Genomic DNA, 110,874 nt, shown 5'->3' on the forward strand with positions numbered 1-110,874 from the left:
TTGTAGAGGAAGTTCCTCCTGAGATTACTTGTGAAATTTCATCAAAGTAGCCGGTACCTACCTCACGTTGATGTTTCGTCGCTGTGTATCCTTTTGCTTCATTCATAAATTCTGCTTGTTGTAGCTTCGAATAAGCAACCATTCCGTTAGTTTTGTAGTCATGCGCTAGCTCGAACATACTATGGTTTAATGCATGGAACCCTGCAAGTGTAACAAACTGGAATTTGTATCCCATTTTCCCTAACTCCACTTGGTATTTTGCAATCGTTTCATCGTCTAGGTTTGCTTTCCAGTTGAATGAAGGGGAACAGTTATATGCAAGTAATTTCCCAGGAAATTGTGCATGAATTGCGTCAGCAAACTGTTTAGCTTCATCTAGACTTGGATGAGACGTTTCGCACCATATAAGATCCGCATAAGGTGCATATGCTAAGCCACGTGCAATTGCTTGCTCAATGCCCGGTTTAGTACGGAAAAATCCTTCTGGTGTTCTTTCACCAGTGATAAATTCTGCATCTCTTGGGTCAATATCGCTTGTGACCATATCCGCTGCGTCTGCATCTGTGCGTGCGATTAATACAGTTGGAACACCCGACACGTCTGCCGCTAAACGAGCAGCAATTAAATTACGAATCGCATTTTGTGTAGGTAGCAATACTTTTCCACCGAGATGTCCACATTTCTTTTCAGACGCTAACTGATCTTCTAGGTGAACACCTGCTGCTCCAGCTTCAATCATGCCTTTCATTAGCTCAAATACATTTAATGGTCCACCAAATCCAGCTTCAGCATCTGCAACAATCGGCGCAAACCAATCGAAATGATCTTCTCGTCCTTCTGCTTGATCAATTTGATCTGCGCGTTGTAATGCTTGGTTAATACGTTTTACAACCGCTGGCACACTGTTTGCCGGATATAGGCTTTGGTCTGGATACATTTGTCCGGAAAGGTTCGCATCTGCTGCAACTTGCCAGCCACTTAAGTAAATAGCTTGAAGTCCTGCTTTTACTTGTTGTACTGCTTGATTTCCTGTGAGGGCTCCAAGCGCATTAATAAAATCTTCCTTGTGTAAAGAATTCCATAAACGCTCTGCACCTTTGCGAGCTAGTGTATGTTCGATTTGTAAGGAACCACGCAGCTTAATCACTTCTTCCGGTGAGTAAGGGCGTTCAATCCCCTTCCAGCGATTCTCTTGATCCCACTCCGTACGCAATTGTTCGATTTGTTCCTGTCTAGTTAACATATTCAGCATCCTCTCTTCATTTAATTTATTAAACTGTTAAAAACGTTACTTTTATACTGTTCCATAACAGTTCGTTTTCTTGTAATCTACTATATAACAATTATCAGAATTTTGCATAGACTTTTCGATAAACGACTATTTTTTAAGGATGAAATGTAAATAAGACGGATGAACAATGAATTTTTATACAGGAGGGAAATGGATGGAAATATCGAAAGATCAACTAAAGAAGTATGCAGGATTATTGGAAGATTGGATTCCAAAAGGGGCCTCAATCGCTATCGCAGTACGGGGAGAGTATGTTTATTACGTAGCAGGTAGTCAAGATTTGCAGCTCCAAAAAGGGCAGAAGGTTAAGGAAGGAAGTATTGCAGAAATAGTGATGCAAACCTGTTGTAGAACAGAAGGAGTAGTGGAAGATAAAATTCTAAACGTTCCTTACTATGGTATTGCCTATCCAATCGATATTCTAGGAGAATCCGGGGCACTGGTTGTTATATTGCCTCCCAACTATTCACTAGTCCACCAACCCCCCTATCGTTTTTTAACCGGTAAACAAGAAGAAGAATGGCGACCGATACCAATCGAAAAAATTGCCTATATGGAAAGTCTTCAGAAAAAAACATGGTTTTACGCGGGTAAAGAGCCTTACAAAACGAACATCCCACTGAAAGAACTACAACAACGACTACCCGAATCCTTTTTACGCATTCACCGCTCCTATATTGTAAATGTTTCTTTTATCGATTCAATCATACGAGATTTTTCATCTAATTTACTAGTACTACTCCAAGATGGCACAGAACTTCCAGTAAGTCAGACATATACGGCAGATATTCGAAATGCCTTAGGGTTTTGAGGCGAAAGAGCTATCTCAACCGGAGATAACTCTTTATTACTTTAACTATTAACAGGTAGTTGCTTCGCCGATCTACTACCAACTGTCAGAACAACAATACTTCCAAGCAACAGCAAAATACCGATCCATGACGTTGTACTCAATACTTCACCTACAATGAAAACCCCTAACAAAGCGGCGGTCGTCGGTTCCGCAAGCGACAATGTTAAAGCAGAGGAAGAGGGAATTTTATTCAATCCTCTTCCATATAACACATATGCCACACTCGTCGTTGCAAGCCCTAAGTAAAAGATGATTCCTACATTTCCCCCGTTCTGTAGCCAGCTAACATCATACAAAAACCAAATGGTAATAAGAAAACAGCGCTAAGCGAAAATGTCATTGCCACCGCAGGAATCGCTTCTTCCTTTTGTAAAAGTGATTTACTAGACATCGTATATATCGCAAATCCAATACCTGCAATAAGCGAATACATGACCCCAACTGGATTGATCGTAATTTCCCCTTTATTCATAAACAAAAAAATGCATCCTAGTAACGCAAAAGCGGTGGAAATCCCCCAAATTTTTGATGGTCTTAATTTAAAAAATAACCACTCGATTAAACCTGAAAATACAGGTGCACTTCCGATAGCGACAACGCTCGCAATTGCCACTCCTGTCAATTTAACAGACGAAAAAAACAATAATTGAAAAAGCGATATACAAATCGCTGCATAGATCGTTTCTTTCCAAGGCCAACTCTTAAACTTAATTTTCTTTAGAAGAATCATCGCAATTAACAATGAAAAACCGCCGACCGCTGAACGTCCTGCACTAATAACGAAAGGATGGGCATTTTCTGGCAAAAATGTTTGCGCCGTCCCCGTTGTCCCCCATAAAACTGCTCCAAGTAATACGAATATGTATGGTATTATAGACAAAGCCATCACCCCTCTTGAAAAATCTCATTTCACTTTCCATATAGCACATATTGAGATAGTAACTATCGTATCTTATACTTATATAGATAGGAGGCATTCCCCATGTATATGACAGTAGAAGAGACTGCGAATTATTTATCTATGCCTATTGAACAAGTGAAACGTTATATAGCTGACAAAAAGATTCGTGCAATCTTCGATGGAGAAGATTATTACGTGAATAGCGCGCAATTCCAAACACATTTGGAGCAAGTAGAAGAGTTAAAACGCCAAATTGATGAATGGCGAAATACGCCCATTCCAGATGATATTGATGTAAAAGACGAGGATTAACATTTAAATGCATATCAAAAATGACTTCGACGCAAATTGCCGAAGTCATTTTTTGTATTAGATCGTAATAAAAAATCCTGCACGTTTTCCAATAATTTCTGCGTAGTCTTCTACCATGACACTTGCAGTTGGATACATTCCCGCTCCCGGTCCTACTAATGTCAGTGTGCCGATATAATTTGTATCTAATGATACAGCGTTGTTTACTCCCTCTATCGCATATAAAGGATGATCCGGACCTACAAGTTGCGGTCCAACCGATGCAAACAGCTCTCCATTTTCGTCTTGTTCGATTTCTGCAACATGGCGATAACGAAGTCCTTCTTGTTTTGCTTTTCTAACATCCTCTAGTGAAATTTCATCAATTCCAACTACGTTTACATCGCTCCAGTTTGGCTGTTTACCAAAAGCAAGCGCACTTAAAATCATCAGTTTACGGAATGCATCTTGACCCGAGACGTCATTATATGGATCTGCTTCTGCATATCCTAGAAGCTGTGCTTCTTTTAAAGCCTCTTCAAACTGGCATTCATCTAAACGCATTTGCGTTAAGATGTAATTCGACGTTCCATTTAAAATCCCCTGAATTTTCTTCACTGAATTGACTTGAAGTAAATTTTTCAATGTTTTAATAACCGGAACTCCACCAGCTGTAGTTGCTTCGTACCCGACAAATACACCACGTGATTTAGCACGCTCTTGTAGGGGAATGCTGTATTTGGAGAACATCACTTTATTTGCCGTAACAACATGACATCCCTTATCGATTGCTCTACATAAATAGCTATACGCTGGTTCTTCATTGACGATCGCTTCAAAAACTACTTGTAAACCTGGAATATTAATAATGTCCTCGAAGTTATCTGTCACTAGCACACCAGGTGTTGCTATTCTTTCTTTTGCTAAGTTATTGACAAGAATAGCGCTAATTTCAATATCCAATCCTAGCGATTTTTTTAAGTCTTCTTTTTTTTCATTGACAATATGATAGATCCCTTGGCCGACTGTTCCAAAACCTAAGATTGCTGCTTTTATTTTCGCCATACTTTCTCCTCCAACTAAATCTGCACAATTGAGCTTTTTACATATTGTAGACTATTTTAGCCCAATTAACAACAAAATTCTATCTAGAGAGGACATTTGTTTTTTCCACAAGTACTTTATCCAAAGCATTTTGTAAGTCCTCTACCGCCTCTAACCCAACAGACAAGCGGATTAGATCCTCTGTAACACCTGTTTTCACTAAATCTTCTGGTGTTAGCTGTTGATGTGTTGTAGATGCTGGGTGAATAATTAATGATTTTGCATCTCCAACATTTGCTACATGCGACCAAATTTCAATATTATCAATAATACGTCGCCCTGCTTCTTTTCCACCTTTTACACCGAAGTTTAAAATAGAGCCGAAGCCGTTTTGCAAATACTTTTTCGCCAGTTCATGAGAAGGATGGTCTTCCAATCCTAAGTAGTTCACCCATTCTACGCCTTCATGATTCACTAAGAACTCTGCAATTTTTTGTGCGTTCTCATTGTGCTTAGGTACTCGTAGATGTAGGGTTTCTAACCCTTGTAAAAAAGAAAAAGCGGCTTCTGGGCTTAATGAAGGACCGAAATCACGTAAAAGCTGCACACGTAATTTAATCGCAAAAGCAACGTTCGGTACATCGATGCCATAACGTAACCCATGGTATGTTACGTCCGGCTCTGTAAACCCAGGGAACTTATCAGAATTCCAGTCGAAGTTTCCTCCGTCTACTACAATTCCACCAATCGTTGTTCCATGTCCACCAATCCATTTCGTAGCTGAATGGATCACAACATGAGCCCCATGCTTAATCGGGTTCGTTCCATATGGAGTCGCAAATGTGTTATCTATTAAAAGCGGGACTCCTACTTCATTCGCGATAGCTGCCACTTTTTCTATATCTAGTATGTTTAAGCTTGGGTTTCCAATCGTTTCCGCAAAGAAGCCTTTTGTTTTATCCGACACTGCTGCTCGGAAGCTTTCCGGATTATTGGCATCAACGAATTTTACCGTAATGCCGTAACGGGGCAATGTATGTGCGAATAAATTAAATGTACCGCCGTATAAGTTTTCTGCTGCAATTATTTCGTCCCCTGCTCCCGCAATATTCAAAATCGAGAACGCAATGGCTGCCATACCCGAAGATACTGCAACTGCTGCTGTTCCACCTTCAAGAAGTGCAACTCGTTGTTCAAAAACATCGACAGTCGGATTCATAATACGAGAGTAAATATTACCCGTTTCTTTTAATGCAAAAAGATTTTGTGCATGCTCCGTATCGCGAAACACGTAAGAAGTCGTTTTGTGAATAGGTACCGCTCGAGAACCTGTTACTGGATCTGGTTGCTGACCGCCATGCAAAAGAACTGTTTCTTTTTGAAGATTTGTCATTTTGAATTCCTCCTAGAAAATAGTTTAGATGGACGCATTGGGAAACGGAGAAAGATTTTTAGGACAAACAAAAACCCCACTTCGATTAAGAAGAGGGGTGCAGTTTCGCATGTTCCTCCTCTTATCTTCCAAATTCACATAAATGAATTTGTAGGAATTAGCACCTTTCCGAGTTTAGAACTCGGTGGTTGCCGGGCATCGCAGGGCCTATTCCCTCCGCCACTCTTGATAAGAGTATTTGATTTAGTTTTCCATCTTGATACAAAGTATAAGATTCTATGAATCTGTTCGTCAAGTGTTTTTCTAAAAGATTCTGAAACTTCTTTGATAGTTGAACGTTTAATGTATTGTAGTTATTAGACTCGGAGGTGATATGATGGCAGTTTGGATTTTGACTATATTAATTATTAGCTACCTAATCGGAGCAATCCACGGTTCGAAAGTTGCGCAAATTATTAGTGGTGTCAACATAAAGAAAGAAGGGCTTAAAAACTCTGGTGCTTCCAATGCGGCAATTGTCCTAGGGATGAAGTATGGTATTCTAGTTGCTCTAATTGATATTTTAAAAGGTGTTCTCGTTATTATCGGCATTCGCTTTTGCCTATTGCAATACGGTACTTTTTCAACTGTGGAACAGGATTTATTGCTCTATTTAGCTGGGGCTGCTGTTATTTTAGGACATAATTTCCCGGTTTATACTGGATTTAAAGGTGGAAAAGGGACTGCTTCAATTATTGGTATTTTATTTGCTATTTATTGGCCAATTGGACTTATCGGACTTTTATTATTAATAGGTACGACTTTTTTAACGGACTTTTTATTGATTGGTGTATTTGTATTTTATGCAGTATTTATCGTTGCTTCCATTTGGTTTGCAGAAGGAGTGGCACCTATTGCTATTGCTGGGTTTTTATTTATCATGGCTGTTGTTTTACATATCGAAAATTTTCGTCGTCTAGTCCGTAAAGAAGAACCAAGAATATCCGCCTTCTTGAAGAAAAAGAAGCCGTCCGTATGAATGCAATGAAGAAAAAAATGAGGTGGATCGTGCTTATTCCTTTACTAGTAGTTGTTTCAGGCGGATTTGGTATGTGGATGGTGACAAATAAATGGCTAGATGACGGGCTAGAGCCAAAAGCAGATGGATCCAATGAATACGCCATCGTGCTTGGCGCAAAAGTGAAGAAAGGAAATGTCCCTTCCCTTTCACTTCATTACCGTTTGGAAGCGGCGCTAGCATATGCTATAGAGCATCCCCATGTGAACCTTGTTGTATCTGGCGGACAAGGTCCCGATGAAGATATCGAGGAAGCGATCGTTATGAAAAATTTTCTTTTGGAAAATGGGGTAGCCGAAGAGCGAATTATCGTGGAAAAACAGTCAACCTCTACTTATGAAAACTTAAAGTTTTCGCAGGAGCTACTGCCAGAAGAGGTGGATTCAGTAACAATTATTACAAGTGATTATCATTTACACCGGGCGAAAATGCTTGCTAGTAAGCTCGGTTGGAATACAGATGTTGTGGCTGCGGAAACGCCGGAAGTGGTGGAGGCAAAAGTGCGGTTGCGTGAAAGAGCTGCGCTTTTGAAGACTTATATTGTTGGGAAATAACTCCGGGCTTCTAGACGGAGTTTTTTGCTCATATCCGAAACTATTAATTTCAAATTATATAAAGTATCATTGATTTTGAAGGTGAAGACTAAAAATTTTCACTTTTCTTTTTTTAGAATTTGACGTTGACCTCTCTCTTATCAGGTAAAACAAATAATAAGGAGTGACAAGTGTGAAATCACAAATTATCCAAGCTTTCGGAGAACCATCTGTATTTCAGTATAAGGAGATTTCAAAACCTGAGCTACAACCTGGACATGTACTGATCCAAGTTAAGGCTACAAGTGCAAATCCTATTGATACGAAAGTCCGAGCTGGTGCAGTTCCAACCGTTGCCCCGGAGTTTCCAGCAGTATTACACGGAGATGTGGCTGGTTTGGTATGTGGAGTCGGTGAAGGAGTGACCGATTTTAAGATTGGTGATGAAGTATTTGGATGCGCAGGCGGATTTAAAGGAACGTCTGGCGGTGCTCTTGCAGAGTTTTTGCTGGCAGATGCTGACTTACTCGCCCATAAACCGAAGAACTTGACGATGGAAGAAGCCGCGGCTTTACCACTGGTTTCCATTACCGCTTGGGAAGCATTATTTAATCGGGCAAAGCTTGTATCTGGACAAGATGTCTTAATTCACGGAGCTACTGGAGGCGTGGGGCACATCGCCATTCAACTAGCCAAATGGGCAGGAGCAACAGTCTATACAACTGCTTCTTCAAAAGAAAAGCTGGAGATTGGCACTCGCCTTGGTGCAGATGTAACGATTAATTATCGAGAAGAAAGCGTGAACGACTATGTACAAAAATATACAAACGGGAAAGGGTTTGACCTCGTCTTTGACACTGTGGGAGGTGAAAACCTTGATCGTTCATTCGAAGCGGCAGCACTACATGGAACAGTAACAGCCATTGCTGCTCGTTCGACTCATGACCTCTCCTCTATGCATTCGAAGGGACTTTCTCTCCATATTACTTTTATGTTGTTGAAAATATTAAATGAAGATATGCATAAACATAATGGGGAAATTTTGAAGAAGGTTGCTAAGGTAGTGGAGGAAGGGAAGCTGCGCCCACTTTTAGATCCCAAAGTTTTTACATTTGATGAAGTCTCCGAAGCTCATGAGTATTTGGAGTCAGGTAAGGCAATAGGAAAAATTGTTTTGAAAAATGATTGGTAATATCACTGTAAACCTGAAAAAAGCTTCCGTTATTCGGAAGCTTTTTTTGTATGATACCCCTTCTCCCCATATGGCTGCAATTTATCCATCCACTGGTCTAACAGCTTTTCTAGTTCTTTCTTTTCGTTCATAAATTGATTTTCTGGAATTTTTAATACTTCTACTCGCTCAATTTCAAATGCTGCCTTTCCATATTCGTTCCACTCTTCTTGGAGCTCTTTATTTGTGTGCATACCATTTTCAAGTGTGAATTGCGTTCCGTTAAGTGTTTTAAAGTTACGGGTTGATGCGACAAACTTTTTTCCGTTTTGATTGTTTGTAATTGTGTAAATGCCGCTTTCTATCTTTACTTCTTTATAAGCTTGTTTCAATTCTTTTTTTCTTTCCATTTTAACCAATCCTTTTCTACTAATTTTTAACCCAGTATTCACTACCATCGTCTTTGCGGTCTAAAAATCCATATTCGATTAAATAACGTCTTAAAGTAACGAAGTCTGCATATACATTTTTGAGTACTTCATTTATCTCTTTTTCGCTATATGTCTTTTCTTGTTCAAATCGCTTGATGATAACGCGCAGTGTTGCTAGCTTTTGCTTTTCTTTTTTCGGAAATTTTACTAATGGCCCATTAACGCCTTTAAGGAAAAATTTCTTTTCCACTTCTTCTTGTTCTTCTTTCGTTATGTTGTAACGATCGTCAACCATTGTCGCATTTTTATGAAGTGGTAAAAACGCTGGTGCATGGTCGTCTTTTTCCTTTAGTAGTTCCATCAGTGTTAAGAAAATTTTCGCTTGTCGCTCTTTTTCTTTTAAAACAAAGCGATGGTTTCTTATAGTCGAACTGCTACCTATATTTAGTTCAGTTTGAATTTCTGCATCGCTTTTCCCTTCATAAAATAATCGTAGTAAGCTATTTTGGTGATCCGTTAAACCAGTTAATTTTTTGTTTAAACCAATGAGGTACTGAAACATAGACCCATGCTCTTGTTCCAGATGTAGCTTCATAAATCGCTCTGCTTCCAATAAAACAGACTGATAAGGATAAATAATACCCTTTTCTACTTTTGTACCACAAACCAAACAAGCAAAAGCTTCTTTTTCATCTATATATCCCGCTTTCAATTGTTCTATGTTAGCATTCCATAATAATTCGTTGTTTTCCATAAAACAAACACTTCCATTCATTGTTTATAAATTCATAAACATTTTATACTATCGTCTATAAAATATCAAGTTGTAAATAGTTGTTGCAATATATCAGAAAATATTGAACAATAAAATAGAAAACGTTTCGGATTTCGAAGAAGCGACCGGGAGGAGAATAGCATTGGTTACATTTAAAGACTACGAATACAAAAGACCAAATTTAGAAGAAGACAAGGTAAAGTTTAGTGAGGCTTTAGCAAAATTTAAAGAAGCTACTACTATGGAAGAGCAAAGTAAAGCAATTGAAACACTAAACACATTGCGTAACGACTTTTCGACTCAAGCCAATTTGGTGTACATTCGAGCATCTATTGATACAAACGATGAGTATTATCAAAAAGAACGGGATTATTTTGATGAAATCAGTCCTGAAGTAGATGAACTGGTTACGGAATACTATAAAGCACTTGTAGCTTCACCATTCCGTCAAGAGCTAGAAAACAAATGGGGCAGCCAATTATTTGATCTAGCTGATTTTCAAATTAAAGCATTTTCTTCTGAAGTGATTTCGCTTTTGCAAAAGGAAAACAAACTATCTTCCGATTACTCTAAGCTAGTTGCTTCCGCGCAAGTAGAGTTTAACGGAGAGACATTAACACTTGCACAGCTTGGGCCTTACTCTGAATCGACAGACCGAGATGTGCGTAAAAAAGCGACAGAAGCTAGATTCGGTTTCTTCCAAGAGCATGAAGAAAAATTTGACGATATATATGATCAACTCGTAAAAGTTCGTCATGAAATTGCTACAAAGTTAGGTTATAAAAACTTTGTGGAACTTGGATATGTACGTATGAATCGTATCGACTACAATGCCGAAATGGTGAAAAAGTTCCGTGACCAAGTACGTGATTATATTGTTCCTTTGGCATCTAAACTATATGAACGCCAAGCAAAACGCATTGGTGTGGAGCAAATGAAGTTTTACGATGAATCACTCAACTTCTTAACAGGAAACGCTACTCCACAAGGTTCTCCAGAGTGGATTGTAGAGAACGGGAAGAAAATGTATGAGGAGCTTTCTCCTGAAACTGCAGAGTTCTTCCAATTCATGATTGATCGTGATTTGATGGATTTAGTTGCGAAGAAAGGGAAAGAATCTGGAGGATACTGTACGTTTATCGATGACTATGAATCTCCATTTATTTTCTCTAACTTTAACGGAACTTCGGGTGATATAGATGTATTAACACATGAAGCAGGTCATGCTTTCCAAGTGTATACGAGCCGTAACATTGGTATTCCAGAATACATTTGGCCAACATATGAGTCTTGTGAAATTCACTCGATGAGTATGGAGTTTTTCACATGGCCTTGGATGGAATTGTTCTTTAAAGAGCAAACGGATAAATATAAATTTGCACATTTAAGCAGTGGACTTCTGTTCTTACCTTATGGAGTTGCAGTAGATGAATTCCAGCACGCTGTATATGAAAATCCAGAAATGACTCCAGCAGAGAGAAAAGCTGCTTGGAAAAAAATTGAGGAAATCTATTTACCGCATCGTGATTATGATAGCAATAGTTATTTAGAAGCCGGTGCTTTCTGGCAACGTCAAGGTCATATTTACGCTAGTCCGTTTTATTATATCGACTACACATTAGCGCAAATTTGTGCATTCCAGTTCTGGAAGCGTTCAAGAGAAGATCATGAGGCTGCATGGAAAGATTACTTACATCTATGTCAGTTAGGAGGTTCGAAATCTTTCACTAAATTAGTAGCGGAAGCGAATTTAATCTCTCCATTTGAGGATGGTTGTGTGGAATCGGTTGTTGGCACGATTGAAGAATATTTAAATAGTGTGGATGACTCTGCATTATAATAATTGTACAAAGGAGTGTACATGTTGAATCCAGCTGGTTTTTGGGCTCGATTTGCTGCAAGTTTATTAGATGGGTTAATCATTGGAATACCTTTAACTTTTATTAGTTTCTTAATAGTTGGGAACTGGAATGAATCTCCTGTTACAAGTGTTGGTAATATCCTTTACACCCTTATCGTCCCAGTTCTATGGACCGGATATACAGTAGGCAAGAAAATCTTAGGCATTCGAATCGCAAAATTGGATGGTACGAAACTTGGCTATGGAACGATGCTCTTGCGCGTTCTTGTAGGGGGTCTCATATATGCCTTCACGTTTGGAATTGCCCTAGTTGTCAGTGCGTTTATGGTAGGAATCCGTGAAGATAAACGAGCAATTCATGATTTCATCGCTGGAACGTATGTAACATATGATCGACCGGAAGAAATACTCGAAGAAAAAGAACAGTTTTGAAGCAAAGGCTATCGAAATGATGCAATTTCGGTAGCCTTTTCGTGTGGAATTTAGGCTTAGTTGGAAAAATGGAGAGTTTAGTTGGAAAAATTGAAGACTTAGTTGGAATTGTAATTTGCTGGATCAATTATTACCAATCCCCAGCCACTAGTAATAATTCCGAAAGTCGAAAGAATCTGTTAAAATAGAAGTATGCGTTTTAATTTGAAAGGGGATCTCATTTCATGAAAGAAACATTAATCGAGCGTTTAACTCGTTATGCAAAAATAGACACACAATCAGACGCAGCAAGCACTACTTGCCCTTCAACGGAAGGTCAATGGGATTTGCTACATGTATTAGAGAAAGAACTTGCGGAAATTGGCTTAGAAGAAATTACTTTAGATGAAAACGGCTATTTATTTGCTACATTGCCTGCTAATACGGATAAAGATATACCGACAATCGGGTTTTTGGCACATGTAGATACGGCTACAGATTACACTGGAAAAAATGTAAACCCACAGCGTATTGATAGCTATGATGGAAAAGATATCAAGTTAAATGAATCAACAGTGATGTCTGTGAAAGACTTCCCAGAGCTTCAGAACTATGTTGGACATACACTTTTAACAACAGATGGTACAACGCTTTTAGGTGCAGATGATAAAGCAGGAATTTCCATTATTATGACGGCAATGGAATTCTTCGTTCAAAACCCAGATGTGAAACACGGGAAAATCCGTGTTGCCTTTAATCCAGATGAAGAAATCGGTCGTGGACCACATAAATTTGATGTAGAAAAATTCGGTGCGAAATTCGCATATACAATGGACGGCGGTCCGCTTGGTGAATTACAATACGAAAGCTTCAACGCTGCTGGTGCGCATGTCATAACAAATGGGACTAGTGTGCATCCTGGCTCTGCAAAAGACAAAATGATCAATTCCATTACAATCGCTACGAAATTTCAATCACATATGCCAGTAGACGCTGTTCCTGAAAAAACAGAAGGCTATGAAGGATTTATCCACTTGATGAATTTCAATGGGGATGTAGAAAAAACAGAGCTTAGCTATATTATCCGCGATCATGATCGTGAAAAATTTGAAGCGAAAAAGCAATTATTCTTAGACACTGCTGAAAAAATCAAAGCAGAATATGGAGAAAATGCTATTTCCATTAAACTAGAAGATCAATACTACAATATGGGTGAGAAAATTACACCTGTAATGGAAATTGTAGACGTCGCTAGAGATGTAATGGTTGGACTAAATATCGAACCATTAATCATACCAGTTCGAGGCGGCACAGACGGTTCTCAGCTTTCTTACATGGGTATGCCGACGCCTAACATATTTACTGGCGGAGAAAACTATCATGGTAAATATGAATATGTTTCAGTAGACGTTATGGAGAAATCTACAGAAGTTGTTAAAGGAATTATTCAAGCTTTTGAAAAACAATCATAAGTAGGTGAATGCATGCGGGAAATATTACTGGGGGTTCTTGCCTCTTTGTTTTTTGCGGTAACGTTTATTCTTAATCGTTCGATGGAAGTATCAGGAGGAAGCTGGCTTTGGAGCTCCTCCCTTCGCTTCTTCTTTATGTTGCCTTTTCTTTTTATCATAGTTTCTTATCGAAAAGGGTTGGCTATTACGTTCCAAGAGCTAAGATCCGCTCCTGCTCCGTGGCTTATATGGAGTTTTGTGGGCTTTGTCTTGTTTTATGCACCACTTACATTTGCAGCCGGCTATGGACCGGGCTGGTTAATCTCCGGAATGTGGCAATTTACAATTGTTGCAGGTGTGCTTCTCGCTCCATTTTTCTCGGTGAAAATTAAGGATCGTATGATTAAACAAAAAATTCCAGTAATTTCGCTACTAATCTCATTTGTCATATTGATAGGTATTATTCTTATTCAAATTCCAAATACAAGCTCTCTTTCTATGAGTGCTATTTTTTAGGTATATTGCCTGTAATAGTGGCGGCGTTTGCCTACCCACTAGGTAATCGTAAAATGATGGAGCATTTAGATGGTAAACTGGATACCTTTCAACGCGTGCTTGGAATGACGATTGCTTCCCTCCCCGCTTGGATCGTACTTGTAGTATTCGCGCTATTTACAGTCGGACTCCCTTCTACGAGTCAGGTCGTACAATCGTTAATAGTCGCTGTTAGTTCTGGCGTTGTCGCTACTACTCTATTTTTTATGGCAACGGATCGTGTCCGCAACCACCAAGGAAAGCTTGCCGCTGTAGAAGCAACTCAGTCGACAGAAATATTATTTGTAATTGCCGGGGAAATGATCATTCTCCACATTCCATTGCCTACACCAATTGCATTAGTAGGACTTGGTATTATTATTTTAGGTATGTTTTTACATAGCTATTATACAAAGATCTTAAATACTAGAGCAGCGGCATTAACTTCAAATAGGACTGATAAAAAAGTACATGGTTTTGAGTAAACATCCTCAAAACCATGTACTTTTTTACACTATATATTCTCCAAGAGCCCTTTCGACACTATTTACAAAATCGCCTCCCGCTCCCCAATCAAAGCGAAAAATAGCACCTGACCCCGCTCCTGCAGATGCAGCATGTACTTTTGTTTGGTTCTCTAAATTATCAATCGTAATAGTTAATGAAGCCCGATTGCTTGTACGCATATAATATTTCTCTAATACACATACTACAATTTGATGTTCACCTACAACTCGTTCGTACACATCTATAATCGTGCCAGAAATACTGCCTTGCACGATATGTTGTTGCAAAATATCTAGCGCAGCTTTCGGTTCTAGCGAAACATAAAAGTCGCGTATATCCATTGGAATACCCCCATTTCCTCTTATACTTACTTTTACGTTTAAAATAGAAAATAGTTTCTAAGTATGGAAGTAAACAAAAAATGTTCCGTAGAGTGTTTTCTCTAGGAACATTTTTCCAACGAACATGGAAGTAAAGGCCCTTGTTGAAGGGTCCTGCTTTCAAACATATGCTTTCTATGAAGAGAACCGATTACACAGAAAGCTAATAGTCTCATATGTTTTTTATTATACGAATATTGTTATTTTAATCAAATATTTTCCATTTGAATTATAAAAAATTTCTTATGTTTATTTCATTACAGGTTGAAATAAAGTCGATACTCCTGATTGGATAGCTGCTTCACTTACTGCCTTTGCAACAGCGTCTACAACCTGTTTATTAAACGGATCTGGAATAATATAATCCTCTCTAATCTCATGCTCCTCAATAAGAGATGCAATTGCATGGACAGCCGCTAGTTTCATATCTTCATTGATATCAGTGGCCCTTACGTCTAGTGCTCCTCTAAAAATACCTGGAAACGCTAGCACATTATTTACTTGGTTTGGATGATCAGAGCGACCAGTTGCAATAACCTTTACTCCCCACTCTTTTGCTAAATCATAGGCCACCTCTGGATTTGGATTTGCCAAAGCAAAAATGATCGGGTCATTATTCATCGAATCGATCATATTTTTTGTTAAAAGATTAGCTACAGAAACGCCGATAAATACATCTGCACCTTCCATTGCATCCAGCAGAGAACCTTTTACATTACGTGGATTCGTACTGCTTGCAATCATTGCTTTTACCGAGTTCATTCCATCTTCTCGACCTTCGTAAATAATTCCTGTAGAATCGCACATAATAATTTCGCGATAGCCTAGTTGTTGTAAAATGCGTAAAATAGCCATTCCTGCAGCACCAGCACCGTTAATCACTACTTTGAGGTCTGGTATTTGTTTATTTACAAGTTTCACCGCATTTTGAAGTCCAGCCCCTACTACAATCGCAGTCCCATGCTGGTCATCATGAAATACTGGAATCTTGAGTTCCTCACGAAGGCGATCCTCTATTTCAAAGCAACGTGGTGCAGAAATATCTTCTAAGTTGATCGCACCAAAGGTTGGGCTTAAAGCTTTTACAATTTGGACAATTTCATCAACATTTTTTGTATCCAGACAAATTGGAAAGGCATCGACATTCGCAAATCTTTTTAGAAGAATTGCTTTTCCTTCCATCACAGGTAAAGCGGCTTCTGGCCCAATATCCCCAAGACCTAAAACAGCAGTACCATCTGTTACAACACCGACAAGATTGCCTTTTGCTGTGTATTCATAAATAGTGGAGGGGTCATTTTTTATCTCTATACAAGGCTCTGCTACTCCCGGGGAATAAGCTAAGCTTAAATCCTCCCTGCTTCCCATTGGAACCTTTGCTACTAACTCCAACTTTCCTTTACTCTCTCGATGCAAATTCAATGCACGTGTTCTCAAATCCATCTTCTCACTCACCTATCCTCTAGATTTATCAAAATGATCCCCTTTTCTATAATGAAAATCAGATACACACATCCAATCTTCTTTATATTCTGAAAATTATAGACGGTGTATATTTCAATGTCAATGCTTAAGTCTTAGTGAACTTCTTCACATATTTTTTCCTATGTTTATATTTATATGTAAAATTATTCAAACATAATTGTTTAAAATAATAAAGATGGTTCATAATATAGGGAAACAACGAAGTAGTGAGTTGAATAAAGTATCCTCAGGATTACCGCTGCAGGGCCGGCGCTTTCCGCCGGCTTGGCTTCAGCCGCTTCCTTTGCTCCTGCGCAAGCTCGTCGCAAAAGTAAATTTCGCTACGCTCAGTCCAGGGTCTTCAGCTCAAGCTATTCCGGCTGGAGTCGCCACCCTTTCGCTACAATCCAGTAGAGTCTGCTAATTACTAAGAAATGATCCACTAAATCTAGTACTAGATTGTTTTTCTATAGGAAAAACTTATGATTAATGGAATAAGACTTACTTTGTAGGGATTATTAGTAGGTTCTATTGATTGGAGTGCAAGGCGACGACTCCTGTGGGATTAGCGAGACAGGTGAGACCCCGCACGTAGCGTTAGCGGAGGAGGAGGCTCACCGCTCGCCCCACGGAAAGCGTCCGCCTGGAGCGGACACCTTAGTATCTTACCGCGCAGTTTCCCTAGAATGTGAAATATCACATTAACTTATTCTCCATTAAATGGATAAGGTCAACCAATCAGTCATTGAAAGCAACCACTTTCTAAAATAACAAGTTTCCTTAATACTAATTTTTCTTTCCTAAAACATAAAAAAAAATCGGTAACCAGATTTGGTCACCGATACGTATATAGCACTGTCTTAACTTTGAGGGGGGTTAAGTGTGCGAAAGTCAGCCACATTTTTGGAGAAAAGTCGCTGGTAAGAGTCCTCACATCTACAGAGGATTTCTCTATATGGTAATGATAATCATTTTCATTTAAAAAGTCAACAGTTTTGATAAAATTCTGTATAATATGTATATGACTACTTTATCGAATGATCAAATCAGACAATTGAATAATTATAGCGTGTATTTAGAGCCTTCCGGAACTCCCCTTTTCCATGCTAAAAATGTGGATAGTTCAATTTCCATGATTAAGCTAATCTCTGGTGCTCCGACTGATCCTATTGCAGCGTCTTTTTTCATGCGAAGAGTTGGTATGTTCATCTCGATGCAGTTTTATATGATGACGATGTATGATGAAATTTGGGATGGTCCATTAGAGAATTTAATGTTTTTTTCAACAACCGAGTATGGAAATAAAACAATCAGCACATATATACGAGAAGAACATTTTCGTGAAACAAGAAAAAATCGAGCCGAAGACGTGCAACTTATTTGGGAGCAACAATGCTATCCCATCATTCAACAATTACGTTCGACGTGTAGTGTTTCCCCTTTAACATTATGGGAAAACGTCTTTGGCTATTTACTTTGGCATTATTACATTTTTTTCGACAATGAAGCCATTGCCGATCAAGCGAAACAGGATTGGACGCTCATGCAAGATGAAGCCATTTGGACTGCTTTTGCTTCTAAATCATTTTTATCCAACTATTTGAAAGGAAAAAGCCCAGCTCAATTAATCAATAGTCCAGTTCGTACAACCTGCTGTTTCTCTAAAGATATTCCAGGTTTGCAAAAATGCGGTTTTTGTCCACTTTATTCCTAAAATAACTATGCATGATTGCCCTTTCTTTGGACATAACTATGAAGGATTCTAAAAGAAGGGAGTGTATGTGAATGGCGATGAACATTGATGACCGTCTGGATGCAAAGTTAAATAGTATCAACTCGGAAGAAAAAGAAGAGATTCTTAAAAACTTTACTACCTTTAAATCGTATTTAGCAGGTAAGGTAGCAGCTGGTGAAAAGATGGGATTAAGCGAGGAAGTATTAGCTAAAGCTACTGAGAAGGTAGCTGGTTATCTTGCAAACCATGAGGAACCACGAAATCGCGAAGAACATCTTTTACAACAACTTTGGAAAAGTGGAGACAAAGAGCAACAGCACGCTCTTAGTCACATGCTTTTAAACCTTGTAAAAAATGAAGGATAAAATCCGTCATGACGCACAAGGACGCTTTCTTGATAATCCAGATGGCGTACGAACAACAAAAGAAAGCCTTTTTGATATGCACGAAGATATGCAAACAGTAGATCCCATTCCAGTGGAAGAACTAAACATACAAGTGCAAGACGAAGCTTTCCACCACCACACAAAAAATCGTTCGTTAAGCGAAGAACGATACCCCTAAAACATAAAGCTTGCCTGAATCCCCTCAGGCAAGTTTCTTATATTAGTTTAGCTGCTACTAAGCGGTTTCTTATTATTATTCCAATAATAGCAGCCACAATTGCCTTTGCTAAATCTGGTAAAATAAACGGAAGCATTCCACCTTTGATTGCTCCATTCCAAGGTAAATCTGCAGCAAATTTTAACCAAGCGGTTCCAAGCGCTAAGATTATTAATACGGCAATCATATTCGCTATAATTGCTTGAGCTTTCGTATGCCCAAAATTCCCCAAATACCATCCCACAAATAAAGCAGCAGGAATAATGGCCATAATATAGCCACCGGTTGGACCTAAAACAACTCCAAATCCGCCTTTCATCCCCGCAAAAACAGGAATGCCGATAACCCCCATCAATACATATACTGCGACAGCAAGCGTCCCATATTTTGCTCCTAAAATAGTTGCCGTCAACATAACCGCAATTGTCATTAACGTAAATGGAACTGGCGGTATATTAATTATTATTTGAGCAGCAACAGATATAATTGCAGCAAACAATGCAGCCACAATCATCATTTTTAAACGATTATTTCTCATTTTATTTTTCCCCTTTTGTCCAATGCGTTAACTATAAAATTAATTTAGTTAACTAAAATTCATCATAATAAAAATGCAACTTTCCGTCAATAAAAAAAGAGCTCTCAAAGAAATGAGAACTCGAATTATTCACCACATTTGACTTGATACATCAATTGTTTCCAATCGCACGACACCTTTTTGCATAGGAGGTGGACAGGATTTATTGTACTCTATTATTTTTTCATTTACTTTTGTTACACGGAATTGTAAACCATCCTTTTGCCCATCTGCATACTTTTTGGCTATGTCTTTTAATTCATCACGAATCGCATGCTGTAGTTTTAACCAATGGGGTTTAAAACCAGCATCCTTCGCTATCTTTTGGAAATGCTGAAATATGTCTCCAGAAAAATACTCATCTGGTAAGGGCTTTCCTTGCCCTTTTAAATTATCCATACCACCCGTTTTTTCATAATTCCTTAGAATATCGCCGATTAAATCATTACTTGGTTTATTGAAATTTTCTTTTTCCATTAGCTAAAACCCTCATTTCATCAAATGAATATGTGGTGCTTTTTCTACTAAAACCTGTAAAAATGCCTCTTGCCTTTTAGGTGATATAATCACACTTCCCAATAACGCTTTTTTATAATGAATTTCTAACGCATCCTTGGAAGAAAGAACTCTGTATCCAACAAGGATATTCGCCGTTGGATTTACTTTAGTTATATCTTCATACGGAATTTTGCTACGAAAAGGACCGCCACGTACAAATAAATAATTTTCTGTAAAAGTATATTCAATATCAATAGAAATCCAAACAATAAAACCAGCGCATAAAAAAAATAGGACGGTAGTTATAATAACGGCGAGCATATCTCTTTCTTCCGAAAAAATAATTCATATATTGCCGGCACAAGTGTAACTAATGCCACAATCACAATTGCCACCATGATCATTCTCAAAAAAGCTTTATCCCTTTTTGATTTAAACGACAGGTTATTATCCATTTATACAGACTCCGTTGCTGCTTCTTTAATTTCTACTCGGTGTGCATAAATATTTTTTAGTATTGCTTTGATGACCGCATACGTAGGAACCCCTAAAATAATTCCCCAAAGTCCCGCAATATTACCCGCTGCTAAAATGATCGTAATAACAGTCAAAGGATGAATATCTAATGATTTCCCCATTACATTTGGTGTAATAAGATTACTTTCAATTTGTTGTGAAACAAGCATAATAATTGCTACATATATCGCAAGCTTCGGCTTTTGTATTAATGCAATAATAATTGCTGGCACAAGCGCAATATAAGGTCCTAAAAATGGAATCACATTCATCATCATTCCGAATACACCAAGCAATAATGCATACTCAAGTTTAATTGCGGAATACCCAATGAATAACATGACCCCAACTAAAAAGCTGACAAAAAGTTGTCCTTGAATATAAGAACGTAATACATCGTCAATATCAGCTAATGTTTTGCGCATCCAAGTTTTCTTATCTCCTCTAAAAAAATTCGCTATAAAAGGAGCAAACTTTTCATGGTCCTTCAACATATACACAAGGAAAAATGGCACAAGAACAAATAGGAAAACACCTTGGAACACATTTTGGATAAACTTGATCAATAACGAACCAGCACCGACCGCAATAGTATCAACTCTATCTGATACTTCTGTTATTGTTTTTTGCAGAAACTCAGGAAATCTTTCTTGGTTTGCAAATACATATTGCGAAAACTCTTGCACCTCTGAAACAATTACTGGCGTATTTTTCACAAGCGCGTTTACTTGTTTCGTTAGAGGTGGACCCACTAATGCATAAAAACCCCATCCAACTAATCCAATCACTAAAAAAATAGACAGTATACTAGCCCATCTTGGAAACTTTAAAGACTCCAACCATTTTAAAAGCGGTCTTGTTAAATAAAACAAAACGCCCCCTATCAATAATGGCATAAAAATTGTTTGTCCAATAATGACTAGTGGAGAAAAAATACTTTGTACTTTCATAAATAGAAAAATGATTAATAATGTCAGCAGTATTGCCACACCTATTTGAAACCATCGTTTATTTGTCACCGACGCTCACATCCTTACTTTTTACTCGTTATTCAATATACGAATCCCTGTCACCGAGGTTTCACATTATTATGTATCTTACCATTTTTTACTGTAAACTAATAATAGAATCTCGCATTGGAAAGGATAATGGAAATGGAATATTATAAGGAACTTCGAAAATTTGTTGGTCATAGTCCATTAATACTTCCAGGATCGGTCGTACTCATTTTAAATGACAATGAGGAAGTGCTATTGCAAGAAAGAGAACTTGGCGTATACGGATTGCCGGGAGGACTAATGGAGCTTGGAGAAAGCTTAGAAGATACTGCACACCGTGAAGTTTTAGAAGAGACGGGATTACATATTGGAGAACTAACATTATGTCACGTGTATTCAGGGCCAGAATATTATATGGAAAATCCTAATGGTGATATGTTTTATTCGGTAACGGCAGTTTATAAAACGAAAGAATATGAAGGGAATCTTTCTCCCGATGGGATTGAATCGCGCAGTCTTCAATTTTTTCAACCGAATAATTTACCAGATGGTATATTGTCATCCTATCGAACATTTATTGAAAACGAGCTTGGGGTTTAGATAGCCCCAAGCTCGTTTATGTGGTGTTCGCTTCTATTTATGTGCAATATGCACTTTTAGCTGCTTGCCTTTCACTGTTGTGTTTCGCATCGTTTTTAAAACTAGTGGACCTTTGCCATTCAATATTTCTACATAAGTTACATTGTCTTGAATCGTGATAATCCCGATATCATCTGCTGACACGCCACTAATTTTGGCGATTGTTCCAACGAAATCTACGGCACGAAGCTTTTTCTTCTTTCCACCATTGAAATATAATTTAGTGATATTAGCATTTAATTGTTCACTTTTCGATTTTTTCAATTCTGGCTGTTCTTGCATTTTCACATCAAATGCAGCACGATTTTTTGCCACTTCTTCTGCTGACAATGCAGGGCCTGTCGGAATTTCAAAGCCGATAAATTCTTCAATTTCTTTTACAAATTTATCTTCATACGGTGTAGCCATCATGATCGATTTTCCACTGCGGCCAGCCCGTCCTGTTCTACCAGTACGATGGACATAGCTTTCTTGCTCCAGCGGGACATCATAGTGAACGACATGCGTAATATTTTCAATATCAATACCTCGCGCTGCTACATCAGTTGCGATTAAATAACGGAAATCCCCTGTTCGGAAGTCATCCATTACTTCAAAACGATCTTCTTGCATCATGCCACCATGAATTTTATCGGCAGTGTATCCTTTTTCATCTAATATATCTACAAGTTGTTCCACTCGTTCTTTTGTACGGCAAAAGATGATGCAACTGTCGGGATTTTCAATAATTGTTAGCTTTTCTAGAAATGAAAGTTTGAGTTCCTCTTGCACTACATACTTCACGTGCTCAATATCCGGAGCATTTTCTTCGGCAACATCGTTTTCAATTGAAACGGGTTGATTCATATATTTACTACTTAACTTTTTGATTTCAATAGATAAAGTGGCTGAAAATAACATCGTTGTGCGTTTTGTAGGAAGTAATTTAATGATTGATGTAACTTGTTCTAAAAATCCCATGTTCAACATTTCATCTGCTTCATCAATGACTAGATATTCGATTTTCGATACATCTAGCGTCCCTTTTTCAATATGGTCAAGAACTCTTCCTGGAGTTCCCACAACGATATGTGTTTTTTGCTTTAACGCTAGCTTTTGTTTAGCAAATGGAGATTTCCCGTATAAGGCAAGTCCTTTAATACGCTTATAACGCCCAATGTTAGTAATATCTTCTTGTACTTGAACAGCTAGCTCCCTTGTTGGTGTCAGCACTAATGCTTGTGGTTTGTTTTCTTCCCACTCGACTAGTTCACATAGCGGTGTTGCAAACGCTGCTGTTTTTCCACTACCCGTTTTTGATTTCACTAAAATATCTTGTTTCTTTAGTGCAACAGGAATAACTTTCTGTTGTACTTCTGTCGGCTCTGTATAACCTAATTGTTCGATTGCTCGTAAAATCTTTTCGTCTAATTTTAGTTCATTAAAATGCACTATGCATAATCTCCTCTTAGTTTCCAATTTTATTAACGATTACATCTGCATCCTCTACTGCCTTTAATGCATGTCTTTCTAGAGGGTTCATATGAAGGATATGACCCGTAGTTACTAGTTGTTCTACGCCTTTTACTGTAAATAATACTTTCCCTTTTCTTGCAACAATTAAAACCTCTTCTTTCTCATCATGCTCTTTTATTTCTTCTCCTTTTCGCAAATGAATATTCAACACTTGATGATTTTCAAATTGAATCACGTTCGACATATGCTTCTCTTTTTCTTCCAATAAGTATGGCGTTTCGATAATATTCATGCGTACTCCTCCCAAAACCAATCTCTTAACATTATCATATCCAATAATCTCTGCAAATCCAAAATTACAACGCTCTACTGTACTAGATTCTTTTATACTTGATATTTCACTCATTTACTGTGAACCCAGAAAAATCGCACAAATTATTCCCACAACCCGCACGACTTTTTCTATCAACAAATTTTTAATTTAAAACGGAAATATTTGTATTTAGCTCTAATAATCTCTATCAGGCATTTTAATAGTTTATTTATGTTATAATAGAAGTATCGCAATTTGCGTAAAAAAACTAGAATAGAGGCAGATACATGAGTTTCCAACGACAACCAAAAGAAGTTTCGGACTTCGTAGCAGCACGGAAAATTGATGAGAAGATCTCTTTTTCTCGTAACGACCACGAAGTACAAGGTACTATTTTCAAGATTCTAGAACACTCAGTTATTGTCGAAATATCTACAGAAGATGCGAAGAAGATCAATGTTCCTTCTAACTTAACTGTCGTATCCCATAAAAACTATACAGTGGTATAACGGTTAATTTCTTCAAGGAAAGCTTTTCCGTATTTATCTCTTTTATTTGCACCAACACCGTGCACCTCTAAAAATTGTTCTTCGGTTTGCGGACGCTTTACACACATATCTTGTAGTGTTTTGTCAGAAAAAATAACAAATGGTGGTACACCTGCTTCGTCCGCAAGTTTTTTCCGAAGTGCTCTTAATCCCTCAAATAACGGATCACTTTTCGCAATTTGTTTCGTTACTGCGACTCCTTTACGCATAACTTGTCTTTTCCCTAGCAATACATCTTTTCCTTTATCTGAAACATATATCGTCGGTAAACTCCCGTGATCTACTAATAGGATTCCTTCTGAAATCATGAATTCCATTAATCCCGATACTTCTTTTAATGACTGATTCTTTAATATTCCATATGTAGACAGCTTCGTAAAACCGAAGTCGATCACTTTTTTATTTTGTGAACCGGTCAAAACTTGCGCTGTAATCGTCTTTCCAAACTTCTGTCCCATTCGAACAACACAAGATAACACCATCTGCACTTCTTTTGTGACGTCTTGTACTTCCCTTTCATCTGTGCAATTCGCACATCGACCACATTCTTTTGCATCTGGTTCTCCGAAATAGGTTACGATAAACTGCTGTAAACAATTTTCTGTATGACAGTAGTCGACCATTCCTTGTAACTTCTCTAGCTCCCCAGGAATACGTTCACGGTCCAAAGCCTGATCGATCAAAAAGCGTTGGGTTTGTACGTCTTGAGATGCGTACAACACTACACATTCACTTGGTAGGCCGTCTCGTCCTGCTCTTCCTGCCTCTTGATAATAGCTTTCCATATTTTTAGGAAGCTGATAATGAATCACGTATCTTACGTTCGATTTATCGATACCCATTCCGAACGCATTTGTCGCTACCATTACTTGCGCTTCATCCGTTAGAAAACGTTCCTGTTCTTTATTGCGAAATGCTTCTGGAAGTCCTGCGTGGTATTTTGCAGTGCGTACTCCCGTCTTATTTAATAAATCATATAGCTGATCCACCGTTTTCCGAGTCGCTGCATATATAATCCCTACTTCATGTGCATTCTTTTTAATAAAATCTTTTAGAAACTTGTTTTTGTCTTGTCCAAGAACAACAGAAAAAGTGAGGTTTGTACGTGCAAATCCCGTGATTACGGTGCTATCTTCTTCAATTTGAAGCAATCTGCATATATCAGCACGAACTTCTGGAGTAGCTGTAGCCGTTAAAGCTAAAACGACTGGTGCTTCTTCAAATATGTCCTTCAGTCTATGAATTGCACGGTAGCTTGGTCTAAAATCATGTCCCCATTGAGAAATACAATGCGCTTCATCGACTGCGATTAATGGCACTTTGACACGCTTTAGTTGATTTAAAAAGCTTTGAGATTCTAGTCGTTCAGGCGCAATATAAAGTAAACGATACTGCCCGTTTTGCACTTCTTCCATTGTTTCTCTTACTTCTTCTGCGGTTAATGTACTATTGATAAAGGTGGCTGAAATGCCTGCTTGCACTAAAGTATCTACTTGATCTTTCATAAGGGAAATGAGTGGGGAAATAACAATCGTAGTTCCTTCTAACATTAAAGAGGGGATTTGATAACAAAGCGACTTTCCTCCTCCTGTAGGCATTACACAAAGACTTGAATGGCTGTTTAGCACATTTTTAATAATCGTTTCTTGTCCTTCTCGAAAGGAATCGTATCCAAAATAGGTTTGTAATAACCGGCGTGCATTCTCGAGCATTCTTATACCTCCTGTCTATTTAAGAAAAAAGGAAAACAGATCACTTTCTGCTTCCCTTTTTGTTTGTATGTTGTTGATTTTGTTTCGGGTCAACTTTTTGAACATCAGATCCTAGTAATAGGTAACCAAGTCCTCCTGATAAGATACATGCACCTATTGTAATAAGAATCTTATGGAGAATTGGTACGTCCGTATGATCCTTCAGAATCCATGTAGCGAGTACCGCTACCACGATCATTATCGGAATAACAACTTTCGACTTTTTCACAACGAACTTCCTTCCTCGTACATATGTATAGTATATTGTACCATAAACACCTCGAATAAGAGCGGGTGAAAGTATATCCAACAAGGCTTCTTTACAATGGGCTTTGTGAAAGAATAATGTTGTTATTTGATTTGCCGGATGTCTGATGGTGTCTAAGAATTAGAATTAGAACCAGTACAAATAATGCTCTAGATATTTAGTAGCTACACCATTAAAACTTTTAGTCCACCCATTATAGAAAAAACGTTTCCGTTAAAAAGCAGGTTAATTCAATAATCGGAAGGAAAAAGGGATATAGAAAGGGAATTATTTGATATACCGGATTAGATAAAGGAGAGAAGGCTATGAGTAAATCATTTATTGAACAAGTACATTATATTAGAATTCCTGTAAAAGATTTAGAACTGTCTGCACAATGGTATAGAGATGTATTAGGACTGCAGTTACTAAACAATACTGAGAAACTTGCAATTTTAAAAGTAAATGAAGGACCTTTCTTACTGATCTTAGTTCCTACCGAAGATGAAACATTTGCACATTTTACGATTGATAATGAACAAGAATTCAGCATTGGCTTTACAAGTCCAGAATTATCTAAATTTCATCAACACTTAATTGATAATCAAGTTAAGGTCGAAGATATAAAAGAAGATAATGGTCATGCCTTTTTCCACTTTTATGACCCAAATGGCAATAAGCTTCAAGTTCACTGGTAAGATTATAATAAATAGATTATCTTATTTTATTAACGGATGCTTTAACGGAATAAGAACGAAAACGTATCTTTTTTAGTAATATTTTATTATTCCTTAACAAATAGCCGCATTTTCCAATCAGAAAATGCGGCTATTATTTCACTTTGTTATTGTCCTGTATAACTAATTTTTCCTGTTTCAAGTAATTCTTTCAGTCCCATAAACATTAAGTTCCAACCATGTTCCGACCCATCATGATATTCTCCTAGTGCTTTCTCAATATCGGATTCGGTCCAATTTTCTTCATGAGCAACATGGATCTTTTGTGAAAATGTCATTTCGCACCCTTGCGGAAGTTCTTTTAATATTACGGTGATCGTATCCTCTAATTCACTGAATTGAGGCATTTTAAAAGTAAAAACTAATTTTTGAGGAGGATCTATTTCAAGATATTCCCCAATCGCTCGGTAATCTTGACCCTCTCGGTGATCTACAATTTCCCAAGTCCCACCTACTTGAGGATTGTTTTGTGCGACTTTGTTTGTCCCCTCCAAGGTAAAGAACCATTTTCTCATCATCTCTGGGTTCAACCATGCGTCAAAAACTCGCTCTGGCGCTACGTCGAATACTCTTTTCATTGTTAAAGTCGTTGTAGATAAATTGTTCATGTGATTGCTCCTTTTACGTTTAATGTTCTTTCCTTTTTGCTTTCATTAGCTCACTTTCAAGAAGATCAAAGCGTTTACTCCAAAATTTCTCGTAAAAGTGAAGCCATTCTGTTGCTTGAGACAATGATTCAGTCTTTAATCGGCATATGTGCGTTCTCCCATTCACAATCCGCTCGATTAAATTTGCCCTTTCCAAAACTTTTATATGTTTTGAAATTGCCGCCAAGGACATATCAAACGGTTCAGCCAGTTCAGAAACTGTTCTTTCTTCTTCTGCCATCATACGAATCATGTCTCTTCTCGTGTCATTTGCTAGAGCATGAAAAACTTCATTTAAATTTTCTTCATTTTGATTAACCATGTAGTTAAATATAACCGACTTCCGGCAAATATTCAACTAGATGGTTAAGCATTTTTGGAGTAGATAAACCCGAGACATGGAGCATCTTACTTCAAGCTAGTTTATCCAATTTGACGCATTCCTTTTTTAAAATCCCCCGATATGTGATAATAAAAGAAAATGAACTTCGAGGATGACGATTATGCCAAAAGAAATAGATATTAAAATAAAAGATGCACTAGCGCAAGACTTACATAAAGGAATTCCTATTTTATTGAAAGATGGCTTCGACGATACGGACTCCTTACCTGAAGGAACGATTTTAAAACTGCGCAATCCTGGTGGCAAATTTGTCGGCAAAGGTTATGTCGGAAAGCAAAATAAAGGAATGGGCTGGCTTCTAACTAAAAATGAAAACGAACCAATCGACATAAATTTTTTCCAAAAGAAAATTGCAGCTGCTATTAAACATCGTGTGGATTATTTCAATAATAGCGAAACGACTGCTTTTCGTGTATTTAACGGAGAAGGCGATGGGATTGGCGGCTTAACGATTGATTATTTTGACGGTTTTTACTTAATCAGCTGGTATAGTGAAGGAATTTATTCGTTTAAAGAAATGATTTTAGCTGGTCTGGAAGCTTCCGTTACCTATAAAGGCATTTATGAGAAAAAACGCTTCGATACAAAAGGCCAGTACTTGGAAGACGATGACTTTGTCAAAGGGGATCGTGGCGAGTTTCCGCTCATTGTGAAGGAAAGTGGCCAAAACTTTGCTATCTACTTGAACGATGGGGCTATGGTTGGCGTGTTTTTGGATCAGCGTGACGTTCGGAAAAAGATTCGCGACGCTTATTCTAAAGGAAAAACAGTGCTTAATACGTTTTCTTATACGGGTGCTTTTTCTGTTTTCGCAGCTGCAGGTGGTGCAACCAAAACAACAAGTGTCGATCTAGCAAAACGCAGCCTAAGCAAAACTACTGAGCAGTTTGAAGTAAACAGAATTAATGCAGAGAAACAGGACATTATCGTAATGGACGTATTCGATTACTTTAAATATGCCAAACGAAAAGAATTTGCTTTTGATGTAGTAATTCTCGATCCGCCAAGCTTTGCACGTTCTAAAAAGTACACGTTTAGCTCTTCTAAGGATTACACAAACTTATTGAAAGATGCTATTGCTATTACTGAAAAGAACGGCGTCATTGTAGCCTCTACAAACAACGCGACGTTTGGAATGAAAAAATTTAAAACCTTTGTAGAAAAAGCTTTTAAAGACAGTAATCGTAAATATACGATTGAGGAAGAATTTTCCCTTCCAAGTGATTTTAAAACTTCTCCGCTTTTTAAAGAGGGAAATTATTTGAAGGTATTATTTGTGAGAGCAAAATAACTAAAATAGTCATTTTTTATCCCGCATTAACGGACAGTAAGACTCCCACTTCAAGATTTAAGAAAAGCGAAAAGATAAGTGGGAGATCAACTGCCCGTAAAAGCCCGATTGGTTCAACTAACAATCAGTGGGGGATGACGGGGACTAAAAGCGCGACGTCCATGTCGCAACGTCCACTAGCACGTCCTGTGCGTCGAAAAACCCCCATTGATTGAAGTTTCACTTTATAAAACCTCCTGATCGTATAGCTATTTGCAAAAATAATCAGGAGGTTTTTTGCTGTTTCTCCTTTATTTACGCTTAATAGAGTAGTAGCTGGTAAACTTAATGTCTATTATACTGAAAATATAGAAAAGTTTTAGACAAGCAGTTAAAATTGGCTACTTGATTCTAGATTAGAATGAAATGGAATCGGGTTTAAAAGGAGCTTATGAATAATTGAAAGAGCATGTGGAATCTGTCGATTATAAAAAAATTTGTGACGAGTTATATGATGGAATTTATCTCGCTGATGAAAAAGGAAAGACATTATATGTAAATAAGTCTTATAGCAGAATAACTGGATTATCACCAGACCTTGTCCTAGGTAAATATGTAAGTGATCTTATGAAGGAAGGTTTATATAAAAATGCAATTACACCTGACATCATTAAAACAAAAAAACCAATTAATGCGATGGCGGAAATTCGTACGGGTGTAAAAGTATTGCTATCTGGTTCCCCTATTTTAGATCAGGATGGAAATTTAAAAAAGGTCGTTGTTATTAACCGGGATATGTCAGATCTATTGGATATACAAAAGAAACTGATTGCATCACAAAATGAAGTCGAACATCTGAGGAACTTGCAAATAACGAATAAATTAATAGGAAAAAGCGATGAAATTCAACCGATTATTCAAATGGTTCATCAAGTAGCCAACCTAGATGTAACTGTTCTAATAATGGGAGAAACAGGAGTTGGCAAGGAAGTAATAGGAAATGAAATCTATATAAATAGTGATAGACATGACAAGCCTTTTATAAAAGTCAATTGTGCAGCGATCCCTGCCAACTTGCTTGAAGCAGAATTGTTTGGATACGAAGCGGGCTCTTTCACCGGAGCATCTAGCAAAGGGAAGATTGGTATGTTCGAACTGGCGGATAAGGGTACATTGCTTTTAGATGAAATTGGAGAGATGCCTCTTGAATTACAATCCAAACTGTTGAGAATTATCCAAGAAAAAGTGGTTACCCGTGTTGGTGGAACGAAACCGATTAAATTCGATGTTCGAATTCTCGCTGCAACCAATTGTGATTTATATGAACTTGTGAAAACAGGGAAATTCAGAGAAGATTTATATTACAGATTAAATGTATTTCCTATTCGTATCCCTCCCCTTCGAAATCGAATTTCAGATATTGAATTATTAGCGAAGCATTATTTAGACTTTTATAACACGAAGTATGGAAAACAAATAGTATTTGATCGCGAAGTATATGAGGTATTTAAAACTTATACATGGCCAGGAAACATTAGAGAGTTACAAAACGTCGTAGAGCGCTTAGTTATAACCTCAGAAAAACAGAAAACCATCAATGCGGAATTATCCAGAAACATATTAAATTTGGAGCCAGAAAGTACTGATACACCCTCCGAGGAATTAAGTCTGAAAGAGATTGTCGAAAAAGTAGAAAAAAAGGTAATAGAAAAGGCACTAAAAGATTATGGCAGTACTAGAAAAGCAGCAGTAGCTTTAAAAATCAGCCAATCATCCGTCGTAAAAAAGGCAAAAAAATTAGGTATACATATAAGTGATTAAAAAAGGAATCAAAACTGATTCCTTTTTTAATCGCCCATACTTCTCGATACTTGGCACATAGTTATAATTTAAATTTAAAAACGATGAATTATTTCATCACTCTATTTCAGACGGTAAAAGAAAGCCTTTCACATTGCACTTTTTATAGTTGGCACGCAAATTGCATTATATAAAGCGAATAACCAATTATATAGATTGTGAGGGGTAAAGGGATGGAAAAATTAATCATTACAGTAGCACCAACAGGATCACAAACTACGAAGGAACATACACCATATGTGCCATTATCGCCAAAGGAAATTGCAGATTCAGTTTATGAATCATGGAAAGAAGGCGCGGCTATTGCTCATATTCATGTTAGAGATCATAACGGAGATAATACACTTGATTTAGACACGTATAGAGAAGTAATTGATCGAGTGCAGGATAAATGTGATATTATTTTAAACCTCACAACCGCTGGAGGATTAGTGAATAATGAAGAAGCAAGATTAAGAGTTTGTGAGCTAAACCCAGAAATGGCTACATTTGATGCGGGTACTATGAACTTTGGTCAAGAAGTTTTTCATAATACACCTTTCTTTTTAGAAGAATTGGCAACGGTTACAAAGGAACGTCAAATAAAACCGGAAATTGAAATTTTCGATGTTGGCATGATAGATAATGCTTTACGTATTGCTAAAAAAGGTTTATTGGAAGAACCTTTCCATTTTCAATTTGTATTAGGTGTTCATGGCGGAATGTCAGCAACTCCTAAAAACCTAATGTTTTTAATTGATAGCCTTCCTAAAGACTCCACATGGTCAGCGATAGGGGCTAGCAAGGAACAACTAACCATCAATACGATGAGTATACTTTTAGGCGGACATGTTCGAGTTGGGATGGAAGATAGTGTGTACTACCGAAAAGGAGAGTTAGCTACTACAAATGCTCAATTTGTAAAAAGAATAGTAGAGTTGGCAGGCATTCTAGGTAGAGAGGTTGCCACACCAGATGAAGCAAGAAAAATTTTACGACTATCCAAGAACTTAATTAAGGGGTGACTTTGATGAAAATAGGCGTATTAGGAGTAGGTTCACTTGGAACAATTATCGGTGCACTGATTACAAAAGGAGGATATGAAGTTGATTTAATAGATATCAATCAACAAAATGTAGATGAATTAAATCAAAGCGGAGCAAAAATAACAGGCTTTTTAGAAGAGATTATTCCTGTAAAAGCTATACACCCAAACCACTTAACTGAAAAATATGATTTGATATTCTTACTGACAAAGCAAGTTTACACAAAAGACTCATTGGAGAATATTCTTCCTTTTTTACATGAAGATAGTGTGGTGTGTACGTTACAAAACGGTATACCTGAAGAAAATGTTGCGGCTATTGTCGGGAAGGAAAGAACGATTGGTGGTGTAGTCGGCTTTGGTGCCACATGGATTGGACCTGGGGTATCGGAACTTACAACAGAACTAGAAGTAGTGCAAAAATATGCTTTTGATATTGGCGAACTTACAGGAGAGATCACCGAAAGATTAAAAACGATCAAAAACATATTAGAAACGGTTGGTTATTGCGAAATCGTAACTAATATAAATGGAATGAAATGGTCGAAGCTGTTAATGAATGCTACCTTTAGTGGAATGTCTGCAGCATTGGGATGCACATTCGGGGAGGTATTGTATAACCAAGACGCTATGAAAAGCTTAGCAAACATCGCCGATGAAACAATCAAGGTTGCTCGTGCAAATAATGTTCAGCTAGTAGAAATGCAAGGGAAAGACTTTGAATTTTTAGAGTTGGAAAAGCAGGAAGACATCCCTGAAAAAATGGCATTTTATGAAGAAGTGTGGGGGCCTCATGCAAACCTTAAAGCTAGTATGCTACAAGATTTAGAGAAAGGCCTTAAAACAGAAATCGATTTTATCAATGGGCATGTGTCGAAAAAAGGAAGAGAGAAAAATATCCCTACCCCTTATAACGATTTAGTCTGTGAACTTGTTAAAAGATCAGAAGATACAAAAGAGCTGCCTGTTTTTGCTGAAAATATAAAAGAATTTAACTTAGTGAGCGATGAGCAAAAAGCATTCAATTGAAAGAAATAAAATGTAGGAATGAGCGGGAATAAACCCGCTCTTTCCAGATAGCTATATGAAAAGGACGGTGCGCCCATGTTTATCGAAGTTCTTGCTATTCTCATCTCATTAGGATTACTTATGTTTTTAGCTTACCGTGGTTTTCCTGTTATAGTTATTGCTCCTCTTGTGACATTACTAGCAGTCGCTCTATCAGGAGCAGCTTTATTGCCTAGTTATACCGAAGTTTACATGCCTAATTTATCAAACTATATTAAAACATGGTTCCCTATATTTATTTTAGGAGCGGTATTCGGAAAGCTGATGGAGTTAAACGGTGCAACAACTGCAATTGCAAAACAAATTATGAACATCTTTGGGATTAAAAGAGCACTTCTGGCAACCATACTCGCATGTTCTATTTTGACTTATGGCGGAGTTTCCCTGTTCGTTGTAGTGTTTGCAGTATATCCATTTGCAGCAGCAGTTTTTCGCGAGGCAGGTATACCGAAGAGATTTATCCCTGCAGTAATTGTTTTGGGTGGTTGTACATATACAATGGATGCTTTTCCAGGTACACCTCAAATCCAAAATATTATTCCGACAAACTATTTTGGAACAGATGCTTATGCTGCGCCTATAACAGGACTTGTAGCAGGATCAGTCATTTTCTTGTTAGGCTATCTTTGGTTATCAAGAAGAGTAAATAAAGCAAATCTAGCTGGAGAAGGTTATGGAGAAGGTCATACAAACGAGCCAGTTATCAATCCAGATGAGAAAGTTATAAATTTTTGGCTAGCAATTATTCCTTTAGCAGTCGTTGTGATTCTTAACTTTGTATTTACAAAAACAAGTTTAGCAGTTAGTCACTGGTATGCCCCTGAATTATTGCAAGAAACTTTTAATATTCAGAACTTAAGCAGTTTGAGTTCTACTTGGGCACTTATTGTTGCACTTGTTGTAGGGATTATTGCTGCGTTACTCATCAATATTAAATCATTTACCGCTTCCAAGCTTTCCTCTGGACTCACTATAGCAGCAAGTGGGTCATTATTGGCTGTATTTAATGTAGCCTCCGAAGTAGGGTTTGGAAATGTTGTCAAAACATTACCTGGTTTTGAAGTAGTTAGGAATGCAATTACTGGAGTTTCTTCTCATCCGTTGATATCTGAGTCTATTGCTGTCAACGTGCTAGCTGGTGTTGTTGGTTCCTCATCGGGCGGGATGTCAATTGCTCTTGAGGTAATGGGTCAACACTATTTGGACTTAGCCAATTCGATGGGGATTGATCCGGAGTATCTTCATAGAATCGCTTCCATGTCAGCTGGTGGCTTAGATTCCCTGCCACACAGTGGTGCAACGATCACTATTCTCGTAATTTGTGGTCTTACTCATCGCCAAGCCTATGGGGATATTTTCGCAATTACGATTATGAAAGCACTTGTTGCGTTTAGTACCGCTGTGATACTTTCCTTATTCGTTTAATATTAATAGCCAACAAAAGAGTGTCCCACTAGACAGATTGGGGCACTCTTTTCTTTGTAAAAAACAATAAATAGCTCATTTTTGACCCCTTTTAGCTATTCGTTCGTATTAAGTAGTAAGGAGGTGCCGTTGTTGAATGATTATGAAATAGCAAATATATATAAGCAATTTAGTCCGTCCATATTTAGGTATATGACCTATTTAGTGCAGCATAGACAAGTAGCGGAAGATTTGACACAGGAAGTTTTTATTCGTTTTGTCAGGACAGGAGATGTACATAGAACACCAGTTGAAATTCAAGCTTGGCTTCGTAAAACAGCAAGAAACATTGTATTTGACTATTTGCGAAGAAAGCGTCTATTTGAATTTATTCCTTTTATACCAATCCATGAAAAAGTAGTTGAGCACCCATTTTTCGAATTGGAGGAAGTTCGCGGGTTATATATTGCTTTAGGAAAGTTAAAACCTTCCTACCGAGAAGTCATTATATGGAGAAAAATTGAGGAGTTATCTATAAAAGAAACGGCGGAAATACTTAGTTGGAATGAAGAAAAAGTCAAAAACACACTAAAACGAGCAATCCAGGCTTTACGTAAAGAAATGGGAGGTGTGCATGATGAATGAAGAAAAGCTTTTCGAGCAAATGCGAAAGCTAAAACAAACAGATACAGAACAAAACACATTTATCCAAGCCATTACTGACGCAACAACAATGCCAATCAGAAATTGGGTGGTTTCTATTATCGGGACTGCCTCTATCATAGCTATTTGTTTGTTAACCTTTTACTTAGTGACTATGGAATCTAATACACCAGTTACTTCATCTAGCGAAAACCAAACAATTAATAAGGTATATTATTTTACAAATGGGAATAGGGATGAGCATACATTTTTTGAAAAATGGTCCCCTCTTTATTTACATGTTGGGGTTGTGAATGATCCGAAGATGCTTGAACAGTTCCAGTCTTTTCTACAAGACATGATCCTCCGTTCTAAAGACGATTATTATAATAGTTGGTATGGCAACGATTTTTCAGCGATGGATATTCTCATAATGTACGATGATGGATCAGAACGTCGATTAAAAGAACTAAGTAGTTCGTTTTTTCTTGATATGAAAACAGATGAACTATTCTACATTCCTTCTGATAATTGGCTTGATTTTTCAAGGGAATTCTTTAAAAATCCCAATGCTGCTTGGGGAAAAATCATTGGAATACTTCTATTGTTTTTCGCTCCCTTTTCGATGACATTGTGGTTTAAACGGAAATTTCCTATTATTAAATATCGTGAATGGTCGTTGAACTGGACACATCATTTATTAAACTATTTAGCAATTGTTACGATTTTAGTGGGTTTCTCGTATTGGGAGAGTAATTATGGAACCTTCCATATTGTTGTTTATACTACTATATGGCTTGTATATGGTGCCTGCCAAGTAGCATATCGATTAAAAAAGGGTGAACATATGCGCTCCATCCAGTTGACCATTATTAATCATATAATTGGAACAGTTGCTTTAGTTTTATGTGTATTTTAGATTTATTACGCATGCACAAAAATCCCAAGATGCATTATATCTTGGGATTTTATCTATTAAGCATTCATTCAAAATAAATCGGATAATGGGCACTACAGCGCTCGTTAAAAGTTGCCTGACATCCCGGACAGCTATCCGTCTGCATATATTGATGAATCGTTAACTCCGTCTGACAGCTCCCACATAGAATAGCCAGTTCGTCAAACTGCTCCTTTGGCCAACGTTCGATTTTATGATCGGACTCTTCCTCGTGACATTTATAACAAGGATAATAGCGGTTACAACACTTAAACTTTACGGCAATAATATCTTTTTCGGTATGATAATGCGTACAGCGCGTTTCATCGTCCACGATAGCTCCATATACTTTCATTTACATTCCTCCTATTTTGATGACCAACACTGTAATTACAAATAACACAGCGACCATTCCTACTACGTAATCTACTTGCTGAAATTGCAATAGTTTATACGCAGTTCTTCCCTTTCCCTTACCATAAGCACGCGCATCAATTGCGTAAGTTAACTGCTCCGCACGCTGTACAGTAGTGAACAGCAAAGGAACTAGAATTGGAATATAAGCAAGCATTCGCTTTACAAACGGTAAATTACTAATATCATGACCTCTTGCTTTTTGTGCGAGGATAATCCGTTCTAGTTCCTGTAAAATTGTCGGTATAAAACGAATTGCAATTACAATCATTAAAGAAAACTGTTCGACCGGCACATGAAGTTTGGAGAGCGGTGCCAATAGCTTTTCAAGGCCACTTGCTAACTCTAATGGTTTTGTCGTTAACGTTAAAATAGAAGCTAATAGCACGAGTAAAATAATTCGCCAGACGAAACGCACTCCATTTTGTATTCCTTCCATAGTCACTTCAATAAATGACCAAGACCAAATGACAGTACCTTTTGTGAGCAGGACATTGTAGATGAAAGTAAAAAACAAAATAAATAAAATTGGCTTTAACCCTCTCATAAAAATAGGAAATGGTATTTTTGATATCATCAAAATACCAAAGACAAATAAAGTGGCAATTACATAACTCGTAACAGTCCCAAGCATAAGAAAACTTAGCATGATGATAAAGATACTTACAATCTTCGTCCTCGGATCAAGTCGGTGAAATACGGAATTGGTCTCGATATACTGGCCTATCAAGACGCTCTCAGACATTTAGAAGCCCCCTCGCTCTCCAAATTGGGAGAATCTTATCTAAAATTTCCTGCTCCCTACAACTGGAGATGTTAATCTTCTCTCCCGCTAACTCCTCTACTATTCTTAAAAACTGGATGGATTCTGGTAACGACATTCCTATATTCTCTAGTAAATGAGGTTGTTCCAAAAATAATGATCGGGTATCTAACTGTTTCACTAGGCAACCTTCATGAAATACAATTACTTCATCCGAGTATTCTGCAACATCTTCCATTTGATGCGATACGAATACAATCGTTCGGCTTTCTTGCTGCTGCCAATTTTTCAGTAATTGTAGTAATGCAGCTTTACTTACTGGATCAAGACCAGCTGTCGGTTCATCCACGATAAGAAGCTGTGGATTCATCATTAACACGGAGGCAATTGCTACTCTGCGTTTTTGGCCACCGCTTAATTGAAAAGGAGCTAATGGTAAAATATCTTCTGCCAGACCGAGTAGTGGCAAAACGTTGGAGATGCTCTTTGAAATTTGCTGATGAGACCAGCCTTGTTGCTTTGGTGCAAAAACAAGCTCTTTGAATACGGTCGTTTCAAATAATTGGTGCTCTGGATATTGAAAAACAAAACCGATTTCTGGGATAACCATTAGTTGCCCTTTAGCATCTCTTTTAACAGGCCGTTGATCGATTAAATAATCTCCATCAATATTAGAAATCAACCCTTTTAACACTTGAACAAACGTCGACTTTCCTGCACCTGTTTGGCCAATAACCGAAATCCACTTACCTTCTTCGATTGTACAACTTATATTTCTTACCGCCGTTCGATTGGAATATTTCACACTCACATTGTTTAATTGATAGACCATTGTGAACGAATCCCTTCTTTCCAATTGACAGCTATTGGCCCTTCTAGCTGGAGTGTTTTATGTAAGCGAACTTGGAAAGGTAGCTGTAATTGATAGTTTGTGACAGCTACTGTTTCAAAAAATCTCAATGGGTCCCCATCAAATTGAAGACGTCCTTCGTGTATTAGTAAAATACGCTCTGCTTGTAGCGCTTCCTCCATATGATGCGTGATATGTACAATCGTCATGCCTTGATGATGTAAATCCTGCATAATAGCTAGCACTTGTTTTCTTCCTTCTGGATGAAGCATAGAAGTCGCCTCATCAAAAATAATCATTTGTGGCCGCATTGCTAATATAGCTGCTATCGCCACACGCTGCTTTTGACCACCTGATAATTGGTGCGGCATTGCATCTAAATAATCCTCCATATGTACAGCCCGCAATGAAGCTTCCACTCTCCCTCGCATTTCTTCCCTTGGAACTTGAATATTTTGCAAGCCAAAAAGTACCTCGTCCATGACAGTCGTTGTGATAAATTGGTCCTCAGGATTTTGAAAGACGAAACCTATTTGTTGATGAATTTTCATGAGATCATGAGGATTTGCCGTATCTAATTGGTGAAACTTTACGGTTCCTTTCTTAGGTAAAAGCAATCCGTCGATTAGCTTTGCAACTGTAGATTTCCCACTACCATTTGCACCGACAATCGACACAAACTCCCCCGCTTGAATCGTAAAACTCACATCATCGATAACAGGCTGGCCTTTTTTATAATAAAAATGAACATGATCGAAAGTAAACATCTATTCACTTCCCTTTCGACTTTGCCATGTTGTGAAAAATGCATCTATATTATTTTCAGAAAATGTAGGAATAGGCTTTTGCCAAGAAGTCACTTTCGAACCGTTTACACCAAATATTTCACCAGTTAAATCTGGATCTTGCTGTGCAAGTAGCCGCCCTACAAAACGGGCAACGTCATCTGCCTCTCCTACTTTCCAATAATCCGGAAACGGCTCATTTTTACTGGCATACTTGTTTTTTATATGTTCAATAACAGGTCTTGTCATATCTGTTAAAGCAGCTGGTGAAATAGCATTAACTCGAATGTTATAGCGCTTTAGTTCAGCTGCAAGCGTCCATGTCATACCAAGTATTCCTGCTTTTGCTGCACTATAATTCACTTGTCCAATCGAGCCTCCTAACCCTGCTGTAGAGGTCATTAAAATTATGTCACCACCACTTTCTTCCATATAGGGAAGTACTCGTCGAATGCTATAAAAAGCACCGTTTAAATGCACACCTAATACAGATTGCCACTCTTTATCTGTCATCCTTAAACATTTTTGATCATGCAAGTTACCTGCATTATGTATAAGAACATCTATGCGACCAAATTGGACCATAACTGCATCAATCATTTTAGTGACTGCAATTGGATTGGCAATATTAGCAACGAATCCCATTGCAACTCCGCCAGTTCCCTTGATATCTTGCACAACTTTATCTACTAACTCCTGTTTTGTGCCATTCACAACAACCTGATAATCTAATTGTCCAAGGTGCAAGGCAGTACTCCGCCCAATACCTCTTGTGGACCCCGTAATGATGGCTACTTTTTTCATCGTTGCAACTCCTTTACTAAAAAAGATCCTGCTGCAATCTTTTCGCCAGTTTCCGTAGTAACAGCCAATTCAACACGATCCTTTACACGCTCAAAATTAAAAATGGCTACCGTCCCCACAAAAAGTGGCTTCTGAAACTTCATCTTATACGTTGTAATCCATATTGTAGGATGCTCCGATAAATACAATGACTGTGCTAGACCCATGATATACATACCATGTGCAATTGGACGCTTGAATCCAGCTTTACGTGCTGCATTTACGTCTAAGTGAATGGTTGATGTATCTTTTGAAGCGATTGCATACTGTGCGATTACTTCAACTGTTATATGCTTTTTCATACGGGTCACCTACTTGTATTAGTACTGTTTCTGCTGTGGCTATTAGATCATCGTTGCATTTACAAACGAGGGTATGTGTTAAAAAAGTAAGCATTCCTTGTTTCCCTACCTTTTCTTCTACATTCGTTAACGCTAATTCACAATCTAGCAACATATCTGCAGTAATTGGTGACTTATATGAAAAACGCTGTGTACCATGTATCAGTGTTCTAGCCTCTTTAAGCCATGGAATATCGAATTCTTGCCAAAATATAATTGGCATGGTGGAAGGGGCAATTAAGATACCATTCATCTTCTGTAAAGGAGCTTCTATACTTTGTGCGTACTGCGAAATCCACTCCGACGTCACATAAAGCTGTTGATGGACCTTATTCATTCGACTGCCTCTACAAGCGTTGCAAGCCCTATTCCGCCACCAATCCCCAGTGTGGCAAGCCCTTTTTTATAAGGTTTGTACAACATTTCAGCACATAGTCTTGTTATTAAAATTGCACCTGATGCACCGTAAGGATGACCAATCGCCAATGCACCGCCCCCTCGGTTTACCTTTCCTAGTGGAATATGAAGTTCCTTTAAAGAGGCTAATACTTGAGAGGCAAAGGCTTCATTAAACTCCACTATATCTATATCATCTACCGTTAGTTGCTGACGCTTTAACACTTTTTGCACAGCTGGTATAGGGCCAATTCCTAAATAATTTGGATCTACCCCTGCCACTTGCGCATCTACTACTCGTAAGATCGGCTTAAGGTTCAGCTCGTCACATTTTTCACGAGACATAATCAAAATAAGAGCAGCCCCGTCATTAATCGGACATGCATTTCCAGCAGTGACCGTGCCATCTTCCTGAAATACAGGTGACAATTTCTGTAGCTTTTCCATGCTTGTGTTAGCTCTTGGGCATTCATCTTTGGTAATCCATTCTCCATTAACATAAAGAGGCATAATCTCCTGCTCAAATCGTCCAGTTTGCTGAGAATGAATGGCTTTCCGATGACTTTCCAAAGCAAATTGATCTTGTTCATCCCTGGAAATGATATATTTTTTTGCCACATTCTCCGCTGCGATTCCCATATCTGGATCACCGTAGCTACTCGGAGTGAAACGAGCACGTGTATATAACTCTGGTACACCCATTAAGCTTTGAGGCTTAGCCATTTTCCAAGGTGCTCGACTCGTGCTTTCCACACCACCCGCTAAGTAGATATTACCTGCACCGCTTTGTATTAATCTAGCAGCTATATTGATTGCTTCTAAACCAGAGCCACATTGCCGGTCTACGGTCACGCCAGGAACAGTGACAGGAAGACCTGCTTCAAGCGCTGAAACTCTGGCAATATTCCCTCCTGGTCCTACGGCATTGCCAATGATGACATCATCAATGATATCCTTCGACAAATTCGTTTCCGCAACAATATGCTTGATAAGTGGCGCTAATAATTTCTCCGGTTCTAGTGTGCTTAACATCCCACCCATTTTTCCTATTGGCGTGCGTTTTGCCAGGACAATCACTGCTTCTGTCATACCAACACCTTCTCCATATAGTCTTTCATCGCCTGACGGGCTAATTTCCCACTACTTGTGTAAATAAGATCATCCACCGTTATAAGCTGCTTTGGAACTTTATAGCTCGCTAAATAATCTCGACAATACGCTTTCACTTCTTCTATCGATAGGCGATGAGACCCATCCCATTTTATAAGTGCTACCACTCGCTCCCCCCAGTATGCATCTGGGCTCCCAAGCACCATTACTTCCCCGATTGCAGAATGTTGCTGTAACACCGCTTCTACTTCTTCTGGATAAATATTAAGACCACCAGAAATGAGCATATTTTTTGCACGACCCGCCAAATATAAATAGCCGTCCTCATCCATGGATGTATAGTCTCCAAGCATGAGCCAGCCATCTTGAAAACCGGCCCTCGTCTCATCAGGCAAATGATGATATCCTAAAAACATCATGTCACTTCGAATACAGAGCTGCCCAATTGTTCCAGTCGGTACTTCCCGAAAATATTCATCCCGAATAGAGACTTGAACGCCTGGAAAGGGTTTTCCTAATGAGTGGGGTTTGTTTTCTTCGTATATATCCAAATAGCTAATATAACTTGCTTCTGATGAACCATAGAATTCGTATAGCCTTGCTTCTCCAAACACTTCCTTCGCCTTTTTCTTCGATGCCTCGGACCACTTTGCTCCCGACGATATCAATGCTTGGATATGTACCTGACCCGGAGCAGCCTGCTCAAGCATTGATTCAATCATCGTTGGTACGACAAATAAAATCGTATTGGGATGCTGTTTACAGAGCCGCAAAACTTCTGCAGCATTAAATTTAGGTAAGATATGAAAAGTTCCCCCGTTATACAAGCTCTGCATTAAAGCAAATAAAGACAATGATTGGACGAATGGACCCGGCGCTAAAATATGCTCCATCTCGTCGAATCGAAATGCTTCATTCGTCGCTGCAAAGCTCTTAATCCATGATAAATGAGTGCGCATATACCCTTTTGGAATTCCTGTTGTACCCGATGTAAAGCCTATAAATAATAATTCATTCGTCTTATCCATTTCAGCTTCCGGTTTTAAGCTCGATAGCCAGCTGTCATAGGAACCAGTCTCTCCATCAGAAAAGGTGAAGAGCTGCATGTCACTCTGTTGCGACTTTAAATTCGTTGCAAATGCAGACTCAGCAAATATTATTTTCGGCATGCATTGTTTTAAAATAACGATTACTTCATTTGCACTCCATTTGGGATCTAGTGGAATTGGAATACAGCCTGCATAAATCGCTCCAAGAAAAACCTCCACAAATTCTATTCTATTCGTTGATAAAATGGCGATATTTTCATGCTTTAAACAATTTCGCTGTAACCCATAAGCTACTTTTTTCATCGACTGTACAAGTTCTGCGTATGTACGGTATTCCTGGCCAGCTGATATAGCAATTTTGTCCGGATGTTGCATTGCCTTGCATATGAATAGTTCTGCTAGATTCATCTCTCATCACCCTATTTAATCGTTCAATATTTTAGTTGTTAATCTTCTGCTCAATTGGACTAACTGCTTTAATTTGCATAACAATAATAGCTACAATAATGGCTTTTATTAAATCTCCAGGTAAAAATGCGGTAGCGCCTACCAGTCCAGCCCAAACGGATGTATTCGTAATAATTGCCATTACAGGTGCACCAATTAAACTAACCAGTACAACCCCAAAAATAAAATTGATAATAATCACTTTCCATATTTTTAACGTTGGCCATACTTTTTCAATCGCCAGTCCGATACAAAATGCGGCAATGGGCCAGCTGAAAATGTACCCAGCTGACGGACCAACTAAAGGAGCTAGACCACCCCGTCCACCTGACAATAAAGGTAAACCTAAAGCAACTAATACGATAAATAAAATCAGGCTTATAGCGCCCGTTTTCTTTCCTAAAAAGCTCCCAGCAAGCATAACACCAAGCGTTTGTGCAGTGACTGGCACTGGTATAAAGCCTAGTGGGATTGGCGGAATCATGCCTAATACACCTATTAATGCCGCAAATAATGCAGCGAATACCATTTCTTTTGTTTTCATTTTTTCCCCCGTATAAGTAATGTACAATTACAAATTTTCAAAAGAAGTCGACATCTATGAATTAAATAAATCATAGCTTGTAATTCTATTTGTGTAAACATATTTTTTTTATTGGTTAACTCATTTTAATTGGAACATAAAAAATCCCAAGAAGAAAAACAATTCCTCTTGGGATTTTCTATTTGATTAATGCTATTTTTATGCCTCGTCCGGTGTAAATGTACGGGAAGCTAGCTCCGAATCTAGCATAAAAATTGCATTTGAATCATTTTCAATTCGCTTTATTTTATTAATAAGCGTATCGAATGTTGACTCTTCTTCTACTTGTTCATCGATAAACCACCTTAGAAATGCCATTGTTGCATGCTCACGCTCATCTAAAGCAATATCAGATAAATGGTAAATACGACGTGTCACTTCTTTTTCATGCGCTAATGCTGATTCAAACGCATCTAAAATAGAGTCAAATTCATTATGTGGGCGTTCAAAACCATCAATTGTAGCTCTATATCCTAAATCACTTAGGAAATTATAAAATTTCATTGCATGGAAACGCTCTTCTTCGGCTTGCACTAAAAAGAAATTGGCAAATCCATCATACGTTTCTGCTGTGCAGAATGCAGCCATTGCTAGATAGGCATGTGCCGAATAAAATTCAAAATTCATTTGCTCATTCAATGCTTCATGTAATTTTTCAGATAAAATCGTTATTCCCTCCATTTTAAATGTATTGAAAGTGTAAATATCCACCTGGCAATATAAGTATACAACAAGAGGTACTTTCAATACACTCAATAGTTGACATTGATTATCATTATTAATTTTAATCAACTATGAAGATTTTAAAAGGTAACTACTACGTACTTTGTTCTAGATAATACAAAATAATCCATCTATTTTCAACAAGTGCTGTTAGTTCCTTAACGCTCTTCTGACTTTTCTAGCAAAAACTAGTGGATCATCATCAGCTTCGATATTAACGTATATCAAATTGGGATTATCAAATAGCCACTCGTTGTGTATGGATGAAACAATTATGCCTTGTTTTGAAATAGAAGCAACAAAACTATCGACTTCTTTTTGCAAGAGTGCTACTCTACCTAGGCATAATGCTTGACCACGATTATCTCTAGATTCAAATGAGAAAGAAGAGGTTACTCTGAAACGTTTTCCTAAAATTTTTGCATGTATTTCATTTCGATTTATTGTTGCCACGCATTTTCCACCCGCAAATCCCTCTTGTCCGCCGATAATTCTAGCAAACTCTTTACAAATTAATTCATCATTAGATTCCATCTATTCATCTCCTCTCTATTATTACTAGAATATGAATAGATGAATAGATCTGAAACAGATATATATCTATTTTGTAAAAAAATTATGATGTTAAACTAATGCCCGCCTTCAACAAGGAAGAAGTTATACGTTATGTTTTATAGGCTAATGATTAAATATTCCTAATAGAGTCACATATGCTACTTTTAGTTTTTACACTCTTATTAAGAATAGGCATTTTAATATGCTAGATCAGGTGAATTCAGCCTTCATAGAAAAAAGTAAGTTTCTACTTTCACTTTTAGTGTGGAATTGTTAAATACAATTTTATTGATTAGTGTTTGAGACAACTTTTATTATTCATAGATATGATTTCTGATTTAGCCATAAAAACACCCCATAAATGTTAGATTTCATGTCTAACTTTTATGGGGCAGTTCACTTTTCGGGTTTTTGTTTTTAAAATTCTGCCTGCACTTCTTCCACTGTAACCTCTACTTCTGCTCGAGTCATTTTCTCTTTTCCACTCTTCAACGCTTTTAACGTTTTCTGCGCTAGTGCCAGTGGGAGCTTACAGAATAATTTAATGCTACGACGATTGATGGATTTCATGTATTCATCTGCTTTTGCTAAGTTACCCTCTGCATATTGAAACATGTCCTCACGTGTCCAGCCTTCAGGGAAGAATTGGACCCCTCGTTCTTTATCCTCGTCTTTATTGCGCAGAATATTCACTGCTTGCAAGCCTCGCCCATATGCAATCGCTAGCTCTCGGTCCGTATCGATACCTGCATTCCACTTCCATAAGTCAGATAGCATCACCCCAACTAAACCAGCAACGTAATATGTATACTCATCCAGATCTTCTTTTGTTTTTACTTGCCAGTTCTTTTCTACCCATTTAGCCATACCCTCAGCCATCTCGCTCGAAGACTCTTTTACTTTGTCCACTAAATCTGTTGGGCAAATTGCAAGCCAATCGCCAAGCCTTAAGGAAACCTCTGGCAGTATATCTTGGAAAGGTTCTACTAGCTGCTCGTACTCTTTTGTGTTAAATCCCGTTGTTAACATTTTACTCGTCGCACGCAATAATGTTTGTTTCTCCTGCGAACCTAAAGCCTCATGATCCTCTATTTCATCTATTGCACGCATCACTAAATAAGCAGAGGCAACCGCTTTTTTCAGTTTTGGTTCCAAAAATGTGATCGGTATGTAAAAAGTTCTGCTTGTCTGTTTTAGCATGTCCATTGCTTCTTTTTGTAAAGTTGCTGCTTCCGGCACAATGAAGTCCTCCGTTTCACCTAAATGTTCTTATCTCCTATTGTATCGGATTTTCATGAAAAGACAAAATGACTTCCCTTGTTCAGATAGAAATGTAGCCTTCTTCTGCTCCTTGAATAAAATAGGAATAATGGGAAGTTGCACGGGAACACTAGACAATAATAAACATAGTAAAGGAGGTTAATACCATCCATTATTTAGATATCGGTCAAGGTGAACCTGTAGTATTAATTCATGGATTAGGTAGTAAAAAAGAATCCTGGGAAAACCAATACGAACTATCCTCTAATTATCGTTTGATCATACCCGACCTTCGTGGACATGGCGAATCCGAAGAGTTTGATAATATTTCAATTTCCATTTTCGCACAGGACATTTTATCCCTCCTTGCTTCTTTAGATATTGAAAAAGCCCATTTTTGTGGACTTTCAATGGGAGGACTAGTCGTACAAGAGATTTATTGCCAGAACAATAAAATCGTTCAGTCAATGGTTTTATCCAATACATTTTCGTATGCTCCTACTTGTTTAGGACAACTGACAGTTATGAAAGGCGCTAGGAACTTACATTCATCTACAAGCGACGAATATACAACCTATACCGCGGAAAAATGTTTATATCGTAAAGAAACCAACTTAATCGATGCTGCCAAGAAAATGTTTCTTATAAAAAAAACGCCCTATCTCGCATCCTCTTTTTCGGCCATCAAATCTAATTATCTTCCCATCCTGCCATTTATCAGAGTTCCAACTCTCATCATCGGAGGGCAATACGATGAGATCAATCCTTTGTTTAGTGTCTTCCAAACGAAATGGTTTATGCCCCGAGCGGAATTAGTCATTCTTGGCAATTGTGGACATTTGCCAATTTTAGAAAAGAAGAATGAATATAATCATTTACTCAATCGTTTTTTTCATAAATATCAAGTAAGCGCACTTTGATTATTAGGTGTTGAGCCATTTAGGTTAGAATCGCAAGTTACTTTTCCTCCTAAACCTAACATAAAAAGCTATCCCCTATTTTTTTAGAGGATAGCTTTTATTTTAGTTAGCTTGTCGCTCTTTCCAAAAGAGCGAAATAACAAAGCTAAGTGCAAGCACATACATCGATAATACATATGGATAATCAATATTCACGTCAAATAGAATACCGGCAATTCCGGGACCTATAATATTTCCTATACTCGTAAATGTAGAATTTAATCCCCCTACAAAGCCTTGCGCATCGCCAGCTATTTTAGACAAATACGTTGTCAATGCAGGACGTATCAAATCAAACATAAGGAAAATAACAAAAGTCACCACTAATATAGACCAGTATGTCGATACTTTAATCATCGCAAATATGAATATTGCCGATACACCCATACAAACCTGGATTAGTCTAATCTCTCCAATTTTCTCTACAATCCGGTCAAACGATAACACTTGAGCAATGACACCAAGAATTCCACTCACCGTAATGATTAAAGCAATATCTTTTGGCGTAAAGGCAAATTTATGATCGACGAACAGAGAATAGACAGTTTCAAAAGCAGCAAGTCCAAAGCTAGATACAAGAATGATAAGCATCGGAATAAGATAAATCGGCTCCAGCAATTTGCGGAATCCTGATTTTGCTACTTTTTCTGTTTTCTTCTCTTCTATTTCTGGTCGTTTAGGTTCTTTCAATATTACTAACGAAAAAATAGATCCTAAAAACCCTAAAGCTGCTGCAAAAAAGAAAGGAAGTCTCGTACCATGTTCAGCTAAAAACCCACCAATCCCAGGTCCAATGATAAAACCTGTGCTAATGGCCGCAGCAACATATCCCATTGCTTTAGGACGTTCTTTTAAGGAAGTAATATCCGCAACAAAAGCGGTCACTGCCGGCATCATGAAAGCCGCACTAACACCGCCTAACATTCTAGATACATACAATACCCACACGTCTTTACCGAATCCGAAAAGCATCTCGGACAATGCGAAAAGAAGCATCCCGATCACAATCATTTTCTTGCGACCAAATGTATCGACCCATTTTCCTGCTATAGGAGATACTAATAGTTGTGTGAACGCAAACGCTGCCACTAAGTAACCCATTGTAGACCCTTCTAAATGCATCTCCCTCATCAGTGTAGGCATTACAGGAATCACTAATCCAATCCCTAAAAACACAATAAATAAATTTATAAGCACTAAATATATCGTCTTATTTAAACTACTTTTTTGCATAACCATTTTCAAGCTCCTAACAATCTAATAAAATACTTTCTACCTACAAAAATAAACCCTATAGTAACTATAGGGTCAAGTAGCTTGAATTCTTATTTTTAATTCAACTAAAAATTCATCTTCATTTGAAGCAGTGAAATTGATTGGCATCCATACGTCATATACAATTGGGTCTATTTCCATCTGATGCCACTCAATATAGTCCATTAATTTTTGATAACAAATTTCGTATACGTCAGCAGTAAACGCAAAAGTAATACTCAGATATTGTCCGGCGGGTATTGTGCTTATTTCTACATCTTCAGAGTTAATATGGATTTTCTTGTCTGTCACAGCATATGTAAATAAGTAGTCGTAATGGATATCTTCCAACGATTCATAATTATCCAAAGCAAACGCCCCACCATATAGCGTATCGAATACACTTCCCATATCTTCTAGCACCTTGCTAATAAGTCCATATTCTCTGTTTGGGATATCATTTATGGTTATATCAGATGTTTTTATCTTTACTATTTTTTGTGTTGGAATTTCCTTTATACAGACATGCATTTTATCGGACTCCACTACAAATGATTGTATTTGTTCCTTCTTTCGTTTTAACACTTCTTTTGTTTCGATCAGTCTTCGAAATTCCTCTTCGATTTTATTTTCTTGATCTGCCAAATAGTCCACTAGTTCTTCAGGACTCAATGTTAGTACAGATTTAACTTCTTCTAAGGATAGACCAAGATATTTTAGCGATTTAATAATGTCTAAATAATATAATTGGGTATTTTGGTAATACCTATACTGATTTTTCGAGTCAATTTTTATTGGTTTAAATAAATCAATACGATCATAAAAACGTAAAGTTTGAATAGATATATTACTGAGTTTTGCCACTTCTCCTATTGTTAAGTAATGTATTTTCAAGGGATCACTCCTGTTTCTTGCGCTTATATATATTTTTAAAATTCCAACAACTAAACTAAAGGTACATGTTATAATAGAAGAGTAATAGAATATGGTGTTCATGGGCGGTCAGCATCTCTTTTATTCCTATCTACTATTTTTGTTACTTACAAGAATAGGGAGAGGAGGTGTTGCCAATGTCAACTTTCGAAGCCTTGATGTTCGCTGTTGCGTTCGCTGGTTTGATTGTTTCCATTCTTACTTTTTCGAAAGAAAAAAAGTAAACCGCCCCTGAGCCGCAAGCAATAGGGTGATTTACTCTTCATATTTGCTGATCGCCTTTGAAGCGATGCTATTTTATTACATGACTGTTTGGTGTTGACCGCACCGAGCAGTCTTTTTAATATATCCTTGGTATGTTTTTATTATACCATCTAAGCAGTGATTTTCAACCAAGTTGTCGAAATGTTGTTATTATAAGAGGCCTTTTAGAAGATTAAGAAATGAAAACATCTCGTTCGTTCTTTCTTTTACCCAAATTATTTAGAATTGTATTGGTTTTTGGCACCCAAAAACTAGCCTTGCATTCATGCTCACACCAAAAAATGTCGACAATCCCAATGAATTAGGATTTGTCGACATTCTAATTTACTCCTTCTCAAGTCCTCTAATCGTTACCTCTTTTACGGGTAAGAATAGCTCTCCAGTGTCTAGATATGTTACTTCTACGATATCTCCTTCTTCCATATAAACCGCAAATGGAACTATTTCGGAGGATACTATATAATTTTCTTTAGTTGTAAGTAAGAACGAAACTTGTGTGAAGTCTCCAACACGTTCCTTGAACACGCGCGCAACTGTACCATTTACCGACTTTTCTTCCGCTTTTGAGCTGCCGTCCACTGAACTTCCTCCGCGTTGAATAGCCGTTTTATATAGCTTCAACGCTTCGTTCGGTGTGTTTCCGTATACAGAGATTTCCGGATTTGCCGCTGAGACGATGAAGTAATTTTGTAAAAATCCATTCGAATCAAGTACAGGCGTTAACCAGCTAGCCTCTCCATAAAAATTGTACAGTACTGGCATTTCACCTTGCCATTTCTTCTCGATAAATTTCTTTTCAATAATTTGCAATGCTCCTTGGGAATCCATATACGAATCTTCTAGATTGCCAGTATAATAAGTGGCTTTACCAGTTCGTCCATCTGTTAATGAATAACCGAGCATCGAATCGACGCCTTCTTTTGGACTTGTAAAGTCAGTGAAATAATACATTTGACCATCTTCACCGAAAATCGGACTAACATTGGCTTCTGTTCCTTCATCAGAAGGTAGCTTCACATCTTTCTTACCAAATAAGCTATTCATAAAACCGTGTATATATTTCCCATAATAGCTATTTTGCAAACTAACCGTTTCCGGTGATACCGCTCCATCTATAAATGCCGGGACATCTGCTAGCGCATAAGCCTCTGTTTGACCTGTAGCAGGGTCTACTGCAACGATTCCCTCTACGTCAAAACCGTTCCGAGCAGAGATGAATTTCCCATAAGAACGAATATAAAATGGTTTTCCCTCTTCATCTATTTCTAATTGCACATCTCCATAAAATATTTTATTTGGATGCTTCATACGCATATGTCTTTCCAAGTTTTTATGGAAATAGGAAGATGGCGTGTAAGCCATATCCGCTTCGATAAATTCAGGATTATCTGATGAATCGGTCGCACTCATCGTGAAATAACCCGGGGTCACATCACCATTCCACCATTTGAAAAATCCTGAAAACTCTACTGGTGCAATATAAACGTATTCTTCATTCACTTTTTGAATTTGTAAATTGCCTAATTCATAATAGCTAGTATTGGGAACTTGCCCAAATGCTTTTTTCATCTTATTTCGTGCAAATTGAGGCGGCACACTAGCAGGTGTTTTCGTTTCATCAAACGCTTCAATTTCTACTTGCTCATCCATTTTAGCTACTTCAAATTTTTCATCCGCATTCCAAAGAAACGCAGACAGCATATAGATAGCTAGCACTAAACTTCCCAAGAAAAGTATGCCTTTTGCTTTTTGCTCCGTTCCTTTTGACAAAATAGTTCCAGCTAAAGTGGCGAGCACAAGCAACGGCCATAAAGCTATCCAATTACGGTCTATATTTGTTAAATAATATATAATCGCTAATACGATAAATGTTAAAACTGCTAAACCGATTAAAGAAGACATCATGTCTTTTCTCTTAGCTGTCAGTGGTACGACTAATAATGCAGTAATAATTGCTGCAACTGCTGAAATAATAAAAACAAACGTCATACAATCATCTCTCTTTCTTTTTTTCTACTTAGCTATTATACGGATGGAAGGATGAACGGTTTCAGGAAAAATATAACACTGAATAAATGGATTTTTCAGAATTGGATAGATTTCAGTTACTCTAAATGATACACTATTAACATATATATCCACATTTTCATAATAAATAGAGGTGCAGCTAGTTTGTTTAGTCAAATACGTAACCACCCTGTCTTGAAAATAATAGTCCTTATTTTATTATTCATCCCTATCTCCATTTCACCACTTACTCCTAGCCTAGTATTACTTTTGATAGCTAATCATTCCATAGTTAATGCATATGAACGCAAGAATCAAGATCCCTTAAACTTTTCTATCTGCCTTTCTCTAGGTCTTTTCATCATTTACATGACTTTCCTTACGTTGATTAAAGATTATTTAATATAAGAGGTGAAATGAAGTGGCATTCCATGCTAAACCACAAAAAGGATATTTAGGTACATTATTGTTCATACCCGTTATTCAAATAGCAAATAGCTTTGCAACTCACTCTTATGGTGGCTTATTCTACTTTTCTATTTTACTTGGTCTCTTCATTATTATTACATTTTCTATTAATTATACATTTAACTTTCTTGATGAGTATTTGATGTATGAAGTTTCCTTTAAGTCTATTTGCATTTATAAAAGAGTACTCTATCCTTCTCACTTGAAGAAAATTGCGTTCAAACGTTATAGTTGGGCTACGCCAGGGGCTCTCATTCATACAAAAAAGGGGCTAAATCTACGTCTTGTTCTTTTTTCATCTAATAAAATTTTTTATGAATTACTTACATTCGCTAACAAACATGACATTCCAATCTCTAAAACGAAAGACTATCTATTATTAGAAAGAAGAAGTAAATATACTTCGAAGGAGAAAATTTTATGAAAACAATAACCGGATTATATATCATCATTATCTTAATGCAGTTTATTACGTTAACTAATATTACCTTATTCAACGGAGAATGGAATGGTATAGCAATGGCATTAAGTACCGCTTTATTTATTGCTGGTACTGCATTTTTCTTGATGAATAGAAAAAAATAAGATAATCCGCTTTTTATCAGCAGATTATCTTTGAATTTTACTATTAATCTTAAGATACCAGTTTTAATCCGATTGCTGCTCCTAATACCATTGCGATAAAAACAAGTCTTTTCCAATCCTTTGGTTCTCCATATAAAATCATCCCTAAAATCGCACCACCAGATGCCCCTATTCCTGTCCAAATGGCATATGCCGTTCCCATAGGAAGAGTTTTCATCGCATATGCTAGAAATAAGAAGCTACCTCCAAATCCAAGTAACAGAAGAACAAAAGATTGCCAGTTTCGGTCCTTGTGCAATTTGGTAATCATCGCAACACCAAACATTTCTAAAATCCCAGCTACTATTAGCGAAATCCATGCCATTATGATTCATCTCCTTCCTGTACTTTGTCTTTTGTAACTAATTTCAACCCAACGACACCAGCCAATAAAATAAAAATTAACAGTATTTTACTTAGTTTAAAGGCTTCTCCAAAGAACAGAATTTCCGAAATAACGGTTCCCGCTGTTCCCATTCCGACAAAAATAGCATATACAGTACCAACAGGAAGCTTACGACCCGCAACGATCATCAAATAAAAGCTCACAATTATAGAAATAACGGTCCCTGACCAACTCCAAAAATTATCCGCATGCTTCAAGCCAATCACCCAAAAAACTTCAAAAAAAGCAGCAATATACACTTTCAACCATTCTTTGTTCACAAAAATCCCTCCAAATTTTTTAAAAGTCTAGGAGAACTGTAAAAACAGTTTCTCCTATTTGTTCGCAAAAATGTCTTCAGGTTACAAAATAAAAAAGCCTGGGAGAACTGTAAAAACAGTTTCTCCCAGGCTTTTATCCTTCCGTGACACAGCATAAGCTGAGCGTTTTCTCTCGGTCACGGACCAACTTACTCGTTGCGGAACCCTAGAAAACTTTTTACGTATGCAATTAATTTACATTATACACATTCCGATGTCGGTTTCAAGTTTTAACTTTTGCTAATTGTTTATTTTCCATTTTAAGATTAATAGTTTTTTCATTTACCTCGATGCCATTTCTCCAAGAAAAAGTCACGAAAATAGATGCGATGATTAGTATTCCGCTAAGTATGAAAAAGCAATAAATAATGAGTCCTGCTGATACCATACCTGTAAAAAGGGCGAGTAAAACGATTCTTAGTAGAAGCCCAACCGATCGAAATAAGCTATCTACTCTACCTATTATTTCATTTGGTATTCGGTCCATTAAGAAAGAATTTCGAGCAACACGGGCTCCGCTATTTCCTAGAGCGATAAAAAACATAAGGGATAAGTAAGAAGGAATATTAGCGAGAACAATTAACGAAATAGCAACTGTATACGTAATAACGCTGTATACGATTGTCTTTTCATCCCCTAGTTTCCTAGCAATAATAGGAACGATCATTCCCGCAATTACTGCTCCTACCCCATAAACCATACTTTGAATTCCGTAAAAACTGCCGGAAGCTTTTAGCACATCCGCTAAATACACAGGAAACAAATAATTTGTAATCATAACGCCGATGAATGGCATAATGGAAAAAAATAAAAACAAGAACATGGCAGGACGTTTCCACATATATATTAAGCCTTCTGCACCTTTAGATTTGGAAGTGCCCTTCGTCTCGCTATTTTTAAGCCGTACATATGGTATTTTTACATACAAATAAATTGCTGCCACATAGGCAAATACATTAAGTAGCAAAATGTAGTGCAAATCCCACTTTGACAATAATATACTAGCCAACGCACCTGCTATGACACTGGATAACTGCCCTTGCACTTCCATTGTTCCATTTAGTGTTTTATATTGGTCTTTATGAAAAATTTCCTGATTTAAAGCAAACATTGTTGGGAAAAAAATAGTGTAATACAAACTTCCAATAATATAAATGATTATATAATGCCATATTTCATAAGACAGGCCGACAAATCCAATAACTGAGAAAAATAGCAACATCACAAAGCTTGCTATATTGCTCGTTAAAAGCAATTTCTTTCGTGACATTTTATCGATTAGATTCCCGACTAACGGGGTGATTAAGAAACTAATAATCGTCATACATAATGTAACGTAGCCAAATACCGCATTGCCATTTTCACTTGATACGAGCATCCATGGTATCGCAATCATCGTAATGCCAGACCCAATAGACGAAGCAATATTTGCAAAAATAATTAAACGAAATCGTGAATCTTTATATAGATTTTTCATTTTCATGCATTCCTTCCGACGCGAGCTTCACCCGGATCCTAAGTTCTCTTCGCTGAAATTCTTATTATTCTCACTATAATTCATATTTCTTATTTTGCATTCAGTCATACGTCTTGAGTGAACCTCATACTTTTTACTGAGAGAAGGGTTTTACAACTAAATCTAGCAATCTGTTCATTTGCCTTTAAAAAAACAAATGTGCAAGCACCTATCTCTGCCCCAATATAGTAAATAGAAATAATTAGTGTTAGTGGGATGTCACACATAATAGGAAACTGCGCGGTAGTGAATTGAAGGAAGAGTCCGCTAAGATTTCCGCTGCAGGACGTACGCTTTCCGCCGGCTTGGCTTCAGCCGCTTCCGCTACAATCCATGATGGATAACGCTATCTAATAGGCGTCACTGTTTAACAAATGAAACTTCTAAAAGTTTTCTAGCTATTAAACGCCAATAAATGGTACAACGCTACAATACACACTGGGAACGTGACAAACCGAGCGAGTGGAAAATTTCAGTAAAATAATCCTAGTTAATGCTCTATTATTGCCGTCTCAATTCGAGTTAACTTGTTTTAGGAAAATTGGTTCCTCTCAGACTACAACTTGTTACTTTCGACAACTGTTTGGTCGCCCATAGCCACTTATTGGATTTGCATGGTCAAAAACTGTGGATGATTTTCTTTAGTAAGTCGATCATAAATAACCAGTGAATCAGAATCCACTTATAGCTCTGATAACTGCCGAGCTAAATAGCAAGAAGTCTCCATTGATTGAAGCGGAAGGAGGCGACTCCTGCGGGAATCAAGCGGGACAGGTGAGACCCCGCAGTGGAGCGACAGCGACCGAGGAGGCTCACCGCCCGCCCCGCGGAAAGCGTCCTCCTGAAGCGAAAATCCTATCGGTTACCTAATAAAATTTCTTACTGCGCAGTTTCCCTAAACTGCGCTCGATTATAAGAATTGGCTTAACTTACTTATTTTTCATGTAAATAGTTATCCATATGTATTGAGATTTATGTTTCCTAAGCAGCGAGAAAAGGTTGTCCCCAGTTTCTATCAAGACAACCTTTTCTCTATACATGATTCTTCAGACCATTATTTGCAATTAAAAAATAGCCTTGCTACACTGTTTATAACAAACACCCACAGGGTCATTTGTTCATTTTCTATAGAAAACAAGAGGTGTTATTTTGTCTAAAATGACCAATAGAATGAAAAGCGCACATTATGTAAGTGGGCTGGAATCCATTTTCAAGTGTCCCATTTGCGACTCAATCATGAGCGTATACGAATTGCAAAGTTTAGTTTGCGCAAACAATCATACATATGATTTTAGTAAACAAGGATATATTAATATGCTTAGCCATCCGATAAAAACAAAATACGGGAATGATTTATTTGAGGCTCGCAGAAAGCTGATTGCGGAAGGTCAATTTTTCGAACCACTAAGCAGCGCAATTGCTCAAATTATTAAAGAACAAAAAAATTCGGCATTTATTCTAGATACCGGTTGCGGCGAAGGCTCCCATCTGTCTTCTATATGCGATACGGTTAGTTTGGATTTAGAGAAACCTGTAACCGGAGTAGGCATTGATATTTCCAAAGAAGGTATCTTAGCGGCTGCTAAAAACTATTCGAATAAAGTGTGGTTAGTAGCAGATCTAGCGAAAATGCCATTTCAAGAGGAACAATTTGATATTATTTTGAATATCCTTTCCCCCTCTAATTATGTGGAGTTTAATCGCCTATTGAAAGACGATGGCTTAGTCATCAAAGTAGTCCCTCAAACAGATTATTTAAAAGAGTTAAGAGAGATTGTCTATGATGAACCTGAAAAGCAAGCATACTCTAATGCCGATACAGTGGATCTATTTAAAGGCAATTTTCAAATGGTGCGGACTTCACATATACAATATACGGTAAAATTGAACAATCCGCTCATCCATGCATTAGTTCGCATGACTCCTTTAACTTGGACAGCTTCCGAAGAAAAGTTAAAGGACTTTTTAGAAAGTGAATCCGCAGAAATAACGGTGGACCTAGAGATTTTGATTGGGAAAAACTTAGTTGAACGAAAAAACGCCTAGTAATTTTCACTAGGTGTTTTCTTTTTAGGCTGAAAATAAGGAAAGCCTACTCTTTATCTTTCGTTTTTATTGCTGGAAGTAAAGGAGATGCTTCTCCGGAATAGAAAATCCTCAAATCATGGAGAGCTCTCGTACATCCAACATATAATAATTTTGCATCTAGCTTTTTATCCTTATAATGACTTTCATCCACGTCTATAAGTAATACTGCATCAAATTCCAGCCCTTTTGCTAAATATACTGGTACTACAGAAATACCACCCTCATATTTCATTTGATTGGCTTCAATAGCATTTACAGAAATTCCTGCTACTGTTAACTTTTCATACATGTCTCGGCACTCGTCATCTGTTCGTCCTATTATTGCGATTGTTTTCACATTTTCAATCAACATATTTTGTAACGTCTTTGTAATTTCAGCAAATTGATTATCCGTCGAAATAATCTTTACTTCCTTACCGCTACGAAAAACAGGTATTGCAAGACCTACTGGAATCTCAGCATTTTGGATAATGTCATTTGCAAACTCAATTATTTCTTTCGTAGAGCGGTAACTTCTCGTCAGTTCAAAATAACCCGTTTGTTGAAATACTTCTTTAAAGTCATTCCAGTCCTCGATTCCTTGAAAATTGTAGATAGCTTGGGATAAGTCCCCTAAGATTGTAAAAGAATTACCCAATGTGACCTCTTTTAATATATAAATTTGGAATGGTGAAAAGTCTTGTGCTTCATCTATCACTACATGATGAAATTTTTGACTACTCTCTATTCCTGTTAATTGATGATGTATATAAATAAGTGGAGTTAGATCTTCTACATATAGTTGTTTATCACGGCAATTTTTTACTGTTTCTTGAACGAGTTCTGCAGGCAACACTTCTAATATTTCTTTTTGTTTCATCAACGAGCTGTAAAATGATAGTGGGGTCATTTTAGGCCAAAACTTCATGTATGCATTTAATCTTTTAGTAGCTTCTTTTTTCAATGCTTTTTTCTCATCTGTTCCTTCGAACTTCTTCAGTTCTATTTCAATCCATCGTTTTATCCGACCAACTAATCGTTCCCTACGCTTCATTAATGGATAATGCTTATATTCAACTTGCATCCATTTTTGTATTTCTTCTGCTTTGATAACAGCATCGTCCCATACAACGAGATCTTTTTCTGGTACTAGATTTTTTTCCAATTGAATGACACTTTCTTCAATGAATGACTTAAACTCAAGTGTCCCTTTATATTTCCCAAGCATAACCTTGTTATCATTACGATTGATTTCAAAAGCTTCCTTCAGCTTTTCTTCCATTTTTTGTAATTTTATCGCATTATTTAATGTGCGTAGCGCCCAGTCTTGAAATGTGGTTTGCTTAATATTACCTACACCCAGTTCAGGAAGCACTCCAGAAATATAGTCTAAAAACAAGCTATTTGGTGCAAATACTACCATTCTATCTGCTTGAAGCTGCTCTCGGTATTCATAAATTAAAAAAGCAAGGCGGTGTAAAGCGATGGTTGTTTTTCCGCTTCCTGCGACCCCTTGTATCAATAATGGCATATTCTTCTCTGCACGAATAATATTATTTTGTTCAGATTGTATCGTAGAAACAATGTCTTTTAATTTGTTATCTTTGTTTTCAGCTAATTTATATAGGAGAAAATCATCTGTAGGTGATACATCCTCGCTTCCTTTTACATATGTATCGACAACACGTTCTAACTCTCTTTTACGAATGGCAATATTCCTTTTTAAATGAACATAGCCTTCTATTAAACCATCTGGTGAATGATAAAAAGCCGCTTCCTCACCACCATTAAATGAATAAAACATACTGGCAATAGGTGCTCGCCAGTCCATCACAATTGGTTTCGTCGTTTCCTCATTAGACGCTCCGACTTTTCCAATATAAATAGGCTCTGGCTCCAACTGACCATCCTCTTGAAAATCTAACCGTCCGAAATATGGTTGTTGTACAGCAATACGTAGGTTTTGCCTTCTGGACTCCCTCATACTTTCGAGAATTTGTTCACTAAAATCTTCCCCATAATATACTGGCACATTCTCTAGTTCGACTAATTGCTTATCCAATATAGACGTAGTCTCTTTCAACCTTTGTAATTCTTCTTCAAATATATCCCTCATTGCAATGACCCCCTCCTATTCGTTATAAAATACAGACAATTTCTAATATATATATAATTACTATACAAAGTCAATAACCTAAATGTCCGAAAATAAAATGAGCTTAGAAATACTTTTCCCAAGCCCATTTCGATATGAAATAATCTATATAATGTTGATACTTACTAAAGTTGTGTTTTTGAATTAGTTGCTCCTGAGCACAATTTGGTTGCTTTCGCAGATATTTGATTGCTCCCGCTGTCCTTTTGGTTGCTTTTACGCCTATTTGGTTGCCCTTAGCCATCTTTTTACATATATATCCCTTTTTCCTCGTAAGTCACATACCATTCTCCGTCTTTTTGCACGATACTTGTTCCGATCCAACCATCTGCTAGTAGCAGTTGCTGTTTTTCTGTATCAGCCATACGAATTTCTAACGCTTCGCCACCAATTTTACGGTCTCCATGAAGTTTTTTATAAAAAACATAGCGCAACATATCTGCGTACTTGTTTTTCAATGCACCGATGACCATACCTTGGCTCAGTTTATCTTTTAAGCTCGCAATATTAAATGGTGCCACTGTTGCGCATACATGCGTATAGGGAGATGCGTCTAATAGTTCCATTACGATAGCTCCAAGTTTTTTCTGTAAACCATATCCTCGATAGTCGGGATGCACATTTGTAATTTCTTGGTACACTACTTTATTTAACTGCTCCCTTTGAAGTCCAATATCATATCCAAGGTGATGTTCGTCTATTTCAGGTATCGCTAGTGCGCGAAATGCGACTAACTTATCCTCTACGAATACACCTACCATTAGGCTCTTCGAAACGAAATCTTCGTATTCTTCCTTCGTTACCGGCGATAAAAAGTCATTGTTTATTAGCGTTTCCAAAACAAGGTCCTGGAGGCGTAGAATATCTTCTACACTATCTTCTTTCAATACACGTACTATATAATCTTTTTCACCAAGTTTACCTGTCCATTCTTTCATTTAAACACCACTTACTTTCGTTTGGAATACAATTAACTCTTGGAGTACTGACTCGTCAACATCTACTCCAAGACCTGGACGTTCATTTAGCTGAATAAAAGGCACGTCATAATGTAAATTTCCAATATCCTTGGAGAATTTTAGCGGACCTGTTAACTCAACACTCGTAAAAGCTTTTTTAGAAAACGCTACATGGAATCCTGCTGCAGATCCAATCGAAGACTCAACCATAGAGCCAATTTGACATTCGATTCCTGCCATTTCTGCCATATGGGCAAGCTTCATGGCCGGGTAAATGCCCCCACATTTCATGAGCTTAATATTTACTTTATGTGCTGCCTGCTTCTCGATTAACTCGCGCATATCCCGAAATCCTTTTAAACCTTCGTCCATCATAAGCGGTGTGCTTGTTTTCGCCTTTACTTCGACCATACCATTAAAATCATCTGCTACTACTGGTTGCTCTAGCCAATCTAGCCCCAATTGTTCTAGTTGACGCATTGCTGTAATCGTATTTGCACTGTTTTTCCAGCCTTGGTTCACATCGACACGAATTGCGATGTCTTTTCCCACTTTTTCTCGTACGGCCTGGATACGTTCCACATCTGCATGTACATCTGTTCCGACTTTCATCTTAAAGGATGAATAACCTTCCTTCATACGACTTTTTGCTTCTGCTGCCATTGATTCAGGTGTGCCGATGCTTAAGACATGTGTGATCGGGAACTTCTCGTGGTAACGGCCGCCGAGTAATTGATAGACTGGAACGCCTAGTTTTTTTCCTACTACGTCATAGCAAGCAATATCGAGCGCTGCTTTTGCTGCAGGTGCTTGATAGACAGCTTTGTCCATTTTTTCATGTAGACGTTCGAATTCCATTGGATTTTCACCAATTAGTAACGGTGCTAATGTATTTTGGAGTAGTGTATATGTCGCTTCCCATGTTTCCCCTGTCACATGCTCATCTGCAACTGCTTCTCCGTATCCGATTAAACCTTCCTCTGTAGTAAGTTTTACGATTATCGAAGGCATATCATCGTATGTATGGTAGCTAATGATAAATGGATCAACTAGTGGTAATCTTATCGCAAATATTTCTATTTCTTTAATTTTCATCTTATCTTCCTGCTTTCTTTACAAGATTTTATTTTTTCGTTATAGTTGTCGTTAAATAGACGTTAATATTTCAAAAAAAGGGGATTACATATGGATATCCGAATCGCTGTGCTAGGCTCTGCTAACTTTATCGACCGATTAAAAGAACTTGAACATGAGTTAGTTTCTACTCGTTTGGATTATTATATCTATCATTCACCAGTGGATGCAACCCAAATTGTGAAAAATATTAAACCTTGCGATGTCGTCTTTTTCTCAGGTTCTCTTCCCTACATATTTGCAAAAGAAGCAATTGATAATTTACCTATACCGGCCCATTACCTAAAACAAGATGAAACGGTTATCACAACAACCCTATTATCCGTTTACTTTTCTCAACATATTCCTGTGGAACAGCTTTCGATTGATTTGATCGAACCGCTATTAATACAAAATGTATTAGAGGATATTGGACTATCGGAACAATATCCACATACATTAAAAATTGATCCAACTTTCGAATTAGAAGAAGTTGCAAATTTTCATGCAAGATTATATCAAAGTGGAAAAACTTCTTTGGCAATTACGAGTATCCACTCTGTTTTTCATGCATTACAAGAAAAGAAAGTTCCCGTCATCCGAATGTTAGATTCGAAAAGCAATATCTTAAAAGGTTTGGAAGATGCGAAATCTATGGCACTATTAGCAAAAAGTAGGGCAGCAAAAATTGCGATTGGATACATTCAATCAAACCAAGTAATTTCAGAAGAAATACTAAAGAAAATAGCTGGCACTATTCAAGCAAATTACATTCCTACACCTGGCGATTTATATACGTTTATCTCTACCCAAGGCAATGTGCAAATAGCTCTGGAAAGCAATATAATTGAGCATTGGTTTGAACTTGTTTCACTCCCTGTCAAAATAGCGTTTGGCTACGGAAAAACAGTCGTAGAAGCAACACAAAATGCTAAAGATGCTTTGCCGTATGTAGCTGAGAACTCCGCTTATTTAATAAACGACCATAAAGAATTACTTGGTCCATATCCTAATCGTCAACAACAAGTACAACTGAAAACAAATGACCCAAAACTCGTACAAATAGCTAAAAATACGAAGTTAAGTCCCGCAAACTTATCGAAAATCATGCAATTTAGTCGTTCGCATAGCTCCGTTGAATTTACTGCACATGATTTGGAAGTCTATTTACAAGTGAGCAGAAGAACGACGGAACGATTATTGAAAAAGCTAGTAGACCATGGATATGCCCGAGTAGTTGGAGAAGAGATGACTTATCAGCAAGGACGCCCCCGGGCAATTTATGAATTCAATTTCTCTACTTATTGAACCAAAGTAAAGTTAATAAACCCTCAAATAACCCATCAATTTATAATATTGATGGGTTTTTAATTTGGAGGATTAAAAATATAATGAGAGTTTTCCTTCATTTACTCGTTATTATTTGTAGATAAGAAAGGAGGTATCACAACTTCGTGGTTTCATTAATTAATAGGCTCCAAAGAAAAGATGAACAAGCTCTAAGGGAAGTAATTGACACATACGGAGGTTACGTTAAAGCTATTGCATTAAAAGTGCTATTACCTAATCAAACGGCAATCGAAGAATGTATAAACGACGTTTTTCTTACTATTTGGCAAAAGAGTGCTCAATTTACGGGTGATGAGAAGGATTTTAAAAAATGGATTGGTGTTATCACAAAATATAAAGCAATTGATACATACCGAAGTCTTCAAAATAAGCCAAAAACAGTCCAATTACTCCCGTCAATTTCAAGTAAGAAGAACTTACCAGAAAGAATCGTCGAACTAAGAATACAAAAAGAGCAGTTGTTTATCAGTATTTTAAGTTTGAGTAAAAACGATCAAGAAATTTTTCTATTGAAGTACTACTTAGGATACTCCAATGGGGAAATTGCTGAGATGTTCGAAATTTCTAAGTCAGCTGTTGAAAACCGTTTATATCGCGGCAAATTAAAGCTAACGAAAGAGATGAAATGGGAGGTATCAAGATGAATGAAAAAGACTTTATCAAAATAGATATTGAGAAGATTGAACCGGTAGAATTATTCGATTGGGAAAAGAAAAATATAGAGAAAAGCATTTTCCGTTCAACGAAGAAACTTTCCAATAAAAAAATTAAGTGGATGAGTGCAATCGCTATAATCACATTAATCTTTACTAGTAGTGCCATTTGGCTTCCAGCAGTTGCCAACCGAATACCTATTGTACTGCAACTAATGCAAAGCAATAATAATCCGCAGTTACAAGTATTTAGTGATTATGCAACAATCATTAATCAAATAGACGAAAGTAATGGTTCTTCCATTGAATTAGCTGAGGCTTTTTTGATGGGAATATTGTATCGATTAGTTATGAAATGAAACATGATGAGCCAATAGATGAAGCTCCACTATTTTGGAATGGTCAGTTAGAAGTAAATGGAAGACCATTGGACACACTCAGTCATCAAATTATTAAAAAGAACGATTATACTTGGATTGGTATGTTTACAGCTAGGGTTTCCGACCAGGCAATCGATAAAACTATTGATCTTCAATGGAGTCCTAAAGATTTTAAAGGGATGGAAAATACAACACTTGCTAAAGGTGAATGGAACTTTCAATTAGAGCTTTCACCTACTCAAGCCTTTTCCAAAAAAGTAAATATACCCTTTGGTGATGAACAATACCAGTTGCAATTTAATCAATTATCGGCGGGGAAATATATGACAACTCTTTACTTCGAGGGAAATATAGATAATTATACAGAATTTTTAATGGTAGACATACAAGATAATCTAGGAAATGTCTATGAAAATGTAGGAGTTACTACCAGCAATACTGAATCCGGACAAACAATTGGTTATATTGAAGTTTTTATACCTGATGTTAATATTCAAACACTAATTATTACACCATCTATAAGAATTGTAGATGAAAAAACATTGAAACTGAAAGAGCTTATTCCCTTATCGAGCATTAAAATTCCACAGGATTAATACAGATTTAATATTAGAATGCAAAAAGGACATTACATATTAGTCATCTAAACTTGTAATGTCCTTTAATTTTACTATTTTTTTAAGTTTAGGTCTTAATAAAGCAAATGCTTTCCTTTTCCACTTATGCTTCCATCGCTTCTTTTTGCTTCAAAGCAACCATTTCTGCTTTTGTTAACTTCTGAATAGTAAATCCAGTTATTGCATATCCAATAGACAACAATGGAACAATATAATTTAGTATAGCGTATGGTGCATACTCAAATGCCCCAACCCCTAACGTTCCTAATATGAAAACACCACAAGTATTCCAAGGGATAAATACAGACGTTAATGTTCCACCGTCTTCTAAAGCCCTTGAAAGATTTTTCGAATGTAGTCCCATTTTTGTATAAGCATTTGAAAACATGCGAGATGGCACGACAATAGAAATGTATTGTTCTGAACAAGTTGCATTTGTTGTAAAACAAGCAAGAATTGTAGACGCTACTAGTGTTCCTGCTGATTTTGCTAACTTCAGAATTTGATTCATAATTGATTGAAGCATACCAGAATACTCTAGTACCCCTCCAAAAGTCATGGCAACCAGTGTCATTGAAACCGTATACATCATGGAATCCAGCCCACCACGATTAAATAAATCATCAACCATTACATTTCCAGTTTCAATAACAAAACCACTTTGGAGCGCTCCAATCGCTTCTGAAAGGCTTCCACCTTGTATAAACACTTGTGAGAAAGATCCTAATATTATCCCTATAACTAAAGCTGGTATTGCCGGTACCTTTAATGCAACTAGAACAATTACAGCTACCGGTATGAGCAATAACCAAGGAGAAATCACAAAACTTTTTTCTAACATGGAGATAGTTTGCTGAATACTCTCTTGATCAATATTGCTGTTCTTATACTTCATACCTAAAAAGCCATATACACCCAACGAGATAAGAATCCCTGGTACTGTGGTATATAACATATGTCGAATATGTACAAATAGATCTGTATTAGTCAATCCTGCTGCTAGATTTGTTGTATCCGAAAGTGGCGACATCTTGTCCCCAAAATAAGCACCTGAAATAACTGCCCCCGCAATAATAGGTGCCGGAATACCCATACTAAGTCCAATACCCATCCCTGCGACACCAATAGTTCCCATAGTGGACCAAGAACTGCCGATAGCTAATGAAACAATCATACAAATGACGCAAATAGTTACTAAAAACAATGCTGGTGTTATTATTTTTAGCCCATAATAGATCATCGTTGCAACTATTCCACCACCGATCCAAGCTCCAATCGTGAGTCCTACCAACATAATAATAACGACTGCCGGTAATGCTAGTTTAATCCCCTTGTACATCATTTCTTCAATATCATTCCACTTAAAACCATGCTTCCAAGCTACTAATGCAGCAACAGCTGTACCGATGATTAACGGTATATGTGGTCCTTGTTCCAAAACAACGACTGCAACAACCATACATAAAATCATCACAAGTAATGGTGTCATAGCCCATAATAAAGGCATTTCCTTTTTAGCAGATACTTTATCTTTTTCTCCCATATTATTTTCCCCTTTGTGAACTATTGCGACAATTCTCAATTGACGTTTAATAGTCGCTAATATGAAATAATATAGACAAATCGATGAACCGTCAATGCTTTTTAGAACTATTTGAAAGCGTTTTCGCTATAACTTTTGCACCAATTGCAAGTGCCTCATAGTTAAACGTCATATTCGGATGATGCAACCCTGGGGTGAGATCTGCTCCAATGCCAATCATGGCAGCATTCACTTCAGGATGTCTAACCGTATAAAAATGAAAATCATCACTTCCAGAAGTAATCACTTCTTCTGCAAGGTTATCCATACCAACTGCTCCGATAATTCCTTCTCTCGTCATAGCAGCTGCTTCTTTGGAAACTTCCGCGCCTGGCGTGACGTCCTCCCATTTCCACTCTATTTCTATATCAAATAATTGTTTAATTGCCAGTAAATCTTTCTCTATTTGGTCTTTCATTTGAGATAAAACAGCATTCTTTTGGGCACGAACATCAATGGAAAACGTTGCAGTCCCTGGGATAATATTGGCATTTTCCCCACCGGCTTGGATTTTCGTTAGTTTCGCAGAATACGATTCGAACGGTGAAAAATAAAGGTTTTTTAGTGCCTGATGAATCGCCACTGTCACATCAATAGCATTTTTTCCTTGATGTGGACGTGCCCCATGCGCATCAATTCCAGTAATTTTTCCTTCTAAAAACATCGCTGCTCCGTGATGGATTGCTGGAGAAACTTTTCCAAAAGGAAGCTCTTCAATTGGTCGTAAGTGCACGCCAAATAGATGTGTAACGCCTTCTAATGCCCCTCTGTCAATCATCGCATTGGCACCATTTCCTTTTTCCTCTGCCGGCTGGAATATAAAGCGGATACGCTTACTTAGTTTTTCGTCTTTCAGTAATAATAAAGCTCCTAAAACCATCGAAATATTCGCATCATGTCCGCATGAATGATTGGCACGAAATTCGCCATCTACTTCTTGCCAAAGTGCGTCGATATCCGCACGAACCGCGATCACTTCATCGCCTTCCCCTATTTCAGCCAGTAACCCCGTCACATCATCGAAACGGCGATAAGACACTTGTAACACATCTAGTATTTCTGCAAGCTTATTCGTCGTTTCGTATTCCTTCCAGCTCACTTCTGGATATTTGTGAAAATGATCAAACCATTTCAATACTTGTGATTCTACGTTCATCTGTTTTGCGCTCCTTATTTTTCGATAATTTCACATACACGTCCTACTTGTCCATCCGTTAACCGAACTTTTATGCCATGTGGATGGAAGGATGAATTGGTTAGTAAGTCTTTCACTATACCTCTTGTTTTTTGACCCGTTCGTTGGTCTTTTTTCAAGACGATATATACTTCTAAGCCCGGTTTAATGTCTTTTCTATTTTGTCCGTTCATAATAATTCACCTCTTTTTGTATCTTATCATTTCATACTATACATACACTGATATACAAAACAATAATTTGTTTATTTCGAATTCGTATTGACGAATTTACTCTGGTGAAGTATAGTAATTAACATTAAGAAAAATGAAATAATTTTTATCTCTCATGAAGAGTAGCAGAGGGACTGGCCCGTTGAAGCTCGGCAACCAACCATATGTTTATGTATGGAAAGGTGCTAAATCCTGCAAAACGATATCGTTTTGAAAAATGAGAGAGGACTTCTGCGTATTTTCAAAATGCTAATGAACCTCTCATTTATGAGAGGTTTTTATTATTTCTGCTACATCCAAGAAAACAACAGATAGGAGAAAAATTATGAAAAAGTATTTATTTACAGGGCTACTCATTTTAGTATTAACATTACTAGCTGCTTGCGGTGGTAAAGAAAAATCGGAGGAAGCAAATGCAGGCTTATTAAGTGACGGTGTTCTAACCGTTGGGGTAACTGCAGGTCCACACGAAGAAATCGTTGAAAAAGTGAAAGAGCTGGCTGAAAAAGATGGCCTAAAAATTGATCTACAAGTTTTTTCTGACTACGTAATGCCGAATGTTGCTTTAGCTGAGAAAGAGATTGATATGAATATCTTTCAAACGATTCCTTTCTTTGAACAAATGAAAAAAGACCGCAATTTAGATCTCGTTGATGTAGGTAAAACGGTCACTTTCCCAATGGGCATTTACTCCAATCAAGTAAAAGATGTTAACGAACTGACAGATGGTGCGAAAATTGGATTACCAAATGATCCGACTCAAGGCGGGCGTGCACTGATGCTGTTTGAAAGTGCAGGTATGATTAAGCTCAAAGAAGGCCTAGATACTAACGCTACCATCCATGACATTGTGGAGAATACGAAGAATTTCCAATTTATTGAACTTGATGCAGCACAAATCCCCCGTCAATTAAATGAGTTGGATGCGGCAGCCATCAATACAAACTTCGTAATAGATGCTGGTTTATCTCCAGCTGATGACTCTATTTTTATTGAGTCAAAAGATTCTCCTTTCGTGAACATTATCGCCGTTCGAACTGAATCAAAAGATGAAGAAGTGATTCAACAATTTATCGATTTGTACCGTTCGGAAGAAGTGAAACAATTTATCGAAGAAAGATTTGATAGATCTATCATTCCTTCATGGTAATGAAATGTTGGAAATAGTATTAGGTATGTAAGAGGAAAAGACGTAAATAATTTATCTATTACAAAAACCGAATAATTATCAATTTATCAAGCAATTCAAATATAAAATCCGAACTATTCCGAAACAATAAATTAGAGTTTCGTAGGATAGTTCGGATTTTTTTATTCACTAAAAAAATTGCTAGATCGATCTCTATCAATTATTATTCTATTAATAATTTTATTTGTATAAAATTGGAACAGAATTTTTATTGACTAAACCATATGTAATAGTTATTATAAAAAAACAATGTCGAATTATGTCGTATAATGTTGGGGATATGGCCCAAAAGTTTCTACCAAGCCACCGTAAAGGGCTTGACTACGAGTTAATTGTAAGATGGAGGAAGGATTCAATCCTTTTTTCATATTTACATATACCTAGTCAACGCTCCGGTAGAAATCGGAGCGTTTTTTTCGTTTAGGAAATAATTCTTTTCTTGATTGTCATCATAAAACACGAAACGATATACCAGGCATTTTATAAAGCAAAATTTAATAGGAGAGGATCGATAGATAATGAAAAAAAATATTTACTTTAATCATGATGGAGGCGTCGATGATCTTGTTTCGTTGTTTTTATTAATGCAAATGGACAACGTTGAGCTGACTGGTGTATCTGTCATTCCAGCCGATTGTTATTTAGAACCTGCAATGTTTGCAAGCCGTAAAATCATTGATCGCTTTGGAAACGGTAGGCTTGATGTGGCTGAATCAAATTCTCGCGGGAAAAATCCATTTCCAAAAGATTGGCGTTTGCATGCTTTCTTCGTAGATGCTCTACCGATTTTAAATGAATCCGGTAAGATTGACACACCTGTAGCAGAGAAAACAGCACATCTTCATATAATAGATGCCATCCATGCATCGACCGAAAAAACAACACTTCTATTCACTGGCCCACTTACTGATCTTGCTCGCGCATTAGATGAAGATCCTTCAATTGAAGAAAAAATTGAACGACTCGTTTGGATGGGCGGAACATTTCGTGAAACAGGAAATGTGGAAGAGCCCGAACATGATGGTACAGCAGAATGGAATGTGTTCTGGGATCCCGAGGCAGCAGGTCGTGTATGGGATAGCGGCATAGAAATTGATTTAGTGGCTCTTGAAAGTACAAGCCAGGTACCACTTACAGAAGATATAAGAAAACGTTGGGCATCTGAACGTAAATATTTAGGCGTTGATTTTCTTGGTCAATGTTATGCGATGTGCCCGCCATTAGTTCATTTTACAACTAATTCAACATACTTCTTGTGGGATGTTTTGACTACAGCGTTCGTCGGTAATCCTGATCTTGTAAAAGTGAAAAGAGTTAATAGTATCGTTCATACAAATGGACCTAGTCAAGGCCGTACAGAAGAAACAGCTAACGGTCGTCCTGTAAATGTGGTTTATGACGTTAATCGCGATGCTTTCTTCGATTATATTACTCAGTTAGCAAAAAAAGTAAACTAAATTAAATATCCGGTGAACTTATAACAAGATAGGCGCCGTAGGTAAAGCAGGAGGAAGAAATGACAATTAAATCGCGCCTTAAAATAATGATTTTTCTACAGTTTTTCGTTTGGGGTTCTTGGCTCGTAACACTTGGATCTTATATGTTCAATACTTTGCATTTTACCGGCTCAGAGGTTGGACTCGTTTATAGCTCCATCGGGCTCGCTTCTCTCATTATGCCAAGTCTTATAGGGGTTATTGCCGACCGCTTTGTAAAGGCAAATAAATTATATGGAATTCTCCACTTTTTAGGGGCTATTTGTTTATTTATTGCTGCGAAAGTTTCAGATCCTACTCTTTTGTTTTGGGTAATGCTTTTTAACGCAATGGTCTACATGCCGACCATTTCTTTAGGATATACCATTTCATATTTTGGTCTTGAAAAAGAAGGACATGATACAACAAAAACATTCCCTTCCGTTCGCGTATATGGAACTGTTAGCTTTATCCTTGCTTTATGGACAATTAGTCTTTTTGGATTTGAGTTAAGCAATATGCAGCTATACATTGGATCGGGAGCAGCTCTTTTACTTGCGCTGTTTTCACTTGCACTACCTGATTGTCCAACATCAACTGCCAAAAAGAATGCATCTCTAGTCAGTCGTTTAGGACTCGATGCGCTCGTACTGTTTAAACAAAAGAAAATGGCAGTGTTTTTCCTTTTTGCTATGCTGCTAGGTGCAGCCTTGCAAATTAACACCACTTTCGCTGATCCATTTATACATGACTTTGCATTAAATCCTAGCTTTAAAGATAGTCTTGCGGTTAAGTACCCAGCCATACTATTATCCATTGGACAAATTTCAGAGGTAGTATTTATTCTAGCCATTCCATTTTTCTTACGCAGATTTGGAATTAAGACGGTTATCCTATTAAGTATGGTAGCATGGACATTGCGCTTTGTTCTCTTCGCTTTTGGTGAACCATCCGGCTTAGGATTCAGCTTATTACTATTATCCATGATTGTGTATGGTGCTGCTTTTGACTTCTTTAATATATCCGGATCCATTTTTGTAGAGAAAGAAGTAGATAGTAGCATTCGCGGTAGCGCACAAGGCTTATTCATGACAATGGTAAACGGACTTGGCACCTATTTGGGCGCAATCATTAGTGGAAGAATTGTAGATTATTTCACTGTGGACGGCGTAAAAGATTGGCAAAACATTTGGTTAATCTTTGGTTCCTATACAATCATTCTTGCCATTATTTTTGCCGTTAGCTTTAGATACAAACATGATCGAGATGCAATGAAAGATATAGATAAAATTGCTTGATAAGTGAAAACTAAAATCCAACTCTTTACGTCCGGTGCCAGGTTTATTGGTGCCGGATTTTCTCTTTAAACAATGCCGTTAATTAATTTTATTAATAATTCCAGCCACTTTTTTAAGATGAAATGCTATACATGTTGATTTCTTGTAGAGGAGCTGGGTTTGGAAAATGCTTTGTGCTCGTGCTATACTGATGAAGGATTTATTATGAAAAAGGAGTGTTTTGAATGGCGAAAAAAGGTTATTTTTTAATGGACACTGGCGAAAAAATCGAATTTGATTTATTCCCAAATGAAGCACCAAACACAGTTGCAAACTTTGAAGAGCTAGCAAACAGCGGATTTTATAACGGGGTTATTTTCCACCGTGTTATTCCTGGTTTTGTAAGCCAAGGTGGAGATCCGACTGGTACAGGTATGGGCGGTAGCGGCAAAACAATTAAATGTGAAACTGCTGGCAATCCACACAAACATGAAGCAGGTAGCCTATCTATGGCTCACGCTGGAAAAGATACAGGTTCAAGCCAGTTCTTTATCGTGCATGAACCACAACCACACTTAAACGGTGTTCACACTGTTTTCGGTAAAGTGACTAGCGGCCTTGAAGTAGCAACAGCTATGAAAAACGGCGCTAAAATGGAAAAAGTAGAAGTTTTTGACGCTGAATAATTAAAATAAGCAGCTACCTTTAGTTAGGTTAGCTGCTTTTTACTATGGTTAGAAAGTGTGGTGAAGATAATGACACCATTATTTACAGGCAACTGGCTTGGTATTATTTCTACTGTGTGTTGGATTTTATGCTTTTATTTCCTCTTAACCTTCATTGAAAATTTGCGTAAAGGTGATGAGCGGATTACAAAGCAATCTAAGATAGCTGCAATTATTTTTTTATCATTGGCCTTGTTGTTGCCGGCTGTGTTTAACTTTTATTTATTTGTACAGATGCATAGCTGAAGCGTTTCTTTTGGAGACGCTATTTTTCATTCTTTCTTATAAAAACGCTCACCTGTTGTGGGATTATAATATACTCTCGTTTTTTCACCTGTAACAGGGTCAAGATTGACCTCTTCTGTTCGCTCAAAGCCTTCTGCCACTTTTGTTCCATGATTGCGTCTAAACCGTTTGTCGTAAATAAAGTACCCAAGCAAAATAAAAGCTACAACGGCTATAATTTGCAATAAATATATACCTACTATAACGATGATTGCTGTCATAGTTTCTCTACAACAACTGCTGTTCCGTATGCCACAATCTCACTCATATTATTACCAATCTCGCCTGAATCATATCGCATCATAACGATAGCGTTCGCATTCATAAGATGTGCATTTTTTATCATTCGGTCCATCGCTTCTTTCCTTGAATCCTCTAGCATCGCGGTATATTGCTTGATCTCCCCACCAACTAAACCTTTAAGTCCTGCCATAATGTCTCCGCCAAGCCCTCTACTTCTTACAATTAGACCATATGCAGGTCCTTTAACTTCGACAATTTTATATCCTTCTATTTTTTCCGTTGTCACTACTAACATATAAATCGCTCCTTAATGTCGCAAATTTTTCTTACACCTAAATTATGAATCTATATAACGCTATAAACTAAATGCGATAACTATAATTAAAATAAGCGGTCCAAATAAAACAATCCAACTTATTGGTCTCCCAAAATTAAGTGTCCAACCAACACCAAACCGCTTTTCAACTAGAATGCTAGGATCATCTTTATTGATGTAAATGATTCCACCTTTCCAATATTTATCGTCATCGACTGCGATTTTATCTTCGAGACTCGGGCTATCCCCTTCTAACTTTAATCGTGAGCCACTCTGTCCAACCTTCACTACATAAATACCGACTCCCACAAAAGTTAGCACTAAAATAGTAAGTGGAAGTGCGAACATAACCCAGGCAGATCCTACCTCTGGGTGGATCGTTTGTAAATGAAAATAACCCATCATTAAAGTCATTGTTATTGTCATAAATAATGCGAACCAGCTGCTATATTTTCGGAATGCTAGTTGCTGTGACACAGACGATTTTTTATTGGCTGGATTGATCTTTGCTCCTGCAAACCTCATCCCTTCACTCATTAAAAGGAACATTCCTTGCATGACAAGTAAAATAAGTGGCATGGAGATAGCACTGAAATAGGTTTTCTCGCTAAATGCATCTGGTTGCCCAGAAGGACCCCAATGAGTAGGAATCATATCTGGCATTTGAGCGTATTTCATAAATGTGTAAATGATTAAGCCTACCGTAATAATCATTGGAATAATAAAGACAATTCGTGGTATTAGCTGAAGCTTCTCTTGAAATTGCAAGTCTACTACACGCACTTCCTTTTTCCCGGTCGTCCATCCTTGCACTTCTTTCAACCTTTTCACACGGACATGCATCACGAAATAATAACCTAACCCAATAAAGAGTATGCAAAATTGAACGCCAATACTAATAATCGATAGCACTTCTTCTGTCGGAGATTGAGTTAAAGCCCAAATTAGATAAGCTGCAAGCACAATAATTCCTACCGTTAAGACAACCGAAGTGTACCTTTTTTTATATGCTACGATAGTTGTTTCTTTTGTATATTGTTCTGGTATATATACTCCAAATGCTTCTGTTTGTTTTAGCAATTTCGGTGTGAATGCTTGTAGTATCGTGATAAAAAGTAAAATGAAGCCAAACAAAAAAACAATCATGATGTCCCCTCCTTAATGTTCTGCACGAGTTGCCTTACCATGACGACCATTTCTTCCTCTGACAGCTTTAACACTAACCCTTCCGCTATTAATGGGCGTATTTGTTCTGCTAATTTTTGTTGTTCTTGTGCTGTAGCTTTTGGTATTCCATTTGGTTGTATAATAACGCCTGATTTTGCGACGATTTGGATAAACTCTTTTTCCTCTAAGTAATGATAGGCTTTATTCACTGTATGCATATTCATACCTAAATCTGCGGCAAATGCACGAACTGATGGCAATGAGTTGCCTGGCTTTAACTCGCCTCTTGCAATTCCTTCAATAAGTTGCTGAGCTAGTTGTAAATAGATTGGAACGGATGAATTGGTTTGTATTTCTATGAACATGGTACTACCTCCTCTATTTACCTTTGTTCTACTTCTATTGTAACACATTTGTTATATATATGACAGAACAAAACATCATGTTAGGCGGTGCTACGTACATAATGGGAATAATGTGTCATGGTACGTTGAATAAAGTATCCGCTGAGATTTTTGCCTCAGAGAGAGAGCTGAGCTTCAACGCCGCTTAATTGTAACTTGGACGATCTCTTCTAATTGTTGGACAATCTCTCACCAAAGGTGGGCGATCTTCTTCGAAAACTGGACAATCAAGCTAAAGCTAATAGCGCTTCCTTAAGATATATTATCCCAATTGCCTAAAGCACAAAAAAGCCCTGCCCACGTATGTGAGCAAGGCTAGTCGTTCTTTATTTCACTCTCAATACTTGTCCAATATAGATGGTGTAATTGGCATCCAGCCCATTCCAGTCCTTAATCTGCTGGGCAGTGCTACCATACCTCTGACTTAAGGAATACACAGTGTCGCCACTCACTACAGTATGATAAACTGCGGTGCTTTTCTTTGGAAGATTAAAGCTTTTGACGATTCCATTTACATGACCTCGGGCAAGTGATTCAATAAAAGAGGACGTTTTCAATTTTGTCGCATCATTTACATTATCTATAAAACCATTCTCCGTTAAAATGGCTGGCATATTTGACTCACGTAACATGTGGAAGTTTTCTTGTTTTTTACCGCGATCATTAAAACTCACAAGCTTTAATATTTCTGCATGGATCGTATTTTGATAAGTTGTAGTAGGTACCCCTACCCCCGGGTAAACATAGTCCTCGTAGCCAGTCCCACCACCTGCATTAATATGAACCGACAGAAGGAAATCCGCTCCCCAAGCATTCGCTGCATTTGTACGTTGTGCTAATGTTAAAGATTGATCACCGGTGCGACTCATTAATACACTTACATTATTGTACTCAGCAATAAGTATATCTTTGACTCTAGTAGCAATTTGCAATGTTAGATTTTTCTCCAGCAAGCCATTTCCTGTTGCGCCTGGATCTGTTCCACCATGTCCTGCATCAATGAATACTTTTACCATCATTATCACCTCATATTAGTTTTGAATGCTAGAAGAGAATGCTTGTCCACTAATTTAAATATTACACAGCAATCACCACCTTAAAGAAAAAACTGTCTAGAGTCAGCTTATTTTGGTTTGATATACTTCATTGCGCTATTGCTATCGGCAAACTTACTTGTCGTAGGGTCTTGAATAATCCCCAGTGTCGCTAATAATCCGAAAACTACATTTACAAAAGCAAATATCCAGTCTTTCATCTCCTCTGTTACATGAAAATCGGTTAACCCTGCAGCATGAGTTCCTATTAAAAGTAATTCAGTTAATATCAATAGTTGAGCGACGAACCCTGTAATCCAAATCTTATTTTTAAAACGAACTTTCCAGTTAATCTTCATACTTGCTGAGCCTCCTGAATAATTTTGAGATTATCAATTCTTTTATGAGCCTGCATGGAGCTCTCCTCTACTCGTGCCACACGTTCGGCTAGTAAGTCCATTTGCTTTTCAATCGCCTTCAAATCGATTCGAATCGATTCCACACCATTCGTAATAGCATCTAGCTTCGTTTCCATAACTGCCGTTTTTGCGGCATCTGCTTTTACATCTTTGTCGCGGTTACGACCAAATGACAGTAATCCTATTAATAAACCTAAAACGGTGCAACCAATACCGATAAACGCCTCCATTTTGCACCTCCATCTATCTTAAGTTTTCAATAACTCTCTTCACTACTAGGTGGGTTTATACGTCAACCGTACGTCAAGAAACGAGTACTTTGACTTTTTCTTTGGCACGATCAATGTATTGTTGAATGGTTCTCTTCTTAAGATTCAGCTCCTCTGCAATCTCTGTCAGACTCATCCCATACGCCATATGCATTAAATAGCATTGTCTCTCTCTATGGGAAAGCTCTATTAAGATCGAAATAATCTTCTGTTTTTGTTCTTCGCTTAAACTAGTTTGCTCAGTTTCCAATTCAATCGTTGGAAATAAATCCATATCCAATAATGCACGGCGTTGATATATAGACCTTTTATCTGTTCCATGAAGATTTCCTGGTCTTCTTCCTTTTTTCATCCATTCCAATGCATAAGACATGTCATCTATCATGCTATTAATGATTTTGATATCTGCATTGTCTTTAGGATTCATTGGATCCAATCGTTCCTTTAGATGCTCCAGCTCTTTTCTATGGTAGGTATATTCTTTTATCAATTTTTCGGCCCAATTCAACATAGGAAACTCCTCCTTTTTTAATTGAAAATCCTATAAAAAAGAGGACAACAAAAGACCAGCAAGATGCTGAAATCGTTTGTTGTCCTCCAGATGACTGGTGGGACTATTATGATTGTTTATCCAATAATTAAAAATCCTCTCCCTCGTTCCATTTTACACGCACAACTTTTCCTTGATGTGTTTTAATCGTCGTATCAGCGAATGCTGGCAACTCTGTCATTTTTGCAGTATTTTTACTAATCACTACTATGCATGGATTCGGAATTTCTTTTGTGTTGAGATTGATATTGCCATTTGAATCTACTTCTACGTCTTTCATTCTCATACATATCTCACCTCATCGGTTCCGTAAACGGAACAATAATAGAACGTTAGTTCTTATTTAGGAATGAATCTATCATATAATTAATAGAAACCTCTGTCAACAGAAAAGTTCCCAAAACGGAACTAATTATTTTATTTTGTTGCATTTACGGAATTATTGAGTTAGAATTCTGACTATAGATAATATGTAAGGAGATTACAGCTGTGAAGAACTTCGGAACATTATTAAAAGAGCTAAGACTGAACAGAAAACTCACTATTGAACAATTAGCTGATTCTTTAAATTCAAAATTTGATAGCAGAATTAGTAAAAGCTCTATAAGTCGTTGGGAAAACGGCGAAGCCGATCCTAAGTTAGAATATGTGCGATTACTGGCAGATTTTTTTCAAGTTCCTGGTCAGTACTTCTTAGGAGAAGACTCAGAAAAAATCTTGGATAGCCAGAAAATCGTAACAATTGCAGCGCATATTGATGAAGATGTCACGGAGGAAGAAATGGAAGACATTAAGAAATATATTGAGTTTATTAAATCGCAACGCGGATAAATGAGGTGTATATATGACGTATGATCGACTAAAAATGGAGTACCCACATATTAAAATCATTGAAAAAGCCTTACCAAAAGGTCTCCCAGGTTTATATTATGATAACGTCATTGAAATTGATAAATTCAAAGATAAATATGAAAAGCATTGTATTTTAGCAGAAGAGCTTGGTCATTATGAGACGACCTATGGAGACATTACAGATTTAAGTGATATGAGAAGTATAAAAATAGAACAAATTGCTCGAAGATGGGGTTATGAAAAGATTGTTTCTTTGGATCAGCTAATTGATTGCTACGAAAAAGGACAAACAACACTGGAAGAAGTGTGTACAAACCTTGAAGTAACTCCCGAGTATTTAAAAAACGTAATCGATTATTATATTGAAAAATATGGTCTCTTTAAATTACACAGAGAATACAGGATTACCTTTGAGCCACTTAACATTAAGAGGATAGAAAAAGAAGATTGAATAAAGGAAAAGGATGAAAAGGATGACTTAAAGGCAATTCTACCTCTAAGTCATCCCTACCTTTAAAAAAGTAAATAAGAACACTTACTAATTAAGTAATCGTTTTCCTTTTTCGTAGTATACTTCTTTTACAGGCTCTGGAACCATTCCTCCACCAGTTGCCCAGGCAATATGTGTCGCATTGTTCAAAGCAACTCCATTGCTCGCTAGATGAATTGGTCCTGTCATTCCAGCAAGTGCAGATGGTTCTAAGTAAATTTGTTCTGTATCTGCAAGTAGTGCGAGCAGTGTATACATTTTTTCATCACTAATCGTATAACTTCCGCTTAATAGCTGCTCTAATGTTTTTCCGACAAATCCAGAAGGACGACCAACAGCTAAACCATCTGCGTCGGTTTTGTTGTCTAAGCCTATTTCATCTACCGCTATATCTTCATGTAATCCCGTCATCATTCCAAGCAGCATACACGGTGAATGAGTTGGTTCAGCAAAGTAGCAATGTACATGGTCACCGAACAAAAGTTTCAAGCCAAACGCTACCCCACCAGGTCCGCCACCAACACCACAAGGTAGATAGACAAACAAAGGATGTTTTTCATCTACTTTTTTCCCTTGCTGCTCCAATTGTTTTTTTAATCTACTCGCAGCCACCGCATAGCCCATAAATAGGTCTGTAGAATTTTCGTCGTCTATAAAGAAGCATGTAGGATCTTTTTCCGCTTGTTTTCTGCCTTCTTCCACAGCGATACTGTAGTCGGAATCATACTCGATGACCTCTACTCCTTTTTCTCTTAGCATATCTTTTTTCCATTGCTTCGCATCACTCGACATATGGACGGTCACGTGGAAACCAATTTTTGCGCTCATTATTCCAATACTTAGTCCAAGGTTACCTGTTGAGCCAACTGCAATAGAATATTTTGAGAAAAATTCTTGCATTTCTTTGTCTGCAAGAACAGCGTAATCGTCAGTTTCCTTTAGTAAACCTTCACGAATGGCAAGTGTCTCCGCAGTTTTCAAAACTTCGTAAATGCCCCCTCGTGCTTTAATAGAACCGGAAATCGGTAGATTACTATCGCATTTCAATAAAAGATCTCCGTTGAAATCTGTTTGAAGTAACTCTTTCATCGCAGTAGCCATTGCTGGAATCTCTACAAGTGGAGATTCAATAATGCCATTTGATTTCGCTGTTTCAGGAAAGGCAATTTGTAAGTAAGATGCAAATCGATCTAGGCGATCGCTTGCATCCTGTACCATTTCACTCGTTACAGATAGACTTTTCAAGGCGTCTTCTGTATTTGTCAAATTTGGATTAAACCAAATCACTTCTTCTGCTTTTTTCATTTTTCCAATTAAAGGAAATTGCTCGATCAAATTCTGTCTACTCATCGTTGTCTAACCCTTTCTACTATAAGCTATACACATGTGTTATATCAGGTGAACGTTCGTCAAACTGGAATCCATTGGCACGGTAAAATGCATCCGCTTTTGCTGATTCTGTTTTCGTTGTAATTTCATTGAACTGTCCTCTTGCATGGACGAAAAGCGCATGAAAAAGTTCACTTCCAATTCCTTTTCTGCGATAGGATGGTAATGTATAGGCTCTTTGTAGCCTGGCAGCTGAAGCATCCTTGCTCTTCGTATTTCGATTTAATCCTCCAATTGCAACGAGTTCTTCCCCATCCCATGCACCAAAAAGCGCCTCTCCTTGTTCGCTAAATCGATTCGTACCATCTTCATATTCAGAAGCAAGTCTCGATACGAAACGATATCCTTCTTTTTCGCTTTCTTTAATTAGTCTGGATACGTCTACTTCATTTAAATCAGAAATCTTTTTCACTTCGATTGCCATGTAAGTTCCCCCATTCCATTTTTTAAAAACGAATTCCTTACTAGTATTCAATATATGTAAGCAGTTTCCCTTTAAATTATTGAAAACAAAAGACATTATTACAGGTGTAAGATACTAGTGAAAATCCCTTAAGCAAGAATAAAAGCGCAAGCGCCTATGACTGCTGATAGACAAATGAAAATGAGCAGTAATATTGGATGTTGCACAGAATAAGGAAACTGCGCGGTAGTGAATTGAAGGAAGAGTCCGCTAAATTCCCGCTGCAGGACGTACGCTTTCCGCCGGCTTGGCTTCAGCCGCTTCCGCTCCAATCGATTAAGGCTAACGTTATCTAATTTGCATCACTGTTTAACAAATGTAACTTCTTCAAAGGTTTTCTAACTAATTAATTCCAATAAATGGTGTAACACGACATAATAGGCTGCGAACACGACAAAGTCATACTTGAACATGACAAAACTCAGGCCGAGCACGGCAAAGCCTAGCAAACGGAAGCTTTTTGAAAAGTAATCCTAATTAATGCCCTATTATTACTGCCTTCTCAATCCCAGTTAACTTGTTTTAGGAAAATTGGTTGCTCTCAAGGGTAATTTGGTTGCTGTTAGAATGCAACTAGTTGCTCTTAACATTCGTTTGGTTGCTTTCAGACTACAACTAGGTGCTTTCGACAACTGTTTGGTGCACTTAGCCACTTATTGGATTTGCATGGTCAAAAACTGTGGATGATTTCTTTAGTAAATCGATCATAAATAACCAGTGAATCAGAATCCATTTATAGCTCTGATAACTGCCTAGCTAAATTAGCAAGAAGTCTCCATTGATTGAAGCGGAAGGAGGCGACTCCTGCGGGAATCAAGCGGGACAGGTGAGACCCCGCAGTGGAGCGACAGCGACCGAGGAGGCTCACCGCCCGCCCCGCGGAAAGCGTCCTCCTGAAGCGAAAATTCTAGCGGTTACCTAATAAAATTTCTTTATGCGCAGTAGTTTCCCTATACTGATCGGCAAGCCATAAAACTTATAATTTTCTAGCCAATAAAAAATCCCGCATTGCTTGGGCAAGGCGAGACTTTGAGATTTTATACTGTTGCTTCAATAACAGCTAGTCTTTGTGCTACTTCTTCTTCGGAAAGATTATGTTCTACTTTGTAGCGGTTACGTGGGTGTACACGGCACTCGTGAGAGCAGCTACGAAGGTATTTGTGTTCGTTTTCTTCTGAGCAAAGAATTTTGTCATTACATTCTGGATTTGCACAGTTTACATAGCGTTCACATGGTTCACCAGTGAAATGGTCTTTCCCTACAATAACATGTTCTACTTGGTTGATCGGAACAGCGATACGCTCGTCAAATACGTACATTTGACCATCCCATAATTGACCGCGAACTTCTGGGTCTTTTGCGTATGTTGCAATTCCACCATGTAGTTGCGCAACATCTTCGAATCCTTCTCGCACTAACCAGCCCGAGAACTTTTCACAACGAATTCCACCTGTACAGTATGTTAAAACTTTTTTGCCTTCGAACATTTCTCTGTTCTCTAGCATCCATTCTGGAAGATCGCGGAAGTTGCGAATATCTGGACGAATTGCCCCGCGGAAGTGTCCTAGGTCAAATTCATAGTCATTACGAGCATCGATTACTACTGTATCTTCTGCTTGCATTTGTTCAAAAAACTCTTTTGGAGAAAGGTATTTTCCTGTTAATTCATTTGGATTGATATCATCTGCTAATCCTAAGTGAACGATTTCTCGTTTAGGACGAACATGCATTTTTTTAAACGCGTGTCCTTCTGTTTCATCTATTTTATACACCATGTCAGCAAAACGATTGTCTGCTTTCATCATGTTGATATATGCATCGGTTTGTTCAATTGTTCCCGAGCACGTGCCGTTAATACCTTCATCTGATACTAAAATACGCCCTTTTAACCCAATTTCTTTACAAGCAACAAGATGTTCTTGTGCGAATGTTACTGGATCTTCAATCGGGACATATTTATAGTAAAGTAATACTCTGTATGCATTTGTTTCCATTTTTTACTCCACCTTTTCTAATTTTGTCCACCGTACAGTATAACAAAATTAGAGTTGGTTGTTAACTATTACGATTGAATTCGCAACAGTCAGTCTTTCACTGCTACTTTACAAAGTTCTGTAAAGCTTCTTTCAAATTTTTCATTGTCTTCTTTTTGGCGTTTCCTTGGTCCTTTTAATCTTCCGCCAGCTTGCCTAATTTTTTTGGACATATGGCGACTATCTAATAACTGGTCAATATTTTCATGTGTATACCAACGTCCATTTTGATCGATTGCGAAGCCTTGTTTTGCTAATACCATTGCCGCAAGCCCGTAATCCTGTGTTACAACAATATCACCTTTTTTCACTCGATTCACTAGCACGAAGTCCACCGCATCAGCGCCTTTAGAGACCATTACCGTTTCTGCTCCATCTCTTTGCATATAGTGGGCAGTGTCACATAGTAATGTAACTTTTAAATTAAACTTTTTTGCTACCGCGATTGTCAAATCTACAACTGGACATCCATCTGCATCTACTAAAATACTCACCATTTTACGCACCTCACCCAAATGTCCTTTTTACCACATTGTATTACATATTTTCATGGAAAGCATAATGTAAGAAAAAAGCGCCCACTACCGGACGCTTTATCGTTCATATGCTCCTAATATTTCTACTGCTTTTTCTGTGATAGACGTATCAACGGCTTTATCAAAATCAACATCCCCACTTATTGCGCCATTTGCTTTATATGCATCATACTGCTTTAAGACATCATCTAAAAACATTTTACCATCTGGGTCCAGACCCGTTACAAATACTTTTTCCCATAATGCTGGATCTTTTAAAGCAGTATGCTTTGTCATAATATCAATTATTTCCTTTTTTCCTTCATCTTTAATGAAAGCATCGTTATAGTCACGTACCCCTTTTAAGTAAGCAGCCATAAAGCGTAATGACACATTTTTTTCGTCATTCATAAATTGAGGTGATCCTAGTACGAGAGCAATTTGTGATTCAGGAGCATAGTCTGTTGCATCTCCAAAACGAAGGTGTAAGTCATTTTCAATTCCTTGTGTGATAAGCGGTTCAATTTGTAGTGCGGCGTCAATCGAACCATTGTCTATTGCACCTAGCATACTACCAAAATCCCCTAGTAACACAAGCTCTACATCATCTTGTGTTAAACCAGCATGTTTTAACATTTCTAAGTAAATATATTCATCGATTGAATTTTTCGAAGAGATAGCAATACGTTTCCCTTTGAAATCTTTGTATTCTTTTATAACATCTTTCATATGATTACCTATTACAAATGTAAAGTACGATTTTCCTGGTACATTATGTCCTTTATCGGCAATTATTTTTACGTCGATTCCTTGGGCAATCGCATTAAAGAATGATGCAGTGGATACGCCACCCGCTATATCTACTTCACCAGATGCAAGCGTTGGAAGCATCTCATCACTATTTGCAAACTGGGCAAATTCTACTTCAATATTATAATCTTCGAAATATCCTTTTTCTTTTGCTATATAAAACCCGGCTCCAGATGCTGCACCATCTTCAGCGATCCGCACTTTCACTTTCTTATCAAGTGGAGCCAAATCTCCTGAAGGGTTATTTGTATTTACCTCATCGTCGAATACATCTTCGCTCTCTTTTTCTTTAGAACTACAAGCACCTAGTAAAAGCACTATGGATGCAAATAGTATGAACCAACGCTTTTTCACAAGCTTCCTCCCTTATCCTCTAGACCTTTGTACTTCTTGTTGTAAATGATTCCAAATAGCAATAAATTGCTCCGCCATCTCTGCATTTGCTCGCACTTGCTCCATCGTTCTCGGTCTTGGTATGGGGACCTTAATTTCATTGACGATTTTTCCGGGGTGCGCGCTCATTAATACAATCCGGTCGCTTAGCAGTAACGCTTCATCAATGCTATGCGTAATAAATAACACTGTTTTTTTCGTTTCGGACCAAATAGAAAGTAATTCTTCTTGTAAAATGAATTTGTTTTGTTCATCAAGTGCTGCAAATGGTTCATCCATTAGTAAAATTTCAGGGTCGTTTGCAAAAGCTCTCGCAATACTTATCCTTTGCTTCATGCCCCCTGATAGCTCATTCGGATAAAGCTTAGAAAAGTTTCTTAGACCCACTTTTTTCAAATATATATCCGTTTGCTTACGAATAAATTCCTTCGGTAAATGACGCATATTAAGCCCGAAAGCCACATTTTCTTCGACCGTCAACCAAGGAATAACTCCTTTTTCTTGGAAGACCATCGACTGCAAAGGGCGAAAATCAGAATCTGCTGCAATTGTAAATTGACCAGAACTTGGATGCTCCAGACCTGCAAGTATGCGTAATAGAGTTGTCTTTCCACAACCACTCGGTCCGACTAGACAAACAAATTCTCCTTCTTTTACTTCGAGAGATACATTTTTAAATGCTGTCACACTATTATTTTTCTTGTAAAACACCTTCGTTAAATCTTCAATAGAAATTTTCACATCATTACTCACCTATTCACCTCCATGGGACAATTTTCTTTTGCAGCCCACGTAGGAGAAGGGAAAATAGAAATCCAAAGAAGGAGATGAGTATTAAACCAACGAACATTTCTTTTAACATAAATGCTTTATAAGAGGTCCATATTAAATACCCGATTCCTGACGTGGCTCCCATCATTTCCGCAGCAACGATTGTAAGCAGTGCAATTGCCTGCCCCATTTGAATGCCTTCTAGCATGACAGGGAGTGCACCCGGAAATGCTATTTTGAAGAAAAAATCTTTCGGACTTGCCCCGTAATTTTTAGCAACGTCTAAATGCACTTTTTCTATACTGAGAACACCTGCAACGGTATTAATAACAACTGGGAAAAATACGCTTCCTGCAATCGTTACTATTTTAGAGAAGTCTCCTATTCCAAAGAAAATAATAATGATAGGCAGTAGTGCTAGCGTAGGTATTGGCATTAGCGCCATCACAATTGGGGATATAAAATGTCGAATTGGCGCATACAATCCCATCAGCAGGCCAATGACTACCCCTGGTATAACGCCGAGTAAAAATCCTGCTGCAATTCTATACAAAGATACGGAAACATGTGTCCATAAAAGTCCGTTCGTTGCCAGTTCGAAAAATGTAGATACAATGGCAGACGGCGGTGGGAAAAATCGAATATCTAAAATTCCCGTTCGAGAGCATATTTCCCAAATCAAAAGAATAAGAATAGGTGAAATAATTGTTAATAGTTGCTTGCTTCGCTCTTTTACTTGTTGCTTTTTCCATTCCTGTTGCTCGGTTTCGTAGGGATCGAATAGTCCGTTCCCTTTTTCATCGCGCATTTTTCACCACCTCTTCTCAAAATAATATGTCGTATGTCGGGAATGTGTGAAAGATGCGTAAAATACTAGCTAGAGCCTATTTTTAAAGAATATTTCAATTTGACAAAATACACATTATTTGGTAAGTTTATAAATATTTTTAAGGGGAGGTAATGAAATTGTCGCCAAGAGAATTAATGTCTAATAGAGAAATGCCATATTTCGTTATTAGTCTTATTTTCAGTGTCCTATTATACATACTTGCTATCTTATCTTTATTTGGAATTGCTATCTTACTAGTTTTATTTGCTTTTTTACTCTATGCCAACATGATTATGCTTGGATCCATTCGAGGAAATGGCGTACGTATTAGTGAAAGGCAGTTTCCAGACATCTATGAACGAGTAGTCTCTTTATCTACTGAGATGGGTCTAAAAAAAGTACCCGATGTCTTCGTTATTCATTCGGAAGGTGCATTTAATGCATTTGCTACAAGATTTCTAGGAAGAAATATGGTTGTCATTTATTCAGAAGTGTTTGAGCTTGCTAGGGAACGTGGAGAGGCAGAACTTGATTTTATCATTGCGCATGAGCTTTCCCATGTAAAAAGAAGACATGTGTGGAAGAATATTTTAATCATGCCTGCTCAGTTTATACCATTTCTTTCCCAAGCATATAGTCGATCTTGTGAGTATACCTGTGACCGGGAAGCGGCTTACTATATACAAAATGGGGAAGCTGCCAAACGAGCCCTTACAATCCTTGGCGTTGGAAAACAATTATATACAGAAGTAAATGAGGATGCTTTTCTGGAACAAATTCAAACGGAATCGAATGTTGCCGTATGGTTAAGTGAAGTATTATCTAGCCATCCGCTGTTACCTAAACGAGTGCAAGCTGTTGGGAACTTTATGCAAGTAGAAGGCACATCTACATACTACTCCAATTCCACTAAAATCGCCTTAGGCATTGGTGCTTTCTTTGGAATTTTCTTTGTTTGTTATATTGCGGTTATTGCCCTAATTACAGCTGGTTCTTTAACGTATGCAAGTTTGTTTTCTGGAAGTGTATTTGATGAATTATCTGCAGAAAATGAATTATCTGCAGAAGAGGATTATTTAAATAGCGATTATTCATTGACATTAACCCCTCTCATGGAAGCTGTTTCAAATAGAGATGACAGCACAGTTAGAGATCTCCTATCTAGCGGAGCTGATTTAGAAGAGGTGGATTCGGAGAACACCACTGCTCTTCACTATGCTATTTACGGCAACGATATAGCAATGGCAGAACTATTATTAGTTAGAGGAGCTAATCCAAATACAGCCGATGATTACACAAATGCGTTAACAGCTGCATTGGAAGCTGAAAACTTGGAGATGGCTTCCCTTCTATATGAGCACGGAGCAAATCCAACAATCAAGGATCCGCAAGGCTATTCAGCCTTAGACATGCTTGGTGTGAGTAACGAAGAGGATTTTTTAAATATAATTAATAATAATTAACTAAAAGGTGAGTCTAGCAATCAGACTCACCCTTTTCTATTTAATAACAAATTTTGTTTTACTATATCCTTCTTTTGCTTTCTCTACTTCTAAAATAGCTGGCATGGATGCTTTAAGCTCCGCAACATGGGAAATAACACCAATCATGCGTCCGGATTTTTGTAAGTCAACTAATGTGTCAATTGCTTTGTTCAATGATTCCTCGTCAAGTGAACCAAACCCTTCATCGATAAACATCGTATCAATCCGAATACTTCCTTGGAAGCTTTGAATGACATCAGCCATTCCAAGTGCTAGACATAGCGATGTATTAAACTTTTCACCACCCGAGAGTGTTTTAACATCCCTCGTTTGACCTGTATAGGCATCGTACACATCCAATCCAAGTCCGCTTTGTTTGCCATGTGTCTCTTGTCGTTCACTTCGAAGCAATTGGAATTGACCATTCGACATATGCTTTAATCGCTCATTTGCAGCAGCGATGATTTGCTCTAAATATTCAATTTGCACATAACGCTCAAAGGAAATTTTCAAATGATTTTGTCCGCGTAACATATCGTATAAATCGACTATTCGATGCAATTGCTGCTCTAATCCCGCAATTCGTTCGCTTGTAGCAACAATTTTTTCCTCTAATATACGTCCTGCTTTTTCATATTCTTTTGTGCTATTTAAAGCATTTAGCGCTTGTTCGTATGTTTCCTTTAACTGAACAAGTTCTTCTTCTAATGGTGCAAGCTCAACTTTCACTTTCTTAGCTAGCTGTTGTCTTCCTTCTTTTACTTGCTCTGTTAACGTATGAACCGTTTGTTTATACGCCATGCATTGTTCTTTTAGCACCATTCGTTCTTTTTCGGATAGCTTAGCTGCTTTATATGCATCAACCGATTCAAAAGATGCTCTTACTAGTGCTTCTTGGAAGTTCTCAAACGCTTTATCATGCTTTTCTTTTGTTTCCTTTTTAGCCGCATCAGCATGTTCAAGCGTTAAAATTGCTTTCGTACAATCATCTTGAGCAGACTTCAGTCTATTCTGTGCTTTCTCCCATGCATGTTCTAATGCTTCTTTTTGTCGTCTGGCCTCCAGCAATTGAATTTGGAGCTCCTGTAAACTGGAGATATGTGCTGGAATCGCTGTTTTTTTCGATTCATATACGGCCTTTGCTTGTTCTAATAGTCCGTTTTGTTGTTGATAATTCATCTCCAACTGATTTTTTTCTTGTTCCAACTCCTCAACTTTGGCAAGCAAGTCTTTATAAGGTTGTTTTAAGAAAGAGAGCTTACTTTTTTCTACTCGAAGTGTAGACACATCTGTTTCTAACTGTTTTAATTCCCCTGACACTTGCTCTGCTTGTTCCATATTAACTTGGAGCTGCTCTAATCGCTTTTGTAGATTTTGTAGCTGATTGTTTGATGCTTCTTTGTTTGCAAGTATGGTTAACCATTTTGTTTCTTGTTGTGTTAACCTTTCTTTTAGAAGGCGTAATGCTTCTTCGTTCACAGACTCTTCATGCGAATCCACAATAGTTGTATGATGCTCCTTACTGCCACAAACGGGGCAAGGTTCACCTGGAAGTAGTTTGGATGCTAAAATGCTCGCTTGGTTGCTCATCCATTTTCGTTCTTCTGTGTCATATGCTTTTTTCATTTCCCGAAAGAGGCTCTGTTGTTCTATTTCCTTTTCCATAAGTGCTTGTAATTCTTTTTCTTTCGCCAAGGATTCTTGAATTGCGGTGTGCTGCTCCTGTAATAGGCTAAGTTGTTGAACTTTTGTATCAAGCGGCTCCACAAGGTCTTCTAGCTTATCTATGACAATTTTTTGCTCTGTAGTAGTTTCTTTTTCTTTGCGGAAAAGTACCGATTTCTCGTTCAATTGATTTTTTACCGATGCTGTACTTTTCTCCAGCAAAAGCATTTCTCTTTTCTTTGTTTCCAGTTCTTCAAATAAAGGTACTAGACCGTTTAATTGAAGAACAGTTTCGACACTTTTCTCACGAACTCCTTTCTTACTTACCTCATCGTTATAGACAATATTTACTTTCTTGAGGGTTTCTTCTGCTCTAGTCATTTCATCTCGAGCTAATTCAAACAACGTTTCTTTGTTTTGTACTTCCTTTTGGAGATCCGAATAATAAGTTTCAATTGCTTCTATCGTACTCGCACGTTCGGCTGCTTCTACTTGTCTTTGTTTGTGAGCGTACACTTCATTTTGTTCTTTTAAACTTTCAAGTTGCTGTTCTTTTGTTTGAAGCTCTTGGAATCTTTCGTTTGTCGCTTTTGCTTCATAATAGGCAACTTGTTTCGCTTCGTGTTGTGTGTAAGCCTCTTTATACATGGATTCGTCTAGCCGAATCTTTTCTTTGTAAAAGTTCGTTTCTTCTTGCAAAGCATCGACTAATTGATACGTGTTAAAGCTACTAGACTCGATCAATTCAAACACACTCGATTCTCGCACTGGAAAGGAAGCTAAAATTTGCTCGGTATAACCATTTCGCGTTAGCTCTTCTTTTTTTAGTTCCGCTTCTGCAATAAGTTTTTTGTCTTTCAACTTCTCACTAATCATTTTATACGGTTCTGTTTTGAATATTTTACGTAAAATAGCTTCTTTGTTTTCCGTTGGGGAAGTGAGAAGTTTTCTAAATTCACCTTGGGGTAGCATCACAATTTGGCTGAATTGGTCAAGTGTTAGTCCTATTATTTCTTCTACTTTTTTATTAATTTCGGATACAATTTGTCTCTCGACTACCGGTACATCTCCTGTTTCTTGTAATTCGAAAAATTCATAGCGTTCGCCAGTTGCACTTTTATTTCCTTTTTTCACATGGGAAAGCTGTCGTAAAATGCGATACTTTTGGTTATGTATTTCAAATATCAACTCGACAGCAGTATGTGTATCGTCTGTAGCAAAATCGCTTCGCAATATTTTAGTATCGCGTCTATCTTCACCGCTTCCAGACCCATATAATGCAAAACAAATTCCATCAAAGATAGTCGTTTTACCAGCTCCGGTTGCACCGGAAATAACAAATAGGCGATTGTCTTTTAACTCTGTAAAATCAATCGTCTCCGAAAACTTATATGGACCAAAAGCGGTCATTGTCAGTTGAAGTGGCTTCAAGCTTTCTCTCCTCCTTCTCGTTCTTCCAGGATTGTTTGGCCAAGCACCTCTTTAAATAATTCCTCTGTTTCCTCCGTAGGCATTTTTCCGCTTAGTTCTTCATAAAATGCTTGAAACAGCGTAAAGTCGTCCATCTTTCTTCGAGGCATTGTTTCACTGTCCGCAGCTGTAATTTGTGCGCGAAATACTTTTCTTTCCACATGCATTGCATTCGGATAGACTGTTCGGATTTGTTCCATCGGCGATAAAATAGGCGTCTCATCGAGCAGTTTCACAAAAACAAAATCTTCACTTACTGGTTGCTTTAATATATCTTGCATATATCCTTCTACTGTCCGCATATCACGATTCGGTGTTAATAATCTCTTTTCTATCGTTACATTTCCTACTTCATCCAGTTCCACTATAAAGAAACCTTTTTTATGATGCTCTTCTGAAATGGAGTATTTTAAAGGAGATCCCGCGTATTGAATCGTCTCGTTTAAAACATAGTGTGCCTGGTGAAGATGTCCAAGGGCCGTATAATGAAAGTTTTTAAAAAGGGCTGCATCTACATACTCTGCTCCTCCTATTGCAAGTGGACGCTCTGATTCACTCGTATTATCTTCCTCTTGCCCATGGGGAGTTACGAATGCATGTCCTACAAAAACATGTCTTATCGAAGGATCTGCTTGTTTTTCTATTTCCTTTATGATTGCTTTCATCGCAGTTTGATGACTTGTAACAGACTCATCCTCTAAAATATGACGTACTTGAGAAGGATCAGTATATGGGATTAAATGAAAGCAAACTTCACCGTATGCATCTTTTAATATGACTGGTTTTGGTTCTTTTGTTAGTTGACCTACTATATGTAAACCTGTTTCTTTCATCAGTTTACTTCCAAAGTTCAATCGTCCAGGGCTATCATGATTTCCTGCAATACTAAGCACAGGAGTGTGCCGTTTTAAAACGATTTCGGCGAGCATTTCATCTAGTAAATTTACCGCGTCTGTAGGCGGAACAGCACGGTCATATAAATCACCAGCGATAATAACAGCGTCCGGCTTTTCTTGATCGATAGCTTTTATAAATTGTTTTAATACAAATTGTTGTTCTTCCGTCATGTATACACCTTGCACTAGTTTTCCTAAGTGCCAGTCTGCTGTATGAAAAAATTTCAATGCAAAGCCCCCTTTCGGTATTCAATATGTCTATTTTAACAGATGAAAACGCTTGTAAAATATGGAATTATCAAAAATTTCAGTGCACCTTATTCTTTGACATGTTATTATGTTTGTGGGAGGAGGATGTTTATGTCATCAGAAGCTTATCAACTAACAGCCATAATAATTTATATGGTTGCAATGCTAGCTATAGGCTGGTATTCGTATAGAAAAACGTCCAACTTAACAGATTACATGCTTGGTGGTCGTTCACTAGGTCCTGCTGTTACTGCATTAAGTGCAGGCGCTGCAGATATGTCCGGTTGGTTACTAATGGGATTACCTGGAGCCATTTATCTTTCAGGTATGGGACAGGCGTGGATCGCAATTGGTCTTACAATTGGTGCTTATCTAAACTGGTTATTTGTTGCACCAAGACTGCGTGTATATACACAAGTATCTAATGATTCTATTACAATTCCAAGTTATTTGGAGAGTCGTTTGAAGCAGTCGTCTCGCTTATTACGAGTGGCATCCGGTATTATTATTTTGTTATTCTTCACGTTTTATGTATCTTCAGGAATGGTATCAGGCGGAGTTTTCTTTGAAAGCTCATTTGGCCTAGATTATCACACTGGTCTATTAATTGTTTCAGGCGTAACTGTTGCCTATACATTGTTCGGAGGCTTCCTAGCAGTTAGTTACACAGATTTCCTTCAAGGTCTTCTAATGTTCCTTGCGTTAATTTCTGTACCGATTGTGGGAGTATTTACAACAGGTGGATTAGGTGAAACAATTGAATCTATTAAAGCTGTAAATCCGACGCATCTAAGTCTTTTTGCAGGTACATCCTTAGTCGGTGGAATTTCTGCCGTTGCTTGGGGACTAGGTTACTTTGGTCAACCGCATATTATCGTTCGCTTCATGGCAATCAGCTCTGTAAAAGAAACCAAACAAGCACGTCGTATCGGTATTGGCTGGATGATTCTAAGCCTGGGCGGAGCAATTGCTACTGCTTTAGTTGGGGTTGCTTACTATCAACAGAATCCAGGATTAAGTCTGGATAATCCAGAAACTGTATTCATCGCACTTGGACAAATAATATTCCATCCGTTCATTGCAGGTATTATGCTTGCAGCTATTTTAGCTGCTGTTATGAGTACAATTTCTTCACAATTAATCGTTACATCGTCTGCATTAATAGAAGATTTATACAAAGCAGTTATTAAAACAGATGCTCCAGATAAAACGTATGTACTCTATGGACGTATCGCTGTACTTTTAGTTTCACTAATCGCTTTAGCTGTTGCATGGGATCAAAATTCAACCATTTTAAAACTTGTTTCTTTTGCATGGGCAGGTTTTGGAGCAGCATTTGGTCCAATTATTTTACTAACACTTTACTGGAGAAAGATTACTTCAGCGGGTGCTTTAGCAGGTATGATAGTCGGAGCTATAACTGTATTAGTATGGGGCACGAATAAAGCACTTTCAGCTGCTTTGTATGAAATCGTTCCTGGGTTTATTTTAGCATTAATTGCTGCAGTAGTTGTCAGCTTAATGACGTATAAACCTAACGCTGAGATTGATAAAGAATTCGATGAAACAGTACGTTTATTAAAACGGGATCGATAATAAATAATAGAGGCTGACCGATTATATCGGTCAGTTTTTTTGTTGAATTTAAACTATCCTAGAGGAAATTTCTCGCTATTTTAGTTGTTTACCTATCTACCTCTAAGCTAAAAGTTCTAATGAAATATTTATACTTAATTCCCTATATGACACTTGTCATACTTAAGACTTGACGTTTATGTCTACTCCTAATAACAGCATACCTTTATAGTTAGGGTAATGATTCTCTTATAGGAGGAATACTAATGAGCAGAGAAAAAACACTTGAATTACGCAAAAATGTAAAGCCATTTGAAAACTCTGAGTTGAAAAAGAGTATTGTTCAACTTATTAATACAATTCCACCATTTTTTATCCTTTGGTTTTTAGCCTATATGAGTTTAGATATTTCTGTTTGGCTAACAATTGCTCTATCTATAATCGCTGGAGGTTTCGTTATTCGTGTTTTCATTATTTTTCATGACTGCACACATGGTTCTTTCTTTAAAAATAAAAAAGCAAACAATATTACTGGTACAATAACAGGAATTATTACGTTATTTGCCTATGAAAAGTGGAAACGTGAACATAATATCCATCACGCAACGAGCGGTAACTTAGATAAACGCGGTGTCGGTGATATATGGATGATGACTGTAGAAGAATATATTGAAGCTACTCCAATGAAGCGACTTTCTTACAGACTGTATCGAAATCCAATTGTTATGTTCGGTCTAGGACCTGCATTACTATTTTTAGTAAGCAATCGTTTTAATCGAAAAGATGCTCGACCTAAAGAGCGTAATAACACGTATTTGATTAACATTTCAGTTATTGTTATTTATTCTCTTATGGTTTGGTTAATAGGTTGGCAAGCATTTGCAATTATTCAAGGAACGATTCTTTTCGTTGCTGGTTCACTAGGTATTTGGTTGTTCTATGTACAGCACCAGTTTGAAGATTCGTATTTTGAAGATGAAGCTGATTGGGATTATGTAAAAGCTGCTGTTGAAGGAAGTTCTTATTATAAATTACCAAAGGTTTTACAATGGGTAACTGGTAATATTGGCTTTCACCATGTGCATCATTTAAGTCCAAGAGTTCCTAACTATAACTTAGAAAAAGCACATGAATCGACTCCACCTTTACAGAAAGCAACAACGATCAATCTTCGGACTAGCTTACAATCTATCCGGTTCCGCTTGTTTGATGAAGCTAACAAAAACTTTGTAAGCTTTAAAGAAATTAAACACTTACTCAAACAACAGAAGCATTCCGCTATGCTACATGCTAAAAATGCAACAACCGAAGGAAAATAGGCCTTTAGCAAAAACCATTCCATTGTAACGAGGAATGGTTTTTCCTTTATAATAAAGAAAAGTGAGGTGTATTCGTTGCCAAAATGGTATCAGATTTTCCCTAAATATCCTTGGTTAAGTATTTACGCTTGGATTGTTTTTTGTATTTTTCCTTTCTTTTTTATATTTAAATCAAGCACTCCTATAGAAATTGTCGTTGGATTAACTTTAACGATTTTATTTTTTATTGCTTACCGTCTATCATTTACTTCTACCGGCTGGCTTTTATATGTATGTGTAGCTATCGAAATAGCTATTAGTGTAACGATGACTCTACTTTTTGGTTATATTTACTTTTCTATCTTTTTATCTTTCTTTATTGGCCATATACAGCATAAAATCAGTTTTTTTATCATCTATAGCGTCCATATAGTGGCTATCATAGTAGCTGTCATTATCGGCTTCTTTATGCAAACAGAACTTTTTCTATCCCATCTTCCTTTTTTAATAGCCTGTTTAATAGGAGTAATTTTATTACCTTTTAATACGTATAACCGAAATAAGCGAGAAATGTTAGAGGGACAACTAGAAGATGCCCAGAAACGAATTGCTCAATTTACCATTATTGAAGAAAGAGAACGAATTGCGAGAGACTTACATGATACACTCGGACAAAAGCTATCGCTCATCGGGTTAAAAAGTGATTTGGCAGGTCGGCTTATCGAAAAAAATCCACAAGCGGCCAAAAATGAAATTAATGATATTAACCAAACAGCTCGCTCTGTTTTGAAAGAAGTACGGGAACTAGTCGCAAATATGCGAGGAAATAAGCTCGAAGATGAACTTTTTCGAGTGAAACAAATACTTCTCGCTGCGGAGATTTCCTGCAATGTGAGCGGAACATTAGAACTAAAAAATACTCCATTACTTGTCGAAAATGTACTTAGCATGTGCTTAAAAGAAGCGGTCACAAATGTGGTAAAACATAGCAATGCTACTTCATGTTCAATCTCGATTAAACAATCCAAAAAAGAAACATTACTCAACGTGCATGATAACGGTGTAGGGCTCGATATGAAAGACGACTGGACAAAAGGACATGGCCTTCGCGGTATAAAAGAAAGATTGGAGTTTGTGAATGGCAGTTTCGACATCCACACCAAAAACGGTACTACGCTGAATATACGAGTGCCCATAGTAATTCAACAAATAAGACAGGAGGAACAAACATGATACGAATTGTCATTGCGGAAGATCAACGAATGGTATTAGGAGCTCTAGGTTCACTTTTAGATTTGGAAGAGGATATGGAAGTTGTCGGAAAAGCAAGTAATGGAGAAGAAGCCTTGAAGTTAATCGAAGAACTGCAGCCTGATATTTGTATTATGGACATTGAGATGCCAGTCAAAAGTGGACTAGATGCTGCGGAGCAACTGAAAGAAAGTAATTGTAAGGTCATTATTTTAACCACTTTTGCAAGATCTGGCTATTTTGAACGTGCACGAAAAGCTGGAGTAAGTGGTTATTTACTAAAAGATAGTCCGAGTGAAGAACTTGCGAATTCTATCCGTATTATTATGGATGGTCGCCGTATCTATGCACCGGAGCTAGTTGATATTGCTTATGAAGGTGAAAATCCTCTTACAGAGCGTGAAAGCCAAGTGCTGGAACTTATCGCGAATGGTAAAAACACAAAAGAAATTGCAAAGGAACTTTATATTACTACAGGTACTGTTCGCAACTATATTTCCGTTATTTTGGATAAGTTAGATGTAGGCAATCGAATTGAAGCGATCGCCAGATTTAAAGAAAAAGGTTGGTTTAAATAGTCGTTTTCACTGCTTAAAGTATTTACTTTAAGCTTTTTTTATTTCCACTAAACTTTTTGCTCCCTCAAAGGGTATATATAAGTGAAAGGAGTGAACAAGTTACATGCATGAGGATATTTTGAAAGAGATTAAAAAAGGAAATAGAGATGCATTTCGCCATCTTTACGATGAGTATGCAGGTTATGCACTACGAACTGCAAAAGCGATTACTCGTAACGACGAACTTGCAAAAGACGCAGTGCAGGAGGCTTTTATTCGTGTATACCGTAATATATCTTCATACGATTCTACACTTTCTTTTGGTGCTTGGTTTTATCGAATTTTAGTCAATGAATGTAACCGACTTTTATCAAAGGAAAAAAAGGTAGTACCTATAGATACTTCATTAATGGAGGGAAACCCGCAGCTAACTGAGCCTTCTGAAGAAGGAGTTACCGATTTGTATGGAATTATCCAGCATTTGGCTGACCTGTACCGGATACCACTATTACTGAAATATATAAAGGGATTCTCTGAAAAAGAAATTGCAGATATTCTAAATCTAAATCAAAATACCGTAAAGTCAAGGCTCTTTAACGGAAGGAACTTGTTAAGGGATCAACTCAGCCTGATGGAAATGGAGGGAAAATAAATATGGACCATATGGATGAGCGAATCAAAAAAGAAATACTCAAACACACCGAGGATTCGATAGATCAGTTAAAAGACGAAATTTGGAGCCATTTAGATCAAGAGCTTTTTCAAGAAAAAAGCAGAAAGAGGATAAAAATGAGAAAGAAATCCAAAGTTATTCCATTCATTATTACTGCTGCAGCTGCGGTAATGATCTTATTTACCACACAAACAGACACTGGAATGGCCTTCATTAAACAAATAAAAGACATATTCGTACCAGAAAAAGAAATTATACAAAGCATTGAAGGTACTGAAGAGCCAACAGATGTGGTTCTCCAAGAAGGTAAAGATGCAGAATATGTGATTTACATTGACGAAGAACGCTATAAACTTATAAAAGGCGAGGACTCTGATATTATTACAACTAAAGAGCCTTTAGAAGAAAGATATCCAGAAGTTTCGATGACAATTGAACAATTTAAAAATATTACTCCTGAAGATATTGTGGCTTCAAAAGAAACAGAACTTGCTTCAGAGTATTCAAAAGTGACGGCAACGGAATCTGTAAGCGATCCGGTAGAAGGCTTTAAACTGCACGCGATTGATGGAGGTACCGAGTGGGATAGCCCTGTTACAAATGTATATGTAATAGACAATAAAAACGGTGGAAGTTTTGTTATCACCGAAAAATACTTCCTAGAAGCTGCAGAAGGTCATGGAGCAAGATTCTACGCGATGTTGCAGGAATTTAAAATTGTAGAATAGGTTATATAGTTTCATACTTATCCCACTTGGGTATATATCTTATAGAACCATAATTTGAGGAGGAATACACATGAGTGGATTATCAGACAAATTAAAGGGTACTGTAAACAAAGTAAAAGGTGAAACTAAAGATCAAATTGGTAAAGCAACCGATGACGTGAAGCTACAAGCTGAAGGTAAGCTTGATAAAGTAAAAGGTGAAGCCCAACATGAATTTGGGGAATTTAAAGAACGATTGGATAGTAAAGATAATAGATAATTACGAGCCCCCTACTAAACTGTAGGGGGTTTATTATGTAGCTTTTAATGTAACTACGACAATTTCTGGTGTATTAAACACCCTCACCGGAAAAACACTATTTCCTAGTCCCCTACTGACAATCATTTTCGTATCCTGCTCCTCATAAACACCTGCAGTATACTTCGGAAATAACCCTTGGCCCGGTGCAGCTAACCCACCTAGACCAGGTATACGAAATTGCCCTCCATGAGCATGCCCTGAAAATACAAGATCAACTCCACTATCCACATAATCCTCAAACGTTTCTGGACGGTGCGACAGCACTAGCGTGTAGTTATCCATTTTATCGAACTTGTTCAATGACTCCCCAACTGATACTCCATTCAATGGATCTTCAATTCCTACAATGCGTAACTGCTCTCCATCTTTTTCTAATATTGTTTCTTCATTTGATAATACGTTGACACCTAAATCAGCCAATGAAGCTTTAATATGATCTACATCATTTGTAGCAATTTCATGATTACCTGTCACATAATAAATAGGTGCAAGCGAAATAATTTGCCTCACCAAATCTAAGCTGTTTTCCAAATCATAACGATTGCTATCTATCAAATCTCCTGTCAGGAAAATAAGATCCGGGGATGCATTTCGCACTTTTTTGGCAAGTTTTTCTTGGTTTTCTCCAAATGTTGCATCATGTAAATCAGAAATTTGTACAATCTTTAAGCCATTAAATGCTGTTGGAATTTTTTCTGATTCGATTGTAATTTTGGTTGTTTTAATCCCATAATTCCCTATATATAAAGCAATTGCTATTACAATTAATCCTACTAACCATTTTTTCATTTATTTTCTCCTAAATTATTCGGGACTAATAATTCCTACTCTATAACCAATATGTTTATTCTCGATTAATTCATTATATGCAAATAAAGCTGTATCACCTGTTGTCGTTCGAACCGCTCCAACTGGTAGTCTATCTCTTTCGATTATATAAGCATTGGTCACATCACCGCTCGGCAAATAAGTTGGACAAACAATCGTCCAATCTAGCATGGAAGCACTTAACATATGGAATACCTGATGGTGTTCTTTTGCGGCAACTTTTGATCTCTGTTTGGATTCGGATGATTCATATCGTAGTAGCTCCGGCTCAATCCTACTGGCCAATATTCCCGCTGTTCCAATCGTTATTATACGACGGATATTCCGACTTTTCATCGTTGCAATAATATGTGTAATAGACTCTGTTAATACTGTCGTCTGGTCGGTCCCAAGGGCACTTATCACCGCATCTGCATATTCTAATGCTCGTTCTATATCCGCTCGGTTTCTTGCGTCCCCTTGTAGGACGGTCAACCTATCATGAGGTTGCACCTTCTCCAAATCTCTTACTAGCACTGTTACTTCTATGTTTTTTTTCAATAGTAATAAAAGAATGTTTCTTCCAACGCGTCCAGTAGCACCAAATAAAGCAATTTTCATTTCTGCTCACTCCTCTCATGTAATTATAACAAAAAGAAAAAAGTATCTCTGTATAGAACTACAAAGATACTTTTTCATGTCGAATTATATTATTTCCTGGGAAATATACTTATAATGAACTCGTAGAGATAATTAATGCAAAAATAGCACCATAAAAAATTATAATAAGTACAATACTAATAGCCATCCAAATAAGTGATGCCCGAGCATAGTTGCGACGTTTGTCAGGACTTCCAAATCCCCAGATAAAGAGCATGACGATGTTAACGATTGGTATAATCATAATAAGCATCGTAATTAGCCACTCGCCTACTGACATATCACCAACCGGCTTCTGTTGAATATTTTCATACTGTTCCAAAATTAGTCCTCCTTTACCTTTAATGTGTGACACTTCCATTTTACTCGAAAAAGGAAGAGAAAAGACGAATTTTGGAAAATTTTTTCTCCATTATTTAATTTTCATCAAACTCATTGGTGTCACAATTCCAATCAGTTTGTTATTTGGCTTGCCATCTTCCGTGATTAGCAGTGCTTCTAAACGGCGCCCCCTCGTTACTGCTTCCTTGAAAATTTCCAATGCTTCATAAACAGATTCCTGCTTAGCGACGAATTGATGATTTTCTCTGTCATTTTCATGTGCAAGAATTTCTCCTAGAGTCGTTCGTGATCTAGAAAACTCTTTAGACTCCACCACGCTAGCCATCCACATGGTAATTCCAACTGGTGTGATTAGCCCTTTAAACTGCGTACCATCATATACCGGAAATTGGTTATACTTTTTATCTTTAATTACTTTTAACGCATAACTCAATGAATCCGTTTGTTGAAACATCGTTACATTCGTTCGAAACATGCTTCCAACTGTAATGGGAGTCCTCAAAGCCGTTTCTATTTCTTCCATTTTGAGAACGACATCTTCATGTGGCTCTGCAATCGCAAATTCCATGGAGGTGCGATTATGAATGATTGCATTCCGAAGATCACCGTATTCTCGCAAATCTGCTTCATATTTTCTTATTACTGCATTCTTTTTTTTGCATAATCGATTAGTCGAAAAAATGCCATATGCTCCTGTGTTCCGATAACATCTTTCATTAGTTGGTCTATTCGATTATATGCTGTAACAAATCGATCAGAATTGTGAGTTGGCATTTTTTTCACCTCAAACTAGTTTTTTAAATTTTTGTCTTAGAAATATTTCTTTTAGCGAAATAAACTGCCCCGAATATCAATAAAACAACTAATAATAAAGTAATGATTAAACTCCATGTAAACGGTGTTTTATCTACGCTTCCACTTAATACATATCCCGCATACATAGGTATTTTCCAAGGAGAAATTGTCCAGTACGCTCCAAGCAAAGCATCAATAAACTGAAAAAATAAAACAAGTGCAAGAGATACAACGGAAGCAATTGCAGTAGAAAATGCCGCACTTGAGAACAAAACAACGCTAACAACAAATAAAAGCCAAACAATATACGTTCCAAGAAAACCTACAAACGCACCTGCATCCACCGGGCCAAATAGAACATTTGTATAATATAAATTTGCTAGCAAACCAAGTATGACACTACCAATTACTAGTATGCACATCATACTAAACTTACTATACACATAGCTTGCATACGAAATCGGGCGAACATATAAAAATGTGGCATTTCCGTTCTTCCGTTCTCTTGAAATAATGCCTGCAAATCCAAGCGTGATTACAAGCATCCCGATAAACTGGTACTGACTGACCGTAGCCATGACGATTTGCTCAGGAGTGAACTCAGGAAATGGAAAAACAGTTCCTTCAGGCATATTTCCTACTGCGTTCAGTATTTGTGGTAAATAATAATTGGTTAAAGGCTCCGTAATACCAAACAACAAAAACACAAGGGGAATCCAAAGAATTTTAAAATTACGTAAATTTTCTCGCCACTCTTTTTGAAATAATACTGAAAAATTATTCATCCTTATTCACCACCTGTAAAAAAATTTCTTCCAAACTAGCTGTCGCTCGCTCTACTTTTAATAAACTTAACTGACTATCCGCAAGTACACGCAGTACTTCGTTCATCACTGGTTTTTCCTCTTCTAAATGGATAAAAGCAATGGAATCTTCCTGTCTAGCTGGCCAAGGAGAAATTTCTACAAACTTTGCTGCTTCCTCAGTAGAAATGAAGTAAATCTTGTACATCGGATTTGCATATTTTTCTCGCACCTGCTGCATAGATCCCTGCTCCACTAATTTTCCTTTTCGTAAAAATACTAATTGATCGGTCATTTCTTCTGCGTCATTTAAAATATGAGTCGAATATAAAATGGTCGTTGTTTCTTGTAATTCTTTTAGTAAATTCATTATTTCTCTTCTACCAATTGGATCTAATGCAGATACCGGTTCATCTAATAGTAATAATGCTGGTTTATGAACGATCGCTTGAGCAAGACCTAGCCGTTGTTTCATACCTCCAGAAAATGTACCTGTTTTTTTGTTTTTTACATCTGAAAGACCTACAAACTCAAGTGTTTTTACCGCCTCCTGTTTTGCTATTTTGTGATCAACCCCACTTAACTTCGCTGCCATTTCTGTGAATTCAAGTGCCGTTAACCAAGAATAAAACTTCGGATACTGTGGCAAGAATCCGATTACTTTTCGAATATCTTCTGTTACTTCTCCATCAAATACAATGGTTCCATTCGTTTGTTTTAATAATCCTGCAAGCATAGATAAAGTTGTTGTTTTCCCTGCTCCATTTGGTCCAATCAGTGCGGTCGATGTGTTTTTCAGTAACGAAAACGTTAGATCGTCCACCGCTTTTTCTTTTCCATACTGTTTTGTTAAGCCTTGCATATGCAATAATGTTTTCATTCATTTCGTCTCCCTACAATGAAATAGATAATTGGTCCAATTAAATTTCCTAAAACAATGATCAGCGCCCACAACCATTTTGGCCCATTCGTGTTACTTACCCGGGTTAAGTCGATAATGGCAACAAGCATTAGTATTAATTGAATAATTATGAACGGCAATATAAGCATCCACGGAATTGATTCGAGATCCATTTTAATTCCCCCCTTTATTTCACTTCTTGTATTCTACTACATATAGAACAAAAAAGTTTCAAAAATTTTTACTTTTTCTAAAATACCCAAACAAAGTTGATTTCCACATGCTTAAAGACTAACAGGACATTCTTCATTTCCTCTATCATAGGCGCTTCTGCTTTTGTTCTGTTATAATATTTCATTGGGAAGGTGGATGAACAATGAACATTTCTATTCGAAACGCACGTAAAGAAGATGCTCCGGAAGCTGTTCCGCTAATTATGGAAGCTATTGGAGACATTGCTATGCAACTTACGGGGGAGACAGAGGAAGCAAAAGTTATTCAAGAATTTGAGCATTTGTTTACTCGTACAGATAATCGACATTCTTATTTATATACGTATGTTGCAGAAATGGAAGGATCAGTTGCTGGCGTGCTCGTGTTTTATTCAGCTGAGCAGGCTACTACTCTCGATGCAAATTTGGAAGAATATCTTTCTAATAAAAAGGGAGCTGCAGTTAAAATAGACCCCGAAACATTACCTGGGGAATGGTATGTAGATACGGTTGTAGTGAACCCTACTTATCGCGGTCAAGGTATTGGTACAAAGCTTTTAAATCATGCCGAGCAATTAGTAAAAAGCTTTGGTGGCGGCAAACTATCTTTAAATGTAGAAACAGAAAAATATGCCGCGATTAGCTTGTATAATCGACTGAGTTTTGATAATGTATGTCCTTGGACAATTATCGGTGAACCTTTTTATCATATGGTAAAAACAGTAAGACCCGATTAAAGGAGAAATTTTATGAAATCATGGATTTACCCACTGATGGTCGTTTTTGCGGCCAGCTCATATGGGACTTTGTCAACAATGGTGAAACTTGCAATTGGAGATGGCTATACAGCCTCTGAAGCCGTTGCGAGTCAATATATTGTAGGTTTTCTTTTAGCTTTAATTATTTATCTTGTAACACAACGAAAGCTGCCACGTTTATATGGTGGAGGTAAAATTATATTATTAGCAGGTATCTTTACAGGTTTGACAGGTATCGTTTATGGACAAGCGCTAATTTACTTGCCTGCTTCCCTGGCGGTTGTAATGCTATTTCAATTTACATGGATTGGCACGTTAATCGATTGTATTATAAGAAGAAGATTGCCGACGAGACCAGAAGTAATTTCGCTTATTATTTTATTTATCGGAACGATTTTAGCTGCTGGTGTTCTTGATGTCGATTTAAGTGGCATTGACTGGAGAGGTTGGGTGTACGGATTTGCAGCTGCAGTTTCGTTCTCTTTAAATATGAACGTCAACACGAAGCAAGTAGAAGGGATGAACACAACGACTCGTCTATTATTTGTTTCGTTTATCGCAGCTGTGATGATTGCTATTTTCCAAAGCCCTGAAATTATGTGGAACGGGAAATTATTTACCGAATCCCTACTATTTTACGGACTAGCTCTTGGACTACTCGGCATTATCGTTCCCATTTACTTATTCGTAATTGCTGTTCCAAAAGTCGGAGGAGCAGTATCCTCTATATTAAGTGCGATGGAGTTACCAGTAGCGGTCATTGTTTCAGTACTTGTTTTAAGCGAAGCATTGTCATGGCTACAAGTGCTAGGAATTATCGTCATTTTAGTTGGTATGTCTATTCCGACACTTGCTACCACGTTAAAAAACAAAAAACGGCAAACTGCTTCATAAGTTACGATTAAAAGAGTCTAATTCATACTAGAATTTAGACTCTTTTTGTTTAACTTATTACACATAGTTAGAAAAATCACTAATACCTGCATACGGTGTCTTGTTTCTAATCTTTTCTTCCAAATCTAGCAAAGTATAGCTTTGCCATTCCTCTAAATTGTTCTTGTCCCATTTCTGCGTAAATAGTTGGTATAAAAAGATCTCTCTCAGTTTCAGGAATATAGGAATTTGAGTTACAACGTCCTTATGAAGCAAATTTTCTGCTTGATAACCTCTAAAAAAATGGTTCATATATGTCTTGGAAAAAGCTTTTGCCTTTCCGTTGAAAGAGCTATGCTGCCAATATGCATGATAGAAGGCAACCGCTATATCTTGTGCATACCAATTGAATGCACAGTCATCAAAGTCAATCGTCGTAACAATACCATCCTTTGTCATAATTAAATTTCCTTGATGAAAATCATTATGAATCAGACCAAATACATTTTCCGTACTATCAAACTCGCGTAAGCTTTGCATCAACTCGTCGTAACCATTTCTTAACCAAGAGGATAAATTTTCTCTTATACAAAACACATCCGTATTTTCAACTGTCCAAACAGGACGATGCATTTCTTCTACTTTAAATCTTTTTGACAGAACATGCATCCTTCCTAAAGACTTTCCCCATTGTTCAAATACTTTTTCATTCCAATGGAATCCATTTGTCACATCGATCCTATCGCCCTTAACAAATTCAAAATATGTCCTTATCCGACCGTTTTCCTCTTCTAAATTTATATCTGGCTTGGGAACGACAACTCCATGTTCGGAAAGGAAATTCATCCATTCAATTTCCTGTAAAATCATTTCCTTCGTTTTTCTTTCATTGGATATCCTTACTACTTTTTCTTCTTCCTCTAGATAAAAAATATCGTTATGAAACCCTCCATCTAGCCGGACCCACTTTTCTCTCATTCCATTTCCCCCTATAACAAAAACGCTGAAATCCTATAAGTTCAGCGTTTTTGATTGAAATCATCATTTATTTTACATATACCTGTAAGAACTTGACTATACCGTCTATTAAACCTTTTGCTAACGGGAGATCTGGATTGGAATAAGTAGCGATATTGCCTTCTAGATCTGCAGGTGCTTCTTTCAATACATGATTCATTTTATCAACAATGAGCAAATCAGAGCCTTTCTTTGCTTCGTGTAATAGCTCTGCATCCTTTACCGGCACTTGAATATCTAATGTTCCGTTCACTAGCAGTATAGGTTTGTTTAACTTTTGTAGCTGTTCAGTAGGGTCATACTGTAACCAAGATATCATATAGGGTTGAACCGATGAACGGAATACACTTTGTAATTCCGGACTCACTGTTTTCACTTGCTCACCTTGTTTTAACTTTTCCAGAGTTTTAGTGGATTCTTGCAATAGGTTTGCTGGCAATTGTGCCTGTAGTTGTTCTAGAAGCACCTTATCGATAGGTCTTCCAGCACCAGCAATGGAAATGAACGCGTCCACATCTGCTTTTTGGCTAGCCACCATCCCAATTAAAGAACCTTCACTGTGACCGATTATTCCAATCTTCGAAAAGCGTGCATCATTCTTTGCAAATTGTACCCACGCAGCCGCATCATCAATGAAATGGTCAAATCGTAAATCTTCTTCCTTGCTAGCTAAACTTGCATTTTTCCCAACTCCACGCTTATCGTAGCGAATAGTTGCCACGCCTTCTTTTGCTAAATCTTCCGCAAGCATTTTTAAGCTATTATTTTTTCCTGGCAATGCAATTGAATTTCCGTTACGGTCGGTTGGACCAGAACCAGCAATAATGACCATAAGAGGGAAAGGTCCTTGGCCTGCAGGAACTTCTAGTTGGCCAGACATCATTCCACCCTCTACCTGCACTTCCACTAAACGATCCTCTTCTACTTCCTCTTCTTTACTTCCCTTCGCCAACTCAAAAGGGAAAGTCTGCCCTTGCTGTGTAAAGGTCCCTGTCATCTTTTCTTGTTCTACTTTACCATCAAATGTTAACTTTTGACCTTGGATGTTCATATCAAACAATATAACTGACTCATTTAAAGTCACATTTGTTAATGGATAATCGTTTAGACCTTGTACTGGAATACTAATCATCCCTTTGTCCTCTTCGAATTCTACTGTGATTGGTAGTGGTTGATTGGGAATATTAATGGAACCTTCCCATACACCTTTTATATTTTCTAGCGACTCCATCTCTGACCCCTCCTCTTTTTTCTTACTACATGCAGCAAGTAACAAAAAGACCATTGCTACTAAAGAAAAAACAACGGCAAATTTCCTCATAAAAACCCCTCCGCTATTGTTATATATATAATATAACAATAGTGAGATAGAGAGTAAAGCTTGGGGAATTCCATTAAGGTTAAAATAAAAAAGAAGCGCAGATTAAACCGCACTTCTATCTTTTTCTACTTTAAAAGTCACCAATACAAATATGGCAAAGCTAATTAATAAGATAGTTCCACCTACAATATACGCGATTAATGCAACTGCCTCATTCACATTAAATGGCTGTATAAACTGTAAATACATTCCTAATGTCAATCCAACCGCTCCAATAATAGCAGCCCAACTATGAACAGCTACTAGCTTAGGAGATTTAATCTTATACAATTTATAAAACAAACCATATACAAATAACGATAACCATCCTACTAGTAAAATATGTGCATGAATTGGACGTAACGCATAAGATCCTGCCCCTGCCATATGAGAACCTAGATAGGCCCCTAGTAACCCAAATAGTGCCCCTGCACGTATTAATCGTAAACTCCATCTTTCTTGCATCTTCATTTCCCCCTCTTTGTAATCGTTAATAAGGCTGGTAATAATAATGGTCTAACGATAAACGTATCTAATAGCACACCTACTGCGACAGCAAAACCAAATAATTTAAGTTCCATGACTGGCTGTGATATTAAAACAGCAAATGTAGCCGCAAGTATTAAACCTGCCGACGAAATAACACTGCCTGTTTTTTCAACCGCCTTCGCAATTGCTTCTAGTTCGCCATATTGTTTTCGTTCTTCTTTCAACCTACTCATTAACATGATGGAGTAATCTACCCCTAATGCTACTAAGAATACAAATGTATACAGTGGTATTCGATAACTAAAGGACTTATACTCAAAAAACACATCAAAAATCCAAGTAGAGAATCCTAAAGCCGCTCCGAATGATAACAAAATAGAAAACATCATCAACAACGATGCCCGAATCGATCTAGTTTGTAATGCAAGCATTAATCCAATGAGTACCGTCATTAAGCCCATTACGAGTAATGTATCTCTATTATTAATACCGCGGATATCTACTTGTTTCACTGTTTCTCCACTTACTAAAACATGTTGATCTTTCAGTTCATTTCTAATCGTTTCCACTTCATTCAAAGCTTGCTTGCTATAAGGATTTGCATTTAATATGATGGAAAACTGCGTATACTTATCGCTTTCTGAAGTCGATGGCCACACTTGGCTTATAAGTGGTCTCTTTTCTAACTTCTCTTGAATACCTATTATTACTTTATCGTCTTTTGATTTTACTAAAATGGTCGTTGGTGCTATTTCCCCTTCTGAAAATGCTTCTCCTAGCTTTGCAAAACCTTCTCTGGAAGATAATTCTTCTGGGAAAGAGGCCAACAAATCATAAGAATAGACGATAGTCGTTGCATGCCATGTGCCAATTCCAAGTAGAAGGAGAATCGGTATTGCAACTTTCGATGGTTTTTTTGTACTTACATTTCCCGCATTTGCCCAAAACTTCGTTGTTTTTTCTCTCTTTTTCGGTGTTTTCACAAGTGCAAACAACGCTGGCAATAAAGTAAGCCCCGCGATTAGCATGATGATTACTGCAATGGCAAATACTGGAGAAAAATTACGATACGGTTCATATATCGCAAACGCAAGTGTTGCTACTCCTGCTAAAATAGTGCCACCACTAAATAGAATAGTTTCCTTAGTTTTAGATAGTGCTACCTTCATATCTTGCTCTTCTTTATATCTCGCATATAACAAAAGTGAATAATCGGTAATGACCGCAAACAATAAAATCATCATAATTGATAACGCCTGGTTTTCAATTGTAATGGATGTAAACTTACCAGTAAGACCAATCAATCTATCCACTACTCCGTACACAATTCCAGCTCCAACCAGTGGAATGATTGCAAGGATGAATGAACGATAAATAACAATTAAAAGGATAAATATAATCGCTACTGTTGCTAAAAGTAAAACGATATCAGCCTGTGAAAACAGCTCGATTGTATCACTTGCTATACCAGCAGGCCCCGTGTAATAAATACTAAAACCAGCCGGGATAATGTTAGAAACATCCTTTTTAATCTCTTTCACTTGTTCATGTATCTCTTTACTCTCTAATTGCCCTTCTAAAACTAGCGGAATAAAAAATGTTTTTTTATCCTCCGAGACAAACGAAGCACGATGTTCCAAAGGTATTTTTGAAAACTGTGGTATGCCCGGGTAATTCTTCTCCATTAACGTGAGAATACTTTGGATTTCCTCATCTGTAGCCCCCTTATCTTTTTCAAAAACTATTAGAAGAGGTATTCCCTCACTACTAGAGAAATTTTCTTTTACTATTTTATCAGCTTGAATGGATAAAGCTGTTTCTGGTAGACCTGCATTTTGGGATGTACTTGCAACTTCTTTACTTGATGGTGCAAGAAAAGAAAGTAATCCTACGATCACTAACCAACTCGTTAATGTTATAAGCCAAGTACGCTTGTTTTTCATTTCGCTACCCCCTTTAAGATTTCCTTACAGGGGTAACTATACATTTCGAAAGTGAACAGAAGATGAACAGATGATTACATCTTCTTTAGTTGGATACTAACCTTTGTTCCATGGGGTTCCACATTTTCAAATGCAAGCGTACCATGATGCGATTGTATGACTTCCTTTACAATAGCAAGACCTAACCCGCTTCCCTCTACTTGTGTTGACCTTGCCTCGTCCTCTCGATAAAATCGTTCTGTCCATTGCCCATAATCTGTATCTTTGTTTCCAATACCAGTGTCCTGTATGATGACTTCCACATATTCCGAATTTTCGTTCATCGAAATTTGTATTTCTCCCGGAGTATAATTGTATTTGACTGCATTAGAAATTAGATTTTCCCAAGCGTACTCCAACATCTCTCTATCGCCATCTACCTCTACTTTTTTCAAATGCAATTGGATTGAAATACTTTTTTCATCTAGCAACCATCTAAATTTCAAGATAACTTGTTTTAGCTGCTCATCCAATTGAAATGGCTCTTTCTTTACTCTAGTATTTGCTTGATCGAAGGAAGTGAGCAATAATAACTGCTTCATTAAGCCCGATAAACGCATAGCCTCTTTTCGAATGATTTCTGCGTAATTTCCATTTAGCTCTTCATTTTCAAGTAAAGCTGCATATCCTTGTATGTTTAATAGTGGTGTTTGAAAATCATGTGATACTCTAGCAATAAACTCTTTTTTATAGCGATCACTGGCTTCCAATTGCTTTACCATATTCCTGAAGCTATCTGCCAATTGACCAATTTCATCTCGTTGATTTACTAGAATAGGCACTTGGAAGTCTTCATTTGCTATCTTATTCGTGGCAACCGTAAGTTTTGTAAGAGGATCAATCATCCGCTTAGCAACGATCAACATAGCAATAATACTAATGATAATCATTGCACCAGCAAGGCCCCCTAATAGTAAATGGATTTCATTAAATAGAAACTTTATATTGGGCCTTTGAAAAAGTGCATACTTTTTCTGATCATATGTGAATGGAACTCCGACCGTATTAGTTAACTCGTTTGAAAAGTATCCCGTTATAAACGTCTCTTTCGGAAACTCTCGCATCCCGTGATATATCTCACCATCTAAAACACTATTCACTATGGCATCAGGTATTTCACGGACTCTGAAATCACCACCATAGAACTGCTCTACACCTTCTTCATCCACGATGTATATTTGATACCCCGCATCTCCCATCATCTGTAGAAGTGGCGTTATGCCGTCTAGATCAGACGATTCGATGAGCTTTACCATAGAACTAGCTACTTCTACGTTTTTTTCATCATTTTTCTCTTTTAAATTTTGATGATAAAACGTATTTACAATCATAAAACCAATTGTCCCACTGGCAAACATAATAAGAAGTGTCATCCATACAAATTTACTATATAAAGTTTTCATGTATGCATTCCTTCTAATTTATATCCAATCCCCCGAACCGTCTTAATCTGCACGTCAGTTTGAGTTTTAGCTAAACGTTCCCGTATTCGTTTGATATGTACACTTAGTGTTTGTTCTTCCCCTTCAAAGTCGATTCCCCAAACAGCTTCGATTAATTGATCACGAGTGAATACTTGGTTTGGTTTTGAAGCAAGCTTTGACAGCAATTCAAATTCCTTTAAAGGTAAAACCAGTAATTCTTCTCCTATTTGCACCTCGAAGCTCTTTCTATTGATCAACATATTTCCTACTTGTATATTTGCATCACTTGTTTTATCGTATCTTCTTAATATTGCACGGATACGAAATAATAATTCTTTCGGTTCAAATGGTTTTACTAAATAATCATCTGATCCTGCTAAATATCCTTTTTCTTTATCTTCTAAGCCGCCTTTTGCTGTTAGTAATAGAACAGGAAAGTCATACTGCTCTCGAATAATTTTAGTTAAAGTCAAACCATCCATCTCTGGCATCATCACGTCCACTATTGCAAGATCTGGCATTTCTTTTTCGATTAAAGCTAACCCTTCTTTTCCATTTCTAGCTTTCACAACTCTATATCCAGTGTTCGATAAAAAAATGGATATTAACTCTAATGTATGTATATCGTCATCTACTGCCAATATTACAACCATACTGGGGCCCCTCTTATATCTATATTATGTCTAACCCAAAAATGCACGACAACAAGCACATCTTAATACTTAATTTGTCTAATAGCAAGTAACAAAAGGGGAAAGAAGTGTACACTAAGATTTTCGCGACAGTCCGCGAAAAAAGTATAGATATCTCATGCGCTTATAATTCTTTGGTATCCGCTCCTAAACAAATGCCTTGCGCTCATACGGACGTCTCATACGCTCGTATATCTTTTGTACCCGCTCCTAGCAGAAGTCTCGTACGGCAATTTCGGCAAGCTTTAAGACATATTGTCCCTATACTAAGTTCAATTTTAAAATGACATTGCGTATATTACTTGTACTAAGTTATCTACATGTATAGAGTTTTATTATTTTCTAAGCACAAAAAAAGTCGT

122 protein-coding genes, 1 pseudogene and 4 riboswitches (1 of these 127 running past the window's edge) are annotated in these 110,874 nt (G+C 37.4%); of the genes and pseudogenes, 47 read left to right on the forward strand and 76 right to left on the reverse strand.

Going from position 1 to position 110,874, the window contains the following annotated elements:
• A protein-coding gene (gene aceA / locus OR571_RS09675; protein ID WP_282242598.1) for an isocitrate lyase crosses the window boundary here: on the reverse strand, nucleotides 1-1,243 show its 5' portion. Its footprint begins 41 nt before the window's first position; only the first 1,243 of its 1,284 coding nucleotides appear in the window; the start codon lies at nucleotides 1,241-1,243; its stop codon lies beyond the left edge, outside the window.
• Nucleotides 1,244-1,445: 202 nt separating this feature from the next.
• Between aceA and OR571_RS09680 the strand changes: the two genes are divergently transcribed.
• The gene (locus tag OR571_RS09680; RefSeq protein WP_282242599.1) at nucleotides 1,446-2,102 is read left to right on the forward strand and encodes a LytR/AlgR family response regulator transcription factor; all 657 of its coding nucleotides are present in this window, start codon (nucleotides 1,446-1,448) and stop codon (nucleotides 2,100-2,102) included.
• 41 nt (nucleotides 2,103-2,143) lie between these two features.
• Here OR571_RS09680 and OR571_RS22795 read toward each other — a convergent pair whose 3' ends face one another.
• Together OR571_RS22795 and OR571_RS09685 are read right to left on the reverse strand one after the other, a co-directional pair.
• Complete coding sequence (locus OR571_RS22795; RefSeq protein WP_348775038.1) at nucleotides 2,144-2,440, reverse strand: EamA family transporter; 297 nt, start codon at nucleotides 2,438-2,440, stop codon at nucleotides 2,144-2,146.
• Nucleotides 2,401-3,024 carry a DMT family transporter gene (locus OR571_RS09685; RefSeq protein ID WP_348775039.1) on the reverse strand — a complete coding sequence of 208 codons (624 nt, stop codon included), beginning with the start codon at nucleotides 3,022-3,024 and terminating at the stop codon, nucleotides 2,401-2,403. Before OR571_RS09685 ends, OR571_RS22795 begins: the two co-directional genes overlap by 40 nt.
• A gap of 102 nt (nucleotides 3,025-3,126) precedes the next feature.
• On the opposite strand from OR571_RS09685, the gene OR571_RS09690 reads away from it, so the two are divergent.
• Nucleotides 3,127-3,357: an excisionase family DNA-binding protein gene (locus tag OR571_RS09690; RefSeq protein WP_282242600.1), complete on the forward strand. Its 231-nt coding sequence runs from the start codon at nucleotides 3,127-3,129 to the stop codon at nucleotides 3,355-3,357.
• 57 nt (nucleotides 3,358-3,414) lie between these two features.
• Here the strand turns inward: OR571_RS09690 and OR571_RS09695 are convergent, their stop codons facing one another.
• Both OR571_RS09695 and OR571_RS09700 read right to left on the reverse strand, forming a co-directional pair.
• Nucleotides 3,415-4,401, reverse strand: a complete 987-nt coding sequence (locus OR571_RS09695; protein WP_282242601.1) for a homoserine dehydrogenase — start codon at nucleotides 4,399-4,401, stop codon at nucleotides 3,415-3,417.
• Nucleotides 4,402-4,480: 79 nt separating this feature from the next.
• Nucleotides 4,481-5,773, reverse strand: a complete 1,293-nt coding sequence (locus OR571_RS09700) for an O-acetylhomoserine aminocarboxypropyltransferase/cysteine synthase family protein (RefSeq protein WP_282242602.1) — start codon at nucleotides 5,771-5,773, stop codon at nucleotides 4,481-4,483.
• Between the two features lie 118 nt (nucleotides 5,774-5,891).
• Nucleotides 5,892-6,008: riboswitch (SAM riboswitch) on the reverse strand.
• A gap of 141 nt (nucleotides 6,009-6,149) precedes the next feature.
• Here OR571_RS09700 and OR571_RS09705 point away from each other — a divergent pair.
• The 3 genes from OR571_RS09705 to OR571_RS09715 all read left to right on the forward strand — a co-directional run bounded on the left by OR571_RS09705 (nucleotide 6,150) and on the right by OR571_RS09715 (nucleotide 8,555).
• Complete coding sequence (locus OR571_RS09705) at nucleotides 6,150-6,791, forward strand: glycerol-3-phosphate acyltransferase (RefSeq protein ID WP_282242603.1); 642 nt, start codon at nucleotides 6,150-6,152, stop codon at nucleotides 6,789-6,791.
• A gap of 5 nt (nucleotides 6,792-6,796) precedes the next feature.
• Nucleotides 6,797-7,384: a YdcF family protein gene (locus OR571_RS09710; protein ID WP_282242604.1), complete on the forward strand. Its 588-nt coding sequence runs from the start codon at nucleotides 6,797-6,799 to the stop codon at nucleotides 7,382-7,384.
• A 172-nt stretch (nucleotides 7,385-7,556) separates the two neighbouring features.
• A complete protein-coding gene (locus tag OR571_RS09715; RefSeq protein WP_282242605.1) occupies nucleotides 7,557-8,555 on the forward strand; it encodes a zinc-dependent alcohol dehydrogenase family protein in 999 nt (332 codons plus the stop codon).
• Between the two features lie 29 nt (nucleotides 8,556-8,584).
• Here the strand turns inward: OR571_RS09715 and OR571_RS09720 are convergent, their stop codons facing one another.
• Nucleotides 8,585-8,944 (reverse strand): GIY-YIG nuclease family protein, encoded by a 360-nt coding sequence (locus OR571_RS09720; protein WP_282242606.1) that lies wholly within the window; start codon nucleotides 8,942-8,944, stop codon nucleotides 8,585-8,587.
• Nucleotides 8,945-8,963: 19 nt separating this feature from the next.
• Nucleotides 8,964-9,719: a DUF2087 domain-containing protein gene (locus OR571_RS09725; RefSeq protein WP_282242607.1), complete on the reverse strand. Its 756-nt coding sequence runs from the start codon at nucleotides 9,717-9,719 to the stop codon at nucleotides 8,964-8,966.
• Between the two features lie 163 nt (nucleotides 9,720-9,882).
• Here OR571_RS09725 and OR571_RS09730 point away from each other — a divergent pair, with 163 nt between their 5' ends.
• The 4 genes and pseudogenes from OR571_RS09730 (at nucleotide 9,883) to OR571_RS09745 (ending at nucleotide 14,482) form a co-directional block, all read left to right on the forward strand.
• A complete protein-coding gene (locus OR571_RS09730) occupies nucleotides 9,883-11,580 on the forward strand; it encodes a M3 family oligoendopeptidase (protein WP_282242608.1) in 1,698 nt (565 codons plus the stop codon).
• Nucleotides 11,581-11,601: 21 nt separating this feature from the next.
• Nucleotides 11,602-12,033: an RDD family protein gene (locus OR571_RS09735; protein WP_481900378.1), complete on the forward strand. Its 432-nt coding sequence runs from the start codon at nucleotides 11,602-11,604 to the stop codon at nucleotides 12,031-12,033.
• A 224-nt stretch (nucleotides 12,034-12,257) separates the two neighbouring features.
• Nucleotides 12,258-13,484: a peptidase T gene (gene pepT, locus OR571_RS09740; protein ID WP_282242609.1), complete on the forward strand. Its 1,227-nt coding sequence runs from the start codon at nucleotides 12,258-12,260 to the stop codon at nucleotides 13,482-13,484.
• A 12-nt stretch (nucleotides 13,485-13,496) separates the two neighbouring features.
• Nucleotides 13,497-14,482 (forward strand): annotated as a pseudogene (locus tag OR571_RS09745) (DMT family transporter).
• A 24-nt stretch (nucleotides 14,483-14,506) separates the two neighbouring features.
• On the opposite strand, the gene OR571_RS09750 reads toward OR571_RS09745, so the two are convergent.
• Nucleotides 14,507-14,845 carry a DUF6054 family protein gene (locus tag OR571_RS09750; RefSeq protein ID WP_282242610.1) on the reverse strand — a complete coding sequence of 113 codons (339 nt, stop codon included), beginning with the start codon at nucleotides 14,843-14,845 and terminating at the stop codon, nucleotides 14,507-14,509.
• 288 nt (nucleotides 14,846-15,133) lie between these two features.
• Entirely contained in the window at nucleotides 15,134-16,327 is a 1,194-nt protein-coding gene (locus OR571_RS09755) for an NAD(P)-dependent malic enzyme (protein ID WP_282242611.1), read from the reverse strand.
• 1,042 nt (nucleotides 16,328-17,369) lie between these two features.
• Between OR571_RS09755 and OR571_RS09760 the strand changes: the two genes are divergently transcribed.
• The 3 genes from OR571_RS09760 (at nucleotide 17,370) to OR571_RS09770 (ending at nucleotide 18,647) form a co-directional block, all read left to right on the forward strand.
• Nucleotides 17,370-18,062: a hypothetical protein gene (locus OR571_RS09760; RefSeq protein WP_282242612.1), complete on the forward strand. Its 693-nt coding sequence runs from the start codon at nucleotides 17,370-17,372 to the stop codon at nucleotides 18,060-18,062.
• A gap of 77 nt (nucleotides 18,063-18,139) precedes the next feature.
• On the forward strand, nucleotides 18,140-18,448 hold the full coding sequence (locus OR571_RS09765) for a DUF3243 domain-containing protein (RefSeq protein ID WP_400791106.1): 309 nt from the start codon (nucleotides 18,140-18,142) through the stop codon (nucleotides 18,446-18,448).
• Nucleotides 18,438-18,647 (forward strand): hypothetical protein, encoded by a 210-nt coding sequence (locus OR571_RS09770; protein WP_142538976.1) that lies wholly within the window; start codon nucleotides 18,438-18,440, stop codon nucleotides 18,645-18,647. Before OR571_RS09765 ends, OR571_RS09770 begins: the two co-directional genes overlap by 11 nt.
• A 37-nt stretch (nucleotides 18,648-18,684) precedes the next feature.
• Here OR571_RS09770 and OR571_RS09775 read toward each other — a convergent pair whose 3' ends face one another.
• From OR571_RS09775 to OR571_RS09790, 4 genes are all read right to left on the reverse strand, one after another.
• Nucleotides 18,685-19,224, reverse strand: coding sequence for a biotin transporter BioY (locus OR571_RS09775; RefSeq protein ID WP_282242614.1), 540 nt, complete (start codon nucleotides 19,222-19,224; stop codon nucleotides 18,685-18,687).
• 129 nt (nucleotides 19,225-19,353) lie between these two features.
• Complete coding sequence (locus OR571_RS09780; RefSeq protein WP_282242615.1) at nucleotides 19,354-19,740, reverse strand: DnaJ family domain-containing protein; 387 nt, start codon at nucleotides 19,738-19,740, stop codon at nucleotides 19,354-19,356.
• A gap of 12 nt (nucleotides 19,741-19,752) precedes the next feature.
• Nucleotides 19,753-20,082: a PH domain-containing protein gene (locus OR571_RS09785; RefSeq protein WP_282242616.1), complete on the reverse strand. Its 330-nt coding sequence runs from the start codon at nucleotides 20,080-20,082 to the stop codon at nucleotides 19,753-19,755.
• A gap of 134 nt (nucleotides 20,083-20,216) precedes the next feature.
• Nucleotides 20,217-21,296, reverse strand: coding sequence for an AI-2E family transporter (locus tag OR571_RS09790; RefSeq protein ID WP_282242617.1), 1,080 nt, complete (start codon nucleotides 21,294-21,296; stop codon nucleotides 20,217-20,219).
• Between the two features lie 135 nt (nucleotides 21,297-21,431).
• Here OR571_RS09790 and OR571_RS09795 point away from each other — a divergent pair, with 135 nt between their 5' ends.
• The gene (locus tag OR571_RS09795; protein ID WP_282242618.1) at nucleotides 21,432-21,875 is read left to right on the forward strand and encodes an NUDIX hydrolase; all 444 of its coding nucleotides are present in this window, start codon (nucleotides 21,432-21,434) and stop codon (nucleotides 21,873-21,875) included.
• Nucleotides 21,876-21,908: 33 nt separating this feature from the next.
• Here OR571_RS09795 and OR571_RS09800 read toward each other — a convergent pair whose 3' ends face one another.
• Both OR571_RS09800 and OR571_RS09805 read right to left on the reverse strand, forming a co-directional pair.
• On the reverse strand, nucleotides 21,909-23,348 hold the full coding sequence (locus OR571_RS09800) for a DEAD/DEAH box helicase (RefSeq protein WP_481900384.1): 1,440 nt from the start codon (nucleotides 23,346-23,348) through the stop codon (nucleotides 21,909-21,911).
• 13 nt (nucleotides 23,349-23,361) lie between these two features.
• On the reverse strand, nucleotides 23,362-23,775 hold the full coding sequence (locus OR571_RS09805; protein ID WP_282242620.1) for a cupin domain-containing protein: 414 nt from the start codon (nucleotides 23,773-23,775) through the stop codon (nucleotides 23,362-23,364).
• A gap of 194 nt (nucleotides 23,776-23,969) precedes the next feature.
• Here OR571_RS09805 and OR571_RS09810 point away from each other — a divergent pair, with 194 nt between their 5' ends.
• The gene (locus OR571_RS09810; protein WP_142538970.1) at nucleotides 23,970-24,191 is read left to right on the forward strand and encodes a DUF2187 family protein; all 222 of its coding nucleotides are present in this window, start codon (nucleotides 23,970-23,972) and stop codon (nucleotides 24,189-24,191) included.
• Here the strand turns inward: OR571_RS09810 and recQ are convergent.
• Together recQ and OR571_RS09820 are read right to left on the reverse strand one after the other, a co-directional pair.
• Complete coding sequence (recQ, locus tag OR571_RS09815) at nucleotides 24,176-25,942, reverse strand: DNA helicase RecQ (protein WP_282242621.1); 1,767 nt, start codon at nucleotides 25,940-25,942, stop codon at nucleotides 24,176-24,178. The genes OR571_RS09810 and recQ overlap by 16 nt on opposite strands.
• 40 nt (nucleotides 25,943-25,982) lie before the next feature.
• On the reverse strand, nucleotides 25,983-26,210 hold the full coding sequence (locus OR571_RS09820) for a hypothetical protein (protein ID WP_282242622.1): 228 nt from the start codon (nucleotides 26,208-26,210) through the stop codon (nucleotides 25,983-25,985).
• A gap of 344 nt (nucleotides 26,211-26,554) precedes the next feature.
• Between OR571_RS09820 and OR571_RS09825 the strand changes: the two genes are divergently transcribed.
• Nucleotides 26,555-26,926 carry a VOC family protein gene (locus tag OR571_RS09825; RefSeq protein ID WP_282242623.1) on the forward strand — a complete coding sequence of 124 codons (372 nt, stop codon included), beginning with the start codon at nucleotides 26,555-26,557 and terminating at the stop codon, nucleotides 26,924-26,926.
• 146 nt (nucleotides 26,927-27,072) lie between these two features.
• Here OR571_RS09825 and OR571_RS09830 read toward each other — a convergent pair whose 3' ends face one another.
• Nucleotides 27,073-27,573: an SRPBCC family protein gene (locus OR571_RS09830; protein WP_282242624.1), complete on the reverse strand. Its 501-nt coding sequence runs from the start codon at nucleotides 27,571-27,573 to the stop codon at nucleotides 27,073-27,075.
• Nucleotides 27,574-27,592: 19 nt separating this feature from the next.
• Entirely contained in the window at nucleotides 27,593-27,934 is a 342-nt protein-coding gene (locus OR571_RS09835; RefSeq protein WP_282242625.1) for an ArsR/SmtB family transcription factor, read from the reverse strand.
• 181 nt (nucleotides 27,935-28,115) lie between these two features.
• Between OR571_RS09835 and OR571_RS09840 the strand changes: the two genes are divergently transcribed.
• From OR571_RS09840 to OR571_RS09870, 7 genes are all read left to right on the forward strand, one after another.
• Entirely contained in the window at nucleotides 28,116-29,306 is a 1,191-nt protein-coding gene (locus tag OR571_RS09840; protein WP_282243141.1) for a class I SAM-dependent rRNA methyltransferase, read from the forward strand.
• Between the two features lie 438 nt (nucleotides 29,307-29,744).
• A complete protein-coding gene (locus OR571_RS09845) occupies nucleotides 29,745-31,106 on the forward strand; it encodes a sigma-54 interaction domain-containing protein (protein ID WP_282242626.1) in 1,362 nt (453 codons plus the stop codon).
• A 212-nt stretch (nucleotides 31,107-31,318) separates the two neighbouring features.
• Nucleotides 31,319-32,149, forward strand: coding sequence for a beta-keto acid cleavage family enzyme (locus OR571_RS09850; protein ID WP_282242627.1), 831 nt, complete (start codon nucleotides 31,319-31,321; stop codon nucleotides 32,147-32,149).
• Between the two features lie 5 nt (nucleotides 32,150-32,154).
• Nucleotides 32,155-33,198, forward strand: a complete 1,044-nt coding sequence (locus OR571_RS09855; RefSeq protein WP_282242628.1) for a ketopantoate reductase family protein — start codon at nucleotides 32,155-32,157, stop codon at nucleotides 33,196-33,198.
• Between the two features lie 75 nt (nucleotides 33,199-33,273).
• Nucleotides 33,274-34,662: a GntP family permease gene (locus tag OR571_RS09860; protein WP_282242629.1), complete on the forward strand. Its 1,389-nt coding sequence runs from the start codon at nucleotides 33,274-33,276 to the stop codon at nucleotides 34,660-34,662.
• A 132-nt stretch (nucleotides 34,663-34,794) separates the two neighbouring features.
• Nucleotides 34,795-35,286 carry an RNA polymerase sigma factor gene (locus tag OR571_RS09865; protein WP_282242630.1) on the forward strand — a complete coding sequence of 164 codons (492 nt, stop codon included), beginning with the start codon at nucleotides 34,795-34,797 and terminating at the stop codon, nucleotides 35,284-35,286.
• On the forward strand, nucleotides 35,279-36,202 hold the full coding sequence (locus tag OR571_RS09870; RefSeq protein ID WP_282242631.1) for a hypothetical protein: 924 nt from the start codon (nucleotides 35,279-35,281) through the stop codon (nucleotides 36,200-36,202). The genes OR571_RS09865 and OR571_RS09870 overlap by 8 nt, the downstream gene beginning before the upstream one ends.
• A 64-nt stretch (nucleotides 36,203-36,266) precedes the next feature.
• Here the strand turns inward: OR571_RS09870 and OR571_RS09875 are convergent, their stop codons facing one another.
• The 13 genes from OR571_RS09875 to OR571_RS09935 all read right to left on the reverse strand — a co-directional run bounded on the left by OR571_RS09875 (nucleotide 36,267) and on the right by OR571_RS09935 (nucleotide 46,318).
• Nucleotides 36,267-36,575 (reverse strand): CHY zinc finger protein, encoded by a 309-nt coding sequence (locus OR571_RS09875; RefSeq protein WP_282242632.1) that lies wholly within the window; start codon nucleotides 36,573-36,575, stop codon nucleotides 36,267-36,269.
• A complete protein-coding gene (locus OR571_RS09880; protein WP_282242633.1) occupies nucleotides 36,576-37,379 on the reverse strand; it encodes an energy-coupling factor transporter transmembrane component T family protein in 804 nt (267 codons plus the stop codon).
• Entirely contained in the window at nucleotides 37,372-38,229 is an 858-nt protein-coding gene (locus OR571_RS09885) for an ATP-binding cassette domain-containing protein (RefSeq protein ID WP_282242634.1), read from the reverse strand. The genes OR571_RS09880 and OR571_RS09885 overlap by 8 nt, the downstream gene beginning before the upstream one ends.
• The gene (locus tag OR571_RS09890; RefSeq protein ID WP_282242635.1) at nucleotides 38,214-39,014 is read right to left on the reverse strand and encodes an energy-coupling factor transporter ATPase; all 801 of its coding nucleotides are present in this window, start codon (nucleotides 39,012-39,014) and stop codon (nucleotides 38,214-38,216) included. The genes OR571_RS09885 and OR571_RS09890 overlap by 16 nt, the downstream gene beginning before the upstream one ends.
• Nucleotides 39,015-39,836 carry an SDR family NAD(P)-dependent oxidoreductase gene (locus tag OR571_RS09895; protein WP_282242636.1) on the reverse strand — a complete coding sequence of 274 codons (822 nt, stop codon included), beginning with the start codon at nucleotides 39,834-39,836 and terminating at the stop codon, nucleotides 39,015-39,017. It abuts the gene before it with no gap.
• On the reverse strand, nucleotides 39,833-40,177 hold the full coding sequence (locus tag OR571_RS09900) for a MaoC family dehydratase (protein ID WP_282242637.1): 345 nt from the start codon (nucleotides 40,175-40,177) through the stop codon (nucleotides 39,833-39,835). Before OR571_RS09900 ends, OR571_RS09895 begins: the two co-directional genes overlap by 4 nt.
• Nucleotides 40,155-40,553 carry an FAS1-like dehydratase domain-containing protein gene (locus OR571_RS09905; RefSeq protein ID WP_282242638.1) on the reverse strand — a complete coding sequence of 133 codons (399 nt, stop codon included), beginning with the start codon at nucleotides 40,551-40,553 and terminating at the stop codon, nucleotides 40,155-40,157. The genes OR571_RS09900 and OR571_RS09905 overlap by 23 nt, the downstream gene beginning before the upstream one ends.
• Nucleotides 40,550-41,701, reverse strand: coding sequence for a thiolase family protein (locus OR571_RS09910; protein WP_282242639.1), 1,152 nt, complete (start codon nucleotides 41,699-41,701; stop codon nucleotides 40,550-40,552). The genes OR571_RS09905 and OR571_RS09910 overlap by 4 nt, the downstream gene beginning before the upstream one ends.
• On the reverse strand, nucleotides 41,698-43,179 hold the full coding sequence (locus OR571_RS09915) for an AMP-binding protein (protein WP_282242640.1): 1,482 nt from the start codon (nucleotides 43,177-43,179) through the stop codon (nucleotides 41,698-41,700). Before OR571_RS09915 ends, OR571_RS09910 begins: the two co-directional genes overlap by 4 nt.
• A gap of 31 nt (nucleotides 43,180-43,210) precedes the next feature.
• On the reverse strand, nucleotides 43,211-43,762 hold the full coding sequence (locus tag OR571_RS09920; protein WP_282242641.1) for a biotin transporter BioY: 552 nt from the start codon (nucleotides 43,760-43,762) through the stop codon (nucleotides 43,211-43,213).
• A gap of 198 nt (nucleotides 43,763-43,960) precedes the next feature.
• On the reverse strand, nucleotides 43,961-44,467 hold the full coding sequence (locus tag OR571_RS09925) for a ferritin (RefSeq protein WP_282243142.1): 507 nt from the start codon (nucleotides 44,465-44,467) through the stop codon (nucleotides 43,961-43,963).
• 207 nt (nucleotides 44,468-44,674) lie between these two features.
• The gene (locus OR571_RS09930) at nucleotides 44,675-45,058 is read right to left on the reverse strand and encodes a DUF1259 domain-containing protein (RefSeq protein WP_282242642.1); all 384 of its coding nucleotides are present in this window, start codon (nucleotides 45,056-45,058) and stop codon (nucleotides 44,675-44,677) included.
• 438 nt (nucleotides 45,059-45,496) lie between these two features.
• Nucleotides 45,497-46,318: a phytoene/squalene synthase family protein gene (locus OR571_RS09935; RefSeq protein WP_282242643.1), complete on the reverse strand. Its 822-nt coding sequence runs from the start codon at nucleotides 46,316-46,318 to the stop codon at nucleotides 45,497-45,499.
• A 230-nt stretch (nucleotides 46,319-46,548) separates the two neighbouring features.
• Between OR571_RS09935 and OR571_RS09940 the strand changes: the two genes are divergently transcribed.
• Nucleotides 46,549-47,259: an alpha/beta fold hydrolase gene (locus OR571_RS09940; RefSeq protein ID WP_282243143.1), complete on the forward strand. Its 711-nt coding sequence runs from the start codon at nucleotides 46,549-46,551 to the stop codon at nucleotides 47,257-47,259.
• Between the two features lie 102 nt (nucleotides 47,260-47,361).
• Here the strand turns inward: OR571_RS09940 and OR571_RS09945 are convergent, their stop codons facing one another.
• Nucleotides 47,362-48,531, reverse strand: a complete 1,170-nt coding sequence (locus OR571_RS09945; RefSeq protein WP_282243144.1) for an MFS transporter — start codon at nucleotides 48,529-48,531, stop codon at nucleotides 47,362-47,364.
• Between the two features lie 75 nt (nucleotides 48,532-48,606).
• Complete coding sequence (locus OR571_RS09950) at nucleotides 48,607-49,446, reverse strand: MerR family transcriptional regulator (protein ID WP_282242644.1); 840 nt, start codon at nucleotides 49,444-49,446, stop codon at nucleotides 48,607-48,609.
• Between the two features lie 176 nt (nucleotides 49,447-49,622).
• Here OR571_RS09950 and OR571_RS22940 point away from each other — a divergent pair, with 176 nt between their 5' ends.
• Nucleotides 49,623-49,709 (forward strand): putative holin-like toxin, encoded by an 87-nt coding sequence (locus OR571_RS22940; RefSeq protein ID WP_477919055.1) that lies wholly within the window; start codon nucleotides 49,623-49,625, stop codon nucleotides 49,707-49,709.
• A gap of 364 nt (nucleotides 49,710-50,073) precedes the next feature.
• On the opposite strand, the gene OR571_RS09955 is transcribed toward OR571_RS22940, so the two are convergent.
• Nucleotides 50,074-51,738: a hypothetical protein gene (locus OR571_RS09955; RefSeq protein WP_282242645.1), complete on the reverse strand. Its 1,665-nt coding sequence runs from the start codon at nucleotides 51,736-51,738 to the stop codon at nucleotides 50,074-50,076.
• Nucleotides 51,739-52,177: 439 nt separating this feature from the next.
• Between OR571_RS09955 and OR571_RS09960 the strand changes: the two genes are divergently transcribed.
• Together OR571_RS09960 and OR571_RS09965 are read left to right on the forward strand one after the other, a co-directional pair.
• Nucleotides 52,178-52,648, forward strand: a complete 471-nt coding sequence (locus OR571_RS09960; RefSeq protein WP_282242646.1) for a hypothetical protein — start codon at nucleotides 52,178-52,180, stop codon at nucleotides 52,646-52,648.
• The gene (locus OR571_RS09965) at nucleotides 52,645-52,809 is read left to right on the forward strand and encodes a hypothetical protein (RefSeq protein ID WP_282242647.1); all 165 of its coding nucleotides are present in this window, start codon (nucleotides 52,645-52,647) and stop codon (nucleotides 52,807-52,809) included. The genes OR571_RS09960 and OR571_RS09965 overlap by 4 nt, the downstream gene beginning before the upstream one ends.
• Nucleotides 52,810-52,858: 49 nt before the next feature.
• Here the strand turns inward: OR571_RS09965 and OR571_RS09970 are convergent, their stop codons facing one another.
• The 3 genes from OR571_RS09970 to OR571_RS09980 form a co-directional block, all read right to left on the reverse strand.
• The gene (locus OR571_RS09970) at nucleotides 52,859-53,173 is read right to left on the reverse strand and encodes a DMT family transporter (RefSeq protein WP_282242648.1); all 315 of its coding nucleotides are present in this window, start codon (nucleotides 53,171-53,173) and stop codon (nucleotides 52,859-52,861) included.
• Nucleotides 53,173-53,514 carry a DMT family transporter gene (locus OR571_RS09975; RefSeq protein ID WP_282242649.1) on the reverse strand — a complete coding sequence of 114 codons (342 nt, stop codon included), beginning with the start codon at nucleotides 53,512-53,514 and terminating at the stop codon, nucleotides 53,173-53,175. Before OR571_RS09975 ends, OR571_RS09970 begins: the two co-directional genes overlap by 1 nt.
• A 120-nt stretch (nucleotides 53,515-53,634) precedes the next feature.
• A riboswitch (guanidine-I (ykkC/yxkD leader) is annotated at nucleotides 53,635-53,734 on the reverse strand.
• A 42-nt stretch (nucleotides 53,735-53,776) separates the two neighbouring features.
• Nucleotides 53,777-55,030 (reverse strand): MFS transporter, encoded by a 1,254-nt coding sequence (locus OR571_RS09980; RefSeq protein WP_282242650.1) that lies wholly within the window; start codon nucleotides 55,028-55,030, stop codon nucleotides 53,777-53,779.
• 1,209 nt (nucleotides 55,031-56,239) lie between these two features.
• On the opposite strand from OR571_RS09980, the gene OR571_RS09985 reads away from it, so the two are divergent.
• Nucleotides 56,240-57,115 carry a putative RNA methyltransferase gene (locus tag OR571_RS09985; protein WP_282242651.1) on the forward strand — a complete coding sequence of 292 codons (876 nt, stop codon included), beginning with the start codon at nucleotides 56,240-56,242 and terminating at the stop codon, nucleotides 57,113-57,115.
• Between the two features lie 46 nt (nucleotides 57,116-57,161).
• Here the strand turns inward: OR571_RS09985 and OR571_RS09990 are convergent, their stop codons facing one another.
• The 3 genes from OR571_RS09990 to OR571_RS10000 all read right to left on the reverse strand — a co-directional run bounded on the left by OR571_RS09990 (nucleotide 57,162) and on the right by OR571_RS10000 (nucleotide 61,345).
• On the reverse strand, nucleotides 57,162-59,252 hold the full coding sequence (locus tag OR571_RS09990; RefSeq protein WP_282242652.1) for a HelD family protein: 2,091 nt from the start codon (nucleotides 59,250-59,252) through the stop codon (nucleotides 57,162-57,164).
• 287 nt (nucleotides 59,253-59,539) lie between these two features.
• Nucleotides 59,540-60,229, reverse strand: coding sequence for a GNAT family N-acetyltransferase (locus tag OR571_RS09995; RefSeq protein WP_282242653.1), 690 nt, complete (start codon nucleotides 60,227-60,229; stop codon nucleotides 59,540-59,542).
• On the reverse strand, nucleotides 60,230-61,345 hold the full coding sequence (locus OR571_RS10000; protein WP_282242654.1) for a mandelate racemase/muconate lactonizing enzyme family protein: 1,116 nt from the start codon (nucleotides 61,343-61,345) through the stop codon (nucleotides 60,230-60,232).
• A 90-nt stretch (nucleotides 61,346-61,435) separates the two neighbouring features.
• On the opposite strand from OR571_RS10000, the gene OR571_RS10005 reads away from it, so the two are divergent.
• From OR571_RS10005 to OR571_RS10020, 4 genes are all read left to right on the forward strand, one after another.
• A complete protein-coding gene (locus OR571_RS10005; RefSeq protein WP_282242655.1) occupies nucleotides 61,436-62,671 on the forward strand; it encodes a hypothetical protein in 1,236 nt (411 codons plus the stop codon).
• 146 nt (nucleotides 62,672-62,817) lie between these two features.
• The gene (locus OR571_RS10010) at nucleotides 62,818-63,357 is read left to right on the forward strand and encodes a sigma-70 family RNA polymerase sigma factor (RefSeq protein ID WP_282242656.1); all 540 of its coding nucleotides are present in this window, start codon (nucleotides 62,818-62,820) and stop codon (nucleotides 63,355-63,357) included.
• Complete coding sequence (locus tag OR571_RS10015; protein WP_282242657.1) at nucleotides 63,354-63,725, forward strand: DUF4179 domain-containing protein; 372 nt, start codon at nucleotides 63,354-63,356, stop codon at nucleotides 63,723-63,725. Before OR571_RS10010 ends, OR571_RS10015 begins: the two co-directional genes overlap by 4 nt.
• Entirely contained in the window at nucleotides 63,722-64,342 is a 621-nt protein-coding gene (locus OR571_RS10020; RefSeq protein WP_282242658.1) for a hypothetical protein, read from the forward strand. The genes OR571_RS10015 and OR571_RS10020 overlap by 4 nt, the downstream gene beginning before the upstream one ends.
• A 124-nt stretch (nucleotides 64,343-64,466) precedes the next feature.
• On the opposite strand, the gene nhaC is transcribed toward OR571_RS10020, so the two are convergent.
• The 3 genes from nhaC to OR571_RS10035 form a co-directional block, all read right to left on the reverse strand.
• Nucleotides 64,467-65,870 carry a Na+/H+ antiporter NhaC gene (gene nhaC / locus OR571_RS10025; RefSeq protein WP_481900385.1) on the reverse strand — a complete coding sequence of 468 codons (1,404 nt, stop codon included), beginning with the start codon at nucleotides 65,868-65,870 and terminating at the stop codon, nucleotides 64,467-64,469.
• Nucleotides 65,871-65,997: 127 nt separating this feature from the next.
• On the reverse strand, nucleotides 65,998-67,101 hold the full coding sequence (locus OR571_RS10030; RefSeq protein ID WP_282242660.1) for an amidohydrolase: 1,104 nt from the start codon (nucleotides 67,099-67,101) through the stop codon (nucleotides 65,998-66,000).
• Between the two features lie 14 nt (nucleotides 67,102-67,115).
• The gene (locus OR571_RS10035) at nucleotides 67,116-67,313 is read right to left on the reverse strand and encodes a YwbE family protein (RefSeq protein WP_142538935.1); all 198 of its coding nucleotides are present in this window, start codon (nucleotides 67,311-67,313) and stop codon (nucleotides 67,116-67,118) included.
• A 149-nt stretch (nucleotides 67,314-67,462) separates the two neighbouring features.
• A riboswitch (SAM riboswitch) is annotated at nucleotides 67,463-67,576 on the forward strand.
• A gap of 101 nt (nucleotides 67,577-67,677) precedes the next feature.
• On the opposite strand from OR571_RS10035, the gene OR571_RS10040 reads away from it, so the two are divergent.
• The 4 genes from OR571_RS10040 to OR571_RS10055 all read left to right on the forward strand — a co-directional run bounded on the left by OR571_RS10040 (nucleotide 67,678) and on the right by OR571_RS10055 (nucleotide 71,979).
• Complete coding sequence (locus OR571_RS10040) at nucleotides 67,678-68,502, forward strand: MetQ/NlpA family ABC transporter substrate-binding protein (RefSeq protein WP_282242661.1); 825 nt, start codon at nucleotides 67,678-67,680, stop codon at nucleotides 68,500-68,502.
• 281 nt (nucleotides 68,503-68,783) lie between these two features.
• A riboswitch (purine riboswitch) is annotated at nucleotides 68,784-68,885 on the forward strand.
• A gap of 174 nt (nucleotides 68,886-69,059) precedes the next feature.
• Nucleotides 69,060-69,998: a nucleoside hydrolase gene (locus tag OR571_RS10045; protein ID WP_282242662.1), complete on the forward strand. Its 939-nt coding sequence runs from the start codon at nucleotides 69,060-69,062 to the stop codon at nucleotides 69,996-69,998.
• A gap of 59 nt (nucleotides 69,999-70,057) precedes the next feature.
• Nucleotides 70,058-71,314, forward strand: a complete 1,257-nt coding sequence (locus OR571_RS10050; protein ID WP_282242663.1) for a nucleoside permease — start codon at nucleotides 70,058-70,060, stop codon at nucleotides 71,312-71,314.
• A 224-nt stretch (nucleotides 71,315-71,538) separates the two neighbouring features.
• Complete coding sequence (locus OR571_RS10055) at nucleotides 71,539-71,979, forward strand: peptidylprolyl isomerase (RefSeq protein ID WP_093270855.1); 441 nt, start codon at nucleotides 71,539-71,541, stop codon at nucleotides 71,977-71,979.
• Nucleotides 71,980-72,290: 311 nt separating this feature from the next.
• Here the strand turns inward: OR571_RS10055 and OR571_RS10060 are convergent, their stop codons facing one another.
• The 9 genes from OR571_RS10060 to OR571_RS10100 all read right to left on the reverse strand — a co-directional run bounded on the left by OR571_RS10060 (nucleotide 72,291) and on the right by OR571_RS10100 (nucleotide 76,991).
• On the reverse strand, nucleotides 72,291-72,524 hold the full coding sequence (locus OR571_RS10060; protein WP_142538930.1) for a hypothetical protein: 234 nt from the start codon (nucleotides 72,522-72,524) through the stop codon (nucleotides 72,291-72,293).
• The gene (locus OR571_RS10065) at nucleotides 72,521-72,841 is read right to left on the reverse strand and encodes a YbjQ family protein (RefSeq protein WP_142538929.1); all 321 of its coding nucleotides are present in this window, start codon (nucleotides 72,839-72,841) and stop codon (nucleotides 72,521-72,523) included. Before OR571_RS10065 ends, OR571_RS10060 begins: the two co-directional genes overlap by 4 nt.
• 60 nt (nucleotides 72,842-72,901) lie before the next feature.
• Nucleotides 72,902-74,008, reverse strand: a complete 1,107-nt coding sequence (locus OR571_RS10070) for a DUF1648 domain-containing protein (protein ID WP_282242664.1) — start codon at nucleotides 74,006-74,008, stop codon at nucleotides 72,902-72,904.
• The gene (locus tag OR571_RS10075) at nucleotides 74,005-74,394 is read right to left on the reverse strand and encodes a GntR family transcriptional regulator (protein ID WP_282242665.1); all 390 of its coding nucleotides are present in this window, start codon (nucleotides 74,392-74,394) and stop codon (nucleotides 74,005-74,007) included. The genes OR571_RS10070 and OR571_RS10075 overlap by 4 nt, the downstream gene beginning before the upstream one ends.
• Nucleotides 74,395-74,759: 365 nt before the next feature.
• Entirely contained in the window at nucleotides 74,760-75,449 is a 690-nt protein-coding gene (locus tag OR571_RS10080) for an N-acetylmuramoyl-L-alanine amidase family protein (protein WP_282242666.1), read from the reverse strand.
• A 107-nt stretch (nucleotides 75,450-75,556) separates the two neighbouring features.
• A complete protein-coding gene (locus tag OR571_RS10085; protein WP_282242667.1) occupies nucleotides 75,557-75,826 on the reverse strand; it encodes a phage holin in 270 nt (89 codons plus the stop codon).
• Nucleotides 75,823-76,116, reverse strand: a complete 294-nt coding sequence (locus OR571_RS10090) for a hypothetical protein (RefSeq protein WP_142538924.1) — start codon at nucleotides 76,114-76,116, stop codon at nucleotides 75,823-75,825. Before OR571_RS10090 ends, OR571_RS10085 begins: the two co-directional genes overlap by 4 nt.
• Nucleotides 76,117-76,189: 73 nt before the next feature.
• Entirely contained in the window at nucleotides 76,190-76,666 is a 477-nt protein-coding gene (locus OR571_RS10095) for a sigma-70 family RNA polymerase sigma factor (RefSeq protein ID WP_282242668.1), read from the reverse strand.
• Between the two features lie 127 nt (nucleotides 76,667-76,793).
• Nucleotides 76,794-76,991, reverse strand: a complete 198-nt coding sequence (locus OR571_RS10100; protein ID WP_282242669.1) for an XtrA/YqaO family protein — start codon at nucleotides 76,989-76,991, stop codon at nucleotides 76,794-76,796.
• Nucleotides 76,992-77,194: 203 nt separating this feature from the next.
• Here OR571_RS10100 and OR571_RS10105 point away from each other — a divergent pair, with 203 nt between their 5' ends.
• Both OR571_RS10105 and OR571_RS10110 read left to right on the forward strand, forming a co-directional pair.
• A complete protein-coding gene (locus tag OR571_RS10105; RefSeq protein WP_282242670.1) occupies nucleotides 77,195-77,536 on the forward strand; it encodes a helix-turn-helix domain-containing protein in 342 nt (113 codons plus the stop codon).
• Between the two features lie 13 nt (nucleotides 77,537-77,549).
• On the forward strand, nucleotides 77,550-78,008 hold the full coding sequence (locus OR571_RS10110) for an ImmA/IrrE family metallo-endopeptidase (RefSeq protein ID WP_282242671.1): 459 nt from the start codon (nucleotides 77,550-77,552) through the stop codon (nucleotides 78,006-78,008).
• A gap of 87 nt (nucleotides 78,009-78,095) precedes the next feature.
• Here OR571_RS10110 and OR571_RS10115 read toward each other — a convergent pair whose 3' ends face one another.
• The 7 genes from OR571_RS10115 to OR571_RS10145 form a co-directional block, all read right to left on the reverse strand.
• Nucleotides 78,096-79,397 carry a D-serine ammonia-lyase gene (locus tag OR571_RS10115; RefSeq protein WP_282242672.1) on the reverse strand — a complete coding sequence of 434 codons (1,302 nt, stop codon included), beginning with the start codon at nucleotides 79,395-79,397 and terminating at the stop codon, nucleotides 78,096-78,098.
• Nucleotides 79,398-79,416: 19 nt separating this feature from the next.
• Nucleotides 79,417-79,860, reverse strand: coding sequence for a GNAT family N-acetyltransferase (locus tag OR571_RS10120; protein ID WP_282242673.1), 444 nt, complete (start codon nucleotides 79,858-79,860; stop codon nucleotides 79,417-79,419).
• Between the two features lie 1,076 nt (nucleotides 79,861-80,936).
• Entirely contained in the window at nucleotides 80,937-81,893 is a 957-nt protein-coding gene (gene trhO, locus OR571_RS10125) for an oxygen-dependent tRNA uridine(34) hydroxylase TrhO (RefSeq protein WP_282242674.1), read from the reverse strand.
• An 89-nt stretch (nucleotides 81,894-81,982) separates the two neighbouring features.
• Nucleotides 81,983-82,429, reverse strand: coding sequence for a YaiI/YqxD family protein (locus OR571_RS10130; RefSeq protein WP_282242675.1), 447 nt, complete (start codon nucleotides 82,427-82,429; stop codon nucleotides 81,983-81,985).
• Nucleotides 82,430-82,525: 96 nt separating this feature from the next.
• The gene (locus OR571_RS10135; RefSeq protein ID WP_282242676.1) at nucleotides 82,526-83,611 is read right to left on the reverse strand and encodes an ABC transporter substrate-binding protein; all 1,086 of its coding nucleotides are present in this window, start codon (nucleotides 83,609-83,611) and stop codon (nucleotides 82,526-82,528) included.
• A 12-nt stretch (nucleotides 83,612-83,623) separates the two neighbouring features.
• Nucleotides 83,624-84,403: an ABC transporter ATP-binding protein gene (locus OR571_RS10140; RefSeq protein WP_282242677.1), complete on the reverse strand. Its 780-nt coding sequence runs from the start codon at nucleotides 84,401-84,403 to the stop codon at nucleotides 83,624-83,626.
• A 4-nt stretch (nucleotides 84,404-84,407) separates the two neighbouring features.
• Nucleotides 84,408-85,229, reverse strand: a complete 822-nt coding sequence (locus OR571_RS10145; protein WP_282242678.1) for an ABC transporter permease — start codon at nucleotides 85,227-85,229, stop codon at nucleotides 84,408-84,410.
• A 158-nt stretch (nucleotides 85,230-85,387) separates the two neighbouring features.
• On the opposite strand from OR571_RS10145, the gene OR571_RS10150 reads away from it, so the two are divergent.
• Nucleotides 85,388-86,713, forward strand: a complete 1,326-nt coding sequence (locus tag OR571_RS10150) for a M48 family metallopeptidase (protein ID WP_282242679.1) — start codon at nucleotides 85,388-85,390, stop codon at nucleotides 86,711-86,713.
• A gap of 36 nt (nucleotides 86,714-86,749) precedes the next feature.
• On the opposite strand, the gene OR571_RS10155 is transcribed toward OR571_RS10150, so the two are convergent.
• Together OR571_RS10155 and OR571_RS10160 are read right to left on the reverse strand one after the other, a co-directional pair.
• Entirely contained in the window at nucleotides 86,750-89,830 is a 3,081-nt protein-coding gene (locus OR571_RS10155; RefSeq protein ID WP_282242680.1) for an AAA family ATPase, read from the reverse strand.
• Complete coding sequence (locus OR571_RS10160; protein ID WP_282242681.1) at nucleotides 89,827-90,993, reverse strand: exonuclease SbcCD subunit D; 1,167 nt, start codon at nucleotides 90,991-90,993, stop codon at nucleotides 89,827-89,829. The genes OR571_RS10155 and OR571_RS10160 overlap by 4 nt, the downstream gene beginning before the upstream one ends.
• A 132-nt stretch (nucleotides 90,994-91,125) precedes the next feature.
• Between OR571_RS10160 and putP the strand changes: the two genes are divergently transcribed.
• The 7 genes from putP to OR571_RS10195 all read left to right on the forward strand — a co-directional run bounded on the left by putP (nucleotide 91,126) and on the right by OR571_RS10195 (nucleotide 97,355).
• A complete protein-coding gene (gene putP, locus OR571_RS10165; RefSeq protein WP_282242682.1) occupies nucleotides 91,126-92,610 on the forward strand; it encodes a sodium/proline symporter PutP in 1,485 nt (494 codons plus the stop codon).
• A gap of 245 nt (nucleotides 92,611-92,855) precedes the next feature.
• The gene (gene desA / locus OR571_RS10170) at nucleotides 92,856-93,908 is read left to right on the forward strand and encodes a Delta(5) desaturase DesA (protein ID WP_282242683.1); all 1,053 of its coding nucleotides are present in this window, start codon (nucleotides 92,856-92,858) and stop codon (nucleotides 93,906-93,908) included.
• A 75-nt stretch (nucleotides 93,909-93,983) separates the two neighbouring features.
• On the forward strand, nucleotides 93,984-95,120 hold the full coding sequence (locus OR571_RS10175) for a sensor histidine kinase (RefSeq protein ID WP_282242684.1): 1,137 nt from the start codon (nucleotides 93,984-93,986) through the stop codon (nucleotides 95,118-95,120).
• Entirely contained in the window at nucleotides 95,117-95,716 is a 600-nt protein-coding gene (locus OR571_RS10180) for a response regulator transcription factor (RefSeq protein WP_142538907.1), read from the forward strand. Before OR571_RS10175 ends, OR571_RS10180 begins: the two co-directional genes overlap by 4 nt.
• A 103-nt stretch (nucleotides 95,717-95,819) precedes the next feature.
• Nucleotides 95,820-96,347, forward strand: a complete 528-nt coding sequence (locus OR571_RS10185; RefSeq protein WP_282242685.1) for an RNA polymerase sigma factor — start codon at nucleotides 95,820-95,822, stop codon at nucleotides 96,345-96,347.
• Nucleotides 96,348-96,349: 2 nt separating this feature from the next.
• Nucleotides 96,350-97,096 carry a hypothetical protein gene (locus tag OR571_RS10190; protein ID WP_282242686.1) on the forward strand — a complete coding sequence of 249 codons (747 nt, stop codon included), beginning with the start codon at nucleotides 96,350-96,352 and terminating at the stop codon, nucleotides 97,094-97,096.
• A 70-nt stretch (nucleotides 97,097-97,166) separates the two neighbouring features.
• Entirely contained in the window at nucleotides 97,167-97,355 is a 189-nt protein-coding gene (locus OR571_RS10195; RefSeq protein ID WP_481900379.1) for a CsbD family protein, read from the forward strand.
• A gap of 33 nt (nucleotides 97,356-97,388) precedes the next feature.
• Here OR571_RS10195 and OR571_RS10200 read toward each other — a convergent pair whose 3' ends face one another.
• From OR571_RS10200 to OR571_RS10235, 8 genes are all read right to left on the reverse strand, one after another.
• Nucleotides 97,389-98,186 carry a metallophosphoesterase gene (locus OR571_RS10200; RefSeq protein WP_282242687.1) on the reverse strand — a complete coding sequence of 266 codons (798 nt, stop codon included), beginning with the start codon at nucleotides 98,184-98,186 and terminating at the stop codon, nucleotides 97,389-97,391.
• A 15-nt stretch (nucleotides 98,187-98,201) separates the two neighbouring features.
• Nucleotides 98,202-98,825 (reverse strand): NAD(P)-dependent oxidoreductase, encoded by a 624-nt coding sequence (locus tag OR571_RS10205; RefSeq protein WP_282242688.1) that lies wholly within the window; start codon nucleotides 98,823-98,825, stop codon nucleotides 98,202-98,204.
• A gap of 109 nt (nucleotides 98,826-98,934) precedes the next feature.
• Nucleotides 98,935-99,186: a hypothetical protein gene (locus OR571_RS10210; protein WP_282242689.1), complete on the reverse strand. Its 252-nt coding sequence runs from the start codon at nucleotides 99,184-99,186 to the stop codon at nucleotides 98,935-98,937.
• Nucleotides 99,187-99,276: 90 nt separating this feature from the next.
• Entirely contained in the window at nucleotides 99,277-99,825 is a 549-nt protein-coding gene (locus OR571_RS10215) for a CBS domain-containing protein (protein ID WP_282242690.1), read from the reverse strand.
• A gap of 20 nt (nucleotides 99,826-99,845) precedes the next feature.
• Entirely contained in the window at nucleotides 99,846-99,980 is a 135-nt protein-coding gene (locus OR571_RS10220) for a hypothetical protein (RefSeq protein WP_282242691.1), read from the reverse strand.
• Between the two features lie 23 nt (nucleotides 99,981-100,003).
• Complete coding sequence (locus OR571_RS10225) at nucleotides 100,004-100,786, reverse strand: ABC transporter permease (protein ID WP_282242692.1); 783 nt, start codon at nucleotides 100,784-100,786, stop codon at nucleotides 100,004-100,006.
• Complete coding sequence (locus tag OR571_RS10230; protein WP_282242693.1) at nucleotides 100,779-101,684, reverse strand: ABC transporter ATP-binding protein; 906 nt, start codon at nucleotides 101,682-101,684, stop codon at nucleotides 100,779-100,781. The genes OR571_RS10225 and OR571_RS10230 overlap by 8 nt, the downstream gene beginning before the upstream one ends.
• A complete protein-coding gene (locus tag OR571_RS10235; protein ID WP_282242694.1) occupies nucleotides 101,681-101,878 on the reverse strand; it encodes a PLDc N-terminal domain-containing protein in 198 nt (65 codons plus the stop codon). The genes OR571_RS10230 and OR571_RS10235 overlap by 4 nt, the downstream gene beginning before the upstream one ends.
• Nucleotides 101,879-102,081: 203 nt before the next feature.
• Between OR571_RS10235 and OR571_RS10240 the strand changes: the two genes are divergently transcribed.
• Both OR571_RS10240 and OR571_RS10245 read left to right on the forward strand, forming a co-directional pair.
• On the forward strand, nucleotides 102,082-102,654 hold the full coding sequence (locus OR571_RS10240) for a GNAT family N-acetyltransferase (protein WP_282242695.1): 573 nt from the start codon (nucleotides 102,082-102,084) through the stop codon (nucleotides 102,652-102,654).
• Nucleotides 102,655-102,666: 12 nt separating this feature from the next.
• Nucleotides 102,667-103,569, forward strand: coding sequence for an EamA family transporter (locus OR571_RS10245; protein WP_282242696.1), 903 nt, complete (start codon nucleotides 102,667-102,669; stop codon nucleotides 103,567-103,569).
• Nucleotides 103,570-103,626: 57 nt separating this feature from the next.
• On the opposite strand, the gene OR571_RS10250 is transcribed toward OR571_RS10245, so the two are convergent.
• From OR571_RS10250 to OR571_RS10275, 6 genes are all read right to left on the reverse strand, one after another.
• Entirely contained in the window at nucleotides 103,627-104,526 is a 900-nt protein-coding gene (locus OR571_RS10250; protein WP_282242697.1) for a phosphotransferase enzyme family protein, read from the reverse strand.
• A 67-nt stretch (nucleotides 104,527-104,593) separates the two neighbouring features.
• Nucleotides 104,594-105,886 carry an alpha/beta hydrolase family protein gene (locus OR571_RS10255; protein WP_282242698.1) on the reverse strand — a complete coding sequence of 431 codons (1,293 nt, stop codon included), beginning with the start codon at nucleotides 105,884-105,886 and terminating at the stop codon, nucleotides 104,594-104,596.
• A gap of 102 nt (nucleotides 105,887-105,988) precedes the next feature.
• A complete protein-coding gene (locus OR571_RS10260; protein WP_282242699.1) occupies nucleotides 105,989-106,390 on the reverse strand; it encodes a hypothetical protein in 402 nt (133 codons plus the stop codon).
• A 2-nt stretch (nucleotides 106,391-106,392) separates the two neighbouring features.
• Nucleotides 106,393-108,357: an MMPL family transporter gene (locus OR571_RS10265; RefSeq protein ID WP_282242700.1), complete on the reverse strand. Its 1,965-nt coding sequence runs from the start codon at nucleotides 108,355-108,357 to the stop codon at nucleotides 106,393-106,395.
• A 74-nt stretch (nucleotides 108,358-108,431) separates the two neighbouring features.
• Nucleotides 108,432-109,799, reverse strand: coding sequence for a sensor histidine kinase (locus OR571_RS10270; protein WP_282242701.1), 1,368 nt, complete (start codon nucleotides 109,797-109,799; stop codon nucleotides 108,432-108,434).
• On the reverse strand, nucleotides 109,796-110,473 hold the full coding sequence (locus tag OR571_RS10275; RefSeq protein WP_282242702.1) for a response regulator transcription factor: 678 nt from the start codon (nucleotides 110,471-110,473) through the stop codon (nucleotides 109,796-109,798). The genes OR571_RS10270 and OR571_RS10275 overlap by 4 nt, the downstream gene beginning before the upstream one ends.
• Nucleotides 110,474-110,874 lie beyond the last annotated feature (401 nt).

Origin of the sequence: Psychrobacillus sp. NEAU-3TGS (assembly GCF_029955155.1) — a bacterium.
Lineage (GTDB): Bacteria > Bacillota > Bacilli > Bacillales_A > Planococcaceae > Psychrobacillus.

Bases quoted from the DNA above. Each gene is read 5' to 3' on its own strand.
- OR571_RS09780 (WP_282242615.1), bottom strand. From the start codon at position 19,740: ATGGAAAAAGAAAATTTCAATAAACCAAGTAATGATTTAATCGGCGAT.
- OR571_RS09710 (WP_282242604.1), top strand. From the start codon at position 6,797: ATGAAGAAAAAAATGAGGTGGATCGTGCTTATTCCTTTACTAGTAGTT.
- OR571_RS09970 (WP_282242648.1), bottom strand. From the start codon at position 53,173: ATGGCATGGATTTCGCTAATAGTAGCTGGGATTTTAGAAATGTTTGGT.
- OR571_RS10235 (WP_282242694.1), bottom strand. From the start codon at position 101,878: ATGGATCTCGAATCAATTCCGTGGATGCTTATATTGCCGTTCATAATT.
- OR571_RS09850 (WP_282242627.1), top strand. From the start codon at position 31,319: ATGGAAAAATTAATCATTACAGTAGCACCAACAGGATCACAAACTACG.
- OR571_RS10250 (WP_282242697.1), bottom strand. From the start codon at position 104,526: ATGAGAGAAAAGTGGGTCCGGCTAGATGGAGGGTTTCATAACGATATT.
- OR571_RS10070 (WP_282242664.1), bottom strand. From the start codon at position 74,008: ATGATTGTTTTTTTGTTTGGCTTCATTTTACTTTTTATCACGATACTA.
- OR571_RS10015 (WP_282242657.1), top strand. From the start codon at position 63,354: ATGAATGAAAAAGACTTTATCAAAATAGATATTGAGAAGATTGAACCG.
- OR571_RS22940 (WP_477919055.1), top strand. From the start codon at position 49,623: ATGTCAACTTTCGAAGCCTTGATGTTCGCTGTTGCGTTCGCTGGTTTG.
- OR571_RS09825 (WP_282242623.1), top strand. From the start codon at position 26,555: ATGAGTAAATCATTTATTGAACAAGTACATTATATTAGAATTCCTGTA.
- OR571_RS10220 (WP_282242691.1), bottom strand. From the start codon at position 99,980: ATGCCAACTCACAATTCTGATCGATTTGTTACAGCATATAATCGAATA.
- OR571_RS10020 (WP_282242658.1), top strand. From the start codon at position 63,722: ATGAAACATGATGAGCCAATAGATGAAGCTCCACTATTTTGGAATGGT.
- putP (WP_282242682.1), top strand. From the start codon at position 91,126: ATGTCATCAGAAGCTTATCAACTAACAGCCATAATAATTTATATGGTT.
- OR571_RS10030 (WP_282242660.1), bottom strand. From the start codon at position 67,101: ATGAACGTAGAATCACAAGTATTGAAATGGTTTGATCATTTTCACAAA.
- OR571_RS10005 (WP_282242655.1), top strand. From the start codon at position 61,436: ATGGATATCCGAATCGCTGTGCTAGGCTCTGCTAACTTTATCGACCGA.
- OR571_RS09855 (WP_282242628.1), top strand. From the start codon at position 32,155: ATGAAAATAGGCGTATTAGGAGTAGGTTCACTTGGAACAATTATCGGT.
- OR571_RS09765 (WP_400791106.1), top strand. From the start codon at position 18,140: ATGAACATTGATGACCGTCTGGATGCAAAGTTAAATAGTATCAACTCG.
- OR571_RS09895 (WP_282242636.1), bottom strand. From the start codon at position 39,836: ATGAAAAAAGTAGCCATCATTACGGGGTCCACAAGAGGTATTGGGCGG.
- OR571_RS10090 (WP_142538924.1), bottom strand. From the start codon at position 76,116: ATGGAGGCGTTTATCGGTATTGGTTGCACCGTTTTAGGTTTATTAATA.
- OR571_RS10255 (WP_282242698.1), bottom strand. From the start codon at position 105,886: ATGAGGAAATTTGCCGTTGTTTTTTCTTTAGTAGCAATGGTCTTTTTG.
- OR571_RS10050 (WP_282242663.1), top strand. From the start codon at position 70,058: ATGACAATTAAATCGCGCCTTAAAATAATGATTTTTCTACAGTTTTTC.
- OR571_RS09955 (WP_282242645.1), bottom strand. From the start codon at position 51,738: ATGACGTTTGTTTTTATTATTTCAGCAGTTGCAGCAATTATTACTGCA.
- OR571_RS09750 (WP_282242610.1), bottom strand. From the start codon at position 14,845: ATGGATATACGCGACTTTTATGTTTCGCTAGAACCGAAAGCTGCGCTA.
- OR571_RS10115 (WP_282242672.1), bottom strand. From the start codon at position 79,397: ATGAGTAGACAGAATTTGATCGAGCAATTTCCTTTAATTGGAAAAATG.
- OR571_RS09680 (WP_282242599.1), top strand. From the start codon at position 1,446: ATGGAAATATCGAAAGATCAACTAAAGAAGTATGCAGGATTATTGGAA.
- OR571_RS09860 (WP_282242629.1), top strand. From the start codon at position 33,274: ATGTTTATCGAAGTTCTTGCTATTCTCATCTCATTAGGATTACTTATG.
- OR571_RS10065 (WP_142538929.1), bottom strand. From the start codon at position 72,841: ATGTTAGTAGTGACAACGGAAAAAATAGAAGGATATAAAATTGTCGAA.
- OR571_RS10195 (WP_481900379.1), top strand. From the start codon at position 97,167: ATGAGTGGATTATCAGACAAATTAAAGGGTACTGTAAACAAAGTAAAA.
- OR571_RS09880 (WP_282242633.1), bottom strand. From the start codon at position 37,379: ATGTCTGAGAGCGTCTTGATAGGCCAGTATATCGAGACCAATTCCGTA.
- OR571_RS09985 (WP_282242651.1), top strand. From the start codon at position 56,240: ATGAAAAGCGCACATTATGTAAGTGGGCTGGAATCCATTTTCAAGTGT.
- OR571_RS10095 (WP_282242668.1), bottom strand. From the start codon at position 76,666: ATGTTGAATTGGGCCGAAAAATTGATAAAAGAATATACCTACCATAGA.
- OR571_RS10000 (WP_282242654.1), bottom strand. From the start codon at position 61,345: ATGAAAATTAAAGAAATAGAAATATTTGCGATAAGATTACCACTAGTT.
- OR571_RS10055 (WP_093270855.1), top strand. From the start codon at position 71,539: ATGGCGAAAAAAGGTTATTTTTTAATGGACACTGGCGAAAAAATCGAA.
- OR571_RS09700 (WP_282242602.1), bottom strand. From the start codon at position 5,773: ATGACAAATCTTCAAAAAGAAACAGTTCTTTTGCATGGCGGTCAGCAA.
- desA (WP_282242683.1), top strand. From the start codon at position 92,856: ATGAGCAGAGAAAAAACACTTGAATTACGCAAAAATGTAAAGCCATTT.
- OR571_RS09805 (WP_282242620.1), bottom strand. From the start codon at position 23,775: ATGAGTGAAATATCAAGTATAAAAGAATCTAGTACAGTAGAGCGTTGT.
- OR571_RS09695 (WP_282242601.1), bottom strand. From the start codon at position 4,401: ATGGCGAAAATAAAAGCAGCAATCTTAGGTTTTGGAACAGTCGGCCAA.
- OR571_RS09755 (WP_282242611.1), bottom strand. From the start codon at position 16,327: ATGGATTTGAGAACACGTGCATTGAATTTGCATCGAGAGAGTAAAGGA.
- OR571_RS09930 (WP_282242642.1), bottom strand. From the start codon at position 45,058: ATGGAATCTAATGATGAATTAATTTGTAAAGAGTTTGCTAGAATTATC.
- OR571_RS09980 (WP_282242650.1), bottom strand. From the start codon at position 55,030: ATGAAAAATCTATATAAAGATTCACGATTTCGTTTAATTATTTTTGCA.
- OR571_RS10120 (WP_282242673.1), bottom strand. From the start codon at position 79,860: ATGGCAATCGAAGTGAAAAAGATTTCTGATTTAAATGAAGTAGACGTA.
- OR571_RS09840 (WP_282243141.1), top strand. From the start codon at position 28,116: ATGCCAAAAGAAATAGATATTAAAATAAAAGATGCACTAGCGCAAGAC.
- recQ (WP_282242621.1), bottom strand. From the start codon at position 25,942: ATGCTCGAGAATGCACGCCGGTTATTACAAACCTATTTTGGATACGAT.
- OR571_RS09720 (WP_282242606.1), bottom strand. From the start codon at position 8,944: ATGGAAAGAAAAAAAGAATTGAAACAAGCTTATAAAGAAGTAAAGATA.
- OR571_RS10130 (WP_282242675.1), bottom strand. From the start codon at position 82,429: ATGGTGAGTATTTTAGTAGATGCAGATGGATGTCCAGTTGTAGATTTG.
- OR571_RS09725 (WP_282242607.1), bottom strand. From the start codon at position 9,719: ATGGAAAACAACGAATTATTATGGAATGCTAACATAGAACAATTGAAA.
- OR571_RS09705 (WP_282242603.1), top strand. From the start codon at position 6,150: ATGGCAGTTTGGATTTTGACTATATTAATTATTAGCTACCTAATCGGA.
- OR571_RS10180 (WP_142538907.1), top strand. From the start codon at position 95,117: ATGATACGAATTGTCATTGCGGAAGATCAACGAATGGTATTAGGAGCT.
- OR571_RS10225 (WP_282242692.1), bottom strand. From the start codon at position 100,786: ATGAATAATTTTTCAGTATTATTTCAAAAAGAGTGGCGAGAAAATTTA.
- OR571_RS10045 (WP_282242662.1), top strand. From the start codon at position 69,060: ATGAAAAAAAATATTTACTTTAATCATGATGGAGGCGTCGATGATCTT.
- OR571_RS10200 (WP_282242687.1), bottom strand. From the start codon at position 98,186: ATGAAAAAATGGTTAGTAGGATTAATTGTAATAGCAATTGCTTTATAT.
- OR571_RS09920 (WP_282242641.1), bottom strand. From the start codon at position 43,762: ATGAAAACAAAAGAAATGGTATTCGCTGCATTATTTGCGGCATTAATA.
- OR571_RS09770 (WP_142538976.1), top strand. From the start codon at position 18,438: ATGAAGGATAAAATCCGTCATGACGCACAAGGACGCTTTCTTGATAAT.
- OR571_RS09875 (WP_282242632.1), bottom strand. From the start codon at position 36,575: ATGAAAGTATATGGAGCTATCGTGGACGATGAAACGCGCTGTACGCAT.
- OR571_RS09990 (WP_282242652.1), bottom strand. From the start codon at position 59,252: ATGAGGGATATATTTGAAGAAGAATTACAAAGGTTGAAAGAGACTACG.
- OR571_RS09810 (WP_142538970.1), top strand. From the start codon at position 23,970: ATGAGTTTCCAACGACAACCAAAAGAAGTTTCGGACTTCGTAGCAGCA.
- OR571_RS10205 (WP_282242688.1), bottom strand. From the start codon at position 98,825: ATGAAAATTGCTTTATTTGGTGCTACTGGACGCGTTGGAAGAAACATT.
- OR571_RS10110 (WP_282242671.1), top strand. From the start codon at position 77,550: ATGACGTATGATCGACTAAAAATGGAGTACCCACATATTAAAATCATT.
- OR571_RS10145 (WP_282242678.1), bottom strand. From the start codon at position 85,229: ATGCGCGATGAAAAAGGGAACGGACTATTCGATCCCTACGAAACCGAG.
- OR571_RS10100 (WP_282242669.1), bottom strand. From the start codon at position 76,991: ATGAGAATGAAAGACGTAGAAGTAGATTCAAATGGCAATATCAATCTC.
- OR571_RS09890 (WP_282242635.1), bottom strand. From the start codon at position 39,014: ATGTTTACTTTCGATCATGTTCATTTTTATTATAAAAAAGGCCAGCCT.
- OR571_RS09775 (WP_282242614.1), bottom strand. From the start codon at position 19,224: ATGAGAAATAATCGTTTAAAAATGATGATTGTGGCTGCATTGTTTGCT.
- OR571_RS10270 (WP_282242701.1), bottom strand. From the start codon at position 109,799: ATGAAAACTTTATATAGTAAATTTGTATGGATGACACTTCTTATTATG.
- OR571_RS10185 (WP_282242685.1), top strand. From the start codon at position 95,820: ATGCATGAGGATATTTTGAAAGAGATTAAAAAAGGAAATAGAGATGCA.
- OR571_RS09690 (WP_282242600.1), top strand. From the start codon at position 3,127: ATGTATATGACAGTAGAAGAGACTGCGAATTATTTATCTATGCCTATT.
- OR571_RS09900 (WP_282242637.1), bottom strand. From the start codon at position 40,177: ATGAAAAAGCATATAACAGTTGAAGTAATCGCACAGTATGCAATCGCT.
- OR571_RS10275 (WP_282242702.1), bottom strand. From the start codon at position 110,473: ATGGTTGTAATATTGGCAGTAGATGACGATATACATACATTAGAGTTA.
- OR571_RS09965 (WP_282242647.1), top strand. From the start codon at position 52,645: ATGAAAACAATAACCGGATTATATATCATCATTATCTTAATGCAGTTT.
- OR571_RS09735 (WP_481900378.1), top strand. From the start codon at position 11,602: ATGTTGAATCCAGCTGGTTTTTGGGCTCGATTTGCTGCAAGTTTATTA.
- OR571_RS09835 (WP_282242625.1), bottom strand. From the start codon at position 27,934: ATGGTTAATCAAAATGAAGAAAATTTAAATGAAGTTTTTCATGCTCTA.
- OR571_RS09905 (WP_282242638.1), bottom strand. From the start codon at position 40,553: ATGAATAAGGTCCATCAACAGCTTTATGTGACGTCGGAGTGGATTTCG.
- OR571_RS10060 (WP_142538930.1), bottom strand. From the start codon at position 72,524: ATGACAGCAATCATCGTTATAGTAGGTATATATTTATTGCAAATTATA.
- OR571_RS10265 (WP_282242700.1), bottom strand. From the start codon at position 108,357: ATGAAAAACAAGCGTACTTGGCTTATAACATTAACGAGTTGGTTAGTG.
- OR571_RS10230 (WP_282242693.1), bottom strand. From the start codon at position 101,684: ATGAAAACATTATTGCATATGCAAGGCTTAACAAAACAGTATGGAAAA.
- OR571_RS09760 (WP_282242612.1), top strand. From the start codon at position 17,370: ATGACTACTTTATCGAATGATCAAATCAGACAATTGAATAATTATAGC.
- OR571_RS10080 (WP_282242666.1), bottom strand. From the start codon at position 75,449: ATGGTAAAAGTATTCATTGATGCAGGACATGGTGGAACAGATCCAGGC.
- trhO (WP_282242674.1), bottom strand. From the start codon at position 81,893: ATGGAAACAAATGCATACAGAGTATTACTTTACTATAAATATGTCCCG.
- OR571_RS10260 (WP_282242699.1), bottom strand. From the start codon at position 106,390: ATGCAAGAAAGATGGAGTTTACGATTAATACGTGCAGGGGCACTATTT.
- nhaC (WP_481900385.1), bottom strand. From the start codon at position 65,870: ATGCCTTTATTATGGGCTATGACACCATTACTTGTGATGATTTTATGT.
- OR571_RS10040 (WP_282242661.1), top strand. From the start codon at position 67,678: ATGAAAAAGTATTTATTTACAGGGCTACTCATTTTAGTATTAACATTA.
- OR571_RS10075 (WP_282242665.1), bottom strand. From the start codon at position 74,394: ATGTTCATAGAAATACAAACCAATTCATCCGTTCCAATCTATTTACAA.
- OR571_RS09945 (WP_282243144.1), bottom strand. From the start codon at position 48,531: ATGCAAAAAAGTAGTTTAAATAAGACGATATATTTAGTGCTTATAAAT.
- OR571_RS10240 (WP_282242695.1), top strand. From the start codon at position 102,082: ATGAACATTTCTATTCGAAACGCACGTAAAGAAGATGCTCCGGAAGCT.
- OR571_RS09830 (WP_282242624.1), bottom strand. From the start codon at position 27,573: ATGAACAATTTATCTACAACGACTTTAACAATGAAAAGAGTATTCGAC.
- OR571_RS10085 (WP_282242667.1), bottom strand. From the start codon at position 75,826: ATGAAGATTAACTGGAAAGTTCGTTTTAAAAATAAGATTTGGATTACA.
- OR571_RS10190 (WP_282242686.1), top strand. From the start codon at position 96,350: ATGGACCATATGGATGAGCGAATCAAAAAAGAAATACTCAAACACACC.
- OR571_RS09870 (WP_282242631.1), top strand. From the start codon at position 35,279: ATGAATGAAGAAAAGCTTTTCGAGCAAATGCGAAAGCTAAAACAAACA.
- OR571_RS09910 (WP_282242639.1), bottom strand. From the start codon at position 41,701: ATGACAGAAGCAGTGATTGTCCTGGCAAAACGCACGCCAATAGGAAAA.
- OR571_RS09885 (WP_282242634.1), bottom strand. From the start codon at position 38,229: ATGGTCTATCAATTAAACAATGTGAGTGTGAAATATTCCAATCGAACG.
- OR571_RS09915 (WP_282242640.1), bottom strand. From the start codon at position 43,179: ATGAATCTAGCAGAACTATTCATATGCAAGGCAATGCAACATCCGGAC.
- OR571_RS10245 (WP_282242696.1), top strand. From the start codon at position 102,667: ATGAAATCATGGATTTACCCACTGATGGTCGTTTTTGCGGCCAGCTCA.
- OR571_RS09995 (WP_282242653.1), bottom strand. From the start codon at position 60,229: ATGAAAGAATGGACAGGTAAACTTGGTGAAAAAGATTATATAGTACGT.
- OR571_RS09785 (WP_282242616.1), bottom strand. From the start codon at position 20,082: ATGCTCGCCGTTATTATAACTACCGTCCTATTTTTTTTATGCGCTGGT.
- pepT (WP_282242609.1), top strand. From the start codon at position 12,258: ATGAAAGAAACATTAATCGAGCGTTTAACTCGTTATGCAAAAATAGAC.
- OR571_RS09795 (WP_282242618.1), top strand. From the start codon at position 21,432: ATGGAATATTATAAGGAACTTCGAAAATTTGTTGGTCATAGTCCATTA.
- OR571_RS10035 (WP_142538935.1), bottom strand. From the start codon at position 67,313: ATGAACGGACAAAATAGAAAAGACATTAAACCGGGCTTAGAAGTATAT.